Source organism: Romboutsia faecis (genome assembly GCF_014323405.1).
In the GTDB taxonomy this organism is placed as follows: domain Bacteria; phylum Bacillota; class Clostridia; order Peptostreptococcales; family Peptostreptococcaceae; genus Romboutsia_E; species Romboutsia_E faecis.
Map to the genome: position 1 here is coordinate 115,343 of NZ_JACRWE010000003.1, position 115,343 is coordinate 230,685.

Consider the following 115,343-nt stretch of genomic DNA (forward strand, 5'->3'; position numbering starts at 1 on the left):
TATAGGTCAATTTGCTAAAATTTTAAATAATGATGATAAAAAAACAGGCCGAAATAGGTTATTTAAATGGCTTAGGGAAAACGGTTACCTTATAGCTGGTGGAAAAGAAAAGAATATGCCAAAACAAGCTTATATAAATCAAGGTCTTTTTAAGGTTGATGAAAAGCTAGTAATGACAATGGATGGAGAAGTTATATCTACTACAACTCTTATTACTGGCAAGGGGCAATTATACTTTATAGATAAGTTTGACTTTTAAAAAGTTGCGTAAAGAGCAGTCTATAATTTTATAGGAAAATAAATATTACAAATTAGATAAGGGGAGTAATAAATGAGAAAGTATTTAGATGCTAATATAATTTGTGATACTAAAAGTATGTCAAAAGAAAAATGGTTAAAGAAAAGAAAAGAAGGTATAGGCGGAAGTGATGCTGCTAGTGTTTTAGGGCTTAATCCTTATAAAAGTTCAATGAGCGTTTATATGAACATAAAAAATGATTTAGTAATAGATGAAGAGATAAACTATAAAATGGATCTTGGTAATAAGTTAGAAGATTTTGTAGCTAATGAGTTTACCTTAAAAACAGGTAAAAAAGTTAGAAATGTAAATGGAATACTTAAAAATGATAAATACCCCTTTGCACTTGCAAATATAGATAGAGCAGTTGTAGGTGAAAAAGCATTTTTAGAATGTAAGGTAACAAATAGCTATTCAAAGAAGTTATGGCAAAAGGAAGTTCCAATTTATATTCAAGTACAGTGTTATCACTATATGGCAGTAACTGGAGCAACCCATTGTTATATAGCAGCTCTTATTGGTAATGAAGAACTTGTAATTCATAAGTTAGATAGAGAAGAAGTGCTTATAAATGAAATAATGAATTTAGAAAAGATGTTTTGGGACAAGTGTATATTAGGAGAAGAACTGCCAATACCTGATGGAAGTGATGACTATTCAAGTGTTCTTCAAGGACTATATAAAGATAGCATAGAGGAAGAGGTTATATTATTTGAAAAAGAAGATTTATTAAAAAGATATGATGATGTACGTGAGCTTGTAAAAGATTTAGATAGTGAGAGAAAAGCAATAGAGCAGTATTTACAGATGCAAATGAAAGATTATGAAGTTGCTTATTTAGGAGATAGAAAAATAACTTGGAAAAAGCAAGTTAGAAATACTGTAGATACTAAGAGATTAAAAAAAGAACACCCAGAAATAGTAGAGAAATACATGAAAACTACTATTTCAAGAGTTTTTAGGATTTAAATTTTAAGTAATTCTGAAATTATTATATAAAGTGTAATTATAAATTAATATGTTTGAAAATTCAATAAAATTAAAAGGGAGATATATAATGAGTAATTTAAAGAAAGCTTTAAAAACTAATGAAACTAAGGGGAATTCTGTAACTGTAAGTAAAGCTTACGCTATGAAGCAACTAATGATAAAAATGAATGAGGAAATCACATCAGCACTTCCTACTAATTTAAGTAGTGAAAGATTTGAAAAAGTAGCTTTAACTGCATTTAATTCAAACCCAAAACTTCAAAAATGTGACCCTAGGACTTTTATTGCAGCTATGATGCAAAGTGCACAACTTGGTCTTGAACCAAACACTGCACTAGGCCTTGCATATCTAATACCATACGAGGTTAAAGGAATAAATAAAGTACAGTTTCAAATAGGATATAAAGGACTTTTAGAACTTGCTAATAGAAGTGGTAAGCTAAAGACATTATATGCACATGAAGTAAGAGAAAATGATGAATTTGATATAGATTATGGACTAGTACAAAAGCTAATTCATAAGCCACTTTTAAAAGGAAATAGAGGAAATGTAATTGGTTATTATGCAGTTTATCACCTAGAGCCAAGTGGATATAATTTTGTTTTTATGACTTATGATGAAGTTTTAGAACATGGGAAGAAATACTCTAAAAGCTTTGAAAATGGAGTATGGGAAAAAGAGTTTGACTCTATGGCTAAAAAAACTGTAATTAAAAAGCTTCTTAAATATGCACCACTTAGTATTGAAATGCAAAAAGCTATTATATTTGATGAAAGTGTAAAGGGTAGAGTTGATAGTGATATGTTACTAGTAGATAGGGAAGATGAAAGTATTGATTGTAGTGAATTAAATTAAGGGGGGACTTGTATGGCTATTTATAGGCATATTCATATAGATTACTGGCAAGATGGGTTTGTTCTTGATTTAACACCTGAAGAAAAGTATTTTTACATTTATTTAATGACAAATTCAAAAACAAGTCAAAGTGGAATTTATGAACTTCCAAAAAGAATTATAGAAACGGAAACTGGATATAACAGAGAAACAGTAGAGAAGCTTATTGATAGATTTGAAGGATATAAAAAGATAGTTTATTGTGATGAAACTAAAGAGATATTTTTAAAAAATTGGATAAAGCATAATAAGGCTAATAGTCCTAAAGTAAAAAAGTGTATAGAAAAAGAGATAGGTAATATTAAAAGTAGTTTTCTTGTAGAGCTGTTTTTAAATGAATGTAATAAGCATGGGTATAGTATAGATAGTCTATCTATACCCGTAGCTGAAGATGAGTCAAGCTTTAAGAAACACTATGGGGAAAAAGAAAAAGAAAAACAAAAAGAAGAAGAAAAAGAAAAATATAAAGAAAAAGATGCTAGTTTAAATTTGAATAGTCAAAGTGAATCTTGTGACGATGTAAGTAGTGAGTATGTAGGTGATATAAAAAAGTTTAAAGTTTTATATGAACAAAATGTTGGACTTATAAATCCTATTGTTGGAGAGTGGCTATTTGAAGTTTGTGAGAGTATTGATTATGAACTTTTTAAAAGAGCTATAGAAATTGCTACTGATAAAGGTAAGTGTAATAAGGGATATATTAACGGGATTTTAAAGCAGTGGAATGATAATAACATTAAGTGTTTAAGTGATTTGAAAGCTTATGAAGTTGCTTTTAAGAATAGGGGAGATAGTTATGGAAGATATAAAAATGAGCATACAAAATCTAAATATGCCAAAGTCTTTGAAAATGAGGATGAAGGACTTTATAGAAAACCAACAGATGAAGAAGTCAGAGAATTTAAAAGAGAGCTTGAAAGTTTTAAAGAGTGATAGTGAGTATAGGTGTGATAAGTGTAGGGATATGACTTTTATTATAGATGATGGAGTGGCAATTCCTTGTGAGTGTAGGGCTTTGCGTGAAGCTGAGGAGATACTTAAGAGAAGTGGTATAAGTAGTGAGTTTAGGAATAAGACTTTTGATAATTTTAATTATCTTAATGATGTTCAAGTTATGGAAGCTTATAAGGTTGCCAGGGGGTATGTTAGGGATTTTGAGAGGATAGAGAAAAGTAGGAATAATTCTATTATGTTTATGGGACAAGTTGGGTGTGGTAAGACCCACTTGTCTTTGGCTATTGCTAATACTCTTATGGATAGGGGGGTCGGTGTTTTGTACATGGGGTATAGGGATAGTGTTGTTAGGATTAAGCAAAATATTATGGATCAGGCTTATTATCATAGGGAGATGAATAGGTATAAGAATTGTAGGGTGCTGTTGGTTGATGATTTGTTTAAGGGGAGTATTACTGGTAGTGATGTTAATGTTATGTTTGAGATTGTTAATTATAGATATTTTAATGGTTTGCCTGTTATTGTTAGTTGTGAAAAGGGGGTTGAGGGGATTTTGGATATTGATGAGGGGGTTGGTAGTAGGTTGGTTGAGATGTGTAAGGAGAGGTGTGTTGAGATTAGGGGTAAGAAGTTGAATTATAGGGTGTATGGATAATATACTGTAACCTGATAAATTTACTCATTATCTTATAGTACAATAGGAAAAATATGTAAAATAATATATAATATATGTATATTATAAATTATGTATATAAATTAAAGAGATGAGGAGTAAAATGGACAGAAAATTAAGGTGGTTACATATATCGGATATACATTATTCATTCGATAATTACTCTACGAGTAAAATGAGATCTGGATTAGTTAAGTATATAGAAAAATATGTACAAGAAAATGGAACGTTTAATTTTATAGCAATAACAGGAGATATTGCTTATAGAGGGAGTACGTATAATAAAGACACTGAAGATTTTATTAATAATATAATAAAGAAAAGTGGGGTAAGTAAAGAGAATTTATTTATTGTTCCGGGGAATCATGACTTAGATCGTTCAAAGAAAAAAAGTAGACTAATAGATTCAATAGTAAATGCAAATAATCCATTGTATGAAATAGATAACTTAGATGAGGATACGTACAATGATTTAATTCATAGTCAGAAAAAGTTTTGGATTTTCTATAATAGGTTAACTAATCGTACATATAATGAAATAGATTTACATTTTATTGAGGAGAGAGATTGTTTTAATATAATTAACTTAAATACAAGTTTACTATGTGGTGGAGATAATGAAGAAGGAAAAATAAGTATATTCTTGAATAAACTATTTAAAACTTTAAATGGAAAATTAAGTAATGATAAACTTAATATAGCAATAGGTCATCATAATATAGATTGCTTACTTGCAGATGAAAGAAAGAAAGTAATGAATAATTTAGTAGATGAAGGTGTAGATATTTACTTATGTGGACATTCTCATCTTCCTTCGTATTCTATTGATAATAATAATGATAGAGAGTTTTATACAGTTATGTCAGGAGCTGGTGTTATAGATGGATATGCAAAAGCAACTTTTATAGTAGGTGAAGCATACGAAAATAATTGCAGTATAGAATATTATAGCTGGGATGATATTGATGAGGTTTGGTCTATAGAAACAAAGGGATTAGGAAGAAATGTAAAAAATGGTATAGCAAGGTTTGAATTAAAAAAAAAAGAGTGTAATGATGAAGAAATATATATAGAAGAAGATGAATTTAAAGACTTCATTATTGAATTCCATGAGAATATAGATGGTATAAAAAGTAAAGAGGATAGTTTTATTAAAGAAGATATAGAAAAAAAATTTTCAAATATGAAATGTAACTCAACTGTAAAGAAACAGTTTAATTCGTGCAGTCAGTATTTTTCTATTATAGACGAAATAATGAATGACTCAACATGCTTAGGATTTGATAAGAAAATAATGATTCCAAGTGTGATATATGAAGAATACAATAATACTCTAGATAAATATGCAACAGGTGGAGAAATATTAGAGGCAATAGTTAGAAATATATATAATAGATATAAAACTAAAATAAAATATCCAGAAATTAAATTAAAATTATATATAAAAACGTTGGTTTTCTGGTTAATAAATGAATGTGATATATATGATGATGTAAAGGAGTGATATATATGGATTATTTTACAATATCTAAGTATCAAACAATAGAAGAAAATATACCTTACTCATCTATGATACTATATAATATTTTAGATAAAGAAATGCATATAGATGAACTATTTACTGAATATACAAGATTGAATAATATAACTTTAAATTTAAATGTAGAAAGAGTCTTGTTGTTATGTTTAACTTTCTTATACTCAATAGGAAAAATTGAACTAACAAATAAGTATATAAAGAGGTATGAGTTATGATTTTAGATACTTTATATGTATACTCCCTATCAAATAATAAAAAAATTAAGGAGTATAGTTTTAATAAATCTGGTCTGAGTGTAATTTTAGGAGTAAAAGAAGAGGTTACAGAATCGAATGGAGCTGGAAAAACTACATTTATAGAATGTATAAGAACAATATTAGGAACATCCATGCCGTCTAACTTTACAAATAGTATAGAATTAAGAGAGAAAGATATTTTTATCATATTAAAGGCACAGATAAATGAGAAAAATATATTTTTAGGACGTAGAATAATTAATCCAGAGAATGGATATATACTTGAAAGTGATAATTTGAGTATAGATATTAATTTGTGGAGAGAAGAAGAAGAAGAAAATTATAAGTTAGTTGTGCAAGAATGTAACTATATCGATATAGAACGAACAAATTTATTTCCTACTTTTTCTCAAATAAGAGAATATATAATAAGAGATGAAAAAGAAGGATTTAACTCTATATTTATGAGTAATCGAAAGCCTATAGATACTCATAGAGCGATATCTTTTCTATCAATGTTGCCGGAAAATTTAGAAAAAGAAGTATTGCCTCTAAAAGAGAAAAATAGAGAACTTAATAAAAAGAAATTACTTATCAATAATATGTCTGGCGATATAAATGAGTTAAAATTATTAAAAAAGAAGATTACAGAAGAAGTTGATAAGCTAAAGAATATTGTTAATAATGTAGATATAAATTCAAAAATAGAAATAGATATGGATAAATATAGAAATGCAAAAAATGAATTAAATATAATAGAGAGAAACATATATAAACTAGAAAAAGTAAAGAAGCAATATAAAAAGAATACTGATAATTTAAAGTTAAAGCTTGAGGAAATAAAAAAATTAGAGGAAGTTGATAAATTTTATGAAAGTATTTTAGGATATTTTCCAGATAAAGTTAAGAGAAACTACGAAGAAGTATCTGAATTTTATAATTTTATGGTAGATAATAGAGGAGAATATTTTGATAATAAAGCTAAAGAAATTGACAAAGAAATAAAAAATCTTATCATTAGCAAGAAACACTATCAAGATATAGTAGATAGTAGCTCTAAGTTACTACAGCAAGGAAATATAGTCGAAGATATAAATAGTATATTAGAAGAGTTAAATGATAAAAATCTGAGCTTGGCAGAGGTCAATCTTAAGATATCATATTATAATCAAAAGTCTGAAATTAATAAAGTTATTAATGGCATAAAAAAAGAAATAATAGAGTTAGCTGAGAAACAATCGGAATTACTTGAATCATATAAGGTAAACATAGCCAGATTAAGCAATACTTTTGATAAATTAGTAGAAGTAACATATGGAGAAAAAGGATTATTGGAGTATGAGTTAGAACAAAATGTATCTTTAAATAAACCTACAGGTAGAATTAAGGTTGACTGCACAATTGATTCTGAAGGATCTCACGGAAGAAATTATATGAAAATTAATATTTTTGATTTAACACTATTAATAAATAGGATAAATAATAACTATATATTAAATTATTTAATTCATGATGGTTCTTATTGCAAACCGGATGATAAGTACGCAAAAGGAAGATTAATAAGATATGTAGATGAGCTTTTATTAGATAAAGGAAGAGGACAGTATATTATAACAGCAAATACGGATGAATTTAATGAGAGTGATATAGAATGGATTTTAGATAATAATAAAGTAATAGCTAATTTAAATAGAGAGAAGAATAATGAAAATAGGTTCTTTGGATTCAAATATTAGATAAGTAAATATATAATAAATAGATGGATTTATCCTCTATTCACTATATACTTATTATATTTTTAGATAATTTATAAATACTATAAGATAGAGCCTAAAGCCCTAATAAGTAAATACATGCTAAGAGCTATAGGAAAGCCAATAGAAGCTATTAAAGTTTGAATTTATGAATTCGTCATAAACATAACCTTTCGATATAAATTTATAAGCAAAAGGACTATGCTTAAAAAATAAGTTTTAAAGCAGTGTAATACCATGGTATTGTTATTTAATCTTCCTTATATAGGTTGTTGTACTTCACGCTGTAGATAAATTAGCGCATGATGTGCAATGGAAGATGATATACTGATAAAGATAGCAAAGGATTTAACTAAGACAGTTAAAGAAAATATATGTCCAGCATGGCATGAAAGAAAGCAGGCACAAGCTAAGATGAGAATGCATATAAAGAAGTTACTTAAAAAGTATGACTATCCACCAAACAAAAGTGAAAAGGCTATAGAAGATGTAATGGAGTGTAGCAGAAATGTAGCTTTGCTTGAGCGATATACCAATAAATTAAAAGCTAGCCAATTAAATTGACTAGCTTTTAATTTACAAAACTTATATATATTTTTTTATAAAGAAGTTTCTCTTAAAACTAAACCTTCGTTTCTTTCAATAAAATGTCTAATAGACCATTCATTTTGTAATAACAATACTGGATTGTTATTTTTATCTTCAACTAATAATGTCTCCATTGGCATTGAAAGCCTACCATATTTAGAAAGATCATTTTCAATCCAACGTACATAGCGATAAGGTAGTGAATTCATTATCATCTCAACACCATATTCTTGTTTTAGACGATATTCTAAAACTTCAAATTGAAGAACTCCAACTACACCTATAATAAGTTCTTCCATACCAGAATTAGGTTGTTTGAATACCTGTATAGCACCTTCTTCTGATAACTGTGTAAGACCCTTTACAAACTGCTTTCTCTTAAGAGCATTTTTTGTAGAAACTCTTGCAAAATACTCAGGAGCAAATTGTGGGATACCAGTGTATTGTAAATTTGACTGCTTTTCACTTAACGTATCACCAATATTAAATATACCTGGATCGTGTATCCCTATAATATCACCAGGATAAGCTGAATCTATAATAACACGGTCTTGTGCTACAAACTGTTGAGGTTGTGAAAGTTTAACCTTTTTATTTCTTTGTACATGAGTTACTGTCATACCTTTTTCAAATTTACCAGAGCAAATTCTAAGGAATGCAATTCTATCTCTATGATTTTTATCCATGTTAGCTTGAATCTTAAATATAAATCCTGAGAAGTTATTAGAATTAGGGTCAATATCACCTAAATTACTGCTACGAGGATTTGGCGGTGGTGTTATTTCTAGGAACGATTCTAAAAATGGTTCTACACCAAAGTTAGTAAGGGCACTTCCGAAGAATACAGGTGTCAATTCACCATTTAATACTCTGTCTAAATCAAAATTATCTCCAGCAATATCTAAAAGTTCAATATCTTCTAGTAGCTTTTCATGAAGAGCATCACCTAATAAAGTATTAAACTTTTCATCAGATATATTTCCAGTTATAGATTTAGCAATAGATTGTCCATGGTTACCATCATCAAATAGTTCAACTTGATTTTTATGACGGTTAAATACACCTTTGAACTCTTTACCAGAACCAATTGGCCAGTTTACTGGACAAGAGCGAATTCCTAGAACATTTTCAATATCTTCAAGTAGTTCAAATGGATCCCTTCCTTGACGGTCCATTTTATTTATGAAAGTGAAAATTGGTATTCCTCTCATTTTACAAACTTGGAATAATTTCTTTGTCTGATCCTCTACACCTTTAGCAGAGTCAATAACCATTACTGCACAGTCTGCTGCCATAAGAGTTCTATAAGTGTCCTCACTGAAATCTTGATGCCCTGGAGTATCAAGAATATTTATGCAAAAGTTATTATATTCAAATTGAAGAACACTTGATGCAACAGATATACCTCTTTGTTTTTCAATTTCCATCCAGTCAGATACTGCATGTTTTTGAGATCTTCTTGATTTAACTGATCCTGCTTCACGAATGGCACCACCATATAATAGAAACTTTTCAGTTAATGTAGTTTTTCCTGCATCGGGATGGGAAATGATTGCAAAGGTTCTTCTTCTTTTAACTTCATCAATCAAGTTTAAATTTTGTTCTGTCATTTTTTATCATCCTTTATTTTAATTTTACGATTATCAAAATATAAAAAAACTATAATCCTATTGATATTATAACTTTATTTTAAAACTGTCAATATAGAAACCTTATTAAAATAGCTTAATTTAAAAAAGCAAGCCTCAATACCTGCATTTTATAGTGGTAAAACATGCTAGAGAGGAACATCGTTAAGCTGTTGAATGGATGAATAATCATACCGATGATGGAATTAGATTTACATATGAAGAGAAAGCTTTTTTGATGTGTTGACAGCAGATATGATCATATAGTGAAGTTCTAGAACAAATTGTGGAAAGTACAAATTAGGAAATTTATTTAAAAAATATAGAGAAATAGAAAAAGTAATTTTATTTGGTTCAAGAGCTAGACAAGATAATAAGTATAATTCGGATGTAGATTTGTGTTTATTTGGTGAACAAATAACTCACTTAATACAAACCAAAGTAGCTATGGATATAGATAAGATAAATACACCTCTGAGCTTTGATATATTAAACTTCAATGAACTAACTAAAGAAAAATTGATTGAAAACATAATGAACGAAGGAATAGTAATATATAATGGCTAAAAAATTAGATGAAAGAAAAGAAGACTTTAAAAAAGAATTAAAAAGGCTTTTAAATAAAGATATCACTGACGATATTATAATAGATGGAATAATACAAAGATTTGAATTTACCTTTGAGCAAGCTTGGAAAATAATGAAACTATACTTAGAGGACCAAGGGATATTAGATGAAGCATTAGCTCCAAGAAGTACGATAAGATGTGCATTTAAGCATAAGTTAATAAGTGATGGTGATATATGGATAGAAATGATGTTAGATAGAAATAGAACATCTTACATGTATGATGAAGAAACAGCAGTTAATATAGTTAAATTAGTTAAAGAAAAATATATCGTAGAATTTAATAAGCTAAAAGACTATTTAGAGTATTAAATTGTAGTCCATGAACTTTGTCATATGGAGTATAAGGATCATTCCAAGGAGTATATCTACAACATTTAAAATAGGGAATTTTTATTAATAAGTATGAAATAAGGAGGATGAATTTAGAATCTCCTTGCTTCATACTTATTATATTTTAGATAACTCACTAGTACTATTAGAATTCTTTTATATACCAGGCAACTCCTAATAAAAAGAAATAAGCCATAAATCCCCAAAATAAAAACACAGCGACACTAGGAGTCTTAGGCGGAGTAAAAGTAACCCCTTTTTTCAAGACTTTAAACAACTTCCAATTATCTTTAACATTAATACTAACTGTCAAAGGACTCTGGACCTTATCCTGTGTATTGTACCTTGGTTTATACTTATTAATAAAATAGTTTTCTACTAAAATTGCATCAGCTTCAGTTTTACAAGTTATATACTCTATTCTACCTACTGAACTATAGCACTTGCTAGGAAGGTGCCCTCCGTTATGAAAGTGTTCATTCATTCTAGTTTCAAGTGGTCTCTTAGTTTTACCTACATAAATAATATCCTTAGTTCTGTAGTCTAAAAATCTATATACATATGCCATAATTAATGCTCCTACATAGTATTTAGATTTATTTTCTTCAATATAAGGTACTTTATTCATAATAGATAGTAACTGATACACAAAGAGGCCTTAGCACTATGACCTAAGAGGCAAAATTAAGCAATTAATATTAAGAGGAGGAACTATTAGTAATATAGAATCTTAAAACTTAATAAAGTATAATAAAGAATAAGAAGGGGGGAATTATGAAAAAATACACTGTAACATCAGTATTTGGAATTATTGGAATAATTTCTTGGGCAATCACTATTTTACTAAGAGAAACATATTTAGTTAATATTGATATAATCAATTTCAAATTAGGAGTTATGCCTAATATAAGTGCGGCTTGGTTCTTTATATGGATGGTAGAAATTATTTATGAGAAAATAAAGAAAGATTTTACATTTAAAATATCTATTAAAGTATCGGGAATAATTTTTCTAATGGCTGTTTTATCTGAAGTAGTACATGATATGTTCTTAAATAGTCCATTTGATATTTTTGACATCATGGCAACTATATTAGCAATTGCACTTTATCTAATAGTTTTATATGTTTTTGAACGTAATAAAAACTTAAAACATCAATTTTAATAAAGATACTTTTGCACAGACAATAAGAAATTTATATGATACAGATAAATCATTTAATTAAGATATTATTTTTAAAAATAGTACATTAAAAATATTGGTCACTATATTTAACTAATATGAACATAATAACTGGTAAAAACATACTATATACTAATAGTACTTACAACGCATAAGGCAACCAACAAAAAGGTGTACTGCGGAATAGGTGTGAGGCAATGAGCAAAAAATATACTTAAAAGATATCAAAAAAGTATAGCTGTAGGTAGATTTAATATAAATCTGCCTGCAGTTTTTTATGAATTAATATAGAAAGCTATCTTCAAGTAGAGTATTTTGATGTGAATTTTGAAACAAATAATTCAACATTAAGTGTATAACTTTGAAGGAATTATAATATAAATCAATAAAAAAACTCTTAGTCTAAGCTAAGAGTTTTTTATTGGCGGGAATAACAGGGCTCGAACCTGTGACCCATTGATTAACAGTCAATTGCTCTACCAACTGAGCCATATTCCCATGTATTTATGATAGGGAAGAAATTCTTTACTTACCCCTTACATATATTATTATAACCATTGTATTTAATTTTATTAATATTTTTTATTATGATTTAATCTTAAATCTTATCTAGATACCATTAAGTGATTTACACCTTCCATATGAGTTGCTACAAATTGAGCATTACCAGCATTTACTGTAACAACTTCTGGATTATATTTATTAAATACATCTTTTAATTCATCATACCAAACAGTATCTCCCATAACATATAATGTTTTTTCATTTGTATGATTAAATACAACACCACATGCTTCACCAGCAGTATTTAATTGACGGAATAATTATGGTATTGAATCATCAGAGTAATGTTTAGCAGGAGTTTTTATTAATTTTATATCACCAAGTAAACTTCCTTCTTCTTTTAAAACTTCTACATTATTAAATCCAGCTTCTTCCATTTGATTTGCTTCATCTTGAGCAAATATCTTCATATCTTTTGGGATAATTTCCATTGCAGCTGGGTCAAAGTTGTCTAAGTGTATATGTGTTACAATAACAGCATCTACATCAAGAATTTCCTCAATAGAAACTGGTAACTCTACAATTGGATTATTTAAATGTTGATTATGAGTTCCAGGGAAAGGTGGATATATTCCTTTTTCTCCTAGCATTGGGTCTATTAAAAATTTCTTATTTGCATATGTTATTATCATAGTAGCGTTTCTTATTTGTTTTAATTTCATATATATACCTCACTTATTCTTATATTTTTGTAACTTACACATTTAATATGCCACAGCTTATCAAATTGATTTTCCAGATATTTTATTAAATATTGTTGAAACAACAGAAAAAGACATTATAGAAAAATTAGAAAAAAGATATATAGATACAGCAATTATAACTACACCATTAAATAGTGAAATTTTTAGATTTTCTTATTTATATAGCAATAAAAATTGTTTAGTTATTAATAAAGATAATCCTTTATCTAAGAAAGAATATATTTCTCAATTTGATTTAGATAAGCAACCTATAGCTGGTAAGGGCTGTGCATATTCTTGTTATAGTTCAAATGTGAAAAGATTATTTCAAAGAAACATTAATCCACAGATTATGCTTGAGACAACAAATGATTCTTTAATTATAAATATGGCAGAACGTAATCTAGCTATTGGAATTACTTTAGATTATATTGCTTTTTCTAATAATAGTGAAAAAATAGTAATAAAACCTTTTAAAGATGATAATCAAGTTAGAAATATGTTTTGGGTTGAAAATAATTATGCCTTACTTACAAAAGAAGAGCAATCTTTTCGTAAGTTTCTTCTTGATTGGATTAAGGAAAATAAAGAACAACTATTTAATTGGAATTTATAGAAAATATATATTATATAAATCAACAAAAAGGCAGGAATATATCCTGCCATTTTTATTGATTATTTTACTAAAGTAAAAACCTCATTTAAAGGTTGTCTTAATTTTGGTTTAGAATCATGAACTCTATATCCAAATGTACAACCTACAGTTACTCTAAATTTTTCTTTATCCAAAAGATTTCTATCTATAAGTATTTTTTCAACAGCATCTCTATCAATGCCTCCAATAGTACATGAATCTATATTTAGCATAGCTGCACTTAACATCATACTTGATAAAGCAATATATGTTTGTTCATTAGCATAGCTTTGCATATTTTCATCATCACCTATCATATCTTCTGCACTTTTCATAAAGTTTCTCATATTTGAAGCATAATCATCAGGAAGATGTTGAACATCTTTTAATAGATAATTTATATATTCCGAATCAGACCTTATTTCTTTTGGAGTTCTAGTTAAGTATATTATAAAGTGGCTACAAGTAGGTATTTGTGTCTTGCCACCAAAGCATACCTTGCTTAATTCATCTTTTAATTCTTGATTTTCAATGACTAAAAAGTGCCAAGGTTCTATACCTATAGAACTAGGTGCTAATCTACCACCCTCAATTATAACTTCTAAATTTTCAGAGCTTATCTTTTTATTAGGGTCAAATTCTTTACATGCATGTCTAAAATTTAATATATCAATTACTTCGTTTTTATTCATAACTTTACTCCTTTAAATGTTTTAATTATTATTTATAACATCACCTATATTATAAGTTTATATTACATTTATTTTTAGTTTTTAGGTTATAAAAGATACTATGGTTAAATTTATGAAAGATATTAAAATATCAAGAAACTAATTTTCAAGAAGTAGACCCAAACTATCCTTTTATTTGTAATGACAGTGAAATAACAATATAAAATAAAATAGGTTCACTATATAAAGAAACAATAAATGATACATTATCAATCAAAAAAGTAGGGCATATGAGCACAATGCACCTACTTTTTTGATTGATTTTCCTTTCTATAAGTAAGGGGAGACATCCCAGCTTGTAGTTTAAACTTTTCAATAAAATAACTCGTACTTCCAAATCCACACTTATAAGCTATGTCAGTGATAGATTCATTAGTTGTAATTAATAATTTTTCACTCATAACTAATCTATAATTAGTAATATATTCAAAAATAGAGCAATTCATATATTTTTTAAATTCTCTACAACAAGCACCCTTTGATAAATTAATTTCATCACATATATCTTTTAAATTTATTTTTTCCATATAATGACCGTGAATATAATTTATAACATCTTTTATGCGAGATGTATTATGAATTATATTATCACTAGAAAATGATATAAAGTAATTCTTAAGCATATCCACCCATACACTTAGTAGTAATGTAAGTATTTGCAATTCAAATCCAATATTTTGATTAGTATATTCTATTTGAATTTTAAGAAGTTTTTCTAGAATATCAGATTGCCAATTAATATCTTTTTTTAAAGTACAATATGTTATTGCAGGATTACCTAAATAAGGCATTATATATTTTAGATTTATTATATTTCCTGCAAAACCATAAATAAGATCTGGATTGAAATTAAAACAAAGATAAGAACCGTCAGAATCTATGTGATTTTTTACCTTGTGTAGTTGTTCAGTATTTATAAATATTCCATCTCCTTTTGATAGAGTTACAGTTTCACCTTTAATGTGAAAATCAACAATACCACTTGTAACAATACAAAATTGAAGTTCTTTATGCCAATGCCAATCAATAAAACCTAAAATATATTTATTAATTTGTATTGGCTCTATAACAAATAAAAACTCAGGGAGTCCATATTGAATCATTTCTTTTTTATTTTCATCAACAATTATATCGTAAACTTTCATAGTATCCTCCTTAAATAACAATTTCAATTTTAAATTATGTTAATATAATTATATTTATTAGTTATATTATTATATTAATAATGATTTTTAGTCAATATAATTATATTATGCTTAAAATTAATTTATAGACAGAAAGGAAATGATTTTATGAAAAATTCATCAAGACTTAAAGGCATATTATTAGTTGTAATTGGAACATTTCTTTGGGGTGTTTCAGGAGTAGCGGCTCAATACTTATTCGAAAGTGAAAATTTCACACCAGAGTGGCTTGTTGTTGTGAGAATGATAATTGCTGGAGCAATTATGTTAATATATTCTTTATTTAAAGGTGATAAAAATGTATATTTAATATGGAATAAAAAAGAAAATATTATTAAAATTTTAGTATTTGCTTTAATCGGAATGTTAGGTGTTCAATATACTTATTTTGCGGCTATACTTCATGGTAATGCAGCAACAGCAACTATACTTCAATACTTATCACCAGTTATAATTATAATTTATTTAGCTTTTTGTAATAAAAAAATGCCATCATTAAAGCAAATATCTTGTATTTTAATGGCTATATTAGGAGTTTTCTTAATTATTACAAAAGGAAATATAAGTACTTTAGCCATATCTAAAGAAGCAGTATTTTGGGGAGTTTTATCTGCAATTACATGTGCTATATATACATTACAACCAGCAGAATTATTAAAAAAATATGGTTCATTATGTGTAGTTGGATGGGGGATGTTAATTGGAGGTATAGCTTTTAGCTTTATTTATCCTCCATTTAACTGTAACGGAAACTTCTCAGTTAAATCAATTTTAGCTATTGCTCTTGTAGTATTCTTTGGAACATTAATAGCATATTACTGTTATTTAGAAAGTTTGAAATATATAGATCCTTCTGAGACGAGTATGTTCACTTGTGTAGAGCCTTTATCAGCATCTATTCTTTCTATGATATTTTTTAATGTAAGTTTTAGCTTTATACAATTAGTAGGTGCATTATTTATAATTGTTACAATTTCAATACTTTCATTTAGTAAAAAAGATGATAGAATAAAAGAAGTTAGTGAAGAAAAAGCTATTGCTAAATAAATTTTAATATAATAAATTTATGAGCTAGAAGAAAGATATGTGCTAATATCAGAATAAGAATAATCAGAGAATTTTAACAGATTCTTAGTTACTTCAATTTGCTTTTTATTATATAGCAGCTCCTATGTTGTGGGCTAGCGGTCTTTGTGCTATTGGGATTTTTACACAAGGATATCTATGAAGAAAATTTAGAAAATCGTGTATTAAAAAGTTACGAAGATTTATAGAAGTACTATAAAGAAAAAGATTTGAAAAATAAAGAAGGCGGGTATTAAAACCTGCCTTCTTTATTATTTCAAATATCTCCAAAGAGTCGTACGACTTATACCAAGTTTTTTTGCAGCCTGACTTTGGTTTTGATTACACTGAGATAAAACAACATGAACAACATCTTGAATTATATCACTTAAAGGTTTATCATAATTAAAGTTTATTGAAGGTTGATTAGAATTTTGTACTGGAAATTGTTGAGATTCCTTAGCTAAAATACTTTCTACAGACTCAGTACTTATATATGGTGTATTTGTTAACATAACAAGTTCCATTAAAACTCTTTTTAACTGAATAAAGTTTTGTGGCCAATAATAAGAACTTAAAAGAGGTATAGCATCTGGCTCAAACCCAATAACTTGTTTAGATAAATTTAAATTTAAAGCATTAAGATACAAACTAGATGATGAAAGCAAATCTTCTTTTAAATCACGTAGTGGTGGTAGATATAGTGTTATACATGATAAGTACTCAATAAAATCACGTGCTGGATCACAATCATTATTTTTTAATGTCTGAGAACAAGAAAGTATAATACGATTACGCTTATGTAAATTTGTATCAATAATAAGAGTAAGTAATTGTTTTCGTTGTAGTTGTGATAATGCTTGTATATTACTTATAAAAATAGTATTGCGATTATCACAAAATGGAGAATTATAATTATGTATTAAGAAATCCCAAGATTTATCATTTAGCAACTCACAATTAATTATAATAAATGGATTTTTATTAGCACTACTTTCAAAATATAGCTTCGAAGCAACCATATCCTTTCCAGTGCCTTTTTCTCCAAGTATAATAACAGGTAAAGATGTAAGATTAATTTGTTCAATTTGTGTATTCATTGATAATGATGCTAGTGTAAGATTATAAAAACTATTATAATATTTATCTTTCGTTTCATTACAGTCTGTAAATCGTATACCATGCTTACTGCTTCTATTTAAGACTGGATTAGGCTCAATGGAAAAAATAAATAAATTTTGCTTATCTAATCTTATTTTATTAAGAGATATAGAATATAAAGTATTTTCAATTAGATGAAAAGATTTTTCAAAAGAACCACTTTGTGAATCTGGTAATATACTTTTTAAATAGTTTATTATAGATTTGTTATTATCTAATACACAGTTAGAAAAATAAACAGATTTATTATCATCAAGGATTATAGTATTGGCAGTTTGCATTTCTAATGTTTTTGTTAAAACATAATTTTTTTCCTCAAGAGAAGCATAATCATTATAAACTTTTATTGCTTGGTCAAATGCAGATTGAATACTTTCAGGGCCAGATGTTATAAGAATTGGATTAAGTCCCATATCTTTTGCAATTATGCTCGTAATAGTGTCGCAGATAATAACATTACAGTTTTTGCTTTTTAGTATACTTAAAATATTTGAAATTTCCTCAGTCCTATCTATAGTTATAATATCAACTTTATACTGTAGTAAGTCACATAAAGTATGTGCAGTAGATGTTATTGAAGAGAATCCTACGATTGCATAATTTTGAGCATAGTTTTCTGCAAGTTTAATAGTTCGTAGTATATCGTAAACGGATATTGATATCTCAATAACAGGTGTTTTAGTAAGGTTTTTTAATAACTCAGCTGTACCACCTCTTGATATAACAACATCATAATTTTCCATTAGATGCTCAGATAAAGTATCAGTACCAGAACTTATATCTCCTACAAATGTTGTCAAGTTTAAATCATTTCTACCTTCAGCAAGTTTTGACATTATATTTTCCATACCGCTATATGGAGCAATACCAAGTATATTGATTTTTCTTTTATTCATAGTAACTCACCTTTCTATATGTTTAAATTTGAAACAGTATATAAAATAATTATAGATAATTTATACAAAAATGTAAATTGTTTCAAATTTAAACACATTTATATTTAAGTGATGTTGAAACAAGTAATTACTAAAGGTAAACTTTAGATATAAGTTCTTCAGAAAAACGTTTTAATTAAACATTAATAGGAGGAGGATATGATAAAGTTACTAATTATCGCAGATGACTTTACTGGAGCACTAGATACTGGTGTACAATTTGCTTCTGAAGGAATTAAAACAAGGGTACTTGTTTACAATCCTTGTGAAAAGTTAATTGATGACGAAGATAATGATACAGATGTATTAGTTATAGATGCCGAAACAAGACATCTTTCTAAAGAAAAGGCATATAAAATTATTTATGATATAGTAAAGAAATCAAAAGAAGAAAATATTAAATTTTTATACAAAAAAACTGATTCAGCTTTACGTGGAAATATCGGAAGTGAGCTAAGTGCAATGCTTAAAGCGTCAAATGAAAAGTCACTACCATTTATACCTGCTTTTCCTAAAATGAATAGAATAACTAAAAATGGTGTTCATTATATTGATAATATCCCAGTAGATAAAAGCGTTTTTGGACAGGATCCGTTTGAACCAGTAAAGTATAGTTCAGTAAAAGAGATTATTAAAGATCAAAGTAGTATTGAGACAATAGAAATACCAGTAGCTAATAAAGTATTAGCAAAAAAAAGCAAAGGAATTTTAATATATGATGCACAATCAGAAGAAGATTTACAAAATATTGGAAGTCAAATATTAAAAGACAATATGTGTAATATAATGGCTGGATGTGCAGGATTTGCAGAAGTGCTACCTAGAATACTAGGCTTATCAGGGAATATACAAAGTAAAGTTAAACTTAGTGAAAAATTACTAGTAGTATGTGGAAGTGTAAATCCTATTACTAAAAGACAATTAGATTATGGAGAAAAGTATGGGTTTAAAAGAATTCATTTAAGCCCTGAGCAAAAAATCAAAGAAAAATATTGGGAAACTGAAGAAGGTTTAAATAAGTTGAAAAAAATAAAGTATAGCATTCAAGAGAGTGATTGTTGCATTTTAGATAGCAATGATAAAGATAGTGATAATGAAACTTTTGAGTATGCCAACTTAAATGGAGTATCAGTAGAAGAAATTCGTGTAAATATATCTCAGACAATGGGTTATTTATTAAAGAAAATTATAGATAAGAATGTAAATGCTACATTCCTTGTAACAGGTGGAGACACATTATTAGGGTTTATGGAAAAAGTTGGGGTAAATGAATTGACTCCAATATGTGAATTAACAAAAGGCTGTGTTCTTACACAAATGGAATATGGTGAAAAAATATATCATGTAATATCTAAATCTGGTGGTTTTGGGGAAGAAAACTTAATCAAAACACTTATTGATTTATTGAAAAGTAAGGAGATAAATGTAGGATGATAAAATATAGTTTAAAAATACCACAAGCAATATATAGTGGGGAGAATTCATTAGAAAATATTAAAACAATAGTTAAAAATTCAAAGAAAATAGCATTATTTACTGATAAAGGAATACAAGGTGCTGGACTTTTAGATAATGTAATAAATCAGTTAGAAGGAGTAGAAGTAGTTATATTTAATGAACTACCAGCTGAACCTACTTGTGATGAAGCACAAAAGGTAATAGACGAATTTAAAACTTCTAATGCTGATTTTATAATTGCAGTAGGTGGAGGAAGTGTAATGGATATAGCAAAACTTGCATCTATAGCAATAACTGATGATTATGGAGTAAGAGACTTACTTGATAATCCTCAAATAGGTGTAAAATCAATAAAAACATTAATGATACCAACAACAGCAGGTACTGGTTCAGAAGCTACTCCAAATAGTATAGTTGCGGTACCAGAAAAAGAATTAAAGGTTGGAATTGTTAATGAAGCAATGATACCTGATTATGTAATATTGGATGCAATAATGATAAAGAATTTACCATTTAAAATAGCAGCTGCAACAGGCGTTGATGCTCTAGCTCATGCTATAGAATGTTTTACGTCAAAGAAAGCTACACCTTTTAGTGATATGTTTGCATTAGAATCACTTGAATTAATAATTAATAATATAGAAAAAGCATGCTTAAATCCAGATGCAATGGAAGCTAAAAATAATATGATGCTTGCAGCATTTTATGCAGGAGTTGCTATAACAGCATCAGGAACAACTGCAGTACATGCATTATCATATCCACTTGGAGGAAAATATCATATACCTCATGGTGTTTCAAATGCAATGATGCTAGTTCCGGTTATGAAGTTTAATGAACCAGTTTGTAGACCATTATTAGCTAAAGCTTATGATAGAGTTGTTAAAAATGGTAGAGAAACTACTGAGGAAGCTAAATCAGCATGGATGATAGAAAAATTAGGTAATATAGTTGAAAAATTAGAAATACCAACAAGTTTAAAAGAGTATGGAGTAGATAATAAAGACTTAGATGTTCTAGTTGAATCAGGGATGAACGTACAACGTCTTTTAGTAAATAATATGAGAGAAGTAACTAAAGAAGATGCAAGAGCATTATATTTAGAAATAATGTAAGGGGGACATAAAAATGAGAAACTTAGAATTAAGAGGTATAATACCACCAATAGTAACACCAATGAATGAAGATGAAAGTATAAATGAACAAGAATTAAGAAACCAAGTAAACCGTCAAATTGAAGCAGGAGCTCATGGTATATTTCCATTCGGTACTAATGGTGAAGCATACATATTAAGCGAAGAAGAAAAAGAAAGAGTTCTTGCTATAGTAATAGAAGAGACAAATAAAAGAGTTCCAGTTTATGCAGGAACAGGATGTATAAGTACAAAAGATACTATTCGTTTATCTAAAAAAGCACAAGAGTTAGGTGCAGATGTTTTATCTATAATAACACCTTCTTTTGCAGCAGCATCTCAAGAAGAATTATATCAACATTTTAAAGCAGTAGCAGAAGCTGTAGATATGCCAATAGTTTTATATAACATACCAGCAAGAACTGGAAATGCTATTTCTCCAGCAACAGTAAAAAGATTAAGTAAAATAAAAAATATAGTTGGAGTAAAAGATAGTTCAGGAAACTTTGATAATATGCTTCAATATATAGAAGTTACAAGAGATAGAGAAGACTTCGTTGTTTTATCAGGAAATGACTCACTTATATTATGGAACTTAATGGCTGGAGGCTCTGGAGGAATAGCAGGTTGTGCAAATGTATATCCAGAAGTAATGGTATCAATTTATGAAAACTTTAAAGCTGGAAATATTGAAAAAGCAAGACAAGCACAAGATAGCATAAGATCATTTAGAGGATGCTTCAAACATGGAAATCCAAATACAATTGTAAAAGCAGCAGTAGATATGTTAGGACATCCAGTTGGAAAATGCCGTGCACCATTTAATTATATACCACAAGCAGGAATTGAAGAATTAAAAACAGTTTTAGAAGAAAATAAAAATAAGGGAATGAAATAGTTAGAAACTGTAAGGAGAGCTTAAGATGGATAAAAAAATGATTATTGGTATAACAATGGGTGATCCAGCTAGTATTGGACCTGAGATAACAGTAAAAACTTTAGCTGATAAAACTATTTACGATAAATGTCAACCAATTGTAGTTGGAGATGTATCTGTAATGGAAGAGGCCGTAAAGATAGTAGGAAGAGAAAATGATATAAAAATACATGGAATAAATAGTGTTGATGAAGCTTTATTTACGCCAGGTACTATAGATGTTTATGATATGAAGCTAGTAGATATAAATGAATTAAAACGTGGAGAAGTATCAATTATGTCTGGTAATGCTGCATTCCAATATGTAAAAAAAGTAATTGAATTAGCTATGGAAAATAAAATAGATGCAACAGTAACTAACGCTATTAATAAAGAGGCTATAAATCTTGCAGGTTATCATTATTCTGGTCATACAGAAATTTATGCTGAGTTTACAAATACTGAAAAGTACACGATGATGCTTGCTCATGAAAATCTTAGAGTTGTTCATGTATCAACACATGTATCTTTAAGAGAAGCTTGTGATAGAGTCAAAAAAGATAGAGTATTAGAAGTTATAAGAATTGCAAATCAAGCTTGTAAAGAACTTGGAATAAAAGAGCCTAAGATTGGAGTAGCTGGATTAAATCCACATAGTGGAGAAAATGGAATGTTTGGTAGAGAAGAAATTGATGAAATTATACCTGCAATCAATATAGCTAGTGAAGAAGGTATTATTGTTGAAGGACCAGTTCCTCCTGATACAGTATTTTCAAAGGCAAAAGGTGGATGGTATGATATTGTAGTAACTATGTACCATGACCAAGGTCATATTCCGCTTAAAGTTGTTGGATTTGTATATAATCATGAGGAGCAAAAATGGGATGCAGTTGCAGGTGTAAATATTACTTTAGGATTACCTATAATTCGTACATCTGTTGATCACGGAACTGCATTTGATCAAGCTGGAAAAGGAATAGCTAATGAACTAAGCCTTATAAATGCTATTGAATATGCGATACCTATGGCTCAGAATAAAAAAGTCGTTGAAGTATGTAATTAGTATAAGAAATATACAATAAGTTTTGATTTGATTTTGTTCATCCTTCTTCTTAATTAAGGTAGATATAAGTTTTAGCTATATCTACTTTAATGGGAAGAGTTATGTTAATATAAATTAATAAAGTGGAAGAGGAGATAAATCATGAAAGAGAATAGTTTTTTTTATAAATTTGAAGAAAACGTTATTGCAGTTGGAATTATTATAATGGTTGTTATGGAAACTTTAAATGTAGTTTGTAGATTATTAGTACCTTCTCTAGGGGGACTTCCTGAAGAATTAGCTGTATTTGCTTACACTTTTGTATGCTTCTTATGTGCTAGTTATTGTACTAAAAAGGGTGAAAATATAATAGTTGATGTATTAACTATGAGATATAGTAAAAAAATACAAAATTATTTAAAAATAATACAATACATAGTGGATTCAGTAGTATCTATACTATTCTTATATGGTTCTGTATTAGTTGTAATTGCGACAAAATCAGGTGGAGAAGTAGGGGTTACAGGTATTCCACTTTGGATTATATATACTGCACCTATATTTGGATTTGGGCTTAATCTTATACGTAATATACAAAATATAATAATAGAAACTAAGAGTAAAAATAGTATACAACCAGTTGAAGAACTAGTTGCAGAATAGTTATAAATTAAGGGGGAATATATAATGATTTCATTAATCTTTGGTTCATTTTTTTCTACATTAATACTATTAGGTTTCTCTATGGTATTAGCATATTCAGCAGCATTTATACTACCTGCACTTGCTACTGGTGGATCACTTTATGGGATGCAAGATATAGTATCTTGGCTACTTGGTGCAGCTGGAAAGTCAACATATGTAGCAATAGCCTTATTCGTTGTATCTGGGAATATAATGTCAGAAGGTAAGCTAACAGAAAAGATATTTGAAATTTTCCAGTATTTCTTAGGTAAATTTAAATCTTGCATACCAATAGTTGCAGTATTGACTGCTATATTCTATGGAATGATATCTGGTTCTGGTATGGCTGTTGTTGCAGCAGTTGGAGCAATGGTTCTTCCAATTTTAATTGATTTTGGTTATAACACAGCATTCTTTGCTGCTATGCTTGCAGCAGCGGGTTCACTTGGACAGCTTATACCTCCAAGTTCAGCTATTCTCCAATACTGTGCAATGGCAGGAACTGATGAAGGTCAAATGTTTAGAGTAGGAGCTGTTATAGGTCTTACATGTGCAGCAGCATTAATAATACTTACACTAATTCACTGTAGAAAAGATACAGGAGATCAAGTAAAAATACAAGAATCTTATAAGAAACTTAAAGCTAGAGGATTTAAAGATGTATTTAGTAAAAGTATATGGGCTGTTTTATCACCAGTAATAATATTAGGTGGTATATTTACAGAAACTTTATCAGTAGTTGAAGCAGCAGCAGTATCAGTTGTTTATGCATGTTTTGTATCATTAGTTATCTATAAATCATTAGATTTAAAAGGTCTTTGGGGTGCTTTTGTAGGATCTGTAAAAAGTGTTGCATCTGTTGCTATGATGCTTGCATTTGCAGTTGCATTTGGCAAATTAATGGATATATTCCAAGGAGGAGAAATAATAGGAAATGGAATAACAAGTGTATTATCTTCTCCAAATGCATTTATATTTGCTAGTATAGTTATAATGTCTATTGGAATGATGTTTATGAATCCAATTGCAATAATTGTTCCAATAGTTGCTCCAATAGCAGCATCATTTGGAATAGATCCAATGGTATACGGAGCAGGAATGGCTGGTATAGTAGCTATAGGTTCTTTAACACCACCATTTGGAGTAAGTCTTTATATAATGGCACCGATTTCAGGAGTTGAGCCATTTAAAATAGCCAAAAAAGTATTACCTATTTGGGGATTAATGACAGCAATTATAGGAATTTACATGTTTTTACCTCAATTATCAACATGGGTATTAAAATAAATTAACTAATAAAAACAAGGGGAGATAAAATTATGAAGCTAAAACATTTACAAGGATTAACACCAGACGGAGAGCTGTATATAAATGATGATATGGGTACAGTAGAAGCTATGATACCGCCAGGTGTATATAATACAGCACATGCACCAGCTTTATTAGAACTTGAAAATGGAGATATGTTATGTGCATGGTTTGCAGGATCATTTGAAGGAAGTAAGGATATAAGTATAGTTTGTGCAAGATTAAATAGTGGGAGTACATCTTGGGAAGAACCAATAAAGGTATCTAATGATTCTGAACGTAGTGAGCAAAATCCATCATTATTTATTGGACCAGATAAAGCTATATGGTTAGTATATACAGCACAAATGGATCGTATGGAAGGTAAGGACAATATGCAGTTTACTTCTATAATACGTTGTCAAAAAAGTTTTGATAATGGATATACATGGTCAAAAGCAGAAGCACTTTTCTCTAGAGAAGGAAGCTTTTGTAGACAGCCAATACAAGTATTAGAAAATGGAAGATGGATATTTGGAAACTGGGTATGCACAGATTCTAAATTAGGATTAACAGGAGATCCTACTGTATTCCAAATTTCAGATGATGAAGGAAAGACTTGGAAAACTGTAGAGATGCCTAATAGTAATGGTCGTGTTCATGCAAATATTGTAGAACTTGAAAATGGACATCTTATAGCATTAATGAGAAGTAGATTTGCAGATAATGTTTATATAAGTGAATCTTTTGACTTTGGAGATACTTGGTCAGAGCCAGTACCAACAGTTTTACCAAATAACAATTCAAGTATAAGTGCACTAAAATTAGAAAGCGGACGTATTGCAATAGCATATAATCCAACATGTACGCCAGTTCCAACACAAGGAATTGCAGCATGGCCAGGTCTTAGATGTCCAGTAGCAGTAGCATTATCAGAAGATGGTGGAAAAACATGGCCAATGATTCGTCTTATGGAACGTGGTGAAGGGTTTATAGGAGATGAAAATACTACTAATAATAAACAATATGAATATCCTTACTTAATGCAAGGTAAAGATGGAGACTTACATTTAGCCTTTGCTTATAAAAATAGAATAGGTGTAAAATATATGAGATTTTCAGAAGCTGATGTAATGGGAGCTAAGAGAGAAACTGTTGGGCTATACAATCCAACATCTGGAGAAACTAAATAATAGAAAGTAGATAAATACATGATAGTAGATAAAATAGATAATATCTTGTTTTATAAGCCAATGGTGAATAATTTAGAAGCAGGTATAAAAGCTATAAAGGAAATAAAGATTTTAGAAGAAGGAAAGTATACTTTTGAAGGTGGATATTTCATGATTCAAAAAGGAGATACTAAACCTATGGACGAAGGTACATTTGAAGCACATCGTAAGTATGTAGATATTCAAATTGTAGTAGAAGGTAGTGAAGAAATTGCTTGGGCTGATATTTCTGAACTTAAGACTGTAAATATATATGATTCTGTAAAAGACGTGGAAAGACTTGATGGAGATAAAAGCCATAATATACTTATATCAAAGGGGATGTTTTATATAGCATTTCCTCACGATGGACATAAGCCGGTATCACATATAAAACAAAGATTAAATTATACTAAGATAGTAATGAAATTACTAGTATAGTTTTATTAAAAAAGACATATATGATGTACTGAGGACCTATTGTTGGACTTTATACTGGAATGAAAAATTCATTCCAGTATTTTTAATTACAAGGAGATTAGAATACTTTTAAAACTGTGGAAAATTCACGTATAATATTAATATGGAGAGGAAATACAAAATTGATAAAATTATAAATTAAATACTAGAAAATCACTTCGAAGAGTTTAGAAAAAACTGACAACTGTTAGATTTCATCTAAGGTGACCTATTAATAGGTCATTTTTTATATATTATAATTTTTAAATTCTTTCGGTGATATTTTATATTCTTTAATAAATGCTTTATAGAATACAGAGTAATCTGAAAAACCACATTGATGTGGAATTTCTTTTAAAGGCACATTCTCCATAATTAGTTTTTTAGATGTTGTAAGTCTTTTTTGTGTTATTAACTTATATACACTAGTATCAAAATTCTTTTTAAATAATTGATTAACACTAGATTCACTTATATGAAAGTGATCAGCAATAGATTTAATAGTTATTTTTTGTGATAAATTACTTGATATATAGTGTAATATCTCATCTAGCAATATAGTTTTTTCGGGTTTAGAATAAGATACATTATTGTAGCAATGAGCTCTATAAAATAAACAGTATAACTGAACAAATAAGCTATAGCAGTAAAACTCACTAGATGGATTTGGATGAGTTTTTTCTTTAAGTAAAAGTTCGATTATTTGTTCTACTTGTAAGTAAAGTGTGCCAGATGTTTGAAGAACATAGTGACCATTTGAAATGGGATCATGTTCAACTTTTTCAGTTAATTTAAGCATTTTACTACACTGATTATAAAAATTTGAATTAATCCATATTACTGTACGATGATAAGTTTCTTTTGATGCTTCACGTAGCAGTGGACGATGAGAAGCTCCAGGTGGAATAATGATTATATTTCCCTTTTGAATATTGTATCGTTTGTCTTCTATTAAATATTGAATATTTCCTGATTTACAAAAGATTATTTCATAAAATCCATGGTTATGTAAAGTTACAGTATCTTTTTCAGAATCAATCATATCATGTGCATCAATAAATGAACTATTCATTTCTATATCTTTATATCCAATGTAGCTTCCATCATCTGTAAGTATGCCTAAAAAATCTGTTCTTTTTTGATTTACTATTTCATTAATAGTTTTAATATCATATATTATATTTATTTTGTTTAACTTTATTAGCTCTTCAATTTCAGAAAGTTTCATATATAATTTCTCCTGTCAAATTAATAAAATTTAAATCACTAATTATTAATAATGATAATAATTTTATGTAATATTTGCAATGTTTTTTGTAATTTATGCAATTTAAATTGCAAATCAAATAAGTTATCATAATTTTGTAAACGTTTTACAAAATCATTAAATTATTTAGGGGGAAGATATATATGGTAAACAAAAGTGTACGTCCTTTTGGAAAAAAGGATGAAATTGGGTATGTATTTGGAGACATGGCAGGGAGTTTTGTAAATTTATTTGTAGATGCATACTTTTTAATATTCTGTACGTATGTATTAGGAATTAGTAGTGCATGGATGGGGACATTATTCTTAGCAGCTAGATTATGGGACGCTATCAATGACCCAATTATGGGATCTTTTCCAGATAGATGGATGATTGGAAAATCAGGAGATAAGTTTAAACCATGGATTAAAATATTTATGGTGCCACTAGCATTATCAGGAGTATTATGTTTTACTAATGTTCCATTTACTGGAGTTGCATTACATGCTTGGGTAGCATTTGTATATGTATTATATGGAATGAGTTATACAGGAACTTCAATGCCTTTTGGAGCTATGGCAAACGTTGTTAGTACAGATCCAATTGATAGAAGTAAATTATCAAGAGCAAGAAGTATAGGTGGTACACTTGTTGGTATAGGGGCTTTATCTTTTGTACCAGTTATATGTTTTGATGCAAATAGCAATATTATCCCAGAGAGGTTTACGTTATTAGGAATTATATTTGGTATTTTAAGTATTATTAGTTATTCTCTTTTATTAAAAAATACAGAAGAACGTGTTCGTGTTGAAAAGAAAGAAAATAATGAGAAGTTTAATTATGGAAATGTTTTAAAAGCAGTTGTAAAAAATAGACCATTAATAGGAGTTATGATAGCGACTATTGGTAGTATGCTTTATATAACTGGTTCTAGCCAAATAAGAAGTTATATATTTAAAGAGTATTATCAAAATACTTCTATAATGACTTTACTTAGTTTTGCATCAGTACCAATTATGTTAATTTGTTTCCCGCTTGTTCCAAAGCTTGTTGAAAAGTATGGTAAAAAGGCAACTTTAATGGCAGGAATTTTATTTAGTACTGTATTTAGTGTTATACCATTTGTGGTTGAGATAAAGAATGTATATGTATACTCAGCTTTATACTTAATAGCTATGATTGGTCAAACTGCATTTACTATGTTAATTTGGGCATTAGTTACAGACTGTCTTGATTATAGTGAATGGAAATTTAATGAACGTAGTGATGGTTCAATGTACTCTTTATATACATTTAGTAGAAAAATAGGCTCAACTATTGCTTCTGCATTTGTATCATTTGGATTAGGTGCTATTGGATATGTATCAGGAAGCGGTGTAGTACAAACTGCAGAGGCTGTAAATGGGATATATACTCTTGTAACATTACTTCCAGTTATAACTTGTGTATTACAAATAATAGGAATTGGACTTATATTCAATCTTAATAAAAGTAAAACAGAAGAGATGTATGATGCATTAAAAGAAAAAAGAGAGCAAAATATTAAAGAAGTGGGGAATTTATAAAATATGAAAAAAATAGATATCCACCTTCATTTAACTTTAAATCAATATCCTAAAACTGATAGTATGTTTATTTCAAGTGCAGAAAATATGATACCTCACTTAGATAAATTAAATATTGAAAAAGGGATTTTAATGTCAGCTGGAGAAAGCAATAATTCGATGATGCCAATTGGTTATAATGATGAATGTAGACAAATTTGTGAAGTATTTAAAGATAAATATGTTTGGATGTGTAATTTGGATTATAATGATGAAGATAATATATATGAAAGATTAAGTTTATACAAAGAACAAGGTGCAGTGGGTATTGGAGAATTTATGATTAATCGTAAATTAAATGATACCTTTATACAAAAAGTATTTGAAGCTGCAGAAAAATTAGATTTACCTATTTTATTTCATATGAGTCCAAAAGAAGGATATCAATATGGTATTGTAGATGATAGCGGTCTTTTTATGTTAGAAGAAGCTTTAAATAAGTACCCAAAGTTAAAATTTATTGGTCATAGTCAACCATTCTGGCATGAGATAAGTAAAGATGCTGGTAACTCTTTAGAAGAAAGAATGAAATGGGGAAGTGGTAAAGTTACTTTAGGAGGTAGACTACCATATTTATTTGAAAAATATCCTAATTTATATGGTGATTTGTCTGCAAATAGTGGTGGTTGTGCTATTATGCGTGATGAAGAATTTGGATTAGACTTTTTAGAAAAATTCAGTGATAGATTATTATTTGGAACTGATATGGTTAATAATGAAATGGAATTTCCACTTGGAAAGTGGCTTGATGAAAAATATGAAGAAGGTTCTTTAGATAAAGAAACTTATGAGAATATTTGTAATAAAAATGCAGTTAAATTATTTAACTTATAAATAGGGGGATAAAAATGCGTACAAGAATATTACCAAAGATGCTTAATGATGAAGTTGAAGAGTATCTATCAAGAAATGATATTATTATAGTTCCAGTTGGAACTGTGGAACTTCATGGAGGATTTCCACTAGATTGTGAAACTACTATTAGTGAAGCTTATGCAGTAAAAATGGCGGAGGCTTGTGATGGTTTAGTATTAACTGGTCTTCCATATTTTTATGCAGGAGCTACTGCAAGTGGAAGAGGAACAGTTCAAGTAAGTGTTAGAGAAGGAATAGATTATCTTGGAGCAATAGCAAGAAACTTATTAAGATTAGGATTTAAACGTCAAATTTACATAAGTTTCCATGGACCAGCTCACATGACATGTAGTCCAATGATAAGAGATTTTATGGATGAAACAGGAGTTCCTATATTATATATGGATATGACAATGCATGTAATGAAAAATGCTCAAGACTTATTTAAGTCTATGAATAGTTTCCATGCTATTAGTGTTGGTGCTTATAAAATTATGAATAGACTTGATGATGTTCCACTTACAACAAAATATGAACATACAAATCCACAATCTTGTAAAGAGTTTGATGATATATTTGGAATGGCATATCAAAGTGGCTCTATAGGATATTATTTCAAAGAAAAAGGAGATCATATGAGTACAACTGCTGTACCAGATGAAGAAACTAGAAATAGATTAGCTAATGAAGGTGCAGAGCTTATTGAACAAATGGTAGAAAGAATGAACTTAACTCATGTTGTAGAGCAAATGAGAAAACTTGAGGAGTATAACAAGGAAGTAGAAGAGAAATGTCCTTGGGTACCATCTAATTTTAATAAAAATAGATTTTAATGTATGATAAGAATGCCTAGAAATTTCTGTAGTAGAGATTTTTAGGCATTTTTTATTTTACACTTAGGCTGTGTTAGCTTACTTTGTGATAATTATAGAACAAAAATAGCCACACTTTAGTATCTCCAATATATTTAAGACTAAAGTGTGGCTATTTATATAATTTGATATATTTAGTTCGTAATATATTAATACTATTCATTAAATCTACTCAATAAATTGAAATTTATCCATTTTTTACTATATTTTTACAAATGATTAATAACTTCTTCCAATGAATGTAATACTGCTTTTGTCATATTCAAATAGTACTGATTTGGCACTTTCATATCAGGAATACATATTACAGGAATATTTGCTGAATATGCTGATTGTATTCCTGCTTCACTATCTTCTAAAATTAAGCATTCTTCTGGCTTTTCTGAGAGTTTGTCACATGCTTTTAGAAAAATATCTGGGTTAGGCTTTCCTTTTTTTACTTCATGAGCAAATACAAACTCATCAAAGTATTCAATGATATTGTGTTGTTTTAATATAGTTAATGCCCTATCTTCTGTACTTGAAGAAGCAATTGCGATTTTAAAACACTTATCTTTTAAATATGCTAATAATTCTTTGGCTCCAGTTTTTAGAGCAACTCCTTGAGCAATGAATTTACTTTCGATTTTCGACACATTGTTTAATCCTATCTCAATAGTCCATGGTAAACTATATGTATCTATTAAATTTGTAACATTCTTGACTTCTGTTTTTCCACTAAAGTTTTGGGCATATTCTTCAATAGAAAAATCATGCCCAAATTGGTGCAATATCTCTTTATAGATTTTATATGAGATTATTTCACTATCGATTAATAAACCATCTAAATCAAATATTACTGCTTTTATCATATACTTATGTACCCCCAAAAATTCCCTTTTATTCTATACTGTATCAAATGTATCACTATTTCACATTATATAACAAATGCGAAATTGATTATATTATACACAATATCCAATTATTTTCCAATTACAAAATAGTTTTATTAATTTAAAGTATAGTTCATTATTTTTTAAACCTTTTATTATAGTTTTTATATTTTGAAAATATATTGATGAAAGTTGATAGTGTGTTAATTGAGAGAATTAGAGGAGAGAAGGACAGAATTCTTTTTATGTTTCACTTGAGGATGCTAATTAAAGTTCACAATTGTTATTAAAACATACCAAATGAAAAAAACTCTTAGTCTAAACTAAGAGTTTTAAACTGGCGGGAATAACAGGGCTCGAACCTGTGACCCATTGATTAACAGTCAATTGCTCTACCTACTGAGCCATATTCCCATATATTTCGGATTTGTTAGAAATTATTCACCTATCCGTTACAGTTATTATTTTAACCAGTTTATTTAATTGTATTCATTGTTTTTTTATTATTTATATATTATAAAACAAATTTACATATAACTTTTAATAAAGATATAAGAATTAACATATATAATTGAGGTAAGAAATAATATGGCACTTGGGGTCGGAAGAACTAAAATAGGATATGAAATAAGGGGGCATTTAGCACCCTCCTATTTTATACTTATTATATTTTTAGATAATTCATTAATACTATCAGATAGAGCCTGAAGCTTACTTTCTATCCTAACAAGTAAATACATGCTAAGAGCTATAGGAAATCCAACAGAAGCTATCAGAGTTTGAATTTCAGAATCCATCATAAACACAACCTTTCAATGATATTTAAAAAGACTATGCTTAAAAGATAAGTTTTGAAGCATAGTCTTTATTAGTTATATGTTATTTTATCCGATAACTAAGTCAAATGGAGTTGTTTCTGTAACAATAACTTTTGCATCTACTGCAGATACTAAATCTAATCCATTTGGTGAGAATATGTTTTTAGATACAACCAATTCCATAGCTTCTTTTATTTCAGCTTCAGTTATATCTTCTCTAGGGTCTTGTACAGTTAAAGACATTCTTGAATTACTTTGATTTAAAAATGTCATTATTAAATTCATAGAAGTTTCCATTTAAAATTCCCCCTTTCTTAAATTAAAAACAATAGACTATGCATTAAGCGTTGTGTTGTCTATTTTTATGATGTCAGTTACATCATGTTTTTGAAGTCCCATTAAAGATTGTCCAACATCATATACATCTTGAAGATCTGCATCATGTTTTAAATAAGAATAAGATTTACTTCTTGTCTTTGCTTTTCCATCTACCAAACCTAAGTTTAGTTTTATTTTTAAACTTGATGGATTTTTAATTTCTGAAACAGCCATATGAATTACCTCCTTATAAAGTTTGTTTTGAAAGTAGTTTATTTATTACTTTCTTGATATAAGTATAGAAGGTTTATTTTTTAGACTATATTAAAGTACTTTAGAAAAAGATTTGAATTAAGTATATAATATAGTAAAGGTTAAAATCATTAGAAATTATTAATTCATAGGGAGATAAGACATATGAAAAAGAAGAGTATAGTTATGATTTTAGTATTAGCTGTAACAATATTAATTGGATACATATGGTGGGAGTATTATAATTCACACAAAATTAAAGAAGATATTGAATTAAAGAATGAGGTAATTAAAGTAGTTCAGAGTTCTAAAAAAATAGATTTTTCTAAAGTTACTAACTTTGAATGGGATGAAATTTATTTATTTACACCGTATACAGATAGTAAAGAAATATTAAAAAAAGATGGTGTTAAGGGATATAATAGTAAACTTAATATGGAATATAATGATGGAATTAATATAATTGCATTTGTAAATTCTAAAAAAATTATTACATACATAGAAATAAATCGTTCAGATTTTGATTTTGAACCTATTAAAAATTCTAAAATAAGTAAAGATAAATCTATTTTTGAAATTGATAATGATGATGAAGATTATACTTTATTATTGAAAAAATAAAAAAGCGATAAAAACTGTTCATAAAAGTGTTTACGAAAACATCTGTTTTAATGGACAATTCGTCTTAGAATTTAAATTATGATATAATTATTTAATTAAACAAGAAAGTTGGTGTTATAATGTTTTGCAAAATTAGATTAATTAATTTAGCTCCAAGCAAAAACTGCAATGATATCAAAGCATAGTTTGTAAGGAGCGATAAAATAAATGTTTTGTGCAGTTTTTGATTAAATATTTGCTCTAATAATAATAGGAGAAGTATCTATGAAATATAAAAAAGCACAAAATATATTGCCTAAAGATGTTTTAGATTTAGTTCAAAAATATATCGATGGTGATTATATATACATTCCAAAAAAAGATAACAGCAAAAAATCTTGGGGTGAGGTTAGTGGAATAAAAGCTGAACTTAACTCTAGAAACTTTGAAATATATATTAAGTTCTCACAAGGAACATCTATTAAACAATTGGCAAAAGATTACTTTTTATCTGAAAGTAGTATTAGGAGAATATTATATACGTATAAAAATAAATAAATTTAATTGTTTATAGTTAGTACAGAAATGTTCTTAGTAAACTTTTTAAATCATTTTTAAAATATAATATTAATGGAAATACTTACTTAGGAGGAGTTATTAAGATGATAAAAATTGAAAATTTAAATATTATTAACGATAAAGATATGGAAGAAATACTAGATACATGGGAGTCAGCAGTAAGAGCAACTCATAACTTTTTAAGTGAAGAAGATATAATATCAATAAAACCTCAGGTCAAAGAAGGTGCTAAATATGTTAGTAATCTTTTATGTGTAAGAGACAATAATGGTATTATAAAAGCTTTTATAGGAATACATGATTTTAAAATTGAAATGTTATTTGTAAGTAATGATAGTAGAGGAAATGGAGTTGGAAAAAGACTTGTAGAATATGTAATGGAAGCACTACATGTAAATTATGTAGATGTAAATGAGCAAAATCCACAAGCGGTAGGATTTTATAAACATATGGGATTTGAAGTTTTTAAAAGATCTGAGTTTGATGAGCAAGGGAACCCATTCCCTATACTTCATATGAAATTAAAATAATAATACGAATCATATAATAATTAAATATGTAAAAGAATTGATAATTCAATAAAAACTGTTCATAAAAATGAATTGACCTTTTTATGAACAGTTTTTTTATTTTCAAGGAAACCTATTTATACTTTATTTTTATTATTAATAATATAATTATCTAGTATATAATAAAATTTTACTTTACTACTATATAGGTATCGTTGAATCCTTTAGCGATTGCTTCACTCTGTAGTTTTATAGCATTGTTTTTATCATTGAAAGCTCCTATACAAACTCTATAAAAAACATTATCACTACTTATTGATTTATTTACAAATGATAGTAAAGTAGATGATATTGTATCTGCTATGTCTTTTATATATCTAGATGATGTTAGGTTGTTTTCAACTGTGATGTTTGATATAAAGTCTATTTCTATTAGCAGAGCAGGCATTATAGTTTTTCTAAGTACGGAAAATTCTTTTGATATTTTCACTCCACGATTAGGTGTATTTATTTTACTTGATATATTAGTAGATAATTTATTAGCCAGGTTGTATAGTTTGCTGCTTTTATCGTATACCCACACTTCGCATCCTTTTGCAGTTTTGTTTGTTGATGAGTTCATATGAATGCTTATAAAGTAGTCGCAGTTTTCTTTGTTTGCTTTTGTGCTTCTATAGTCTAGTGAGTAGTAGGTATCATTTTGACGTGTTGTTATTACTTTTTCATTAGATTTTTCTAGGGTATTTTTTACTTGAAGCCCTATTTTCAGAACTGTATCACTTTCTTTAGTTTTATTTTGTCCTAGTGCTCCTGGGTCTTTTCCTCCATGTCCAAAGTCTAAGTACCATTTCATATATTTTACCTCCTATACTTTTTGTTAGTTTATCAAATTTACTTAAAATAGGTATTTTAAAGAATTTTAGAAAAAATGTTTAAGTGCTACAATTTATTTAAGATGATAGGGGGAGGTATTTTATGTTAGAAGAAATGACTAGAGATGATCTACCTGAGGGAGTTATGGATATTGTTGATACTATAGGTATTGATGCTTTTAAAGATTTGGTGAGGCTTGTTGGTGGTAGTAATTTATATATTCCTAATGAGAGTAGTCTAGTTAAGTCTTATAGGAATAAGATGATTAGAAAAGAGTTTAAGGGAGATTATAGATCTATTTCTAGAAAGTTTGGTATTAGTGAGGTTCAGGTTAGGAATATTATTAATTTAAAATTAGAATAACTTATATTAAGAAATGAGCACTACTCTTTATAGGATGTAGTGCTTTTTTATTCTAAATATGAATTATTTGTGAAAATACTAATTTATAATTGACAGTAGACAAATGCCGTAATATACTTAAATTACAAAGTAGGCAAATGCCGTAAAAAAGGAAGGTGTTAAAATTGAAAAAGATTCCTAGGACAGAACTTCAAGTTATGAAATTTATATGGGAGCAAAAAAAGACAAGAGTAGCATCAGTAGATATTACAAAGTTTATGAGTGATAACTATGATTGGTCAAAGGGAACTACATCAAAAACCCTTATAAGATTAGTTGAAAAAGAGTTTTTAAAATCGGAAAAAGAAGGAAGACAAACTTTTTATTCTACATTAGTTGATGGTGAAGAGTATCTAAAGTTTGAAACTAAGGAATTCTTTAGTTTTATGCACAATAATTCCTTATCTAGTATAGTATCAGCACTAGATGATTCTAAGGACATTTCAGAGGAGGACATTAAAGCTTTAGAAGAGTGGATAAAAAGTAGGTGATAGTGTGAGATATATAATGATGGATGTATTTAAAACAAGTATATATATAAGTATACCAATTATATTGATTGCTTTACTAAAGAACAAAATTTTAAGTAAATATACTTTTAAACTAAATTATATGATTTGTGTTTTAATAACCTTAAGAATGATTTTTATATCTAGTATAGAAGTATATTTACCTTTTGAAGTTTTAAATAAAAGAAATAATACTTTAAGAAGCATAGCTTACATATCTGAAAATAACGGTAACATAGACGATTTTTTCAATCTAATATTCTACATTTGGATAATAGGTACAGTATGCGTAATTACAAACAGTATATATAAGCAAATTATGTTTTATAAAAAAATGAAAAATATAAAATATAAAGTTGAGGATGAGAATATAATTAAGATTTTAGAAAAAGAAAAGAAAAATTTAAAGGTTAAAAGAAATATCGATATATTTAAGGTAAATGGGCTTTCATCTCCAGCTTTAATAGGTTTTATAAACAATAAAATAATAATACCTAATAAAGATTATAACCAGGAAGAGCTAAAGTGGATACTTAGACATGAGCTGATTCATTTTAAAAGAAAAGATAATTTATTAAAATTATTATTAATAATTGCTAGTGCTATTCACTGGTTTAACCCATTAGTAAAAATACTAAATAAATACTTTAAAGAGCAATGTGAGCTTTCTTGTGATGAGAAAGTAGTTGAGAAATTCAGTGTAGAGGAAGCAAAAAATTATGCTTTAGTATTGGTAAGTTCGTTAAGATATAAAAATACACTTAAAGGTACATTTTGCTCATCTCAATTTAATAATTATGAGATAAATCTAATTAAAAGTAGAGTAGAAGGAATATTAGATTATAGTAGATATAAAAAAGGAACTAGTATATCTATATTTATAGTCATGATAGCAGTGATTTCAATATTTTCAATTAATACAATGACTAATCAAAATACAGCATATGCTAGTGAAAGTGTAGTATCAACAGACTTTAAATCAATAGAAGACGAGTTTGTAAATAATATTACGACTAGACTGACAGAAGAAGAAAAAAAGCAAGTAAGAATTGTAAGAAATGAAGATAACTCTCCTACTATTCTTGTAGGAGATAGTGAAGCTTTTTCAATAAATAAATCTTTTGTAAAAGCAGATAAATAGTAAGGAAATATAGTATAAAAGGGAGCATGGTTTATTTATGGAAAATAAAAATAATAAAGGAAGATATATATTATATACAATTTTTATAATATACTTAATAGTTCTATTTAAAATAGTATTATTTAAATATGAACCCTTAGCAAATATTATAAAAGGTGATATAAGAATGACTTTTAGAAGTGCCAATCTAATGCCATTTAAAACAATATTAGATTTTTTGAATATTGGGGTAAAAAATAATAGTTTACTATGGGCTTTTTCTAATATATTTGGAAATATATGCATATTTATGCCTTTAGGATATTTATTAGCTTTGTTTTCTAAAAAATTTAGAAGCTTAAAAAATGTAACTATAGCAGCTTTAGCTTTAAGTATGTTCTTTGAAGTTAGCCAATACTTTGGATACTTAGGAAGCTTAGATATTGATGATTTAATATTAAATACCTTAGGTGGAATAAGTGGTTATTTAGTGTACATAGGTATAAAAAAACTTATTAGTGATGAGAAAAAGTTAAATCAAGTAACCATAGTATTAAGCGCTATCTCATGTATGGCTGCATTTATAATTGCAAGAGAGCAATTTGGAAATTTACTGGGATTAACTATCCAAGAAGTTACAACTATAGGACAAGAAAATATACCACAAAGAGATCCTGATATAATTGGTACCTATTTAAATATGAAGGATGAAAAAATACATATGTATAAAGGTATTGTAGCTGAAAACTCAAGTGATATAGAGTTTTTAGAAAAGGTAAGTGTAGAAATAAATGATGAAACCAAATTCTATTATACAGAAATAGAGGAATCAAAAAAGGAGTCTTCCATTAATTATAAAGAATTAAGTAAAGAGGAGTTTGCAAAGTATGAATCATATTCTATTTTAAAAATATGGTATGATGAAGATAATAAGGATGTTGTAGATACAATAGAATTATCTAAAAAGATTGATACCTCAGGTGAAGTTATGACAATTGAAGCTAATGAAAAAAAAGAAATACATGGAGATGTTGAAGGAATAAATAATAAGGGGATAGTTATAAATTTAATAACTGTTCAAGAGTTTGAAGATGGTAGCTCAGTTGCTGTAGTAGGAAAAGATGATAATGCTAATTTGATAAATGTGGAGTTTAGTGATGATGCTAAATTTATTTTGAATTTATCAAAACCCAATGGGGATATTGTTGAAAGAAAAGCATGTACAAAAGAAGATATAGAAGTTAAAGATACTGTACTTTTGAAAGGAATTAAAAAGGGAGACATCTTTATTGCTGAGGATATTGAAGTAACTAGGATAGTTGAATAATTATATTTATAAGTATTACATTTAATAACTGTAGCTTTGTGAAGAATATTTAGTTGATCATGAAAAATATAAAAATAAACAAAAAAGCATTGTCAATAGATATGCTAGTGAAAATAATAAGAGATTAAATAAATATAATAAGATAATGGAATTAGAGGAAAATAAGGAATTAGCTAGATATAAGAATAGAAAAAGTTTAGAAATAGCAGTAGATCATGAATTAGATAGAGTAAAATTTTATTTAGAAAATAAATCAATTGAAATTTGTCGTAAAAAGTGTTATCCTATCAACAGTAAATCTAAAAAAGAATGTCGTTACTATATATAATCAATTGCAAATTTGCGATTGTATATATTGAAGAGCTTATTTCTATAGGCTCTTTTTTAATGATAAAGAGAGGTAATAATATGATAAATGTTGATAACTTGTCCTACTCATTTCCACAAAAAGACCTGTATAATAAGGTTTCATTTACATTAGAAGAAGGTCAACACGCTGCTTTTATAGGAGCCAGCGGTAATGGGAAAAGTACACTTATAGATATAATTATGGATCCAGAAAGATATATGTTCGATGGTAAGTTAGAAATAGATCCAAATTGCAAAATTGGATATGTAAGCCAGTTTTCACAATTAGACAAAACAAAAGAAATTACAGTTTTCGAATATATAGCTGAAGAATTCATTAAATTACAAAATGAAATAGCAAATATTTGTACACAAATGGAAACATCTTCGGATATTGAGACTTTACTAGAAAAGTATCAAGAAGCTTTAGACGCATTTGATGCAATTGATGGGGATGATTTTGAAAGTAATATTAATAAAAAATTAAATCTTGCAAACTTAAATAAGCATAAAGATAGAATGATATCTGAACTTAGTGGTGGAGAATTTAAACTGATTCAAGTAATTAAGGAAATGCTTAATAATCCAGATTTAATGATTATGGATGAACCAGATGTATTTTTAGATTTTGAGAACCTTAATTCTCTTAAAAATCTAATTAATTCTCATAAAAAAACAATGTTAGTTATTACGCACAATAGATATTTACTTAATCATTGTTTTAATAAAATTATACATCTTGAAAACATGGAGATTCAAGAATTTGATGGAAGATATATTGATTATAATTTCTCATTACTTCAAACTAAAATTGAATTACAAGAACTAGCTATTGCTGATGATGAAGAGATAGCAAGAAATGAGATACGAATAGAAAAGTTAAGAGAGAGAGCAACTTATAATGCAGAAGCATCTAATGGTAGAGCTCTAAAAGCTAGAGTTAAAATACAAGAAAGATTGGAAGCTCGTAGAATAAAAGCTCCGTTTGTAGATATTAAACAACCTAATATCAATTTAGCTAATAATAATGAAATAGAAGAAACTATTGCCTTAAAAGTTGAAGACTTTAGTGTAGCATTTGATGAAGTACTTTTAGAAAATGTTAACTTTGAGATTAAATCTACTGATAAAGTAGCTCTTATTGGTATAAATGGTGTTGGAAAAACAACTTTATTAAGAGAAATATTTAAAAATAATAATGATTGTATCAAAATAAATAATGATATTGAAGTTGCTTATTTATCTCAGATGCAAGATGAAATACTAAATGAGTCTAATACTATACTTCAAGAGTTTTACGATGCTGGGTTTGAAACTTATAGAGAGATTAGAAGATATCTTTCAAATTATGGATTTGGAGAAGATCGTATTGAACAAAAGATAGAATCTTTATCTGGTGGAGAAAAGAATATACTACAATTGGCTAAAGTTTCAGCTAGTAAGGCAAATATGTTGCTTCTTGATGAACCAACAAGTCATTTAGATACTTACTCACAAATAGCACTAGAAAAAGCCATACAAAATTATAATGGTGCAATTTTAATGATTTCTCATGATTATCATTTTATAGTTAACTGTATGGACTATGTTTTAATGATAGAAGATAAGACAATTAGAAAAGTTAGCATGAAAAAATTCAGAAAAATGATTTATGCTAAACATTTTGATAAAGACTATTTAGAAATTGAACAAAAGAAAAAATCAGTTGAAACACAAATAGCATTAGCTTTAATGGATACTGATTTTGAACGTGCCAAAATTTTATCGCAAGAATTAGAAGCGCTTATTAAGTCACTTTAATATATAAAAAAGATGTTGGTATAATTACCAGCATCTTTTTTGATATTTATTTTTCATATTTAAGATTATATTTATTCATCCAAAGTGCTTGTCCTAATAAGATAAAACTACAAACCCAAACAGCTTTAGTACTTATAGATAAAGAGATTAAAGTTCCTGGAATAGTACCAAGTGCAAATGAAAATGTAAGAAATACAAATATTAGTAGTTTTTTTATAGAATCTAAACTTCTTTTTTCTAATGCATCAAATAATAACTCTCCAACAGTTCTAATATTTCCAGTACAGATAGTTGTATTATGTGAAATATCAAGGCATTTTCTAAATAAGTATAGTTGATATCCCATAAAAAAAGAAACTAAATTTGTAACTAAATAATCTGGAGTAGATAAAGGAATTAAACCAATACAAAATAATCCAATGGATTCTAATAATAAAGCAACTATTCTCCAATCTTTGTTGTATTTATTCTTAGTAACTATATGCCTTATCCAATTACTAAAAACAACTCCGAGCATACAAGATATAATTTGAGCAAAAAAGTGTAGTGCATATCTAAATTCTCCAAGTGCAATGTTAATTCCTAATTTAGACATATTAGCAGTATGCATATTAGCTAAAATTTTATTTCTTGTTATGTAGGTATATGCATTCATATATCCTCCAACAAAGGTCATTATTATTAAAAATAAAGGTCTTTCCCAAGGAGGGAATGATTTCATAGGTATTTTTTTATTTGATTGTTTAATATTCATGTAGTTTCACCTTTTTTATTATATTGTGAAAAATTATATTTATTTATACTGTTAAAACTTATCATTAGTTATAAAAGAGGTAGTAAACGTATTTTTATGTTAAAAGAAATAGCCATAGATGATCTATCTGAGGGTGTTATTGTTGATACTATAGGGATTTATAATTTAAAGTATGTTCAAGCCTTAGAACAAGTAGTATAAAATCTTATTTATTGGAAATAAATTAAGTATATATAAATTTTTTCATTATTCATTTAACCACAGGTGGTAGGCTAAGGCTTACTACCTTATTTTTATATTATTAAGTATAAGCTAATCGTTCTTTGATTACTTTACAAGTATCTGAATGGTATTGTAATATAAGCAATATTTTATGTATTAGAACCTTAATTAAGAGGTTCTTTTTTAGTATATAGATTTATTGTTATATATATCAGGCTTTGTGTTTTAAATTAAATATGTCCAGTTTTGCATGCTTAATGTCCTATTTTGAAAAATTTATTGAAAAAAGTAAAATCAATTAGTAAGATAACAATACATACTAATATATTAATAATTTGAAAAAGTAATATAAGCATATTTAAAGTTATGCTATTATGAAACACCATAATGCATTACAGATACAAGGGGTTTATACAATAAATTAGATTATATGATTTATACAGGAGAAGGCATAGTTGGTGTATTAATAAATTTAAGATAGGAGAGTTATAATGGAGAATTTATATAATGATTGTGAAAAAATTCTTATGGATATAGAGAAATCTAGAGGATACATTGAATCAGGAGAATATTTAAATGGTAGTATAGTTATTAACATAATAAAAACATCTTTATTAAAGAAAGTAAATAAAAAGCTTGAAAGTATAGATAATTATATAAAAAAATAAATGATAATCCAAAAATATTAGATTCAGAATATGAGTTAAAAAGTTTCATAAACAATGGACATGCTACAGTCATATATGAAGATAATCAGATGAATACAGTAGTATATAAACAATTAAATGAATTATATCAATACTTAGAAGACTTAGAGTCTAAAGTAAATGAAATTAAAGTAAACATAAAATAAAAATATTGGGAGTTAATTTAATGAAAAATTGTATGGAGTGTGATTATAAATTTGCATTTTCTGATAGGTTAAAAATGACTTTTAACTTAAGGGGATCTTTAACTTGTCCTAAATGTAAGTCTGTATATAGAGATAATTTTAACTTTTATAGAGGCATTTATTATGGTTTAGTTACTTTTGTATCTATGATTATTTTTTCGGAGGTTACTTTAAGCAATTCTACATTAAAAAGTATCTTATATATGATTATAGTGTTGCCTATATTACTTTTATTTGACCTTATGCCTCATAGATTACATAAGTATATTAAAACCAAGTAAAGTAAATTATATTTATTTTTATCTTAATTTTATTTGGATATTTAGGAATTAAGTTAATAAGATAAATTAAATAATTGTTATATACTATGATTTAATTAAACAAAAGAAGGGGGATTATATGAAAAAACAAATTAAATATTTTCTATCTGGAATTATAATACTACTTATTAGTTCACCTATAGGATATTTTTTAGTTAATACAATCTATGCTAATCAAAATTTATCCGGTGAGTATATTACTTTACTAAATGGATTTATATATTCATTTATGTTAGTGGGAATTTTAGTATTTTGTATGGGATTAGTAAATGTATTTATTGAAAAAAAGTATAAATAAAAATACAAAATCTTAATGTACTACGAACTAATTTAAAATTAATAACAAATAGATGTCTTAAAAAGAAGTCACTAAAATTGAAAAAGAAGAATTATAAAACTCTACGTATTAAAATCAGACGTAGGGTTTTTAATTTATAAAAAATGAAATTTATGCAAATAATGTAATATATAACTAGTACAAGGAGCATAAATTATGGCAAAAAAGGGAGCAGGAAACTTTACAAAACAACTAACAAAAGAACAAAAAGAAGAATACATAAACAATAGATATGAAGAAGCTAAAACACTAACAAATAATATAGATATTTATATAAATAAATTAAATAACATAATAAACAGCAACTGCAGAGAAATATCAATAGAAGAATTTATAAAGAGAGATTTAGAAGAATTGAATTTACCAAAAAATTTATTAGTGCCATATAAAAAACCAGATGAAATAAATATTAGAAAAGCTAATATAATAGAGAAAATATTAAAAAGTCCAAGACAAAAATATGATTTATATGTAAAAGAAACAAAAGATAAATACCAAAAAGAATATGATTTATACGAAAAAAATGAAGCTAAAAGATTAAATGAGATTAAATCATTGACTCAATCTCATCAACTAAAAATAAATGAAGCTATAAATATTAAAAAAGAGCTATACAAAAATAGAGACGCAACAATTATAAGTAATTATAAAGAAGAGATACTAAATCAAATAGATTATCCTATTGAATTTAGAAAATGTATAAATATTGGATATTGCAAGGATTCTAAAAAATTGGTAGTGGATTATTTGCTACCAGATATAAAGATAATTCCGGATATAAAAAGATACGAATATAAAAAAACAAAAGATGAGATTAAATCTATACCTATGAATGAAAAAGAAAGAAACAGTATTTACAATCAAGTTGTATTGTCTATAGTACTCAATAGTATGGATAATTTATTTAAGAAAGATATAGATAATAATATAGATACGATTGTATTTACTGGATATATAAAAGATGTAGATTTAGCTACAGGTCAAGATATAAGTCCATATATAGTATCTGCAATGGTAGATAAAGCTGTATTTAATAAAATTGATATGAATAGAATAGATAAACTTAAATGTTTTAAGGAGACTATGCAGGGAAGAATAGATATAAATTCTAACTTACGTTTAAAAGAAATTTTCCCTATATGCAAATCTGATTATTTAAATAAATCTGTTATAAATAACGAAGGTATAAATTTACTTGAGGTAGATCCATTTACACTTGAAGATTTAGTAATCACATTGTTTAGTAATATGGGGTACGATGTAATGGGAACAAATAGAACTAATGATGGTGGTATAGATTGTATACTAAATAATAATGACCCTATAATGGGAGGTAAGGTTATAGGTCAGGTTAAAAGGTATAAGAATAATATAGATATACCAAAGCTTAGAGAATTTGAGTCTGTACTTAGAAATTCTGATGCTATGAAAGGCATATTTATATCAACAAGTAATTTTAGTACTCAGTGTGAGAAATTTGCAGCTGATAACAATATATCTCTTATAAATGGTAGTTTACTGGTAGATTATTTTAATCAGTATGGTATAAATTCGTATATATTGAATAGAAGATAGGATTCATTAATATATAGATATTATAATGAGTTGCGTAAATTTATATATTTATTTTAAGAATGGATTGACGATAAGCTATAGAAAGTATTAATTTAGAATCTCAGTAAGGAAGTTCTTTTTTAGGATTAAAAGAGTCTATATATATACAAGCAGTTATAATATAATTATATTATAACTACTTGTATAGCAATTGTTATATAATGCGAAGTAATGATATTTTTAATATACATAAATATTTAGACAAAATTGTCAAATAAGTGGTTAAATTTATTTGGTTACTAAGTTTATATTAATAAACTGTTGTACTGGCAAATTATAAGGGGGAGTTTATTAAAGTGAGATGTAATAAATGCAAAACAGAGATGATAAATGATTGTAATATTATAGGATATATGGGAATAGAAATTAGGGTAACAAAAAAGCATAAAGGATTGTTTAATAAATCTATAGATAGTCTAAAAGCATGTGTATGCCCAAGTTGTGGGAGTGTAGAATTCTATATTGAAAATTATGGTGATTTTATTGAAGAGAGTTAATACGTTATTAAAATTAGCATTCGATATTGCTAATGTATTTAATATAAGTATAGAATAAATTTTTTAGTATATAAAAGATGAATAAATTAATATAATAATTGTTCATTTAAGAATATAGGATTTAAAATATCAGGTAATAAACTAAAGAAGTATTAAGTTAGAACCTCAATCAAGAGGTTCTTTTTTAGTATATGCTTTAATCATAGCAAAAAAAGTCAAGAAAATGACCTTGAATGAGTATAAAATATAGTTCTACACAGAAACAGATTAAATAAATATAAGTTTAAAATAATGTAGAATTAAGCAGGAGGTGCTAAATGTCCATAAAGTTTCCAGAAGAAAATATACATCTAAATATAACTATAGAAAAATTAAATAATTATTTAAAAGAACTGGATAACAAAGTTAAACTATATGAGGCTGAGTTTAAAGAATCTAAAAAGTATCTTTATCAAAATAGAAGAGATATGGATACTATGGAGATCTTTTCAAATGAAAAATCTATATCTCAAATTGTGAATTCAGGAGACCTTATATTAAAACAAAAAATAAAAATCGAAAGTCTAATAGATACTCCATATTTTGCAAGAATTGATTTTAAATATGATGGAGAAGATGAAGTAGAAAAAGTATATATTGGAAGAAGTGCATTTATAGATAGTTTTGGAGATATGCTAATATATGACTGGAGAGCACCAATATCAAGTATGTATTATGATTTTGAACTTGGATATGCAAGCTATGATGCACCTTTAGGAAAAGTAGAAGGTGATATTACATTAAAAAGACAGTTTAAAATAACTAAAAGTAAAATGGATTATGTTATCGAAAGTGCTCTTAGTATTGGAGATGAAATACTTCAAAGAGAGCTTTCAAATACATCAGATCAGAGAATGAAAAATATAGTATCAACTATTCAAAAAGAGCAAAATAAAATCATTAGAAATGAGAAGACAGATATATTGGTAATTCAAGGGGTAGCTGGATCGGGAAAAACATCTATTGCATTACATAGAGTAGCATATTTTCTATATAAGTATAGGGAATACTTATCAGCTGAAAATGTAGTTGTAATATCTCCTAATAAGGTATTTTCTGATTACATTTCAAATGTATTACCTGAACTTGGAGAGGAGCCTATTATACAATTAGACTTTGAGGATATAGCCAAGGAACAATTAGATAAGAGTTTAGATTTTGAAAGATTTGCAGAGCAAGTGAGTGAATTATTAGACAATCCTGATAAAGATAAAATTGAAAGAATTAGTTTTAAGTCTTCATTAGAATTTGTTTTATTATTAGATGAGTATATTAGTTATATTGATACTAATTATTTTAATGCTGTTGATTACATATACAATGATATTTGTATTAATAAAGAGTTTATAAGAAGTAGATATAATGCTTATAAAAAACGACCAATTTTTGAAAGATTTGATAAAATAGCTGATGATATTATTGAAAAAATAAAGAGTGAAAAAATAAGTGAGAAAATTCCTAGTAAAGGCGAAATAAGAAAGAAATTAATATCTATGTTTAAGTACAATAATACTCTAGGTTTATATAAAGAGTTTTTTAAATACATAGATAGAGAGAGTTTATTCAAGTTTAAGTGCAATAATCAATTAGAAAATTGTGATGTATTTCCATATATATACTTAAAAATATTCATAGAAGGAATAGAGGGTATGGATGATATTAAGCATGTGGTTATTGATGAAATGCAGGATTATACTCCAATTCAATATATGGTAATAAAAAAACTTTATAAATGTAAAAAGACAATACTAGGTGATTTTGGACAATGTGTAAATCCTTATAATTCTAATTCATTAAAATTATTATTAAATATATTTGACAATAGTGAAGTTGTAAAATTAAATAAAAGTTATAGATCCACTTATGAAATAATTAAATTTGCAGAGCAAATACTAAAACAAGATATAGAACCAATTGAAAGGCACGGAGAATTACCTAATATTATTGAATGTAGCAATTTAGAAACAGAATTAAAACAAATAGAAAATATAATAGATAATTTTAATAAATCTGATTATTCTACTATAGGAATAATATGTAAGACAAGAAAACACGTAAAACAAATTTATGATAAATTAAGAAAAAAATATGAAGTGAATTTATTAGATATTGATAGTTTAGAGTTTAAAGAAGGAATAACAATTTCTACTATTCATATGTCAAAAGGATTAGAGTTTGATGAAATAATAATACCTATGGTTGATTCTAATAATTATGAAACAGATTATGATAGAAATTTACTATATATTGCATGTACAAGGGCAATGCATAAGCTAACATTAACATGTCATAATAAAGTAACAAAAATACTAAATAAGAGCTTTATTTAAATAGTAAGTATTTAGATTTACATAGATGGAGGTGTGATGGTTGAAAGAATTTGAAAAAATTAATGCAGTACAAAAAATGCAAGATTATATAGAAAATAATTTAAATAAAAATATAACATTATATGAGTTAGCACAATGTTCAAATTATTCTCCATGGCATAGTGCAAAATTGTTCAAAGAGTATATAGGCAAAGGTCCATTTGAATATATTAGACTAATGCGTCTTACAAAATCAGCTTTGGAGTTAAGAGATAATGATAAAAGAGTAGTTGATGTTGCACTTGATTTTGTATTTGACTCACATGAGGGTTTTACTAGAGCTTTTAAAAAGGAGTTTGGAATAACACCACAAAAATATAAAAAAGATAAACCTCCAATTTACTTATATAACCCTTACCCTATAAAGGAGCAATATATGTTAAATAAAAAAATAGAAAAAAATAATAATGATAAAGTATCAGAGAATTACTTTGTACAAGTTATGGAGTTTCCAAAAAGAAAGTTTATTTTAAAAAGAGGAATAAATGCTAAAGACTATTTTGAATATGCCAATGAAGTTGGATGTGAAATTTGGGGTCTATTATGTAGTATTAAAGAAGCATTAAATGAGCCTATAGGAGTTTGGCTACCTGAAAAATTTAGAACTGAAGGAACTTCAGAGTATGTTCAAGGTGTAGAGGTGCCAATAGATTATGATGGAATTATACCAGAAGGTTTAGAGATTATTACATTACCACCTTGCAAAATGATGGTATTTCAAGGAGAGTCTTTTGAAAATGAAAATTATGATATAGCAATCGAGAATATATCAAAAGCTGTAATTAAATATAATCCTAGTTTATACGGTTATGAGTGGGCAACAAATGAATTACCGAGTTTTCAGATGGAACCTCAGGGATACCGCGGATACATTGAGGGTCATCCAGTAAGAGAAATATAAATTACGATTTATGTATATCTATATCTCATACAACTAAATAGCTCATTATATCACAGATATATAAATTCCCATAATCAATAACTTAAAATAATATATAAACTTTGTTAAAGTGTTATAATTTAATTAAGATGGGAGGGATTTTATGTTAGAACAAATGACTAAAGAAGATCTACCAAAAGGAGTTATGGATATAGTTGAAACAATAGGCATAGATGCTTTTAAAGACTTAGTAAAGCTTGCTGGAGGAAGCAACTTATACATTCCTAATGAAAGTAGCCTTATTAAAACATATAGAAATAAGATAATTAAAAAAGAATTTAACGGAGATTACAAGTCTATTTCAAGAAAGTTTGGAATAAGTGAGGTTCAAGTAAGAAATATTATTAATAAATAAGGAAAATAAACAATAAAACCCTACGTATAAAAACCAGACGTAGGGTTTTTAATGTATAATATATATATAGGAGAGAAAAAATGAATGATTACGAAAGCAATGCAAAACAAGAACTAATAAAGTGGAAGAAAAAGATGAGAAAAAAGCCATCAATAATAGAAAGAGGAACTAACAAAGCCCAAGGTAAATTCAATGACTTACTTCCTCAAAAATACCATGAAATAATGACAGTAGCAATAAAAAGCATGGTAAAAGCAGTATTATTTGGCTATAAATATATTACTAAGAAGCCATACACAGATTTAACCTTAGAAGAAAGAGAAAACCTAGTTAAAGAAAAAACAAAAATATATAAAAAAACTGCAATGATAGAAGGTGCAGGTACTGGAGCAGGGGGATTCCTTATAGGATTAGCAGATTTTCCATTATTACTTGGTATTAAAGTAAAGTTACTATATGATATTTCAGCTATATACGGATACGACGTTAGAGACTATAAAGAAAGAATATATATATTAAATATAATGGAAATTGCATTTTCATCCAAAGAACATAGAAAGACAGTATTTGAGCAAATGGAAAATTGGGGCGAATATACAAATACACTTCCAAGTGATATAAATGATTTTGATTGGAAAAAGTTCCAACAAGAATATAGAGATTATTTAGATTTAGCTAAGTTTTTTCAATTAATGCCTGGGATTGGTGCAGTTGTAGGACTTTGTGTAAATGGAAATTTAATAGAAAAGCTTAGTGAAACAGCAATTTTTGCATACAGAATGAGGTATAATGAAATAAATAAGCTGTAAATTTTTCATCAAAGGAGTAAGTATGGACATAAAAGAAAAAATTAAGGATTTCCCTCAAAGCCCTGGAATATATATGATGAGAGATGATAAAAGTAATGTTATTTATGTTGGAAAATCTAAAAGTTTAAGAGATAGGATAAAAAGTTATTTTATAAACTCTAATAATCATTCTAGAAAAATAAAGCGAATGGTTAAAAATATTTCAGATATAACTATAACAACAACAGATACAGAGCTAGATGCACTTATTTTAGAATGTGAAAAAATACAAGAAATAAAACCTATGTACAATACGTTAATGAAGAAATATGAAAACTATTGTTATATAAAAATAAATTCACAAAAAGGCATTTATATTGTAAATCATATAGAAAATGATGATTATATTTATTTTGGACCATACACTATGGAAAGAAAGTTAGAGGAAATAAAAAATATATTTATTGAAGTATACAAGCTGCCTAATTGCCAAAAGTTTACAAAGTGTATAAGATATGATTTGAATAAATGTATAGGTCCATGCAGAAGTATAGAAAATAAGGATTTATATAAGGATATATTAGAAAATATAATAGATACACTAAATGGGGAAAATGATGAAATTTTAAATATACTAACAAAACAAATGAACGATGCAATTCAATGTTTAAATTTTGAAGAAGCTCAAAGAATAAAGAAAAATATGGATTTAATGAATAGTCTTTTTAGAAAACAACAAATAATAACTAAGGCTGAAGATAATAAATTATTAATAGGCTGGATTAAATTAAATGAAAGTATAGTTAAAATATATCTTATTGGATATGGTAAAATTTTGTATAGTAAAAAAGTAGATTTAAACAAAATAAACGACGATATTAAAGAAGAACTTACTTTAGATATAAGAAATAGAATTTTAAGAGAAAAGAAAAAAACTAAAGAAATAATAGATAAGTCGAGCATTGATTTTATAAATATAATTTATAATTATATAGAAAATAACAAAGATATTAATTATATTTATGTTGATTTGTAAAACTACAGAATTAATAGAGACTAAATTTAGGAGAAATTTACATTATGGACAAAGCATTAATACTTGAGAAAACTAGATATTTTGTTAAAGATAAAATGTACAAAGAAGGAAGTGGACATGATTGGTTTCATGTTGAGAGAGTTTGCAATATAGCAAGATACCTAGCTCAAAAAGAAAGTGCAGACATGTTTATTGTTGAGATGACAGCTCTTTTACATGACATTGATGATTGGAAATTTTCTGATGTATATAATACAACAGTAACAGAAGAATTTATTAAATCTGTAGAAGTAAGTGAAGAAGATTCTAATAAAATTTTAAATATTATAAAAACCATGTCTTATAAGGGAGGAGTAGTAAACTCTACTCAAAACACTATTGAGGGCATGGTGGTTCAAGATGCAGACAGATTAGATGCATTAGGAGCTATAGGAATAGCAAGAGCTTTTGCATACGGTGGAAGTAAAAATAGAAGTATGTACGATCCTAGCATAAAACCTATGGATTTTAAGTCTTTAGATGAAGTTAAGAATAAAGATAATCATACTATAAATCATTTTTATGAAAAACTTTTTAAATTAAAAGACTTAATGAATACTGATACTGGCAAAGAGATAGCTAAAAAAAGACATAAGTATATGGAAAGTTTCATAGAAGAATTTTATTCTGAGTGGAATTTTAAGTAAAAATACAAATAAATATAGAAGGGATGAAAAGGGTATGAAAAATACAAAAATAAAAGAAATAAAACCATTAGTAGAAACTAAGTTTGTAGGTCTTTACGAAGTTAGTTATAAAAATAAATTAGGCGATGATAGAACATGGACAGTTGCATCAAGAAAAAATAAAGAAGAATTAAGCGAGATATACTTAAATAATAAAGAAGGGGATATTGATGCAGTAGTTATAGCCGCATTTCACAAAGAATATAAGAAACTTATTTTAATAAAACAATTTAGAGTGCCAATAAACAATTACATATATGAATTACCAGCAGGTTTAGTAGATAATAAAGAAGGAATGGAAAAGGCAGTACAAAGAGAGCTAAAAGAAGAAACAGGTCTTGATATAGTAAAAATAAATAAAGTAAAAAGTAAAAATAAGATTTACTTATCTCCTGGAATGACAGACGAATCAGTTGCATTTGTGTATTGTACTTGTAGTGGTGAGTTAAGCAAGGAATTCTTAGAAGAAGATGAAGATATAGAACCACTATTAATATCACAAGGCGATGCAAGAAGAATATTATCTGAAAATGAAGAAATTGATATAAAAGCATTCCTAATACTACAAATGTTCGCAGAAATTGGAGAAAAGTTATTTGAATAATTAAAAGGAATATTCCACAAATTTGTCCTAATTATTATTTATATATATATAAATAACTAGGAGGGGTATGCCTTGGATACAAAGAATAAGGTAGCTGTAATTTATAAATCTAAGTATGGAAGCACTAAGAAATATGCAGGATGGATAGCAATAAAATTAGATGCAGATTTATACGAGCTTTCAGATGTTATAAATAGCAATTTACAAGATTATGAAACTATAATTTATGGATCATCTTTACATGCAGGTAAAATAAAAGGCTTAAATTTTATAACAAAGAATTATGACAAAATAAAGGATAAAAATATTATAATTTTCACAGTAGGATTATCAAAATGCAATAATAAAACAATAGAAAAAATAGCTGATGATAATTTTAATGAAGAAGTTCTAAATAATATAAGATTATTTTACCTTAAAGGAGCCTTTGATTATAAAAACTTAACTATTATAGATAAAATCATGATGAAGGGCTTAAAGAAATCCTTAGAAAATAAAAGCTATAATGAGTTAGAAGAAGGAGATAAGAAATTCTTAAGAGATTTTTATTCTCCAATGGATTTTACAAATAAGAAATCAGTTACTCCAATAGTAGAACTTGTTAGTAGTTTTGAAGTGTAATAAAAATAAAAGGTGTGTAATATATAGAATTATGAATACTATATATTACACACCTTTTTTATAATTCAAATTAATAAATTAGAAATACTTCACCAGCAAGTCTTTTAAGAAAATATATCTATAGATAATATAAATTATAAAAAGAACTATGTTGCTAATAAAAATTATTTAATAAATACAATAAAATTAATTTAGGAAATAAGAAAATATTATTTTAAAATTTGTTGCACTATCAAAATGATAATAATATAATGAAAATATGATTATCATTTTGATAGTAAATATATGGGGGGATATATTATGATATATGAAGATGCGTTAAGTTTAATAGGAAATACGCCTATGATTAGGTTAAATAGATTAGGATACCCTAATGTGTATGTAAAGCTAGAGTTAAACAATCCAGCTGGAAGCATAAAAGATAGAGCAGTGTATGCAATGATAGATGGGGCAGAGAGAAGAAATGAGTTAAAAAAGGGTGATGTATTAGTAGAAGCGACTAGTGGAAACACTGGCATTGCATTAGCAATGATTGGTAGACTAAAAGGATATAAAGTAATTATCATAATGCCAGAAACTATGAGCATTGAAAGAAGAGAGTTAGTTCAGGCTTATGGTGCAGAACTAATATTAACTCAAGGTTCAAAGGGGATGAATGGAGCAGTAGAAAAGGCAAATGAGCTTTTAAAATTAAATTTAAATTATAAATCATTAGGGCAATTTGAAAATGAAGATAACAAAAGAGGTCATTATGAACATACAGGTGTAGAAATTTATAATGACTTACCAGATATAGATATTTTTACTTGTGGAATAGGTACAGGAGGAACTCTTTCGGGTACAGGAAAGTATTTAAAAGAAAAAAATCCTAATGTGAAAATAATAGGTATAGAGCCAAAAAGTTCACCTTTAATAAGTGAAGGAAAAGCAGGTGGACATAAAATACAAGGTATAGGAGCAAACTTTATTCCTAAAAACTATGATGAAGAAGTTTGTGATGAAATAATAACTATATCTGATGAAGATGCATTTGATATGGTCAGACAATTGGGACAGATGGAAGGTTTATTAGTAGGAATATCTGCTGGAGCAAATATTTTTGCAGCTATTGAACTATCAAAACTATATAAGAATAAAAAAATAGTTACTGTTGCTCCAGATGGAATAAATAAGTATATGTCTATGGGTATTTTTTAAGAAAATAATGAAAGGATGAGATAAGTGTTTTATCATATAAAAAAAGATATAGATTATATTATGAATAATGATCCAGCTGCTAGAAATAAGCTAGAAGTTTTTTTACTATATCCATCTATACATGCTTTAATTATGTATAGAATATCTCATTTTTTATATAGAAAAGAATATTTTTTTTTAGCTAGATTTATATCGCAGCTATCCAGATTTTTTACAGGAATAGAAATACATCCAGGTGCTAGAATAGGTGAAGGTATTTTAATTGATCACGGTATGGGCGTTGTTATAGGAGAGGCGACTATAATAGGAAATAGAGTTACAATTTATCAAGGTGTAACACTTGGAGCTACTGGTAATGAAAAGCAATGGAAAAGGCATCCGACTATAGGTAATAATGTAATTATAGGATCAGGTGCAAAAGTTCTAGGACCTATAAATATAGGTGATAATGTTAAAATTGGATCTAATGCAGTTGTACTGCAAGACGTGCCAAGTAATGCTACAGCAGTAGGAATACCTGCTAGAATTATATTACCAAATGAGTCTGAAAGTGGAATTACCTTAGATTACTGTATTTAAAATTTACAAGAATAAAAATACCTAAAATTTTTGGGTATTTTTTTTGTTTGAGGAAATAATAAAAACAGATATGAATTGAGAGTTCATACAAAATACGTAAAGTATTATTCAATATAAAGGAGGAATTGTTTATGAAAGCAAAAGTAGATCAAGAAACTTGTATAGGATGTGGAGTATGTCCATCAGTATGCCCTGAAGTTTTTGAAATGAAAGATGATGGAAAATCTCATGTTATAGCTGATCCAGTTCCAGAAGATGTAGAAGATTCAGCAAAAGAAGCAGAAGAAAGCTGTCCAGTTGATGCTATAGAAGTTGAATAATTCCAACTTATAAAGATAAAAAGACATATCTATTTAGGTATGTCTTTTTATCTTTATAAAATATTAATTATTGTATTAAAAAAAATACTATAGTATATTAGTTTTATATATTACTTAAGATGAGAGGGGAAAAATGTATTTTACATATATAATACGATGCAAAGATAATTCTTTATATACAGGCTATACTAGCGATATAAAAAGAAGAATTGAAGAACATAAAAAAGGAATAAATTCCAAATATACAAGAGCAAAAGGATTTGAAAAATTAGAAGTGTATTTTATTAGTAATACAAGAAGTAATGCTATGAAATTAGAATCATACATTAAAAAACTAAGCAGAAAAAAGAAGCTTTTGATAATAGAAACTCCAGAGTTACTATTAGATGAATTAGAAAATAAAAAACACTACCGAGTAGGAATATAAATATTAACTTGACAACAAAAAATAATATACTATAATTAACTTGTAAAAATTAAATACTAGAATTAGCTAGGGGAGCCATTTGGCTGAGAGGATAAAACCGACCCTTATACCTGATCTGGATAATGCCAGCGTAGGAAAGCACAACCTTTTATAAAATATATATTTTTATATTTATAGAGTAATATAATGCTATACCTATATGGGTATAGCATTTTTTATGTATTAATATATTATGCTATATAAAAATTACTTAGCGATATTTAAGTAAAGATAATTATTTACTTAATTTTTTTAAAGGGGATGTACCTTTCTTACCTTGTAAATTTACAATCTATAAGGAGGACATATGAGAAATTATAAAGTACCAACGCTTACAATTGCAGGCTCAGATTCATCTGGTGGAGCTGGGATACAAGCAGATTTAAAAACTTTTAGCGCTATTGGAACTTATGGTATGAGTGTAATAACAGCCATAACAGCACAAAATACACAGGGAGTTTTAGATGTTGAAGACTTAAGCGGAAAAATTATTAGAAAACAGATAGAAGCTGTATTTAATGACATTTATCCAAAAGCATTAAAGATAGGTATGGTCTCAAATCCAGAAATAATACTAGAGATTGTTAGCACTTTGAAAAAATATAATCCAAAGTTTATTGTGTTAGATCCAGTAATGATATCAAAGAGTGGATACTGTCTTCTAAAAAAAGAAGCAAAAGATAGTTTAATAAAACACTTAATTCCAATTGCTTATGTAGTTACACCTAATATACCTGAAGCTGAAGAAATAAGTGGACAAAAAATAAATAATTTAGAAGATATGAAAAATGTTGGAGAAAAGATACTAAACTTAGGACCAAAATATGTACTAATGAAAGGTGGGCATTTAGAGGGAGATGCTATAGATGTGCTTATAGGAAAAGACACATTTGAAATTTATAAAGAGAATAGGTTTAATAGAAAAAATACACATGGAACAGGGTGTACATTATCATCTGCGATAACTTCACATTTAGCACTAGGATATGATATATTTGAATCTGTCAAATTAAGTAAAAAATACATAACTGAAGCAATAACACATAGTTTTGATATAGGCAAGGGAGTAGGGCCAGTTAATCATTTTTATGAATTTGAAGATAGAATTGAGTAAATTTAAAACATATGAATTATGAGTAATTACTAATTAAAAATACTTTGGGGGAATATTATGTTTAATTTAATAAATACAGTAAAAGAAAAAAATCCTTTAGTGGCTCATTATACTAATAATGTAACAATAAATGATTGTGCAAATATAACATTAGCAATAGGGGCTAGCCCACTTATGAGCTTTTCTTATGAAGAAGTAGATGATATTGTGAGTGCAGCTAGTTCAGTAGTTATTAATATAGGCACTATGAATTCAGAATATATAGAATTATTTATAAAAGCAGGAAAGTCAGCGAATAAATATAATAAGCCTGTAATTTTAGATCCGGTAGGAGTTTTTGCTACTAAAGCAAGAATGGAACTTACAAATAGACTTCTAAATGAAGTGAAGTTTGATGTAGTAAAAGGAAATATTTCTGAAATAAAATTCATAGGTGGATTTAACGTAAAAGGAAAAGGTGTAGACTCTTTTGATGATGGAAGTGATGCTACTGATATAGTAAAGAGAGTTGCACAAAAATTAGAAAGCATAGTTGTTGCAACAGGAAAAGTAGATATAATAACTGATGGGAAAAGTACATATAAAGTTAATAATGGTACACAAAAATTAAAAGGAATTACTGGAACAGGTTGTATGACAGCTAGCCTTATAGGAAGCTTTATGGCATGTACAGAAAATAAATTACAAGCAGCTACAATGGGTACATTAGCCATGTCCCTTTGTGGAGAATTGTCTGATAAAGAGGACATGTCATTAGGTAGCTTTAAGGTGAAATTAATGGATAATATTTATACTTTAGATGTTGGGACACTTAATAAACATGCAAAAGTTAATTTTATAAGTTAGTAATCTAAAGATAATATAAAGGAGTTAGCTATTATGATAAATAAAGATGCTTTAAGACAGTCTTTGAAATTATACCTAGTAACTGATTCACATATTCTTAAAGAACGAGATTTTTATGATTGCATAGAAAAAGCCATACTAGGTGGAGTGACAACTGTACAGCTAAGAGAAAAGGATGCATCAGGAAAAGAATTTTTAGAAAAAGCAATAAAATTAAGAGAAATAACAAAAAGGCATAATGTTAATTTTATCATAAATGATAGAGTTGATATTGCTATTCTTTCTGATGCAGATGGTGTTCATGTAGGACAAAGTGATATTGATACAAAGTATGTAAGAAAGTTAATAGGAAGGGATAAAATACTTGGTGTATCAGTAAGTAATTCAGACGAAGCATATAAAGCAAAGGAAGATGGAGCAGACTATATTGGAGTAGGTGCTATGTTTTCAACATTTACAAAAGTTGATGCAAAACTAGTTTCTATTGATGAAGCAAAGCAAATTAAAAAAGTAGGTTTACCAATGGTACTTATTGGGGGAGTTAATTTAAATACTTTAGATAAGTTAAGTGAAATAGATAGTGATGGATATGCTATAGTTTCAGCTATACTTAGTTCTAATGATATATATAAAGAATCTAAAATTTGGATAAATAAGTTAAGTTAAAGTTATTAAGTTATCAATTGACACCTTTTTATATTATAAAATAGTGTTTGCAAAAGAAATATAAAAGCAAAAAATCTTGGGGTTAGTTTAGTGAAATAAAAGATAAACTAAAAACAAGAAATTTTGAAGTTAAAAAATGATAAAAATAAGGTAGTTTATCACTACCTTACTTTTATCATTTTAAATTACTTTTTATAAGGGATTTTCTTAGGAACATATTTTTCTGGAGCTACTGCAGTAGGACCAATAGGACCCATAGGTCCCATAGGACCAGTAGCACCTGTTATACCAATTCCAGTAGCACCAGTAGCACCGGTAGCACCCATAGGGCCAGTAGCACCTTGAGAACCCATTGGACCCATAGGGCCAGTAGCACCAGTAGCACCTTGAGAACCCATTGGACCCATAGGACCAGTAGCACCCTGAGGACCCATAGAGCCAGTAGCACCTTGAGGGCCCATTGGACCCATAGGACCAGTAGCACCCTGAGGACCCATTGAACCCATAGGGCCAGTAGCACCTTGAGGACCCATTGGACCCATAGGTCCCATAGGACCAGTAGCACCTTGAGGGCCCATTGGACCCATAGGTCCCATAGGACCAGTAGCACCTTGAGGGCCCATTGGACCCATAGGTCCCATAGGACCAGTAGCACCTTGAGGACCAACTCCAGAAGAAGCAATATTACATAATGGATTTATATAAACTTCTTTTCCTATATCTACATATTGTATAGAACTTAATTTAATATATATTGGACCTTTACCAGAGCAAGTTCTACCCATAACAGCACATTGATTAACTTGGCAAATTTTTAATCTTAATATACAATCACTGCTATCTAGCTTTAGACCAACAACTTTCCCTATTGAACAACGTAAAATATTAAATATTTGATAATCTCCACAGTCTACAGGAATTACAAATAAAGGGCATACAGAGGATTCCATTTTTCCTGAACAGTATACTTTTTTATTTTTACAGCTTTTATTAGACTTTAACTCCTGACATGAAGATTCATTAAAACAAGTACATTTGCATGAATCTTTTTTATTTTGACAGTCTTTATACATAATATACACTCCATGTTAATTATTTTTGTAGTATACCTACGTATTATATTTATATGATAAAAATTTAAAATTGGGACAATATGTAAACTATGTTTTTTATATTTTGTAAATAACAAGTATTAGAAAAGAGGAAAAATAGAAAATGATGGTGTATTTATATTATAAAGATGTTTTGGGAGGCATTTAGATGGGGGAATCTGCAAATAATATTGATAGTTTCAAAGGTTGCGAAGATAAAGAATTGCTAAATGAGTATTTAGATACTATTGTTAAAAGAGATGATTTAATGCTTAAAAAACAGATATACTTAGATGCTAAACATATATGTATGTCTTATGATTTAATGAAGATTGAATTAATGTCAAAGATTAATGTCAAGAAATTAAAGATAGAAAATAATATGATAAAATCTAGTATAAAATTAGATAGAAGATTAAATGAAGAGATTTTAAATAATTTGATACGTAGAGAGACAGTTACATTAAAAAATCAAATCATGGCTATTGATGATTTACTTAAAACAGCAAAAGAATATATAATTGATTATGAGAAAGATGAGAATTATAAGAATGAAATTAGAAAATTATACAAAAAAATGATTTTAAGAATAAGTCCAACATTTAATCATCTTGATTCAAATAAACAAAAACTATGGGAAAAAACTGAACTAGCTTACATATATAATAATTTAAATTTATTAAAAGTACTATCTAATTTACTTAACGAAGAGCATATTCCTACGAAGAAATATAGTAGAGAAGAATTAGTTGAAAATATACATCAATTAAATGAGGAAATAAAATCTATGGAAAACCTATACCCGTTTAATATAGATTGTAATATTGATGATAAAATATATATTGAATCTTATAGATGTGAGATAAAAGAAAGGATACAGGAAATAAAAGAAGAAGAAAAATATTTATATAGAGAAGTTGATTTACTAAAAAAGAAAATAAATTCACTTAATTTCAATTGAAATAATATTTAATAATAGGGATGGAAATTTTATTTTCTATCCCTATTATATTACAACTATTTATTAAGAGTATAGTATGTTAATAGTAAATTAACCATTTTACCATAACTTTCTGTTCCTTCCTTAACTCCATTTGCTTTTAGATAAGAGTTATTAAAACTATCAGATAAATCATTTATTTCACCTTCATATTTTGACCAAAATTTATTATTAGATTTTATATCATTAATTACATCATCAGATAAATTACGTGATAATTCTTTATATGATTCAAAATCAACATTTCTTAAAGCATTAGATGTGTGAGATAAAGCAAGTCTATATCCAGAATAAATAAAATCTACATCAGAATGATTAATTGATGCTAAATAAGCTATAAAATTCGCCTCATCCTCACTTGCATAACCACGCTGATGTGCCATTTCATGTAAAGTAGTAGATGGTATTGAAAAATCTGGTGTTGCTTTATTTATATTAGCTTCTCCAGTAAATGGAAAATAAATTCCGGTTATTCCTGTATAACACATTAATCTTGAAGAAAGTATGTATTTAGCATTTCCATAGTACCCATCTAAGTTTGGCATAATATTAGAAATGTTATCAAAGCCTGTATGGGCTCTTTTTATAACGTCTTTATAATCAGAGTTTAGTTTCATTATATTATTATTATCCTCTAAAACTAACTTTCTTGTTTCATTAGTTTTATCTACCAAGTACTTGTAAAGCTCTATTAAGTCTTCATTATTATATTCTACTTTTGTAATAGACTTATTATTTTCTTTATTATATTTATCTATTAAGATAGTTTCTAAGGGTAATTTATTATAATTCAATCCCCATAAAATTATAAACAAAGAATAAGTAATTGAAAATATAGATAAAATATTTATTATAGAGTTTACTATATGAATTTTAAACTTATATTTATTTTTAAAAAGTAAATATAAAGAGTATATTATGTAATATATTGAAATTATAATTACTGAATATATAGCAAATTCGTAAATAGAAAATGGGAATATACTACTAATTTTACTTAATAATTGAACTGTAATCTTATTAATTCCTTGAGTATAGTAAGTTTCAATAAAATAAGGAAACTTTGAAGCTAAAAAATTCAGTAAAAGTGATAGAGGAAAAAGCATAAAAATTATTATTTTATTTTTTCTCATAATTGAATCTCCTAAGTTTATTTATAAATATATTATAAGATAATATTCTTAAAATAAATATAATATTATACACTAAATCTTTATATTAACAAAATATTGAGTTATAATAATTAAAACAATATTTAAAGGAAGGTAAGATATGAAAGATATTAGCATAAAGTTAACTAGAGATAATTTTAATTTTAGATTTAAACAGTATGAAGGTATGTATTTTCACTGCACTATAAGCGAAGACAGTGAAGTAATTAGATATAAAATAACAAAAGATAAAGAAGGTATGGAACTTAAAGAGTTTGGGAATACACATTTAAAAGAAAATATGCTTTATATTCCTCAAATTGAGGCTTATATTGATTTAAAAAGTATAAAATAATAAAAAGATTTTTAGAAAATAAAAAGTACATATTATTTAAAAGCATTGGTAATTGCCAATGCTTTTTTAGTTAGATTTATTTTCAAGTATTTTAAAAAATGATTTACAAATAATAAATTAAAATACTTTATAAAAATATAAGGAGTGACATAATGGATAAAAAAGAAAAATGTGAATGTAGTAATCAATGGGCAGGTTCAAATATTTCATGGACGAGTAAAGCTGAATTAAAAGAAAAAGATGAAAGAAACAATCAATGGACATCAACACTTAAGAAAAGTCCAGAAGCGTATTCAGAAAATTGCTATCAAGAAAATCATAATAAAAAATAATAAAATAAAAAATGGCTTTTATTTATATAGAAGCCATTTTTTATAAACTAATTTATTGATATTATAATTTTACTCATCAAAGATATTATAGAAAATTGTATTAGCAATGGATAAAAGAATTGATGCAATTATAGCATTAAAAAGCCCGTATAAATGTACATCACTAACAATGGAAAATGCAAGTTTTAGAACAATACCATTAATTACTAAAGAGAATAGTCCTAAACTTAAAAAAGTAATAGGCAGTGAAAAAAACTGTATAATAGGTTTAACAAACGTGTTAAGTAAGCCAAATATTAATGTTAATATTAATAATGCCTTTAATGAACCTATATACATGCTATCCATTATATTAGATACAATAAATAAAGAAATAGCATTTATAACTATAAATAATGAAAATCTTTTCATATACAAAACTCCTTTCAAAAACTATTAATTGTTATCCAAAATTGATAAGTTTCTTTTATATTATATAAACAAAGCAGGAATTATAAACCTATCTTTAGTATAAAAAATATATTTATCAAATTGATTTATTTATGATAATAAGATCTTTTCAAAGTTATAACAATATGAATAAAGTATTAAAGTAATCGCATTAATACTTACAGTATAAATTATATATAAAAAAAAAATTATATTATAGACATCAACCTAAAAATGAAATATACTAATATTAAATCAGCAAGAAATGACAAAATAATAATAAATAAGACATTGGAATTCGACATAAATATTTATTTAAAACATAAAAAATAAATTACTAAAATATCCCTACTTTTAGACTATCTCACGATAGTCTATTTTTTTATAAGTTATTTCCATAAGTTCTACATATTTATAAGTTAAAATATAAGAATTAAAGTACTGAAATAATTAAATTGAATTTCAGTACTTATTTTGAGACATATATGAAAGAGGATACGTATGAAAAAAATTCAATTAAAACTTATAAAACAATTGGACTGGAAATTGATATTAACTACGATTTTTATATTTGCTTTTGGAATTTTAATATTAACAACTGCAACTCATGCAAATAGTACAGGAAATTATAAAGAAATAAAAAAACAACTCTTAGCTTTTGTTCTAGGCATTATTTTAATAATATCTATTCTTAGAATAAATTACTCCCAAATGGGTAAAAACTATAAATATTTTTATTTAGCAAGTATAGTATTACTTTTGATGGTATGGGTACCAGGACTTGGGAAAGTACAAGAAGGTGCAAGACGTTGGATAAAAATAGGACCATTATATCTACAGACTTCAGAATTAGTTAAACTTACTTTTATTATAAGTTATGCTAAAATAGTGGAAAAGTATAGAGGAAAACTAAATACTATAAAAGAAATAGTACCTGTAGTGTTAAAAGCAATGCCAATATTAGTACTTATGCTAATACAGCCAGATTTAGGTGGAACAATAGTATTTGGGTGCATAATGATGGGAATGTTATTTGTAGCGGGGCTTAATACTAAAATAATAAAAAATATATCAATAATCATAGTAATTCTATTGCCATTAATTTATTTGTGTATGGCTCCTCATCAAAAAGTAAGGATAGAAGCATTTCTTCATCCTGATGACCTAAGTTATGAAGGTAACTATCAAGTTGTGCAATCTATGATAGCAATAGGTTCAGGAGGGTTACTAGGAAAAGGAATTTACCAAGGAACACAAAACCATAGTGGATTTTTACCGGTATCTGATAGTGATTTTATATTTGCAGTTATAGGAGAAGAATTAGGTGCTATAGGTATGATGGGAATTATCCTATTATTTATAATATTTTTGTTAAGAATGTTATACCTAGCAAAGAAAGCTAAAGATTTTTATGGTACATTAATTATAACTGGTGTGACAAGTATGTTTACATATCAAATAATACAAAATATAGGAATGACAATGGCATTAATACCTGTTACAGGGGTTACTCTACCTTTTATTAGTTATGGAGCAAGTTCCCTTGTATCGTCTATGGCTAGTGTTGGACTAGTACTTAATGTAGGGATGAGGAAGAAAAAAATAAACTTTTAACACCTTGACTAAGGAGGTATGAAATTGATTAAAAATATAGATAAGACATATGATGAATTATCTAATTCATATAAAAAAGAATATGAAGAAAGTAGCCCTTTTAATTCAGACTATGAAAGACCAGCTATGATTAAGTTATTAGATAAATCTATATACAAAAAAGAAATACTTGATGCGGGATGTGCTGGAGGATGGTATACAGAGAAGTTTATTTCAATGGGAGCTAAAGTTACTGCTATAGATGTCAGTGAAACAATGATTAAGATTACAAAAGAAAGAACTTGTAATAAAGCGGATGTACTTAACTTGGATTTAAATAATGAATTACCTTTTAAAGAAAACAAATTTGATATTATTGTTAGTTCACTTACATTACATTATATAGAAGATTTAAAAAAGACATTTAGTGAATTTAAAAGAATATTAAAACCTAATGGAGTATTATTATTTTCAGTTCATCATCCTTGTATGGATATAAAAGATTTTGAAGATGAAAATTATTTTATAACAAAGCTATACAAAGAAAAATGGGAAAAGAGTGGCGTAGTAGTAGATGTTCAATTTTTTCATAGACCTTTACAGGAAATAATAAATACTACTACAAAATACTTTAACTTAGAATGTTTAGTTGAACCAACTCCAGAGGAAAGTTTTAAAGAAAAAGACTTAAATAATTATAATTATCTTTTAAAAAATCCTCATTTTTTAATAATAAAAGCAATAAATAATAAGTAAGTTTAAACTTAAGAGAATTAAACTATAAATATATAATAATGACGATGGTACTATAAACCATCGTCATTATTATAATTATTGAAAATAAGTATTAAGCATCTTTAAATTCTGCACCTGCTCCTACCTTAGTTATTTGTACAGCAACCATATTTTCATTTCCATTTGTAATTTCGTGCCATTCACCAGCTTTTACTAATATCATAGCACCTTCTTTTACATGATGCTCTTTATCAGCAACTATCATAGTTCCAGATCCTTTTACAAATACGAAAATTTGTTCACCGTTTGGGTGTCTGTGCATTTTTAAAACTTGATTTGGTTTAAAATAGTAAACCTCAGAAGTCATATCGTTACCTGAAAAAACTGGTATTTTAGGAACAGCAGCATCATTATATTGTTCTAAAGTTCCATCTAGTAAGTTCTTATGCATATCTTCCATAGTTAATCTCCTTTTAAATATATTTATCTATATTAGATTTTCCATTTAAAGAATTAACTATTCCGAAATATTGAGTAATTGATTTACAATGTTATCCAAACAATTTTTATAATAATTGAATTTTAACATAATATATAACTATATTACATACAGGATATACCTACTATTCCAGGCCCTGAATGAGAACATACAACACATCCTATGTTAACAAAGTACAATTCTTTAACAGTAGCTTCTTTTAGTAATGCTTCTTTTAGTAAATTAAAATCATCTTCATTGTCACCAGCACCAATTATTATAGTTCTGTTACTTAAGTCATTTCCATATTTATTAACTAATGAATTTACCAAAGTAGAATATATTTGCTTTTTCCCTCTAACTTGAGATTTTTGAGCTACTAGACCATCTTTTACTTCTAGTATTGGTTTTATTGATAATAAATTTCCTAAAATTGCTTTAGTAGAAGAAATTCTACCTCCCATTTTTAAGTATTCTAAATTATCTACAGAGAATACTACTTCTTCGCTGCTTTTTAGTTGTTCTAGCTTAGTAATTATTTCTTTTATTGAATAACCATATTCAACCATTTCACAAGCTTTTATAACGAATAAAGCACTTCCTATTGAAAGGTTTTGAGTATCAAAAACAGTTACATTATCATGACCATCATTTTTAGCAATTATAGAACTTTGATAAGTTCCTGAAGCAGAAGATGAACCTGCTATATATAATATTTCTTTATCATCATATTTTTCAAAAATAGATTTAAATTGAGCATAAGTAGCTTGAGATGTTTTTGGCATTGAGTTTGTTTCTCTAAGCATTTTATAAAATTCTTTATTTGTTAGATTTTCTCCATCTAAGTATTCATTTCCATTAAAAATAACTGTTAATGGAACTATTTCAATGTCATATTTTTCTATTATCTCTATTGGCAAATCCGATATACTATCGCATATTATTTTTATCATGTCTAAACCTCCGTAAGTGTATGTGTTAATATTTACTAGTATATATTAACATGGTTATATTATTAAGTAAATAAAAAAATTTGACACTCAAAATAATTGCAATATAAAATATTATAATAATTACTATTTTAATGGTATTTCACGATAAAGTAAGGTATGATTATCAATCATATACCTTAAAGAATAAGCATTGTAAATATGATGAATAATATTAATAAATATATAAGATTTAAAAGTATGATGCTAAAGGAGATATATTTGATTATATTTCTATATATTAGTAAATACTTAAAATAATAAGGAGATATGACATATGAAAAACAAAAATGAAAATAAACTAAAAAATGAAAATATAGAAAAATTAGAATATGATATTCTTGGAAATGCATTTATAGGAGATTTATATAACAACCAAGAAGAATTGGATAATACCAATCAAAATTTAATTATGCATTTGCAATCTAATCAAATAAAAAAAGCAAGTAAAGATACTAAGAATAGGAGATAGAATTGATGTCAAAAGTAGCAAAAGCTGCCTTAGGTCTTATGGCAGCAACTTTAATAGCGAAAATTTTAGGTTTTGGTAGAGAGTTAACTTTAGCCTCAGCATATGGAGCATCGTCAACTAGTGATGCATTTTTAGTTGCAATGAATATACCAGCAGTAATATTTACAGCTATTGGTACTTCGCTAGGGACAGCATTTATACCACTTTACTGTGAAGTAAACTCAAGCCAAGGTGAAAAAGCCTCAATTAAATATACAAACAATATTTTTAACGTAGTTGTTCTTATATGTATAGTAATTTCTATAATAGGAGCAATATTCACACCACAGGTTGTAAAATTATTTGCATTAGGTTTTAAAGGTGAAACTATGGAAAAAGCAGTATATTTTACAAGAGCAATGATTCTTGGTATACCTTTTTTAGGTATAAGTTATATAATGATGGCTTATCTTCAAGTAAAAGAAAATTTTATAATACCAGGACTTATGCCCGTACCTTATAATACATGTATAATAATATCAATACTCTTAAGTGTTAAAACTTCACCATATATATTACCATGGGGTGCGCTAATAGGATTATTAGGGCAATTTTTATTTCAACTTCCTTTTGCAATGAAAAAAGGATTTATATATAAACCGTATATAAATTTAAAAGATGAATATTTAAAGAAAATGTTGTGGCTTGTTGCACCTGTACTTATAGGAGTAGCGGTTAATCAAATAAATACAATTGTAGATAGAACAATAGCATCTACTTTAGTTGAAGGAAGCATATCAGCTTTGAATTATGCTAATAAACTAAATCAATTTGTTATGGGAATGTTTATAGTGTCGATATCTTCAGTTGTATATCCAATGTTATCAAAACTATCAACAGAAAATAACAAAGTAAAATTTAATCAATCTATAGTAAAAGCAATAAATATTGTTATTTTATTAGTTATACCCATATCTGTAGGAGCTATAATACTATCAACACCAATAGTTAAGATATTATTCCAAAGAGGTGAATTTGATGCTAGAGCAACTTATATGACTTCAGTAGCCCTTGTATTTTATTCAATAGGAATGATAGGATTTGGACTTAGAGATATATTAGGTAAAGTATTTTATTCATTACAGGATACTAGAACACCTATGATTAATGGAGCTATTGCTATGGGCTTAAATATAACATTAAATATATTATTTGTTAAGTTTACTAATATGCAATTAGCAGGACTTGCACTTGCTACAAGTACAGCTGCCTTAGTAACTGTAACAATGCTATTTACAAGTTTGAGAATAAAAATTGGTCCATTTGGTGGAAAGTCAATACTTTTAGTTTTTATTAAAGCAATAATATCTGCATTACTAATGGCTGTAATTACAACAATAATATATAGAAAAGTATCATATTTATTAGGTACTGGTACTATGAAAGAAATTATAACCTTAGCTGTAGCAATTGGAGTAGGAGCTATAGTATATGCTACAAGCATTATAGTACTAAAAGTAGATGAAGTAAACTTGATTTTAAATAGTTTGAAGAGTAAAATAAAAAGAAGTTAAATATTATATAGGCTATCTCAAATATTTATATGATACAAATATTGTGATACGCCTATTTTAATTTTATTTAGGATAAATTAGCAGGAGAGAAAAATGATATCAAAAAGAGTAAAGCAATTTTATACTAATGTAACAGATTTTATGAGTGAAGAAGATTACAAGTATGTTAAGAGTATTTTAAATGATATTGAATTTGATTTGTTTAGAAAATTATTAAAATCGGAACAAAAACACAGTGTTAGAATTGCAAGAGAAATAGAGTATATAATTAATCATGAATTAACTGATAATAATGATATTAGAATCAATAAAAATATATTAGTTAAATCGGCTCTACTTCATGATATAGGAAAAATTAGAAAAAAAATAAATGTAATAGATAAGTCAATAATTGTAATTCTTAATAAATTAACTAAAAGTAATTTAAGAAAGTTTAGAAAGTCTGCTAAAATTCAATGCTATTATAATCATAGTGAGTATAGCTATGAGATTTTAAAAGAATTAACAGAAGATGAACTTCTTCTATATATTGTGAAAAATCATCATAGTAATATGGAAGATGAGATGATAAAATTTTTCCAAGAAATAGATGATAGAAACTAAATTATTTATATACTTGTTTAGATTTGAATAAAAAAGAGTTTCCTCGGTTTAAGGAAACTCTTTTTATCTATATCAACATTTTATATAGAAGTAGCAGAATTAAAACGACAGAAGCAATTTTAAATGCAATTCCTGATACTAATTTTATCGCTTTTACTGTGATTCCTATAACTACAATTAAAAAACATAATCTAAGCAATAAATTAATATCCATAAAGTTAATATCCATAAAATTTCCTCCAATCAATTAAGTAGTTATCACAATACTTAAAACTACTATATGAGTATTATATAACATATAGAAATTAAAATCCAACAATTAAGTGTATTTGTAACTATTGTTAACTAAAGTAATTAGTGAATAAATTAAAGTATTTTGTGATATTACCTTTAAATAAATAATCAAATAAGGATAAAGAGCAACTTTTTTCAGAAAATATCACAAAAAATAGTTTATTTTTAGTATAATTATAAAGAAGTAATATATAAGTAGGAGGACAACTAGGAGTGGAAAGGGCTAATAAACCTTTAAAAACAACAAATAAGAAACCTATAAATAAAAAGAAGGTTGTAAATAGAGATAGAGTAATAAAAAAGAGAATTGAGATGTTATTATCAGTTGGAACTATAGGATTAATAATTGGATTAATAGTAGGTATATTAGTACCAATAGGTGGTATTAAAAAATCAGAATATAATGAGCTTAAAAAAGTTAATGAAAAGATTAAATCTGAATTAAATGATGCTAATAATAAATTAGAAGACTTAAAAAGTGAAATTGAAGAAAATAAAATATTCGCAAGTCTTGATAGTGAAAAAAAAGAACAAGTCATTAATTATATAGGTGCATTAACTAATGAAGAAAAAGATGTATCTACAACAGACTTATTTGAGAAGGTATATAAAGTATATGCATATAGTATAGGGTACGAAAGTTTTAAAGATTTTAATTCTGTTGTAGATACTTTTGGATATCAATATGATATAACTGAAGATGTTGATATAAAAAAGGTTATATTAAAAGACGAATATGCTGGAGATTATGTTACTTTAAACTTTAGAAAAACAAATGATAGCCAAGAATTAATTTTAAATTCAATTAGGTACAATAAAGTAGACAATTATATTGAAACAAATATTACTGATGGATCTAATATAGAGTACGTTACATATAATGGAACAAAGTCAAATGTAAATAATGTTAATGAACAAGTGCAGTTCTTATTTTCTGAATAAAAGTAAAAAATGGCCAAAATATCTAAATAATAGATAATATTAAAAATAATAAAGTATATAATAATACATATGATAGCACCTGAGTATATTTGATTTTACAGGAATGCTCCAAAAATATTTTTGGAGCATTTCTTATTTTGTATTTTAAAGATAATATATTTAGATTATATTACATAGAATATATTTAAAGTTAAAAAGTAATTAATAATTTTAGGCAGATTATTACAAAATTCTTACAAATTTGTAAAAGAGTACAGAATAATTAGTTATGTATTATATAATAAGGTTATTAAAAAGATATAGTAGGGAGTAAGTTATGATAAATACAAAGTTTTCTATAGGAAAGATAAAAGATATACCTAACGATCCAAAGCTAGGGTATACTAAGGGAGCTTTTTATGAAAAAATAGGAAAGTTAGATAAGGCAATAGAGGCATATAAAGAAGCTTCTGAGGAAGGTCATGTAAAGTCTCAATATACCTTAGGTTATATTTATAAAAAACGAAAGCAGTACCATGAAGCTGAGAAATGGTTAAAGATGTCTTATAAGAATGGTTATGAAGAAGCAGCTTTTGATTTAGGAAATATGTATTATGATATAGATGGGTATGAGTATGCTTTATATTGGTATGAAAAGATAGCTCTTTTAGGAAATTTACTAGCACAAAATAATTTAGGTGTTGCTCATTTTTATTTAAAAGATTATCAACGAAGTGAAAAATGGTTAAAGGAAGCTGCTGATAATAATTTAGGCACTGCGTGCTTTAACCTAGCCCTTTTATATACATTATTAAACAGAGTAGATGAAGCCAAAGAATATTATAAAAAAGGCTCAGTTCTTCAAGATAATGAATGTAAATATAATTTAGCTGTATTAAGTCAAAATGAAGATATAAAAGAGTCAATAGCATTATATAAGCAATTATATAAAGTTTCGCATATTAAAGGATGTTATAATTTAGGACTAATAATGGAAATAGAAAAAGATTATGATGAAGCTAAAAAATATTACAAAAAGGGTGCTGACAAAGATGATACTAAATCACAATATAGATTAGCTAAAATATACGATAAAGAAAATAAAAGAGATGATGCTATAGAGTATTATGAAAAAGCAATAGAAGGTAACTTTACTTTAGCTAAATTTAGCTTAGCTAATTTATATAATAGAGAAAATGAAATTGATAGTGCAAAAATTTACTACGAAATGGCATCGAATGATCATCTAATAGAAGCAAAGAATAACTTAGCAGGTTTATATTTTGAAGAAGAGAATTATACAAAAGCAATTAGCTACTTTGAAGAAGCAATAGCTGATGGTTGTAAAGTTGCTATTGAAAATATAGGTGATCTATATTATAAGACAAATGATATTGAAAGAGCTATATCATACTATTTAAGAAATTCAGATTCAATTTCATGTCAAGTAAAATTAGGTAAGATTTATGAGGAAATAGATCGTGTAGAAGAGGCAATTATTTGGTATAAGAAAGCTTGTGAGAATGATGATATATTTTCAGCATATAAATTAGGATGTATCTTTGAAGAACAAGGAAATAAAGAAGAAGCTAAAAAATATTTTAGCATAGCAGTTGAAAAAAATCATTTAAATTCAAGGATTCATCTTGGAAGACTTTATTTTGAAGAAAAGCTTTATGAAGATGCTAAAAAGATGTTTGATACTACAGCAAATGAAAATAATACATACTCTCAGCATATGGTAGGAGTTATATACCATACATATTACAATGACTATGTTAATGCTAAGTTTTGGTATGAAAAAGCAAGAAATAATGGATGTGTAGAATCTATATTTAATCTAGGGCAATTAAGTTTTAAACTAAATTCATATGCTGAAGCTGAGAAATACTATAATGAAGGCGTTAAATTTGGTAATAAAAAGTGTGAGTATATGCTAGCAGGGCTTTATTATAAGAAATCATTAGAAACATATGAAAATCTATCAAAAGAAGATTATTTAGACAGTGCTGAAATAATAGAAAAAATACCAAAATTAGATTTAGATGTTGATGAAGTAATGGTTGCAGAATTTAGCGAAGAAAAGATAATTTCTGATGAAGAAGAAGAGGAGTATGTTCCAAATTATATATTAAACTTAAGTGAAAATATAGAAGATATATTTGAAGGTATAAATAAAGAAATGATAATAGAAAAGTAGATAAATATAATATTAAAAAGGTGTATGTTTAAACATACACCTTTTTAATATTATTAAGCTGATATTAGAAGGTAAGCCATGTATCCTATATATAGGATAACAAGTACAGCACTTTCTATTTTATTTATGTCTCTTTTTTGTATAGCAAATAAGTATGTTATAAGAGTTACTATTATCATAAACAAAGCATCAACAAATAGCATTGGATCTATAGACATTGGAGAAATTGTAGCAGAAGCTCCAAGCACGAATAAAATGTTAAACATATTAGAACCAATTACATTTCCTAATGCTATAGAAGATTCACCTTTTATTGCTGCTATTATAGAAGTAACAAATTCAGGAAGTGAAGTACCAATAGATACTATAGTAAGACCTATTAGTTGGTCACTAACACCAAAGTCAGATGCTATAGTAGAAGCACTTGATACTACCATATTTCCACCTAATATAATAAGTATGATTCCTATAATAGAAGCTAAAATATTTTTTATAAGTACTTTGGAATTAGTCTTTTCTTTAACTAATGTATCATCATTATAATCTATAGACACACTATCGAATGATATTGAAGTCTCTTCAAGTGAAGGATTATTCATGGAATTTAAAGCTGCCTTAAGTAGTGAATACATAAATATTGCAAAAAACATAAGTAAAACTAAACCATCACCGCGACTTAATATATTAGTTGCAGTTCCTTGTAAAGAAACATCAAAAGTCAGTACAAATAAGAGTATGGATGATAATAGTAAAAATGGAAATTCTTTAGAAATAATTGCTTTGTCTACATATAAAGTTTTAATAAATCCTGATATACCTACAACCATTAGCAAGTTAAATATATTAGAACCTACAACATTTCCCATTGCCATGCCATTTTGACCATTGAGTGCAGCTGTAATACTTACAGCAGCTTCTGGAGCACTTGTTCCAAATGCAACTATTGTAAGACCGATTATTAATGGGGGAATTTTTAGTATTTTAGCGATAGTAGAAGAACCTTCAACGAAGATATCTGCACCTTTTACTAATAATACAAATCCCAGTAAAAGTATAATAATATTCATAATAAAACCTCCAATATATTTTTATAATAAAAATTCGCTTTGCTCATGTCGCCAACGGCATAAATACATACCAGTTACTAAAGGTCATCGGATAGTAAATTGCAATTTATTTACAAACCAAATAAATTATAATTTACTTATAATTAAAAAAGACCTTCAAAACAAATACATATATATTTGTTTTGAAGGTCTTGCTTTCAAGTTATAATACTTGTTAATCAACCGAGTGCATAGCACCGAACTGACGATTGATTACCACAAAGTGTAAGCTACTCCCCTTCAGGGTAAATTTATTATTTACTTTATTATATTAAATATAATAACAAATTGCAACAAAATTAGAAATTTTAGTTATATTTAATTTGTATGCTTAAAATTAGCTAAATATTACAGTAATTTCTTTCTTGACATAAAGAAAGTTATTATTAAACAAATTATGCAAGTAATAAGCATAGTAATCCAAAATCCATTTGGATTATTTTCAAACGGTATGCCAGGTACATTCATACCGAAAAATCCAGATACAATAGTAGGTATAGCCATTATAAGTGTAACTACAGTTAAAAATTGCATAACAGTATTTTGGTTATTACTAATGATAGCACTGAAGGCATCCATAATTCTACTAAGTATGTCTCCATATATTGTAGCCATTTCAAGAGCCTGTCTATTTTCTACAATAACATCTTCTAATAAGTCCTCATCTTCTTCATAACGTTTAATGCTAGGTGTTCTAACCATTTTATTTAGAACAAGTTCAATAGCTTTTAAAGACGTAGAAAAGTATACTAGAGACTTTTCTAGTTCTAGTAATTGAATAAGCTCTTTATTTTGCATAGAGTTATATATTTCACGTTCTATTATACTAGTCATTTTATTTATTCTTCTTAGGTATAATAAATAATAAGTTGCATTTTTATATAGAATTTGAAGTAGAAAACGAGTTTTCATGAAAGTATAAAAATCTTTTATATGACCTACTATAAAATCGTTTAAGATTTTAGTTTGAGCAGTACATACTGTAAGAATAGCATCATCAAGCATAATTATACCTAAGGGTATAGTGCTATAATGAGATGCAGAAGCATCACTTTCATCTACTGGTATATCTATAAGAATAAGAGTATGATTATCTTCAACTTCTATTCTTGAACGTTCTTCCTCATCAAGAGCCGCATTTATACTATCAACATCTAAATTTAATAACTCAGAAATCTCATGAATTTCACTTTGATTTGGTTCAACAAGATTTATCCAACATCCACTTTCAAAGGAATTAAGTTTCTCTAATTTTGAGTCAATAGTTTTATAGTATCTTATCATGGCAACACATCCTTTATTCAGTTTTATATAAATCTCATCATTTAATATTATGTATTAAATAACTAATTTATATAAAATAAAAGATGAATTAGTATCTATCTACATAATATATCATGATGAATAAACAGCCCGCCAGGGACTATGGTCCATTTTTCATCACTCTCCATTTAGTTTTTTTACTGAAAAATTATTATTCCATTATTTAATTTAGCATTTTTAAACAATACTTTCAATAGATTTTTTATATAAAGGTAATTAAATAAATGTTAGAAATAAAAAACTACAAGGTTATAAAGTATTTTATGATGAGAAAGAAGTTTATATATATAATTAAAAAAGTTACATAACATAAAGAATAAGACGTAAATATAAAAGGCTCATTATATTTAAAAATAGAATGAAGCCTTTTTATTATTTATATTATATTTACTTTTGTGCCTTGCTTATCACATTTAAGTATTTTGATTTCCCAGGTATTATTAAGTGTTAGTAGAAATGATTTTATACTATCAGAGAAGGTATAATTATCATTTAGTACAATAGACATAATAGTAGGACCTGAACCGCTTAGAAAGACTCCTATGCTTTCTAAATTATATAATTTACTTACTATATCATTATAATTTTCTATTAAAGGCGATCTATAAATTTGATGCAACTTATCATGGCAAGCTATTTTTATAAGATCAAAATTTTTATTTATTAAAGATGATATAAGCAAAGATACCCTACTTATATTGTAAACTCCATCTTTATGAGGTATTTCACTAGGCAATACGCTACGTGCTAATGAAGTAGATAGTTCAAAATCAGGTATAATAGCACAAAAAATAAGTTCATCAGGTATATCTAAAACATTATAATAAACTTCATTATTTTCATAAAGTGAAACTATCATATTACCAAATAAAGCTGGGGCTATATTATCAGGGTGACCTTCTATTTCTGTTGCTATATTAAGTATTTCCTTTTTACTTAAATTAGAATCTGACAATATATTCGCAGCAATAACACCAGCAATTATACAAGTTGCGCTGCTGCCAAGACCACGGCCTAAAGGTATGTTAGTACATATATCAATCTTTACACCAGTGGGTATTTTATCAGGCTTTACTTTATTATAAAAATACTGCATGGAAGTATAAATTAAGTTATTTTCGTTTTTATAATCATCATCACAGCCAGTAATTTCTAGACCATTTTCAATTTCTGTTATATAGAATTTATTATATAGATTCAAGGCTAATCCTAGAGTATCAAAACCTGGTCCTATATTTGCTGTTGTTGCAGGCACTATTATTTCTAACATAATTATCACCTAAATTCCTAAATAATTTTTTAGTGCTGATTTTAGTTCAAAAGATTCATATAAATTTTCATGAAAAATACTTTTATTTTTAAGAGAGCTAATAGGACTAGGTACATTAGTGTTAGTTATTAAAGATAACTTATTTATTATTTCAAAGTCATCTAAATTATCAGAGATATATCCTAAGGATACTAGCACATCTTTTGAAAATTTATATGGACTTGCTGTACTTAATATTATTGATTTACTTCTATCTTGAGTTTTGTTTTTATATTTCTCTAAGCAATAATAAGCAACAGCAGTATGAGTATCTATAAGATAATTGTATTTTTTAAATACATGATTAATAGTTTCTGCTACATTATCATCAGTAGCATAGTACCCAATAAAAGTATCTAGATTATCTTTCATATTATTAGAAATTTTATAATACCCTTTGTTATTTAAATCATACATAAGTTTATTAATAATATCACAGTCTCTATTAGATATTTCAAATAGTAAACGTTCTAAGTTACTAGAAATTAATATATCCATAGATGGAGAAGTTGTAAGTTTTAAATCTCGATTTATATTATACTCACCAGTTTTAAAGAAATCATATAGTACATTGTTTTCATTAGATGCACAAATTAATTTATTAATTGGTAATCCCATTTCTTTAGCATAGTATCCAGCAAGAATATCACCAAAATTTCCAGTAGGAACTACAAAATTAACTTTATCAAATAAAGTAATTTCTTTATTATTAACTAAGTTAAAATAAGAGTAAAAATAATAAACTATTTGAGGTAATAATCTACCTATATTAATCGAATTAGCAGAAGATAACATAAAGCCTTTTTTGTTTAGTATTTTATTGTAATCATTATCAGAAAAAATTTCTTTTACAGATGATTGAGCATCATCAAAATTACCTTTAATTCCTGCCACAAAAACATTACTTCCATCTTGAGTTTTCATTTGCAACTTTTGAATTGGACTGACTCCATATTCCGGAAAAAAGACTGCTATTTTTATACTATCAATATTTTTAAATCCTTCTAAAGCAGCCTTACCTGTATCCCCTGAAGTAGCAGTAAGTATTAATATATTTTTATCTATATTATTTTTCTTAATTGAAGTATTTAAAAGGTGGGGTAAAAGAGTGAGAGCAATATCTTTAAAAGCTAAAGTTGGTCCATGATATAATTCTAAAAAATAGTTATTATTAATTTTTTTTAAAGGCGTTATTTCCGTAGAGTCAAACTTATTATCATAAGCCATGTTTATACATGATTTTAACTCATCTTCACTAAAATCTACTAAAAATTTATTAAGTATATAAAATGCAAGATTGCAATAATCTAGTGTATATAAGTTCTTTATTTCTTCTCTTAAATCAGGAAATTTAGATGGTACATAAAGCCCGCCATCAGCAGATAAACCATTAATTATAGCTTGAGAAGCAGTTACTTTCTCTTTATTTCCTCTCGTACTTAAATAATACATGTTACATCCCCCTAAATGTAAATTATACTAAAAAACTCTCGACCTAAATTATGGAAGAGAGTTACTTAAATATTATATGAAAATCTAATTATTTAATATGATATTAAAAGAAATAAAATACTGTGTCAAGGAAGCAAGAAGTAAAAATAAAATTTTATGATTTTGAATAATTATATAAATGATAATATTTTTCCAAAAAGTTACAAAATTAAAACTATTATTAAATAAGAAAATGAATTATAATGTGAATATAATAGAAAGTAATAAGAAATTTAATATTTAATTTATATAAAATTTTCAAATGAAATTCACAATTAATTCATATAGATTGGGTATAATAACAACAAAAGGAGGAATAAAGGATGATTTTACTAATTAGCGCAGTCTTAGTGATTGTTATGTATGGACTTACATTCTTATCATATGTATCAGAAAATAATTTATTAGATGATATTAAATAATTGACATTATTCAATAGGTGACATAGTCAACTTAAAAATATAATAATATTAACTATCTTAGATAGGTGTATAAACAGTGGACTAATATAAGTTCGCTGTTTTTTGTTATTTTTTAATAAAAAAGTACTGACAATCAAAGCATTATTAAGCTTTTAGTCAGTACTTTTAACAATAAGATAATATTATCTTATTATATTATTTACTTTGTCTAGATTTATTGTATCTTAATCTCTCATTTTCGTTTAAGAATCTTTTTCTTAATCTTATAGCATCAGGAGTTATTTCAACTAACTCATCATCATCTATAAATTCTAAAGCTTCTTCAAGAGTAAATATTCTAGCTGGTTGTAATTTTATAGCATCATCTGAACCAGAAGCACGAACGTTAGTTAACTTCTTGTTTTTACATGGGTTAACAACCATATCGTCTTTTCTTGAGTTCATACCTATTATCATACCTTCGTATACATCAACACCTGGATCTACGAACATTTGAGCTCTTTCACTTAAAGCATTAAGTGCATATCCCATAGTTGTTCCTGGTCCTTGAGCTATTAAAACTCCATTACTTCTTCCAGGTATTTCACCTTTATGTTCTTCATATCTTTCGAATGAACGAACTAAAGTACCTTCACCACGAGTATCATTTATAAATTCACTTCTGTAACCTAATAATCCACGAGTAGGAGCGATAAATTCTATTTTAACGTAATCTCCTTCTATAGACATAGATTCCATAAGACCTTTTCTAAGGTTTAATTTGTTTATTACAGTTCCTGAGTAAACTTCTGGACAGTTAACTATAACTCTTTCCATTGGTTCTAATAATTTTCCATCTTCTTTATGCATTAAAACTTCTGGCTTAGAAACACCTATTTCGTAACCTTCACGTCTCATGTTTTCAAGAAGTATAGATAAGTGAAGCTCTCCACGTCCAGATACTCTGTATCCATCAGTAGTATCCATTGGCTCAACTTTAAGACCAACGTTAACTTCTAACTCTTTATCTAATCTATCTTTTATATGTCTTGTAGTAACGAACTTACCACTCTTACCACAGAATGGAGAATCATTTACTAAGAAGTTCATTGATAGAGTTGGCTCTTCTATGTGTATCATTTCCATTGGTAATGGATTATCTAAGTTACATATAGTTTCACCTATAGATATATCAGATATACCAGCAACAACTACTATATCACCTGAATATGCTTCAGATTTTTCTATTTGGTTTAATCCTTCATAAGCAGTAAGTTTAGTTATTCTACCTCTAGCAACACTTCCGTCTGCTTTACATATAGAAACTTGTTCACCATTTTTAACAGTACCTTTGTAAACTCTACCTATACCAAGTCTACCTACGTAATCATCGTATGCAAGAGCTGATACTTGAAGTTGTAAAGGCTCATTATCAAAGTCTGGGTAAGCTTCAACATGCTCAGTTATAGTTTCAAATAAAGGAGAAAGGTCAGTACTTTCATCATCTAATTCTTTTTTAGCTATACCTTGCTTAGCTATACCGTATATTATTGGGAACTCACATTGTTCATCATTAGCATTTAAGTCAACGAATAAGTCGAATACTTCATCAACAACTTCTTCAGCTCTTTGATCTTGCTTATCTATTTTATTGATGAAAAGTATAGGTCTAAGTCCTGCTTCTAATGATTTTTGTAAAACGAATCTAGTTTGAGGCATTGGCCCTTCACTAGCATCTACTAGTAATATAACTGTATCAACAGTTTTTATAACACGTTCAACTTCAGAAGAGAAGTCACTATGTCCTGGTGTATCTACTATATTTATTTTGTAATCTTTGTAGTTTATAGAACAGTTCTTAGAATATATTGTTATACCTCTTTCTGCTTCAAGGTCATTACTATCCATTACACAATCTTTTACTACTTCGTTTTCTCTGAATACCCCAGATTGAGATAAGAAAGCATCAACTAATGTTGATTTTCCAGCATCAACGTGGGCTATAACTGCGATATTTATGATTTTATGTTTTAATGACATATTATTTTTCCTTCCTTTCATATGAAAATAACTTTCTTAGTATAACATACACTTTTTAAAATGTAAATTAAAATAAGGAGGATGTTATTCATATTTCCTATTGTTTTATTTATTATTGTCTGAAATATATAAAGAGTATCGTACTAAACATAATTACTAAAAATTTTTACAATGACCAAATATATAATTAAAAGAGATTTATTTCTTTTATTTTAAAAATTAAATTTTATAATTGAAAAACGATATTATTTATATGTTAATAATTTACTAACATATATTTATTAACATAATAAATAAAATTTATACAAAAACATTCCTAATAGTGGAGATAGTATAAGTTTAAATGGTGTTTTATATACAGCAAGGGTAACAATATTTATGAAAGAAACATGGCTTTAAATACAATATAATAAAAATTTTAGTGCTATAATATTATTAAGGAAAATGTTATTTAGGGGGATTAATTAAAATGAAAAAAATAATCAATGATCCAAGTAATGTAGTATCTGATATGATTCAAGGAATAGTATTAGCACATCCTAATTATGTAAGAAAAAGTGATAATGGGAATATTTTAGTAAGAAAAGATGCTCCAGTAGAAGGTAAAGTTGGGCTAGTAAGTGGTGGAGGAAGTGGACATGAACCATCACATGGTGGGTTTGTTGGATATGGAATGCTTGATGCTGCAGTTTGTGGCGAAGTATTTACATCTCCTACTCCAGATCAAGTGTATGAAGCTATAAAAGAGGTAAACAGTGGAAATGGTGTATTATTAATAATTAAAAATTACACTGGAGATGTTATGAACTTTGAAATGGCAAAAGAAATGGCAGAAATGGATGGTATAGAAGTTGATTATGTAGTTGTAAATGACGATGTTGCTGTTGAAAATAGTTTATATACAGCAGGTAGAAGAGGGATTGCAGGTACTGTATTTGTACATAAAATAGCAGGTGCAAAAGCAACACAAGGAGCAACACTAAAGCAAGTAAAAGAAGTAGCTAATAAAGTAATCAAAAATGTTAGAAGTATGGGAATGGCACTAAGTCCTTGTATAGTTCCAGCAGCAGGAAAACCAAACTTTACATTGGAAGAAAATGAAATAGAAATAGGAATGGGTATACATGGAGAGCCAGGAACTCATAAAGAAGAAATATCAAGTGCTAATGATATAACTACTCATTTAATAGATAAAATATTAGCAGACGTAGAAATAGCTGAAGATGAAGAAGTTGCTGTAATGGTAAATGGGCTAGGATCAACGCCTCTTATGGAACTTTACATTGCAAATAAAACAGTTAATGAAATATTAACTAATAAAGGTATAAAAATATACAATACATTTGTTGGGGAATATATGACATCTCTTGAAATGGCTGGATACTCAGTAAGTATATTAAAACTTGATGATGAGTTAAAAGAATTACTTGATGCTAAAGCAGATACACTAGGACTTAAGATATTATAGTAGTTCATTTTAAGGGGGGAATAATTATTCATGAGTATAAAAGGATTAGAGGTAATTAATATAATTAATAAAATAGCTGATGTAATTAGTGAAAATAAATTATATTTAACGGAACTAGATGCAGCAATAGGTGATGGAGATCATGGTCTTAATATGAGTAAAGGTTTTGAGGCTGTAAGAGAAAAGTTAGTTGATGACAATGGTGAAAATTTAGGAAATACATTTAAAAAAATAGGTATGACTTTAGTTTCAACAGTGGGTGGAGCATCAGGCCCATTATATGGAACAGCATTTATGAAAGCTGCACCAGTACTTAACAATAAAAGTGAAATGGATTTAGATGATTTTATAAATGTTCTAAAAGCCTCATTAGATGGAATAAAAATGAGGGGAAAGGCTGTAGCTGGAGAAAAGACTATGATTGATTCAATAGAGCCTGCTTTAAATTCTTTAATTGAGTCAAAAGAAAAAGGTTTATCTATCATTGATTGTTTAGATAATGCACAAAAAGCAGCATATGAAGGGGTAGAGAAAACAAAAGAAATAAAGGCTACTAAAGGAAGATCAAGCTATCTTGGAGATAGAAGTTTAGGTCATCAAGATGCAGGTGCAACTTCTAGTTACTTAATACTAAAAACAATATATGAATATATAAAAGGGGAATAATTATGGTTGGAATAGTATTAGTATCTCATAGCAATAAACTTGTAGAAGGTTTAAAAGATCTTATAAGTCAAATGGCTGTAGGTGTTAAGATATGTGCTGCAGGTGGAACTGACGATGGTAGAATAGGTACAGATCCTATGAAAATTATGAGTGCGATTGAAGAAGTTTATAGTGATGATGGTGTTTTACTATTCTTTGATATTGGAAGTGCACTTATGAATGCTGAATTAGCTATAGATATGTTAGATGAGTCTATTAGTAAAAAAGTAGAAATTTGCAAAGTTAGTTTAGTAGAAGGTGCTTTTGTAGCTGCTATAGACTCAAGTATAGGTAAGAGTATAGGTGATATAAAGGAATCAATAAAAGGCTTACAAATAGAAAAGTAAATATAATATAAAAGAATCTCCTTAAATTCATGGGGAGATTCTTTTATATTATATATTGAAATTATATTTCGTTAGCAGCATCATAAGCAGTTTTAATTGCATTTTCAATATCAGATGCTTTATCTTTACAATCACCGATTTTAACAACTTTAATATTATTTTCTAGTAGTTTATCAACATCAAAACTATTAGGTCTAGCTCCAACTGCCATAACTACGTAATCACAAGGTATTTCAATTTCATTATTATCATTTTCACAAATTATATATTCGCTATTTATTTTATTAACTTTATGATTAGTATAGATTTTAACATTATTTTTATTGAAATTTTCCATTAAAGTTGGAAGTATAGTATTACTTTCGCCCTTAGCTATACTGTCATCCATTTCAATTATAGAAACTTTATTTCCTTCTTGAAGACATAAGTACTCAGCAACTTCACAACCTACCATACCTCCACCAATAACAGCGATATTACCAAATACTTGTTGTTCACCACTTAAGATTTTCCATGAATCACATACCATTTGCTTATCATAGCCATCTATACTTGGTATAACATTACTTGCTCCTACTGCAACTAATACAACATCTGGATTTAAAGTTAATATATCTTCTTGAGTTACTTTTTTTCCAAGCTTTAATTCTACATTTTGAGAGATTACAGAATGTGTTAAAAATCTAATTGCTCTACGTATCTCATTTTTTCTAGGAGGAATACAAGCTAAATTTAGTTGACCTCCTAAAGATGTATTTTCATCAAATAAAGTAACGCTATGACCTTTTAAACTTGCTACACGTGCAGCTTCAAGTCCTGCAGGTCCTCCACCTATTACTACAACTTTTTTCTTAGTTTCAGCCTCAGTGATTTTTCTAGTTCCTTCATATCCATTTTCAGCATTTAGTACACAACTTAAAAACTTACGATTTTGAATATTGTCAGTACATCCCTTATTGCAACATATACATTCACGTATATCATCTAATTTATTATCTTTTACTTTATTAACCCAATCAGGATCTGCAAGTAAAATTCTGCCAAGTCCAATTATATCTGCTTTATTAGACTCTAAAATACTTTCAGCCATTTTAGGATTAAATATTCGACCCACTGTACTAACTGGAATACTTACTGATTTTTTTATTTGAGCAGCAATATCAACAAAGAATCCGTAAGGCTGTACACCCATTGGAGGAATAGTATCTGCCATATTACCAGTATGGTTAGCTTGAGCTACATGAAGCATATCAACACCAGCTTCTTCTAGCCATTTAGCAAAGATAGGTGCCTCATCTAAATTTATTCCACCTTTACCTCTTTCAGGTGTAACAACTGAGAACTTATAGTCAATAGGCATATTTGGAACTGCTTCTTTTAATGATTTTACAAGTTGTAGGGCAAATCTTGTTCTATTTTCTAAAGTTCCACCAAATTTATCATTTCTTTTATTTAATATAGTACTGCATAATGAACCTACTAATCTATCTCCATGGATTTGAATAATATCAACACCAGCTTTTTGAGCACGAATTGCACAATCACACATTTTATTGATAATATCTTTTAAACCTTCTTCGCTAACCTCATTTACGAAGTGTTTCATATCATGATGTAGTTTTTCTCTGACAGCCTTCATATCACCACTAGCAACCATCTTATTTATAGCATCACAGTCATACTCAGGATGAAATATCTGAACAGACACCTTAGCTCCATGTTTATGTATTGAATCACATAATTTTTTAAAACCATCAATTTGGCTATCGTCGTATAGTTTTGGTGTAGGAGAAAAGCCATTAATTGGAGAAACATCACCTATTACTATGTATGATACACCACCTTTTGCTAATCTTTCATAAAATTCAATACTTTGATTAGTTATACTACCATCTCTACCTTCATAACCAGTAGTTAATGGAGGAAACATAACTCTGTTTTTTAATGTAATATTTCCTATATTAATTTTTTCTAAAAGCTTCATATAAATTCCCCCTAAGTTTATTTGTTATTAATTAATTTGCAAAAATCAATAATTGCATTCTCACATTCACTTTTAGCTTTTATATTTGCAAAATTATGATCTCCGCCCTCAATTTCTATATAGATTGCTTTATCATTGTTATAACAACTCAAATAAGTTTGACAAGTACGATTATCAACTAATTTATCTTCAGTACCTCTTATAATTAATACATCTTTGTTATAGCCCATAGAACTAGAGAATGGTTCATAGTTGTATAAATCATAATTAAAATCAATATTAAATTTTAAACCTTCCATATTAGCATATTGAATAGATTTATTCTTTAATTCATCAGCACGTTCTTTGCATCCATACCACATTCCAGCTCCCGGGCACATAAGAATTAGGCCAATAGGTTGTAATTTCGGAGCAGCACATGAAGCTACATAACCACCCATACTATGACCAGATAAAATGATTTTATCAGAATCTGTTATTTTAGAATCAATTAGCCAGTTGTAAATATCAATAGTGTCTTCTATTAGCCCTGTAAAAGTCATTTCTTCAAACTCTCCATCACTTTCACCACAACCATAAAAGTCAAATCTAGCACAACCAAAACCATTAGAATATAGAACTCTTGATAAATGAGTATGTGCATATTTATATCCTGACATACTTCCTCCAAATCCATGTAGATTTAATACTATAAAAGGATTTTCTATATTATCAGGAAGAGTAAGCACACCTCTTAATATTTTATTTTTTCGATTTTTCATTTCTACCAATTTAATCATTATTGCTCTCCTAATACTTGCTATATTTTAAATATTTTTTATATTATTTCTTTTAATTGATAATTCTTCTAACATCTCTTGAGTTTTTTTCTTACTCAAAGGATATATAAAGAATAATGCTAATATTGCTATTAAATATCCGATTGAATAAATGCCTGTATACGCTTTCCAAAGATTTGAAACAACTTCTGTAGTTTGAGTAGAAGCATGTACGTTATATCCTATAAATGCAAGTATAAAACTACTTAAACTTGCGCTTAAAGCAGAAGCAAGCTTTCTAAAAAATGAATATGTAGAATAGATTATACTTTCATTACGAGTTCCAGTTTGTAACTCTTGATAATCTATTGAATCATTTACCATAGCCCAAATTAGTATTTGGAATCCAGAAGCACCTATATAACAAACGCCATTGATTATTATAAATAGTATAGGATTATCTATTGGGAATAAGAATAAAACTCCATATATTATTGCGGCAAAACCAGCACCATACATACACCATTCTTTTTTACCAAATTTATTAGCAACAAACTTAGTACCAACAAATGTAATTATTGAATAAACAGTACTCAACATTCCTGATACAGCCATGATCTTTACATTGCCAAAATAATCTTTAAATAAGTAAGTATTTAAGCCATTAACAACACTAGCTGATATCATTCCAACTAAGCTAGCAATTATAACTCCTAATAAAGCTTTATTTTTAGAAATATTTTTTAATACTTCAAAGTAATTAAACTTTTCTTTTTCTACGTGAGGTAATTCAACACGTTCTTTGCACCAGATAGATGTGATTTGTAAACAGAAAACGCTTACACAAGCGCAAATAATAGCTAATAGTAAAAAGTTTGAAGGAACAGGTGCATTATCTTTATATAAAAATAGTGGTCCAATTATAACTATTACAGTCATAAAAATTGTTCCACCTAAACTTCTGTATCTTGATAAATCTGTACGATGATTAGTATCATCTGTCATAACACTTGATAATGACCCAAATGGAACATTTACACAAGTATACATAGCTTCATATAGAACATAAGTAATTAAAATATAAGCTAACTTTAAACCATAATTTAAATTAGAAACATTTAAAAATCCAATACACATTAATATTGCACATGGTATTGAAAATGTACGAATCCAAGGTATAAATTTTTTACCAGGTTTTGCTTTACGAGAATCTATAATGGCACCAATTATAGGGTCATTAATAGCATCCCAAAATTTTGTTATTAACATTATTGTACCGACATGAATAGGATTAACCTTTAGAACTAATGTATAAAATACTGTTAAAAACATAGCTCTAAATTGTTCTGTGCAGCAACACCCTAAATCCCCAAGGGTATAACCGATCTTATCTTTCATTGAAAAGTTTTGCATAAACTACCCCCTATTATTGATAATAAATAAATCTAACAATACTTGTTATATTTATTTGTATTTTCATTATCGCATATTGTAAAATAAAATTATATTCATATATTGATATAATATTAACGAAAATTGACATATTAGCTAACAATTAATAAAAGGGGGAGTATTAATGATTGACAAAAAAGATTATTTTGTACGAGAAGTTAACTTTAAAAATATAAAAATTAAAAGAATTAAATCTAGCAAATACTATAAAATATTGTTTATATTTTCCGGAGATTGCTATGTTAAACAAAAGAAAAGCTCTCAAATATGTAGCACTGATAATATTATTTTGATAAGTCCTAACAATGATATAGACATAGAATTAAAGTCTAAGCAATCTCTTATAATATATGAACTAGCAATTACAACAGAATTATTAAATAAACTATCAGATGAAGAAGTAGATCTAAACAGAAGCTTTAATACTGTGCCTTTTGAATGTGCAGTAGTAGATGCAAGCACAGAAACTACTATGTTAATAAAAAATATATTAAAAAAGCTTGTTTGCTTAAAAGAAGACAGTTCTGAATTTGCTAATAACTTATATATAAAAAGTATGCTATCAATAGTTTTAGTTCTGATATTAAGATCATGTATTTACGCTGAACCAAAACAAAAAATTAAAAAAAGTAAACCATTTTTAATTGACGACATTTTCTCCTATATTAACAATCATATTACAGAAGAAATTTCTTTAGATAATCTTGAAAAAGAATTTTATGTTAGTAAATTTCACATATCAAGAGAATTCAAGAAAGCTACAGGAATAACATTACATCGTTATATAGTAAAAGCAAAATTAGATTTATGTAAAAAGCTTATTGAAGAAGGAAATACAATAATTGATGTGGCACAGATTTGTGGAATAGGAAGTTATAATAACTTATTCCGTGCTTTTAAAAAGGAATTTGGCATTACGCCAAAAGAGTATTACAATGAAATAAAAAAATATAAATAAGAAAGAGTATTAGTATACTATATAATATTATTATATAAATAATATTGTTAATAGTAGTATACTAGTATAAAATAAATATGAATACGTTTACAATAAAGGGGAGGAAGAAATGCAACTTATAGTTAAAGACAAAAACTTTTATAAAAAAATTCTTCAAATAGGCGTTCCAATTTCGTTGCAAGGTCTAATTACATTTAGTGTTAATATGACAGATACAATGATGTTAGGATCTCTTGGAGAAGTAATTTTATCAGCTTCATCATTAGCTAATCAATTTTGTTTAATTTTCTTAATTATTAATTATGGATTAGGTGGAGGCTCTGGAGTATTAACAGGTCAATTTTGGGGTCAAAAAGATACCGATTCCATAAATAAAACATTATCAATACTTTTAAGGTTTAGTTTAATTTTTGCTGTACTATTAATGTTAGCTGCGCAAATTATGCCGGAAAAAATAATGGGTGTTTACACAACAGAAGCAGATGTTATAAAACAAGGAGCTATGTACTTAAAAATAATATCTTTATCGTTTATAATGCAAGGTATAGTAGCTACATCTACTATAGTTCTGAGAACGATAGGTACTGTTAATGTAGGTTTAATTGCTTCTGGGTGTTCTTTTTTAGTAAATATTATATTAAATTATATGCTTATATTTGGTAAATTTGGTGCACCAGAATTAGGTATACAAGGTGCTGCTATTGGAACTTTAGTAGCGAGAATTATAGAATTTACAATTATAGTATACCACTTACTAAAATCAGATAAAAAAATACAATTTAAATTAAAATATCTTTTTTCAACTGATCAAGTAATATTAAAAAAATACATAAAAATAGGTTTTCCAGTTTTAGTTAGTGATATTATATTAGTTTTAGGAATGAATATGTTATCAGTAATTATGGGAAGAATGGGTTCTGAGATGGTAGCTGGTAATAGTATATCAAATATAGTCAATCAGTTTACAATGATATTTTTGCAAGGAGTATCAAGTGCAAGTTCGGTGATAATTGGTAATACAATTGGAGAAGGAAATATAGAAAAAGCACAGGAAAGAGGAATAACCTTTTTAGTTTTATCCTTAATATTAGGTATAGTTTCAGCTATAATAATACTACTATCAAAAAATGTAATAGTAGATTTTTATAATGTAAGTGATTCAACAAAACAAATTGCTTATGCTTTACTTAATTCAACAGCATTTATAGCAGTATTTTCATTTACTTCAGGAATACTTACAAAAGGTGTATTACGTGCAGGTGGGGATACAAAGTTTTTAATGATTGCGGATGTATTATTTTTATGGGCAGCATCTATACCTTTAGGATATGTTGCTGGTATTGTTTTTAACTTGCCACCTGGGATAGTATTTATAGCGCTTAAAATAGATGAAATAATAAAATCATTGTGGTGTATTAAAAGGCTATCAGGGAAAAAATGGATAAGAAGAATTAGCAATGAAGAACTTAAATTAGAAGCTGTTTAAAAATACTAAATTATGTTTAATGACTCCAATTTAGGGTATTAACTGGATAAGAACAATTACTTAGGAGGATCTAGACATGATAAATTTAGTTAGAGCTTGTCCATATTGCTCAAATGTGGATATGGATAAATTAGAAGAAGTAGTAGGAAAAGAAAAGGTTCAAAGAGGTTGTATAGGACAATGTAGAGCCTATAAAAAAGAAGCTGTTGTAAAAGTTGATGGATTACTTACTATAAAGCAATCTCAAGAAGAGTTATTCGAAGAGTTAAGCAAGTAATTATTATATTAATTATAATATTATTTCAATAAATTAAAGCACAAAGATAGGAGTATCATACAATGTTAATACATTGTAGATGCTCCTATTTTATATTTTAGCAATAAGAAAGTTTATATACTAAAAATCTTTCATTGTTGTCTTTATCATATAAATCATCTAAAATTATTTCATTTTTAATAACAAAAGGTGTATTATTTTCTAAGTAATAAATATAATCACTAGATGGATAATATAAAATAAGTTCTACAGGTCTCATGTTTACTTCCAATGAATCTAGTATATTATCTATAACCTTAATAAAAATTTGCAGAGAAAAAGGATTAAAGAAGTAAAATTTATTATCATTTAAGCTAATTTTATAATTCTCAGCAAATGTATTTTCAAATTTAATCTTATCTTTAAGCTTCTTATTTTTAATTAAATATGAAGATTTATTATCTAAGCAAGTTTTATAAAAGTCATTATTCATTTCAATTCCTAAGCAGCTCGCATTAAAGTAGTAATTTATATAAAAGATAAGCCTACCTTTACCACACCCAAAATCAACTATATAATCATCTTCATTTACCTTATAATTTTCAAATAAAGTATTAAGGGCTGAATAAGATGTTGCCTGATAAGGATGATAGTGACTAAACTTATCTTTCCAGTTTTCTTCTCCAAAAGTATTTATATTTAATAAATTTTCAAAATTAATATCTTCCATGTACTTTCCTTTCAAGTTTTAAATAAAGTTTATATTATTATATAATTTTAATACCTTAAATAAAATCAATCAAGGAGTAAAAAAATATTTAAAAATTAAGAAAATAGTCTGTAAGAATACAAACATTATGATACTATATATAAATATAAGTATATTGCACTTTGTATTTTAATTAAACAGGGGGTAGGGTATGAAGAAAGAGTATTTTAAGGAGTTTAGTCATAGCTTGAATAGAGACATGGAATTTAATGTATACGGGCATTCTGGTAAACCAATTTTAGTTTTCCCAGCTCAAAATGGTAGATATTACGATTTTGAAGGATTTAATATGCTAGATAATGTCCATGACTTAATAGAAAGTGGGAAGATACAGTTATTTTGCTGCGATAGTATAGACTCCCAAACTTGGTCAGCTGAAGGGGAAGACTGCCATAAACGTATATTAAGACATGAACAGTGGTTTAACTATGTTGTAAATGAATTAGTACCTAGAATATTACAAATAAATTATGAGAGTAATAAAGGTATTCCTTCAGATGGTATAATAACGATGGGATGTTCTATGGGGGGAGCACATGCTGTTAATTTTATGTTTAGGAGACCGGATATATTTAGAGGAACAATTTCATTAAGTGGTTATTTTGATTCAGATATATTCTTTGGTGATTATTGCGATGAATTAGTTTATAAAAATGCACCAATAAAATATATCGAAGGTATGAATTATGACCATCCATATGTAGAAATGTATAGAAAGAATAAAATAATAATTTGTTGTGGCCAAGGTGCATGGGAAGGTGAAATGCTAAGAAGTATTTATAGGATTAAGGAGCTATTAGAATATAAGGATATACCAGCTATGATAGACATATGGGGATATGATGTTAATCATGATTGGGACTGGTGGAAAGTTCAATTTTCATATTTTATAAGAAAGATAGTTTAAGGGGGATTTTTTATGAATGTTATTTTTATATCTCCTCATTTTCCATTGTACTTTTATGAGTTTTGTAAGAGATTAAAGGAAAGAGGTGTAAATGTTTTAGGGATAGGAGATGCTAGTTATGACTGCTTATCCTCAGAAACAATTAATTCTTTAACTGAATATTATAGAGTAAATAGCTTAGAAGATTTTAATGAAGTAAGCCAAGCTTGTGAATTCTTTTCTAATAAATATGGCAGGATTGACTGGATAGAATCACAAAATGAGTACTGGTTAGAGACAGAAGCAGCACTTAGAAGTAAGTTTGATGTAAACACAGGAACAAAGATTGAAAATATGGCTCATATGAAATATAAGTCACTTATGAAAGAAGTATATAAATCATGTGGAATACCTGTTGCTAGATATGATTTTATTAATGATTATCATTCTGCAATAAGTTTTGCTAATAAAGTTGGGTATCCTGTAGTAGTTAAACCAGATAATGGAGTTGGTGCATCTAATACATATAAGCTTAGAAATGATGATGAATTGGCATTTTTCTTCTCTACAAAAGATAACAATATTAATTATATAATAGAAGAGTATATTGACGGACATGTTGAAACATTTGATGGAATAACAGATTCCAATAAGAATGTATTAATTTCTTCTAGTCATGTTATGTTACATTCTATAATGGATACAGTAAATGAAGAAAGTGATACAGCTTTTTATTCACAAGATTTATCAGGAATGGACATTGAGTGGATAGGAAAAGAAGTAGTAAAAGCTTTTGATACAAGAAGCAGATTTTTTCACTTTGAATTTTTTAGACTGGACAAAGATAAGGATGGTTTAGGTAAAAAAGGAGATTTAGTAGGTCTAGAAGTGAATATGAGAGCACCAGGAGCATATATACCAGATATGATAAACTATGCATATGACGTAGATACTTATAGTATGTGGGCTGATGTATTAATTTATGATAAAGTCTTTGTTGATATAAATAGAAAGTGCTTGGTTGGATATGCAAGCAGAAGGGATGGTATAAATTATACACATTCCTTAGAAGATATACAAAATGAATATGGAAGTAAAATCGTTCTACAAGTAGAAGTTCCAGAAGTTTTGTCAGCGGCTATGGGGAATTATGTATTTTTATTTAAGGCGATGTCTAAAGAAGAAATAATGGATATTACACGTTTTATTATAAGACGTAATGGAAGTGGGAATTGGTTATAAAGTAAAAAATAAGCACACAACTAATTTATATTGAATAGAATATTAAAAAGTACATGCATTTCTTTGAAATGAAGTAGTTTAAAATATTTATACAAGAGCTAGTAATCTACTTTGATTTACTAGCTTTTTTAGGAGATGATTAAGTGAATAATTATCGTATTGCATATAATCAAGGATGGAAAGTGTTAAAAGACAGAAACTTCAATCGTGTTTCAAAAATAAGAGATGTAAAATATAGAGAAGATGTGAATATCTTTGAAATAGATATACTTGGAGATCATTATATATTAGACTGTGATAGCGAGAAAATTTATAACACAGAAACTTTAGAAGATATGGACATATCTTTAGCTATAACACTTCTAAATTATTTAGGTTTTTCAGATGATGATACAAAGATAGAAAATAAGTGGGTTAGTTTGAAAGAAATCCCAAATGGAGGGAATTTATATTACCCCGCATTTTACAAAAGTTCTATAGAGCCATTAATTAAGGAATTTGGATATAGCAGTGATATATTTTTGATAATAGCATTAGGTCTAGGTGGAGCTGAGTACAAATTTGGTGATGTTAGTGCGGTATTTAATATATTTCCAAGAGTTCCTATATGTGTGGTAATATGGGAAGGAGATGATGAAATATCTGCAAACGCTACAGTTCTATTTGATAGTTCAATACAAAAAATAATGCATATAGAAAGTAGTATAGGAATTGGAATGTTCATAACAAAGCAACTAAAGGATTTAACAATATATTTAAAATAAATATAATAAATTAACATTAATAACTTGATTATTACTTGATTTCCTCTCTTTTAACATAGATTTAACTTTTGTTTAACTTTAAGTTAACGAAATGTAAAATAACTTAACATTGTCTTAACAACAAATGTTAAATTTCTTGATAAAATAAAAGTGTATTAATCAGCAAATAAAAAATACATACAAAAGTGATTGTAGCAATTGATTTTTAGGAGGAAAAAGTAGTGGAAATCATAATTAATTTAATGGGAGGACTTGGTCTTTTCTTATACGGTATGAACCTTATGGGAGACGGTCTTCAAAAATCAGCAGGAGCAAAACTAAAAAGAATTATAGAACTTTTAACTAGTAATGTAATAATGGGTGTTATAGTAGGAGCACTAGTTACAGCAATAATACAAAGTAGTTCAGCAACTACAGTTATGGTTGTAGGATTTGTTAATGCAGGTATAATGACATTACCTCAAGCAATAGGTGTAATAATGGGTGCTAATATAGGTACAACTATAACAGCACAAATCGTATCACTTGATTTAGTAGGTATGGCACCAATGGCATTAGGAATAGGTATAGTACTTTACTTATTTGCTAAAAATTCAAAGACAAAGCATATAGCAGAGATTCTTATAGGATTTGGTATATTATTTACAGGTATGGACTTTATGAAGGCAGCTGTTAAGCCTTTGGCAGAATATAAAGGATTCACAGATGCATTAGTTGCATTTGGACATCAACCAATATTAGGTATATTATTAGGATTTGGTATAACAGCAATAGTTCAAAGTTCAAGTGCTTCAATGGGTATGTTACTAGCACTTGCATCACAAGGATTAATACCTTTATCATCAGCATTACCAATACTTTATGGTGAAAATATAGGTACTTGTGTAACTTCTTTAATATCAAGTATTGGTGCAAGTAAAAATGCAAGAAGAGCAGCAACTATGCACTTAGTATTTAATATAATAGGAACATTAGTGTTCATGTTTATACTTACAAAACCAATAACAATGTTAGTTACTCATTTAGACCCAAATGACGTAAGTAGACAAATTGCTAATTCACATACATTATTTAATATAATAAACGTAATATTATTACTTCCATTCTCTAAACTTATAGTAAAACTTACTATGAAGTTAGTTCCAGAGGGAGAAGATGAAGCGGAAGATGCTAAAGTTGTTAGATTCATTGATGAAAGAATGATAACAACTCCATCAATAGCTTTATCTAATACATCTAAAGAAACTTTAAGAATGGGTAATAAGGCTAAGTCGTCTTTAGAAAATGCTATGAATGGATTATTAGAAAAATCTGAAGCAAAAGTAAAATATGTTTTCGAAGAAGAAGCTAAAATAAATGAATTACAAAAAACAATATTAGACTATTTATTAAAATTATCTAAAACATCTTTAAATCATGATTGCATAGAAGGAATAGATAAATTATTCAATACTATTAATGATATAGAAAGAGTTGGTGATCATGCTGAGAATATAGCTGAATTAGCTGAAAGTATGATAAACAATGACTTAAATATGTCTGATAAAGGTAAAGATGAATTAATAGAAATGTTCAATAAAGTTGTAGAGACTTATACATGTGCATTAGAAGCCTTAGAAAAAGCTGATGTAAACTTAGCTTGTAAAGTTATAAAAATGGAAGAACAAGTTGACGCTATGGAAGTATCTTATCGTAGAAGTCATATGAATAGATTAAATGAAGGTGTATGTAGTATAGATTCAGGTGTTATATACTTAGATATAATAAGTAATTTAGAAAGAGTATCTGATCACTCTGTAAATATAGCTACACAAGTTATAACTTCAAACCAAGCTGTAAACGAATCAGTTAGTGTATAATAAGAAAAAGAGTATCGTAATGATACTCTTTTTTATTGTTACAATTACTAAATTTGAAATGATTCACCAGTACAGTAGATCAATATAATCGGATTTTATGTATTTTTTAGTATAATTGTATATAATGTTAATTATGATAAACAGAACTTTAAGTAAAGTTTTATACAAGGAGATCTAGTGAATGAAATACTTATATTTTTATGATACAAAAATTGGAAAAATTGGAATAGCAGAAGATGATGGTTATATAATTAAAATATATTTTGAAAATGGAAAAATAAAAAAAGAAGATTATGAGATATTTGAAAGTGAAATTATAAAAGAAGCAAGTAGTCAATTAAATCAATATTTAAATGGAAACAGAAAAGATTTTAATTTACCATTAAAACTTATAGGAACTGAGTTTAAAAAAAATGTTTGGAATAGCCTTAAAAACATACCTTATGGTCATACAAGTTCATACAAGGAAGTTGCAATTAGTATTAATAATCCGAAAGCATGTAGAGCTGTTGGAATGGCAAATAATACAAATCCTATACCTATTATTATTCCTTGTCATCGTGTAATAGGTAGCAATAATAAACTTGTAGGATATGCAGGTGGATTAGAAGTAAAAGAATTTTTACTAAATTTAGAAAAAGAAAACTTATAATATGAAAAAGAAAATAAAAATATCTATAAGAAATTTAATAGAATTTATTTTAAGACAAGGGAACATAGATAATAGGTACGTAGGATCGGTTAAAGCCATTGAAGGAATAAAAGGTCACCAAATAGTACAAAAATCATATGGTAGCAACTATAGTGCTGAAGTACCTATTAAACATGAATTTGATTATGATGGCTTAACTTTTATTGTGGAAGGTAGAATAGATGGTATATTAATTGAAAATGAAAATATTATTATAGATGAAATAAAGACTACAACAAAGGAATTATTATTAATAGATGAAGATACAAATCCACTTCACTGGGCTCAAGGTATATGTTATGGATATATATATTCAATACAAAATAAATTAGAAAATATTGATATACAAATAACTTATTATAATATTGAAAGTAAGAATACAAGAATATTTAGAAAAAAATATCTACTAAAAGAGCTAGAAGGTTTCTTCTTTGATTTATTATATGAATATAAAAGTTGGGCAAATATAGAAAGTGATTGGATTGATAAAAGAAATTCATCTATTAAGAATCTTAAATTTCCTCATAGTAATTACAGGCCAGGTCAAAGAGAGTTTGCAGTAAGAGTTTACAAAAGTATAACGGATAGTAAAAAATGCTTTGCACAAGCACCAACAGGAACGGGAAAAACAATTTCTACATTATTCCCAGCTATTAAAGCTATGGGTGAAGAACATACTTCGAAAATATTTTATTTAACAGCAAAAACAATAACTAGAGAAGTAGCACAAGATAGTATAAGTTTTATGAGAAAACAAAATTTGTCTATAAAATCAGTTACTATAACAGCAAAAGAAAAGATGTGCAAGATGGATGAAGTTAACTGCAATCCGGACTACTGTCCTTATGCAAAAGGATATTATGATAGAATAAATAAAGCTTTAAAAGATATTATATTAAAGTATGATGATTATAATAGATACAATATTGATCAAATAAGTGAAGAATATAACTTATGTCCATTTGAATTGTCTTTAGACTTAACAATGTTTAGTGATGTAATAATATGTGACTACAACTATGTATTTGATCCTAGGGTATATTTAAAAAGATTCTTTGAAGTAAGTAAGACAGACTTTACTTTTCTTATTGATGAAGCTCACAATTTAGTTGACAGAGCAAGAGAGATGTACTCAGCTACACTTAGCCAAGAAAAATTTATGCAAATCAGAAAGCTTATAAGTAATAAAGATAAGACACTAACATCAATAATTAAAGAAATAGAGAAAGTTTTTAATGCAAAATATGAAAGCCTAAATAAATTAAATGAAACTTATTTAGTAGATGATAAATTACCATTAGAATTAAGCGAAATTCTAAAATTATTTATAAAATATACTGATGAATATTTATCTAGAAGTATAGAGGATAATAAAGAACTTCTTGATCTTTACTTTGAATGTCGTAGGTATATTTCAATAGAAGATATTTATGATGAGAATTACACTACTATATATACTCAAGGATTTTCTGGAATAACTATTAAGATGTATTGTGTAAATCCTTCTAAGGTCATACAAGAAAAGATGAAAAAATCGAAATCAACAATAATTTTTTCTGCAACTATTATACCAATGGAATACTTTATGGACATGTATGGGTCAGAGAAAGAAGATTTTGTTATTAATCTAAAAAGTCCTTTTGACAATAATAATAGGCTTATAATGATTGGAGATAATATATCAACAACATATTCAAAAAGAAGTGAAACTAGTGAGGAAATATGTAATTATATATCGGCATGTACTGAGGGTAAGATTGGAAATTACATGGTATTTTTCCCTTCTTATAAATATATGGAACTAATATATGAGAAAATGAAAGAAAAATATCCTAGAATAAAGGTATCCATTCAAGAAAGTAATATGAGTGAAGAAGCTAAGGAATATTTCTTATCAATGTTTGATGAAAACAATAAAGAAACTCATGTTGGCTTTTGTGTACTTGGTGGACATTTTTCTGAAGGAATAGATTTAACTAAGGACAAGCTCATTGGTGTAATAGTAATAGGTGTAGGAATGCCACAGATAGGTGTAGATAGAGATGTTATTAAAGAGTATTATAACAAAGATAATAAAGGATTTGACTATGCTTATGTATATCCAGGGATGATAAAGGTTCTTCAAGCTGTAGGTAGATGTATAAGAACAGATGAAGATAGAGGTGTTATACTAATTTTAGACAGTAGATATTCTCAGAATAGATATAAAAGTTTATTTCCTTATGAATGGTATTATACGAATTCAAAAGTAAGAAATAGTGAGGATGTAAAAGGACTATGTAAAGAATTTTGGAGTAGATGAAAAATATAAATAGCTGATAATTAGTTATTTCTTAATAATTAAATGGAAAAATAACTAGTTATCAGTTTTATAAAAATATTATTATTCCTAGTAGGAATAATAATATTTAAAACAAATTAATATTCTAAACGAAACTTAATATATAAAATAATAAACAAACAATTCATTTAGAATATTAACAAACTATTAAGTATTATAAAATATATTCATTATGTAAAATCCAAGTATTATTTTCCCATTTATATATACAAATATTATCAAAAATACAATCGAAATCACAAGGGAATTGATTTACATAGTCCCATAATATAGGAAATATATTTTGTATCTTTTTACTACTTATAGTTACATGAAAAATTTTATTTTTACCATCTTTAGAATCAAAATTTATATAAGGTATTTTATTTAAAGAATCAATAAGCTCATCGTGCATTCTTTTTCCACCTTGGCTCATAATTACATTCATAAAAATCACTCTATTATCAAACCTACTATATCCTTTAATTTTATAAGGTTCACTTGAGTGATTGGCTACAAATTTACTTAAAACATTTTCTAAATCGCTTATATCTTCTGATTCAAAAGGAGATTTGATTGTAAAGTGGGCAGGTAATTTTGATGATTTAGCCTTGAATTTTTCAAAAATATCTTTTCTTAAATTATTATTAAATTCACCAGCTTTATTTTTAACTATACTAACTATAACGTATCTCAAATGTATAACCTCCTATAATTTCATATAAATAATATAATATTAATATATACAAATTTAAAGTTATATATTATATATAGAAACAAAATAGTAACTATTAAACTATTCTAAATTAAAATTATTTATGGTAGTATATATTTATGTAGTATATAGATATTACAATATTTTGGAAGCTAATTTTAAAAATGAAATGGAGAGATTACAATGAGTTTCTTTAAAAGATTAAAAAACGTAGTAAGTGCAAAAGCAAATAAGGCACTAGAAAAACACGAAGATCCAATTGAACTATTAGAATTGTCTATAGGAAAGAAAGAAAAATTATTAATAGATGCTAAAAAACAATGTGCAAACTTTATTGCAACAGTAGATAATATAAGAAAAGATAAAGTAGAATTAATAGAAAAAGCTAGTAAGTATGAAGAAGCTACAAAAGCAGCTATATTAAAAGAAGATACTGAAAAAGCTCAAAGTTTTGTTAAGCAAAAAATTGAAATAGAAGAGAAAATATCTCAAACGGACGCTAGAATAAAAGAGCAAGATGAAAAAATTCAGTTAATTAAAAATAGAATACAAGAATTAGAGATAGAAATATCTAAAATGAAATCTAAAAAACAAGAGTTAGCTACTAGACTTGATGTTGCTGAAATAAGTAATGAAATAAATGAAACTTTAGCAGGACTTAATGATGATCACGGAATAAACCTAGATGAACTAGAAAAGAAAGTTTCACAAAAAGAAAGTTATGGAAAAGCATTAGAGGATTTAAAACCTAAGGATGAAGATGCTATGTTAGATGAATATATAAGTAGTTCACCAGCTGTTGATTCAAAAGTAAGTGACGAGTTAGAAAGAATAAAAAAAGAAATGGAAAAATAAATTTCAATACAATATAATAAATATTGAATATTAATAAATAATAAGTGAAGGTAGATGGTTAAATACTGTCTACCTTTAATTAGAATAAGTTGTTTTGAGGGGGCCTTAGATGAGCACAAGAATTGAAGAAGAAAAAAATAAATATAATAAAGTCTACACAGATTTAGTATTTGCATCTGATGATTTAAAGCAGATGTTAGATGAAGATGAGTTAAAGAAAAGAAGCTTTATAACTAAGGTGGATACTTTAAAAGACTACATGAGTTTTTTAGATAAATTAGAAAGAGATAGTAAAGTAAAAAAAGGATTATTTGCCAAATTACTTAATAAAGATATGAATTTAAATTCTAAAATAGATAATTATTTAAGTAAAGATAAAGTAATAAATTTAGAGAAGCTGGATAAATGTAGTTTATGTAAGTGTAGAAATTGCGTAAGTAAGTGTCCTATGGATCAATGTTTTAACTGCAGAGAAAAAGAATATGTACTTGATTGCAATAAAACAGACTCATTACTTACAAATTGCAATGATAAAGTAACTTTATATAACGGTAATAAAGAAATTATTTTTGATGTAAAAGCTTATTTAATAGAAAAAGACAAAGATGGAAATTATTCAAGATATGTTTATTTAATTGATAGTAAAGATTATGATAATCAACATATTTTAAAATACTCTAAATTTAAAGGTGAAGAAAGATATGATTCTGTTATTACAGATGATACGCAATATGAGTTAATAAGAATAAATAATAAGTTTATAGAAATGGGGTTAAGGGTATAAGATGAGAAATAATAAAAAGAAGCTTATAAGTTTCTTAACTATATTTACCTTATTATTTGTTTCAATTAGTTTTGCATTAAGTGAGGTAGTTAGTTATGCAGATGAACTAAACAGTATAAAAACTTACACGATTAGCTCATCATCACGTTCTAGCAGCAAAAGTTCAAGGCCTAAAAGCTATAAATCAAATAGCAGCAAACTTCCTAGCTCTGGAAGTTTTAATTCTGGGGGTAGTAGCAATAAAAAAAATAACTCAACAACAATAAAGCCTGATTCAGGCAGCTTTTCTACTAGTCCGAATAGTGGAAGTGGCTCTAATGGTAATTCTAGTACTATAAGACCTGATTCAGGTAGTTTTACAACTAAGCCTAATAATAGTTCAGGTGAAAGTAATAATTCACAGGGATCTGGTAGTTATAAGGAGTATGGTTCAGGTGGTGGAAGTTATAGTGGCGGTTCAAGTTCAGGAGGAGGATTCTTCGGAGGATACTTTAATCCATTTAGAACCATTGGATATGGTGGACATATTAGTTCATGGATTACAAATATAGTAATTATTATTACGGTGGTAGTAGTAGCATATATAGTAATAGATATGATTAAAAATAAAAGAGATTAAAAGTAATTAGGTGTGTATCAATATATATTTGATACACACTTTTTTATTAAATTAAAAAGATATAATCCATCTTTTATTATTAGGTTTTTAGTAGTAAATGAATGTTATTTTTTTATATATAATCAAAAAAATATTTTTATGGTTGCAAAACTGTATATAGGTGTATATGATTGTATATATGATATAGATACAGGTATATACACCTATATACAATTTAAGAAAGGAGATTAAATTTGAATATTAATATAAGTAATTCATCATCAGTGCCATTATATGAACAGATACAAAGTCAAATAAAAGCACAAATATTAAATGGTCAACTGAAAGCCGGCGATGGGCTACCTTCTATAAGGTCCTTAGCAAAGGAATTAAAGGTAAGTATTATTACAATTAAAAGAGCATATGAAGACTTAGAGAAAGATGGATATCTTGAAACCGTAACTGGAAAAGGGAGCTTTGTAGCTAGTCAAAACAAAGAAAGGCTAAAAGAAGTAGCAATGTACGAAGTAGAAAGTAAACTAGAGGAGATTATAAGGCAGGCAAAATCTGTTGGTATGACATTAGAAGAAGGTTTAGAGATATTTAAGAGTTTATATGAGGAGGTATAATATGAGTGCAATCAAAATTAAAAATCTTAGTAAAGATTTTAAAGACTTTTCTTTAAATATAAAAGAGTTAGATATAAAAGAAGGTTATGTAACCGGATTTATAGGTCCTAATGGTTCAGGAAAAACAACAACTATAAAGCTAATAATGAATATGCTTAAAAAGGATAATGGGACTATTAAAATATTAGGAAAAGAATATAAAGAATGTGATCTGTCTATTAAAGAACAGATAGGTTACGTTGGGGACTACAGTGGATACTTACATGATGCTAAGATATCTATAATAAAAAAGAATATATCTAGATTTTATAAAAACTGGGACGAAGAATTATACAAAAAGTATATCAATAAATTTAAATTAGATGAAAAGAAAACATATAAGGAATTATCTAAAGGTCAGAAAAAACAATTTGAACTAGCAATTGTACTTTCTCATCACCCTAAAGTAATTATTATGGATGAACCTACTGCAAATTTAGATCCATTAGTGAGAAATGAATTTTTAGAAATATTACAAGAGAGAATTGAAGTTGATAATGCAAGTGTATTTTACTCTACACATATAACTTCAGATTTAGATAAAGTTGGAGACTATTTAGTTTTTATATACAAAGGAAAAATAATACTAGAAGGTGATAAGTACTCTATATTAGAAGAACACAGTATAGTGAGAGGCAAAAAAGAGCTGTTAAATAATGAAACTAAAGAAATTTTCATATCAGTATCTGAAAATAGCTTTGGATTTGAGGGATTAGTAAGAAATAAAAAAGAAGCTTATGAAATATTTGGTGAAGAGGTAGTTTATGATAAACCAAATCTTGAAGATATATTAACTTTCTATACAAGGGGGAAATAAAATTGAAAAATATTATAAATTTAGTAAAAATGAGTTATTCAAATTTGAATGCAGTAAAAAGTATATTATTAATATCGATAACTCTATTTATAGCTGGGTCTGTTATAAATCCTATATTTTTAAATATGCTTATTGGAATTATAGTATATCAAATGACCTATCAAGTTATAGCATATGAAGAAAGTTATGGAATAGATTATTTAATTTCAACATTGCCAGTTAAAAAGAAAGAGTATATTACATCTAGATATATTTTTGGACTAACAAGTATAATTATATCTATATTAATATTTACTATCACATATAGACTCGTGCTAAGTTTCTCAAGTAAGTCATATGATATAATAGACTTTAAGACAATGCTAATTATAGGTATAGCTTCATCAATTGTTTTAGTTTCAGTGCTTATACCTTCGATATTAAAATTTGGTATTGTTAAAGGAAGAGTATTTATAACTGTTGTAGGATTATCTATAGTCATGGCCCCAGCATCATTAATAAGTGCAATGGTCGAAGAAAAAGATGCTATGATTTTCTTATCTAAAATTAATGAAATTGGAATTGAAACTATATTTTTAGTATTGAGCATAATTGTTCTAACTATATCATATATTATTTCTCAAAATATATATAAAAATAAACAGGTATTGTAACTATTAACTATTAGTAAAAAAGTTGAACTATATATTAGTTCAACTTTTTGTTGTTTATATATTTTATTTTTAATATTTCTTATTATGTATTAATCTTCTTTTATATAAATTTTTGGAATATACATATTAACATTTTCTAAGTTTATTATTGAATTGTAAATAAACTCACTATTACTTTCAATATCTCCATTTTCTAATTTTAAAGTTAAAACTAGGTTATTACTTATGTAAATGTCTAATGTACTAGAGTCATCTCTAAGTATTAATTTCATCCCGTTATTATTTTTAATTAAATTATTTAGTATTCTATGGTGTATTTTCATTGCCTGATCCCCCTTTTAATAATCATATACTACAATAAAATTTAGAATATATCAAATTATAAACTTACTTATACCATTTAATTATTAGTATCAAACAAAATAACGATATTTTATCTAAAAACTTTACTTTTATAATAAATTAGTTTGATTTATGTAGTTATATTTTATATAATAAGTTTACTATGAAGGTGGGGGGATATTATGGAACTTAGTGAAAAATTAGTTAAATTAAAAAATATGCTTAGAGAATTAGGTAGTGTAGCAGTTGCTTATTCTGGAGGAGTTGACAGTAATTTTTTACTAAAGGTTGCTAGTGAGACATTAGGAGAAAATGTAGTCGCAGTAACTTTACATGCAATGATGCATTCAAAAAGAGAAATTGAAGAAGCTATAGAGTATGCAAAAACATTTAATACTAAGCATATTGTAGTTGATATAGATGATTTTGATGTTAAAGAATTTATAGAAAATGGGCCTAAAAGATGTTATTACTGCAAGAAAGTAGTATTTTCTAAAGTAAAAGAAATAGCTAAAGAAAATAATATTAAATATGTAGTTGATGGAACTAACTTAGATGATCTTGGTGATTATAGACCAGGTCTTAAGGCTATAGAAGAATTAAATGTAGTGAGTCCACTTAAGGAGTGTGGTTTTACAAAAAATGATATAAGAGCTTTATCTAAAGAAATGAATCTTAAAACATTTAATAAGCCTGCATTTGCATGTCTTGCAACAAGAATACCTTGTGGAACAAAAATTACAAATGAAAAGCTTAGAATGATAGAAAAAAGTGAAGAATACTTAGTAGAGTTAGGATTTAATCAATTTAGAGTAAGGCTTCATGAAGATATTGCTAGAATTGAAGTTGGAAAAGATGAAATACATAAGTTTTTTACTAATGATTTACTAGACAAAACAAATAATAAACTTAAAGAATTTGGATTTAAATATGTGACTTTAGATATGGGCGGTTATAAGATGGGCAGTACTAATCTCACATAAACAATTAGGAGGAAAAAATGAAGACGTATACATTAATGTCACCTTGTTTCTTCGGAGTAGAAAAAATGCTTGCGAGAGAAATAAAAGATTTAGGATTTGAAATAATTAAAACAGAAAATGGAAGAGTTACATATAAAACTGATGAATATGGTATAGCAAGAGCTAATATGTGGCTAAGATGTGCTGAGAGAGTTCACTTAAAAATAGCTGAATTTGAAGCTAAAACTTTCGATGAATTATTTGAAGGTACGAAAAGAATAAACTGGGCAAAATATATACCTTATGGAGCACAGTTTCCAATAGCAAAGGCTTCATCAATAAAGTCAAAGCTACACTCAACACCACATATACAATCAATAGTAAAAAAAGCTATAGTTGAAAGTTTAAAGAAAAGCTACTTAGAAGATGGATTATTAAAAGAAGATAAAGAAAAATATCCTATCTATGTATTTATCCATAAAGATAAGGTAGTATTATCTATAGATACAACAGGAGATGCACTTCATAAAAGAGGGTATAGAGAAAAGGCTAATAAAGCTCCAATAAGAGAAACTTTGGCAGCCGCTATAATGTATCTTACTCCATGGAGACCAGGCAGAACTTTAGTAGATCCTATGTGTGGTTCTGGTACTTTATTAATAGAAGCAGCTATGATGGGAATAAATATGGCGCCAGGTCTTAACCGTGAGTTTATCTCTGAAAAGTGGAGAACTATGGATAAAAAAATATGGTGGGATATAAGAAAAGAAGCTTATGATAAAATTGATGAAAATACACAATTTAAGATATATGGTTATGATATAGATGAAGAAGCTATAAATATAGCACGTGAAAATGCAGAACTTGCAGGAGTAGAAGATTATATAGAATTCAATGTAGCCAATGCAGTAGATTTTAGAAGTGATGAAGAATATGGATTCATTATTACAAATCCACCTTATGGAGAAAGATTAGAAGATGCTGATAGTGTAAAAATGCTTTACAAAGAACTTGGATACACTTTTAGAAAACTTAAGAATTGGTCTTACTACTTAATAACATCTTTTGAAGATTTTGAAAGAGAGTTTGGTAAAGATGCTGAAAGAAAAAGAAAGTTATATAATGGTATGTTAAAAACTAACTTATATCAATATCCAGGACCAAGACCACCAAGAAAAAATGATTAATTAAAAATAATAAAAATAATTTCCCCCTTGTAAGAATATAAATGTTATAAAGAGTATTTCAAGGGGGTGTATTAATTGCTTAGAATGAAAAATAATAATCATAAAAGAAGTAGTAGAAAAAAACACTCTAACCAAGCTGATAAAAATGTAGATAACAAATCTAATTACGAAGAGGATTTTAATGAGGTAATATTAAATGACTTAGTTCCAGATGATAAAAAAGAAGAATTTGGTTTAGAAGAAGCTAAGCCTAATGCAAAGAAAAATAGTCCGTTTAATTTAGGATTAGGTAATAAAAAGAAACCTATGAAAAAAAGTAAAAGTAAAAAAGAAGATGATACAGACAACTCAATAGAAAATACTAAAGGATCTAAAAATAAAAAATCATCTTTAAACAAAAAAACTAGCAGTAAACAAACTGATTCAAAAGAAAATAGCCCTAAAAAAACTCATCATAAAAATACAAAAAAAGCTCATCCTAAAAATGAATCAATAGACAACGAATTAGATAATATAGTTGAAGATAAAGTTGAACACAAAGTAGATAATAGTGAAAAAGAAAACAAAAACACTAAGACTCATAAAAAATCACATGCAAATAATCACAGTCATAAAAGAAGAATAAAAAAATCATATAAACCAAACAATGAAGATTCCTTAGAAGTTAAACAAAATATAATAGAAGAAAATGAAGATATATTAGAACCAATAGGAGAAGAAAATGATTTAGGAAGTTTTAGAGGAGTAGATGGAGACAATTTAGATAAAGCACAAGAAATTGAAGTAGTTGAAGAAGTAAAAACTGATGGCAGAAAAGTTGAAAATATAGTATGGTCTAAAGAAAATTTTCCTAAAAAATAGAAGATTTTATTAATGCTTATAAATTTATTTTGGTTAAAATAAATAAATGATTTATATAGTGTTAAAATAGAAATAAGAGCTTAGTTAAAATGCTAAGCTTTTATTTTTTTATTTAAAAGAATACATAAAGTAAATTTTATGATAATATAAGGAAAGGGTGAATTATATGACAACAAAAGACAATTATTATAAAATTAATGAAATTTTACTTGAAAGTAAAAATCCATCAAAAGAAATATTAGCTTTAATAAAAGAAGGAAAATTAGAAGAAGATCCCTTTAATTTAATAAAGAAATTATCACTAATAGATCAGAACAAAAAGTATCATCCAGAAGGAAATGTTTTAAATCATGTTTTATTAGTTGTTGATGAAGCAGCTAAAAATAAAGAACTCTCTAAAGATAAAGAAGCATTTATGTGGGCAGCACTTTTGCATGATATGGGTAAATTAACAACAACAAGATTAAGAAAAGGAAGATTGACATCTTATAACCATGATGTTGAAGGAGAAAAAATAGCATATGATATACTTGATAAATTAGGTAAAGATGAAAAATTTAAAACAAAAGTAAGTAAATTAGTAAGATATCATATGCAACCATTATTTTTTGATAAAAACTTACCTTTCTTTGATCCATCAAATATGTTGAAAGAGTGCGATTATGAGGAAGTTGCACTTTTATCAAAATGTGATAGACTTGGAAGAGGTGGATTAAATGAAGCTAAAATTAAAGAAGAATGTGATAGAATAGAAAATTTTAGGAATTACTGTAAGAAAGTTTCAGATTAGGAGGAGCTGAATGAAGTTATTTAAAAGCACTGCTTTATTGGGGATACTTATGCTCTTTATGACTGGTTGTGTCTCAAGCAGTGAATCGCCAGAAAGTTTAATAGATAAAAAGCCAATTTACAATGAAGAAAATAAAGCACTATACGATAGTATAAATAAGATGTTAGTTAAACCTGCATCATTAGCTCTCCCTTCTAATTCTCAAGATGTAGGAGAAATAAACAAAGTAGATTTAAATAACGATGATATAAATGAAGTAGTTGCTTTTGAAAAAAAGAAAAATCTTAACACTAATGAAAATGAAGTTGGGTTTATGATTTTGAGTCAGAAATATGATGGCACTTATGAAGAGATAGCAGATATTTTAAAAGTAGGAGAATCTATAGATTATGCTAACTTCTATGATTTAGATAATGATGGAAATAAAGAAATTGTCTTAGCTATTAAAGGCAAGAGTAAAACTAGATTATATTTATATAAATATATAGATGGAGAAATAAAAGAAGTATATAATTCAGAACCTACATGGATTAAAAATAGAGAATACTTAAGTGATATGAAGATTAAGATTGGTTACATTAATGATGATAATATCTTAGATATACTAATGGTGAACTATGATTATAAAAATAGCGAAATGTATGTAAGTATACTTAATTTTGATAATGGAATTAAATTAGTTGATTATGTGAAATTTAAAAATGTGAAAAATATAAGTGATTTATATATAACATTTGGAAATATATCAAGTCAAGTAAAAGGATCAACAATAAGAGGAGTAGTCCTTGATATTCCTATTATTAAAGATAGTAGTTATTTTACACAAATGATTTACCTTGAAAATGGGTCTATTAAAAAAGCGTTCAAAGATGATGATAAAAATCTTATGAAATCTTACTATATTCCTATAGAGGATGTTAATAAAGATAAAGTAATAGATATTCCTATATTAAATGGAAGTCTAAATGAAAATACTTATACATCAAAATCATCTGCAAATATTAGTTGGTATAGATGGAATGGTAAAACTGATGAGAATTCTGGGTTATTATTCACGATTCAAATTTATTATAATTACGAATATAATTATAAATTCCTTATACCAAATAATTTAGCAAACAAAATTTATATAGAACAAGAGCAAAACCTTGATAATGTTCTGTTTAAATTCTACTACAACGATGCTACAGGAGATAAATCAAAACTTTTATTTACAATAACTGCATCAAGTAGAAATATTGTTGATGAAAATAAAAATATTAACTTAGTAAATCAAACATCGATTCTTCTTAAAGAAACAGAGAAGTATAATTTCTCATTAACTATTGATGATACAGAGGAATTAGAGAAACTAGATATTACAAAAGAAGCATTAAAGGATTATTTTTCTTTAATATATGAATAATATATGGGAGGATATTTATGAAGGAAAAAATATTAGTATTAGAAGATGAAATAGGAATAAGAAGTTTTGTTAGTATAAATCTGAAAAGAGAAGGTTACGAAGTTATTGAAGCAGGATCAGGAAGTGAAGCTATAGAAAAATTATCTAAAGAAGATGACATATCAATAGCACTTTTAGATGTTATGTTACCTGATATGAGTGGTATAGAAATATGTAAGTTTATAAGACAAAATTTTGATCAAGTAGGAGTTATAATGCTTACTGCTAAATCACAAGAAGAAGATAAGATAGAAGGTTTTATCTCTGGAGCTGACGACTATATGGTAAAGCCATTTAGTATAAAAGAATTGCTAGTGAGGGTATCGGCTTTACTTAGAAGAGTTAAAAAAGATGAAACTAAATCTAAAACAAATGAAATAGTATCACATCCATTTGTCCTTGATATTGATAAGAGGAAATTATTTAAAAATAATGAAGAAATTGAGCTTACTCCAACTGAATTTTCAATTGTAAAATACTTAATGACAAATGGTAGCCAATCATTAAGTAGAGATCAAATATTAAAAGAGGTTTGGGGAAGTAATTATTTATATGACTTTAAAATTGTTGACGTAAATATAAGAAGGATAAGAAACAAAATAGAAGATGATCCATCTAAACCTAAATATATACAAACAGTATGGGGGTATGGATATAGTTTTAGAAAGGAAGACTAGTAGTGTTACATTTTGAAGGGTTAAGAAGAAGGATAATTAAATATTATTTTACAATAATTATCATAACAATTGCCTTGTTTGAAGGGTTATTTATGTTTTATATTCAAAACTATTACTATGATTCTGTAAAACAATCTTTAACTAGTCATGCTGCATTTACTAAAGATACATACACAAGTATAGGTAATGAGTCTTCTAGTTTTGAAACTAAGGTTAATAATATTATTGAAAAGGAAAAATTGAGAACTAATTCAAAATATGCTGTGCAGATAATAGATAAAGATAAAAACCTAATTATAGACCAATATGGGTTTAGGACTAATGAAAAGATTGATTCTGAAGATATAGATAATGCACTACGTGATTCAAGTAATTTAACACCATATACATATAGGATTACAGATACTAATGAACATTTAATGAGTATATCTGTTCCATTAAAAGTTAATAACGTAATAGAAGGTGTTGTAAGATATACAGTTACTTTAAATGCTATAGACAAAACTATTTTTAAGTTAGTACTTGGCCTTATACTTGCTGGTGTATTTATTTTATTAATAACAATATCTATAAGTTTAAGATTTGCAGAAACATTAATACAGCCACTTAGAGAATTAAAAGAATTCGCTAATGAATTAGCTCATGGAAATTACAATATTAAACTAAAGAATAATAAAATAAGAAATGATGAAATCGGTGATCTGGCTCAAACATTTGAGCATATGGCTACTGAAATAGATAAAACTCGAAGATTAAAAGAAGAGTTTATCTCTTCTATATCTCACGAATTAAGAACTCCATTAACTTCAATAAAAGGTTGGAGTGAAACTTTAGGATATGAAAATATAACTAGAGACGAACTAGATTTAGGTCTTGGAATTATACAAGACGAGACTGAAAGGTTAATTAAATTAGTTGAAGAATTATTAGATTTTTCTAGACTATCTTCGGATAGAATAAGACTTCAAGTGGACATAGTGGATGTAGAAGCTTTAGCAAAAGGAGTTGTTAATCAACTAAAAGTAAAAGCCATTGAAAATAATATAAAATTATCATCAAAATTTGAAGTTACGGATTTAAATGCGATTCAAGGTGATAAAAATAGGCTAAGACAAGTATTAATTAACCTAATACAAAATGCAATTAAATTCACTCCACCTGAAGGAGAAATAGATGTTATAGTGTCTCAAAATGAAGAGTTTACAACTATTAAAGTTAAGGATACTGGTTCAGGAATTAAAAAAGAAAATTTAGAAAAAGTATTAGATAAATTTTTTCAAGAAGATATTAATAAATCAGGTAGTGGTTTAGGACTTGCTATTAGTAACGAGATAGTGAAACTTCATGGTGGTAAAATGAAAATAGAAAGCGAAAAAGACATTGGAACTACTATTACATTTACTTTAAAAAATAAAATACTTGAATCTATCTAGTTTTTATAAATTAAAGAAAGAGGATAAAAATGAGAAATATAAAAATGACAGTAGAATATGATGGATCTAGATACAAAGGATTCCAAAGGCTTAAAGATAATGATATGACAATACAAGGTAAGATTGAAGCTGTTCTTTCTAAAATGACAAATGAAGATATAGAAATAATAGGGTCTGGTAGAACTGATATGGGAGTACATGCTTATGGGCAAGTTGTAAACTTTAAAACAAAGAGTACTGATTCTATAGAAAAAATACAAAAATACTTATATGAGTATTTACCTGAAGATATTGTTATTAGAAGTATCGAAGATGTTGGAGAAAGATTCCATTCTAGATATAATGCAAAATCTAAGGTTTACTTATATAGAATAGATAATAATAAATTCCACAATACTTTTAATAGGAAATACTCTTATCATGTTGAAAAGAAACTTGATATAGACCTTATGAGAGAAGGAAGTAAATATTTAATAGGAGAGCATGACTTTACAAGTTTTGCTTCTTCTAAATCAAAAAAGAAAAGCAATGTAAGAGAAATTTACTCAATAGAAATACAAGAAAATAAAAACTTAATAGAAATTTATATTGAAGGTAATGGATTCTTATATAACATGGTAAGAATAATTGCAGGAGCGTTAGTTGATGTAGGTCTTAGAAAAAAAACTCCAGAGGATATAAAAGCTATGTTAGAAGTTAAAAATAGAGCAGAAGCCTCGGATACTGCACCATCAAAAGGATTATTTTTATATAAAGTTAAATATTAATATATAAAACTATTTATAGAATTGACATATTATTAATGATAAATTATTATTATTTCATAAAAGATAATTAATAAAATATATTAAATTCTATGAAAAAGAAAGTAGCTTAAATGGATTTTATAGAGAGTTAGGGATGGTGGAAGCCTAATAAAAAGATTTAAGTGAAGAGAGCTTTGGAGAAGGTTATTTGAAAAAAGTAAAATAGTCGGTATGTCTCGCCTTAAGAGAAAGAGTGGGTAAGTTTATCTTATTAATTAGAGTGGTAACGCGGATATTAATTCGTCTCTTGGTTTTCCAAGAGGCGTTTTTTATATTTAAAAATAAAGTTACTAATTATTAATAAGTAAATTATCAATAAGAGTGGTACCGCGAAATTTCGCCTCTTAGTCTTTTGACTAAGAGGCTTTTAATTTTTAGAAAAAACATGTATAGGGGGAAAAAGATATGAAAGAAAAAGTGGTATTAGCATATTCAGGAGGATTAGATACATCAATAATAATTCCTTGGTTAAAAGAAAACTATGATATAGACGTAATTGCAGTTTGTGGGAATGTTGGTCAAGATGATAAAATGGATGGAATACATGAAAAAGCAATTAAAAGTGGAGCAAGTAAAGCTTATGTAGAAGATTTAAGAGAAGAATTTGTTACAACAACAATATATCAAGCAATAAAAGCTGAAGCTAAGTACGAAGGAAAGTACTTATTAGGAACTTCTTTAGCTAGACCAATAATAGCAAAAAAATTAGTTGAGATAGCTCAAATGGAAGGCGCAAAATATATTTGTCATGGATGTACCGGAAAAGGAAATGATCAAGTAAGATTTGAATCAACTATAGCAGCATTAGACCCAACAATAAAGGTTATTGCTCCATGGAGAATATGGGATATAAAATCAAGAGAAGACGCATTAGATTATGCAGAAAAACATAATATTCCTGTTATAGCAACTAAAGAAAAAATATACTCAGTAGATGATAATTTATGGCATGTATCAACAGAGGGTGGCAATATTGAAGACTTAGAAAATGAGCATAGTAAAGATATTTATAAAAAAATAGTAGCTCCTGAAGATGGATGTGATGTAGCTGAGTATGTAGAAATATATTTTGAACAAGGTATCCCAAAGAAAGTAAATAAAAAAGAGTTAGATCCAGTTGACTTAATTTATACTTTAGATAAATTAGGTTCTAAGCATGGAATAGGAGTAGTGGATATATTAGAAAATAGACTTGTAGGAATGAAGTCTAGAGGGGTATATGAAACACCAGGAGGAACTATTTTATATGAAGCACACAATATATTAGAAAGTGCTACATTGGATAAAGAAACATTACATTACAAACAAGTTGTTTCTTATAAATATGGAGAACTTATATATAATGGATTATGGCATAGCAAATTAAGAGAAGCGATTGATGCCTTTATAGATACTACTCAGGAAAATGTAAATGGAAGTGTAAAATTAAAGCTTTATAAAGGAAATATTAAACCTGCTGGGATATTTGCAGATTCACCACTTTATAATCAAGGAATATCTTCTTTTGGAAACAGTGAGTTTTATGATCATAAGGATGCTGAAGGATTTATAAATTTATTTACATTGCCTTTAAAAATAAATGCTATGAAGCAAAATAAAAATATAATTAGTGAAATAGTAGAATAAGCAAAATAAAATATATAAAAAATAGCTACGGATTAAATTTAAATCCTTAGCTATTTTTTTATTAAAAGGTTAGAATATATGATTAATATCAAACTTTCCACTTTCAAGAATATTATCAAAAGTCATTTTTATTTTTTCTATTTCAATGAAAGATTGCGTTTTATTTTCTGTAAGAATTGATTTATCTAATATATTAATGTATAAACATATATCATCAAAATAAGTATGATCTAATATTTTATACCACATTTCTTTTTCCTTATAATAATTCTTTGAATAAGAGTCAAGTTCTTTAGAAGCTTCACTCCAATTATCATCTTCAATATGCTGTTCAATTACATTTATATTAGATGTATACTTATCTGTAAATTCATAGACTTCATCATTTATATATATTCCTAATAATGTAAATAAAATAGTCCATACTATTACACCAATTACAGACTTCATAAGTTAATCACCTCATATTGTCAAATTTTCTTCTTTTGAATAAATATTTCATCGCATTCATCTAAGATACAAATAAGTACATCCTTAAAATTGTTAATTTGATTAGATTTTATAATTTCTAATAACCAATCTTCATTTTTATCAATTGATTTTAAACTTCTATGTATTACTCTACCATCAATAATTAAAGAGATAGGTAAATGTTTAAAGGTAACTGAAGGAGAATCGCTGTGACTTTCAGAAGGAACTACACTTAAATTTCCGTCAGTTTCTAAGATTGCATACTGTACTTCTTTTAAATTAAAAAAACCTTGAATTCTAAGTTGTTCTAAGAGTTCATCTATACTTATTCTTTCTTTTTTTAATTCCTTTTGATCTATCTTTCCTTTATTAATTAAAATAGAAGGCTTACCGCATAAAAAAGAATTAAATTTTCTGCTTTTTAAAGAAAGATAAGATATAATTGTTTGCATTAAAACTAAACCAGTTAAACTAGCTATTCCATTAATCATAGGTATATTATTATTTTCCATAGGCATAGAAACTACATCTGCTATTAGTAATGTAATAACTAAATCATAAGAGTTCATTTCTGCTATTTCACCTTTTCCCATAACTCTTAGTGAGATTAATACAGCTATATATAATATAATACTTCTAATTAAAACTACTAACATATTTATTCTCCTTTTATTTCTATAAAGGTATTATTTAAATAGTGTTTCCAATTTTTTTAATAAGAATTCAGCAAAAATATACTTAATAAAGTATTATATAGGTATATTATGTAACTAATATCTTTTAAAATTTATT

The 115,343-nt window shown here is 27.2% G+C and carries 123 protein-coding genes, 2 tRNA genes, 1 pseudogene, 1 riboswitch and 1 other annotated feature (1 of these 128 cut by a window edge); of the genes and pseudogenes, 91 read left to right on the plus strand and 35 right to left on the minus strand.

Annotated features, from left to right (window positions below):
- The 8 genes from H8923_RS07015 to H8923_RS07050 all read left to right on the plus strand — a co-directional run.
- Positions 1 to 259: the 3' end of a phage antirepressor KilAC domain-containing protein gene (locus H8923_RS07015; RefSeq protein WP_153925990.1), read on the plus strand. Its footprint begins 548 nt before the window's first position; 259 of the gene's 807 nt are visible here — the last part of the coding sequence; its start codon lies off the left edge, out of view; its stop codon occupies positions 257 to 259.
- 72 nt (positions 260 to 331) lie between these two features.
- Positions 332 to 1,267: a YqaJ viral recombinase family nuclease gene (locus H8923_RS07020; RefSeq protein WP_153925992.1), complete on the plus strand. Its 936-nt coding sequence runs from the start codon at positions 332 to 334 to the stop codon at positions 1,265 to 1,267.
- An 88-nt stretch (positions 1,268 to 1,355) separates the two neighbouring features.
- Positions 1,356 to 2,144: a recombinase RecT gene (locus tag H8923_RS07025; protein WP_153925994.1), complete on the plus strand. Its 789-nt coding sequence runs from the start codon at positions 1,356 to 1,358 to the stop codon at positions 2,142 to 2,144.
- Between the two features lie 12 nt (positions 2,145 to 2,156).
- The gene (locus H8923_RS07030; protein ID WP_153925996.1) at positions 2,157 to 3,116 is read left to right on the plus strand and encodes a DnaD domain protein; all 960 of its coding nucleotides are present in this window, start codon (positions 2,157 to 2,159) and stop codon (positions 3,114 to 3,116) included.
- Positions 3,067 to 3,792, plus strand: coding sequence for an ATP-binding protein (locus H8923_RS07035; RefSeq protein ID WP_153925998.1), 726 nt, complete (start codon positions 3,067 to 3,069; stop codon positions 3,790 to 3,792). The genes H8923_RS07030 and H8923_RS07035 overlap by 50 nt, the downstream gene beginning before the upstream one ends.
- Before the next feature lie 121 nt (positions 3,793 to 3,913).
- A complete protein-coding gene (locus tag H8923_RS07040; RefSeq protein WP_172976701.1) occupies positions 3,914 to 5,314 on the plus strand; it encodes a metallophosphoesterase family protein in 1,401 nt (466 codons plus the stop codon).
- Between the two features lie 5 nt (positions 5,315 to 5,319).
- Positions 5,320 to 5,565, plus strand: coding sequence for an ABC-three component system middle component 6 (locus H8923_RS07045; RefSeq protein WP_153926002.1), 246 nt, complete (start codon positions 5,320 to 5,322; stop codon positions 5,563 to 5,565).
- Entirely contained in the window at positions 5,562 to 7,322 is a 1,761-nt protein-coding gene (locus H8923_RS07050; RefSeq protein WP_153926004.1) for a DUF2326 domain-containing protein, read from the plus strand. Before H8923_RS07045 ends, H8923_RS07050 begins: the two co-directional genes overlap by 4 nt.
- Before the next feature lie 80 nt (positions 7,323 to 7,402).
- On the opposite strand, the gene H8923_RS17750 is transcribed toward H8923_RS07050, so the two are convergent.
- The gene (locus tag H8923_RS17750) at positions 7,403 to 7,486 is read right to left on the minus strand and encodes a YvrJ family protein (RefSeq protein ID WP_317982852.1); all 84 of its coding nucleotides are present in this window, start codon (positions 7,484 to 7,486) and stop codon (positions 7,403 to 7,405) included.
- 166 nt (positions 7,487 to 7,652) lie between these two features.
- On the opposite strand from H8923_RS17750, the gene H8923_RS07060 reads away from it, so the two are divergent.
- A complete protein-coding gene (locus H8923_RS07060) occupies positions 7,653 to 7,904 on the plus strand; it encodes a type I restriction enzyme endonuclease domain-containing protein (RefSeq protein WP_243139913.1) in 252 nt (83 codons plus the stop codon).
- A gap of 35 nt (positions 7,905 to 7,939) precedes the next feature.
- On the opposite strand, the gene H8923_RS07065 is transcribed toward H8923_RS07060, so the two are convergent.
- Complete coding sequence (locus tag H8923_RS07065; protein ID WP_153926006.1) at positions 7,940 to 9,538, minus strand: peptide chain release factor 3; 1,599 nt, start codon at positions 9,536 to 9,538, stop codon at positions 7,940 to 7,942.
- Between the two features lie 345 nt (positions 9,539 to 9,883).
- Between H8923_RS07065 and H8923_RS07070 the strand changes: the two are divergent.
- Positions 9,884 to 10,123: pseudogene (locus H8923_RS07070) on the plus strand (nucleotidyltransferase domain-containing protein); the annotation flags it as partial.
- Complete coding sequence (locus tag H8923_RS07075; protein ID WP_153926008.1) at positions 10,116 to 10,496, plus strand: HI0074 family nucleotidyltransferase substrate-binding subunit; 381 nt, start codon at positions 10,116 to 10,118, stop codon at positions 10,494 to 10,496. The pseudogene H8923_RS07070 and the gene H8923_RS07075, both read left to right, overlap by 8 nt.
- A 166-nt stretch (positions 10,497 to 10,662) precedes the next feature.
- Here H8923_RS07075 and H8923_RS07085 read toward each other — a convergent pair whose 3' ends face one another.
- Positions 10,663 to 11,085 carry a nucleotide excision repair endonuclease gene (locus H8923_RS07085; RefSeq protein WP_187127882.1) on the minus strand — a complete coding sequence of 141 codons (423 nt, stop codon included), beginning with the start codon at positions 11,083 to 11,085 and terminating at the stop codon, positions 10,663 to 10,665.
- Positions 11,086 to 11,291: 206 nt separating this feature from the next.
- On the opposite strand from H8923_RS07085, the gene H8923_RS07090 reads away from it, so the two are divergent.
- Positions 11,292 to 11,681 (plus strand): hypothetical protein, encoded by a 390-nt coding sequence (locus tag H8923_RS07090; RefSeq protein ID WP_153926012.1) that lies wholly within the window; start codon positions 11,292 to 11,294, stop codon positions 11,679 to 11,681.
- Positions 11,682 to 12,121: 440 nt separating this feature from the next.
- On the opposite strand, the gene H8923_RS07095 is transcribed toward H8923_RS07090, so the two are convergent.
- From H8923_RS07095 to H8923_RS17180, 3 genes are all read right to left on the minus strand, one after another.
- Positions 12,122 to 12,197 (minus strand) — tRNA-Asn (locus H8923_RS07095).
- Positions 12,198 to 12,304: 107 nt separating this feature from the next.
- Complete coding sequence (locus H8923_RS17175; RefSeq protein ID WP_207707751.1) at positions 12,305 to 12,445, minus strand: hypothetical protein; 141 nt, start codon at positions 12,443 to 12,445, stop codon at positions 12,305 to 12,307.
- Between the two features lie 78 nt (positions 12,446 to 12,523).
- On the minus strand, positions 12,524 to 12,925 hold the full coding sequence (locus tag H8923_RS17180; RefSeq protein WP_207707752.1) for an MBL fold metallo-hydrolase: 402 nt from the start codon (positions 12,923 to 12,925) through the stop codon (positions 12,524 to 12,526).
- A 79-nt stretch (positions 12,926 to 13,004) separates the two neighbouring features.
- Between H8923_RS17180 and H8923_RS07105 the strand changes: the two genes are divergently transcribed.
- Positions 13,005 to 13,562: a LysR family transcriptional regulator substrate-binding protein gene (locus tag H8923_RS07105; protein ID WP_408639062.1), complete on the plus strand. Its 558-nt coding sequence runs from the start codon at positions 13,005 to 13,007 to the stop codon at positions 13,560 to 13,562.
- 59 nt (positions 13,563 to 13,621) lie between these two features.
- Here H8923_RS07105 and H8923_RS07110 read toward each other — a convergent pair whose 3' ends face one another.
- Together H8923_RS07110 and H8923_RS07115 are read right to left on the minus strand one after the other, a co-directional pair.
- Positions 13,622 to 14,272, minus strand: a complete 651-nt coding sequence (locus H8923_RS07110; protein ID WP_153926014.1) for an NAD(P)H-dependent oxidoreductase — start codon at positions 14,270 to 14,272, stop codon at positions 13,622 to 13,624.
- A gap of 284 nt (positions 14,273 to 14,556) precedes the next feature.
- Positions 14,557 to 15,456, minus strand: coding sequence for an AraC family transcriptional regulator (locus tag H8923_RS07115; RefSeq protein ID WP_153926017.1), 900 nt, complete (start codon positions 15,454 to 15,456; stop codon positions 14,557 to 14,559).
- Between the two features lie 147 nt (positions 15,457 to 15,603).
- Here H8923_RS07115 and H8923_RS07120 point away from each other — a divergent pair, with 147 nt between their 5' ends.
- On the plus strand, positions 15,604 to 16,542 hold the full coding sequence (locus tag H8923_RS07120; protein ID WP_153926019.1) for a DMT family transporter: 939 nt from the start codon (positions 15,604 to 15,606) through the stop codon (positions 16,540 to 16,542).
- A gap of 290 nt (positions 16,543 to 16,832) precedes the next feature.
- On the opposite strand, the gene H8923_RS07125 is transcribed toward H8923_RS07120, so the two are convergent.
- On the minus strand, positions 16,833 to 18,617 hold the full coding sequence (locus H8923_RS07125) for a sigma-54-dependent transcriptional regulator (protein ID WP_153926021.1): 1,785 nt from the start codon (positions 18,615 to 18,617) through the stop codon (positions 16,833 to 16,835).
- 198 nt (positions 18,618 to 18,815) lie between these two features.
- Here H8923_RS07125 and H8923_RS07130 point away from each other — a divergent pair, with 198 nt between their 5' ends.
- The 8 genes from H8923_RS07130 (at position 18,816) to H8923_RS07165 (ending at position 26,828) form a co-directional block, all read left to right on the plus strand.
- Positions 18,816 to 20,090, plus strand: a complete 1,275-nt coding sequence (locus H8923_RS07130; RefSeq protein WP_153926023.1) for a four-carbon acid sugar kinase family protein — start codon at positions 18,816 to 18,818, stop codon at positions 20,088 to 20,090.
- Entirely contained in the window at positions 20,087 to 21,229 is a 1,143-nt protein-coding gene (locus H8923_RS07135) for an iron-containing alcohol dehydrogenase (RefSeq protein ID WP_153926025.1), read from the plus strand. The genes H8923_RS07130 and H8923_RS07135 overlap by 4 nt, the downstream gene beginning before the upstream one ends.
- Positions 21,230 to 21,242: 13 nt before the next feature.
- On the plus strand, positions 21,243 to 22,145 hold the full coding sequence (dapA, locus tag H8923_RS07140; protein ID WP_153926027.1) for a 4-hydroxy-tetrahydrodipicolinate synthase: 903 nt from the start codon (positions 21,243 to 21,245) through the stop codon (positions 22,143 to 22,145).
- 25 nt (positions 22,146 to 22,170) lie between these two features.
- Complete coding sequence (gene pdxA / locus H8923_RS07145; protein ID WP_330596637.1) at positions 22,171 to 23,226, plus strand: 4-hydroxythreonine-4-phosphate dehydrogenase PdxA; 1,056 nt, start codon at positions 22,171 to 22,173, stop codon at positions 23,224 to 23,226.
- 141 nt (positions 23,227 to 23,367) lie between these two features.
- Entirely contained in the window at positions 23,368 to 23,868 is a 501-nt protein-coding gene (locus tag H8923_RS07150) for a TRAP transporter small permease (protein WP_153926029.1), read from the plus strand.
- A 24-nt stretch (positions 23,869 to 23,892) separates the two neighbouring features.
- Entirely contained in the window at positions 23,893 to 25,176 is a 1,284-nt protein-coding gene (locus H8923_RS07155; RefSeq protein WP_153926031.1) for a TRAP transporter large permease subunit, read from the plus strand.
- Positions 25,177 to 25,208: 32 nt separating this feature from the next.
- Positions 25,209 to 26,369 (plus strand): sialidase family protein, encoded by a 1,161-nt coding sequence (locus H8923_RS07160; RefSeq protein ID WP_153926033.1) that lies wholly within the window; start codon positions 25,209 to 25,211, stop codon positions 26,367 to 26,369.
- Positions 26,370 to 26,387: 18 nt separating this feature from the next.
- Positions 26,388 to 26,828 carry a YhcH/YjgK/YiaL family protein gene (locus H8923_RS07165; RefSeq protein WP_153926035.1) on the plus strand — a complete coding sequence of 147 codons (441 nt, stop codon included), beginning with the start codon at positions 26,388 to 26,390 and terminating at the stop codon, positions 26,826 to 26,828.
- Positions 26,829 to 27,093: 265 nt separating this feature from the next.
- Here H8923_RS07165 and H8923_RS07170 read toward each other — a convergent pair whose 3' ends face one another.
- A complete protein-coding gene (locus H8923_RS07170) occupies positions 27,094 to 28,074 on the minus strand; it encodes a helix-turn-helix domain-containing protein (RefSeq protein ID WP_153926037.1) in 981 nt (326 codons plus the stop codon).
- Positions 28,075 to 28,256: 182 nt separating this feature from the next.
- Between H8923_RS07170 and H8923_RS07175 the strand changes: the two genes are divergently transcribed.
- Genes H8923_RS07175 through H8923_RS07185 form a run of 3 tightly spaced genes read left to right on the plus strand, consistent with a single transcriptional unit; the run spans position 28,257 to position 31,384 of the window.
- Positions 28,257 to 29,657 carry an MFS transporter gene (locus H8923_RS07175; RefSeq protein WP_153926040.1) on the plus strand — a complete coding sequence of 467 codons (1,401 nt, stop codon included), beginning with the start codon at positions 28,257 to 28,259 and terminating at the stop codon, positions 29,655 to 29,657.
- A 3-nt stretch (positions 29,658 to 29,660) separates the two neighbouring features.
- Positions 29,661 to 30,530 (plus strand): amidohydrolase family protein, encoded by an 870-nt coding sequence (locus H8923_RS07180; protein WP_153926042.1) that lies wholly within the window; start codon positions 29,661 to 29,663, stop codon positions 30,528 to 30,530.
- Between the two features lie 14 nt (positions 30,531 to 30,544).
- Positions 30,545 to 31,384, plus strand: a complete 840-nt coding sequence (locus H8923_RS07185; protein ID WP_153926044.1) for a creatininase family protein — start codon at positions 30,545 to 30,547, stop codon at positions 31,382 to 31,384.
- A 248-nt stretch (positions 31,385 to 31,632) separates the two neighbouring features.
- Here H8923_RS07185 and H8923_RS07190 read toward each other — a convergent pair whose 3' ends face one another.
- The 5 genes from H8923_RS07190 to H8923_RS07210 form a co-directional block, all read right to left on the minus strand.
- Complete coding sequence (locus tag H8923_RS07190; protein WP_153926046.1) at positions 31,633 to 32,274, minus strand: HAD family hydrolase; 642 nt, start codon at positions 32,272 to 32,274, stop codon at positions 31,633 to 31,635.
- 359 nt (positions 32,275 to 32,633) lie between these two features.
- Positions 32,634 to 32,709 (minus strand) — tRNA-Asn (locus tag H8923_RS07195).
- A gap of 236 nt (positions 32,710 to 32,945) precedes the next feature.
- Positions 32,946 to 33,092, minus strand: a complete 147-nt coding sequence (locus H8923_RS07200) for a YvrJ family protein (protein ID WP_153971338.1) — start codon at positions 33,090 to 33,092, stop codon at positions 32,946 to 32,948.
- Positions 33,093 to 33,179: 87 nt separating this feature from the next.
- The gene (locus tag H8923_RS07205; protein ID WP_243139914.1) at positions 33,180 to 33,410 is read right to left on the minus strand and encodes a DUF2922 domain-containing protein; all 231 of its coding nucleotides are present in this window, start codon (positions 33,408 to 33,410) and stop codon (positions 33,180 to 33,182) included.
- Positions 33,411 to 33,446: 36 nt separating this feature from the next.
- On the minus strand, positions 33,447 to 33,665 hold the full coding sequence (locus tag H8923_RS07210) for a DUF1659 domain-containing protein (RefSeq protein ID WP_153926048.1): 219 nt from the start codon (positions 33,663 to 33,665) through the stop codon (positions 33,447 to 33,449).
- A gap of 183 nt (positions 33,666 to 33,848) precedes the next feature.
- Here H8923_RS07210 and H8923_RS07215 point away from each other — a divergent pair, with 183 nt between their 5' ends.
- The 3 genes from H8923_RS07215 to H8923_RS07225 all read left to right on the plus strand — a co-directional run bounded on the left by H8923_RS07215 (position 33,849) and on the right by H8923_RS07225 (position 35,392).
- A complete protein-coding gene (locus tag H8923_RS07215) occupies positions 33,849 to 34,304 on the plus strand; it encodes a hypothetical protein (RefSeq protein ID WP_153926050.1) in 456 nt (151 codons plus the stop codon).
- Positions 34,305 to 34,568: 264 nt separating this feature from the next.
- The gene (locus H8923_RS07220; protein ID WP_153926052.1) at positions 34,569 to 34,841 is read left to right on the plus strand and encodes a CD3324 family protein; all 273 of its coding nucleotides are present in this window, start codon (positions 34,569 to 34,571) and stop codon (positions 34,839 to 34,841) included.
- A gap of 104 nt (positions 34,842 to 34,945) precedes the next feature.
- The gene (locus tag H8923_RS07225; RefSeq protein ID WP_153926054.1) at positions 34,946 to 35,392 is read left to right on the plus strand and encodes a GNAT family N-acetyltransferase; all 447 of its coding nucleotides are present in this window, start codon (positions 34,946 to 34,948) and stop codon (positions 35,390 to 35,392) included.
- A gap of 169 nt (positions 35,393 to 35,561) precedes the next feature.
- Here H8923_RS07225 and H8923_RS07230 read toward each other — a convergent pair whose 3' ends face one another.
- Entirely contained in the window at positions 35,562 to 36,224 is a 663-nt protein-coding gene (locus tag H8923_RS07230) for an N-acetylmuramoyl-L-alanine amidase (protein WP_153926056.1), read from the minus strand.
- Between the two features lie 122 nt (positions 36,225 to 36,346).
- Between H8923_RS07230 and H8923_RS07235 the strand changes: the two genes are divergently transcribed.
- The 6 genes from H8923_RS07235 to H8923_RS07260 all read left to right on the plus strand — a co-directional run bounded on the left by H8923_RS07235 (position 36,347) and on the right by H8923_RS07260 (position 41,750).
- The gene (locus tag H8923_RS07235) at positions 36,347 to 36,607 is read left to right on the plus strand and encodes a Mor transcription activator family protein (protein ID WP_153926058.1); all 261 of its coding nucleotides are present in this window, start codon (positions 36,347 to 36,349) and stop codon (positions 36,605 to 36,607) included.
- 164 nt (positions 36,608 to 36,771) lie between these two features.
- Positions 36,772 to 37,137, plus strand: a complete 366-nt coding sequence (locus tag H8923_RS07240) for a BlaI/MecI/CopY family transcriptional regulator (RefSeq protein ID WP_153926060.1) — start codon at positions 36,772 to 36,774, stop codon at positions 37,135 to 37,137.
- Positions 37,138 to 37,141: 4 nt separating this feature from the next.
- Positions 37,142 to 38,296 carry a M56 family metallopeptidase gene (locus H8923_RS07245; protein ID WP_153926062.1) on the plus strand — a complete coding sequence of 385 codons (1,155 nt, stop codon included), beginning with the start codon at positions 37,142 to 37,144 and terminating at the stop codon, positions 38,294 to 38,296.
- A gap of 37 nt (positions 38,297 to 38,333) precedes the next feature.
- Positions 38,334 to 39,602, plus strand: coding sequence for a VanZ family protein (locus tag H8923_RS07250; protein WP_153926064.1), 1,269 nt, complete (start codon positions 38,334 to 38,336; stop codon positions 39,600 to 39,602).
- A gap of 145 nt (positions 39,603 to 39,747) precedes the next feature.
- Positions 39,748 to 39,930 (plus strand): hypothetical protein, encoded by a 183-nt coding sequence (locus H8923_RS07255; RefSeq protein WP_153926066.1) that lies wholly within the window; start codon positions 39,748 to 39,750, stop codon positions 39,928 to 39,930.
- 80 nt (positions 39,931 to 40,010) lie between these two features.
- On the plus strand, positions 40,011 to 41,750 hold the full coding sequence (locus H8923_RS07260) for an ABC-F family ATP-binding cassette domain-containing protein (RefSeq protein WP_153926068.1): 1,740 nt from the start codon (positions 40,011 to 40,013) through the stop codon (positions 41,748 to 41,750).
- Positions 41,751 to 41,796: 46 nt separating this feature from the next.
- On the opposite strand, the gene H8923_RS07265 is transcribed toward H8923_RS07260, so the two are convergent.
- Complete coding sequence (locus H8923_RS07265) at positions 41,797 to 42,504, minus strand: YoaK family protein (RefSeq protein ID WP_243139915.1); 708 nt, start codon at positions 42,502 to 42,504, stop codon at positions 41,797 to 41,799.
- A 713-nt stretch (positions 42,505 to 43,217) separates the two neighbouring features.
- On the opposite strand from H8923_RS07265, the gene H8923_RS07270 reads away from it, so the two are divergent.
- From H8923_RS07270 to thiE, 20 genes are all read left to right on the plus strand, one after another.
- Positions 43,218 to 43,394, plus strand: coding sequence for a hypothetical protein (locus H8923_RS07270; protein WP_153926070.1), 177 nt, complete (start codon positions 43,218 to 43,220; stop codon positions 43,392 to 43,394).
- 205 nt (positions 43,395 to 43,599) lie between these two features.
- Complete coding sequence (locus tag H8923_RS07275; protein ID WP_153926072.1) at positions 43,600 to 43,899, plus strand: hypothetical protein; 300 nt, start codon at positions 43,600 to 43,602, stop codon at positions 43,897 to 43,899.
- 118 nt (positions 43,900 to 44,017) lie between these two features.
- Positions 44,018 to 44,236 carry a glycosyl transferase gene (locus H8923_RS07280; protein WP_153926074.1) on the plus strand — a complete coding sequence of 73 codons (219 nt, stop codon included), beginning with the start codon at positions 44,018 to 44,020 and terminating at the stop codon, positions 44,234 to 44,236.
- A gap of 195 nt (positions 44,237 to 44,431) precedes the next feature.
- Positions 44,432 to 45,850, plus strand: coding sequence for a restriction endonuclease (locus H8923_RS07285; RefSeq protein ID WP_153926076.1), 1,419 nt, complete (start codon positions 44,432 to 44,434; stop codon positions 45,848 to 45,850).
- 335 nt (positions 45,851 to 46,185) lie between these two features.
- Positions 46,186 to 46,386 carry a hypothetical protein gene (locus tag H8923_RS07290; RefSeq protein WP_153926078.1) on the plus strand — a complete coding sequence of 67 codons (201 nt, stop codon included), beginning with the start codon at positions 46,186 to 46,188 and terminating at the stop codon, positions 46,384 to 46,386.
- Positions 46,387 to 46,703: 317 nt separating this feature from the next.
- The gene (locus H8923_RS07295) at positions 46,704 to 48,755 is read left to right on the plus strand and encodes a HelD family protein (protein ID WP_153926080.1); all 2,052 of its coding nucleotides are present in this window, start codon (positions 46,704 to 46,706) and stop codon (positions 48,753 to 48,755) included.
- 40 nt (positions 48,756 to 48,795) lie between these two features.
- The gene (locus H8923_RS07300) at positions 48,796 to 49,695 is read left to right on the plus strand and encodes a helix-turn-helix transcriptional regulator (protein ID WP_153926082.1); all 900 of its coding nucleotides are present in this window, start codon (positions 48,796 to 48,798) and stop codon (positions 49,693 to 49,695) included.
- 142 nt (positions 49,696 to 49,837) lie between these two features.
- A complete protein-coding gene (locus H8923_RS07305) occupies positions 49,838 to 50,089 on the plus strand; it encodes a Mor transcription activator family protein (protein WP_153926084.1) in 252 nt (83 codons plus the stop codon).
- A gap of 80 nt (positions 50,090 to 50,169) precedes the next feature.
- Positions 50,170 to 50,898 (plus strand): EcsC family protein, encoded by a 729-nt coding sequence (locus H8923_RS07310; protein WP_153926086.1) that lies wholly within the window; start codon positions 50,170 to 50,172, stop codon positions 50,896 to 50,898.
- 22 nt (positions 50,899 to 50,920) lie between these two features.
- Positions 50,921 to 51,913: a GIY-YIG nuclease family protein gene (locus H8923_RS07315; protein ID WP_153926088.1), complete on the plus strand. Its 993-nt coding sequence runs from the start codon at positions 50,921 to 50,923 to the stop codon at positions 51,911 to 51,913.
- 44 nt (positions 51,914 to 51,957) lie between these two features.
- The gene (locus H8923_RS07320; protein ID WP_153926090.1) at positions 51,958 to 52,599 is read left to right on the plus strand and encodes an HD domain-containing protein; all 642 of its coding nucleotides are present in this window, start codon (positions 51,958 to 51,960) and stop codon (positions 52,597 to 52,599) included.
- A 34-nt stretch (positions 52,600 to 52,633) separates the two neighbouring features.
- Positions 52,634 to 53,242 (plus strand): NUDIX hydrolase, encoded by a 609-nt coding sequence (locus H8923_RS07325; RefSeq protein WP_153926092.1) that lies wholly within the window; start codon positions 52,634 to 52,636, stop codon positions 53,240 to 53,242.
- Positions 53,243 to 53,314: 72 nt separating this feature from the next.
- Complete coding sequence (locus H8923_RS07330; protein ID WP_153926094.1) at positions 53,315 to 53,863, plus strand: flavodoxin domain-containing protein; 549 nt, start codon at positions 53,315 to 53,317, stop codon at positions 53,861 to 53,863.
- A 300-nt stretch (positions 53,864 to 54,163) separates the two neighbouring features.
- The gene (gene cysK, locus H8923_RS07335) at positions 54,164 to 55,060 is read left to right on the plus strand and encodes a cysteine synthase A (protein WP_153926096.1); all 897 of its coding nucleotides are present in this window, start codon (positions 54,164 to 54,166) and stop codon (positions 55,058 to 55,060) included.
- Positions 55,061 to 55,084: 24 nt separating this feature from the next.
- Positions 55,085 to 55,639 carry a serine O-acetyltransferase EpsC gene (epsC, locus tag H8923_RS07340; protein ID WP_187127883.1) on the plus strand — a complete coding sequence of 185 codons (555 nt, stop codon included), beginning with the start codon at positions 55,085 to 55,087 and terminating at the stop codon, positions 55,637 to 55,639.
- 131 nt (positions 55,640 to 55,770) lie between these two features.
- Entirely contained in the window at positions 55,771 to 55,959 is a 189-nt protein-coding gene (locus H8923_RS07345) for a ferredoxin (protein WP_153926098.1), read from the plus strand.
- A 133-nt stretch (positions 55,960 to 56,092) separates the two neighbouring features.
- The gene (locus H8923_RS07350; protein ID WP_153926100.1) at positions 56,093 to 56,386 is read left to right on the plus strand and encodes a GIY-YIG nuclease family protein; all 294 of its coding nucleotides are present in this window, start codon (positions 56,093 to 56,095) and stop codon (positions 56,384 to 56,386) included.
- 58 nt (positions 56,387 to 56,444) lie between these two features.
- Positions 56,445 to 56,540, plus strand: a riboswitch (TPP riboswitch).
- A 192-nt stretch (positions 56,541 to 56,732) separates the two neighbouring features.
- On the plus strand, positions 56,733 to 57,539 hold the full coding sequence (gene thiD / locus H8923_RS07355) for a bifunctional hydroxymethylpyrimidine kinase/phosphomethylpyrimidine kinase (RefSeq protein ID WP_153926102.1): 807 nt from the start codon (positions 56,733 to 56,735) through the stop codon (positions 57,537 to 57,539).
- A 57-nt stretch (positions 57,540 to 57,596) separates the two neighbouring features.
- Positions 57,597 to 58,385: a hydroxyethylthiazole kinase gene (gene thiM / locus H8923_RS07360; protein ID WP_153926104.1), complete on the plus strand. Its 789-nt coding sequence runs from the start codon at positions 57,597 to 57,599 to the stop codon at positions 58,383 to 58,385.
- A 33-nt stretch (positions 58,386 to 58,418) separates the two neighbouring features.
- Positions 58,419 to 59,051, plus strand: a complete 633-nt coding sequence (gene thiE, locus H8923_RS07365) for a thiamine phosphate synthase (RefSeq protein WP_153926106.1) — start codon at positions 58,419 to 58,421, stop codon at positions 59,049 to 59,051.
- A gap of 185 nt (positions 59,052 to 59,236) precedes the next feature.
- Here thiE and H8923_RS17625 read toward each other — a convergent pair whose 3' ends face one another.
- A complete protein-coding gene (locus H8923_RS17625) occupies positions 59,237 to 60,124 on the minus strand; it encodes a collagen-like domain-containing protein (protein ID WP_317982819.1) in 888 nt (295 codons plus the stop codon).
- A gap of 187 nt (positions 60,125 to 60,311) precedes the next feature.
- Here H8923_RS17625 and H8923_RS07375 point away from each other — a divergent pair, with 187 nt between their 5' ends.
- On the plus strand, positions 60,312 to 61,103 hold the full coding sequence (locus tag H8923_RS07375) for a hypothetical protein (RefSeq protein ID WP_153926108.1): 792 nt from the start codon (positions 60,312 to 60,314) through the stop codon (positions 61,101 to 61,103).
- A 56-nt stretch (positions 61,104 to 61,159) separates the two neighbouring features.
- Here H8923_RS07375 and H8923_RS07380 read toward each other — a convergent pair whose 3' ends face one another.
- Positions 61,160 to 62,275: a DUF3810 domain-containing protein gene (locus tag H8923_RS07380; RefSeq protein WP_153926110.1), complete on the minus strand. Its 1,116-nt coding sequence runs from the start codon at positions 62,273 to 62,275 to the stop codon at positions 61,160 to 61,162.
- A gap of 148 nt (positions 62,276 to 62,423) precedes the next feature.
- On the opposite strand from H8923_RS07380, the gene H8923_RS07385 reads away from it, so the two are divergent.
- Both H8923_RS07385 and H8923_RS07390 read left to right on the plus strand, forming a co-directional pair.
- Entirely contained in the window at positions 62,424 to 62,648 is a 225-nt protein-coding gene (locus tag H8923_RS07385; protein ID WP_187127898.1) for a hypothetical protein, read from the plus strand.
- Between the two features lie 152 nt (positions 62,649 to 62,800).
- Positions 62,801 to 62,980 (plus strand): hypothetical protein, encoded by a 180-nt coding sequence (locus tag H8923_RS07390; protein WP_153926114.1) that lies wholly within the window; start codon positions 62,801 to 62,803, stop codon positions 62,978 to 62,980.
- Between the two features lie 69 nt (positions 62,981 to 63,049).
- On the opposite strand, the gene H8923_RS17755 is transcribed toward H8923_RS07390, so the two are convergent.
- Complete coding sequence (locus H8923_RS17755) at positions 63,050 to 63,391, minus strand: phage holin family protein (RefSeq protein ID WP_153926115.1); 342 nt, start codon at positions 63,389 to 63,391, stop codon at positions 63,050 to 63,052.
- Positions 63,392 to 63,910: 519 nt separating this feature from the next.
- Here H8923_RS17755 and H8923_RS07400 point away from each other — a divergent pair.
- On the plus strand, positions 63,911 to 65,023 hold the full coding sequence (locus H8923_RS07400; RefSeq protein ID WP_153926117.1) for an FtsW/RodA/SpoVE family cell cycle protein: 1,113 nt from the start codon (positions 63,911 to 63,913) through the stop codon (positions 65,021 to 65,023).
- Between the two features lie 24 nt (positions 65,024 to 65,047).
- Complete coding sequence (locus H8923_RS07405; RefSeq protein ID WP_207707753.1) at positions 65,048 to 65,758, plus strand: class I SAM-dependent methyltransferase; 711 nt, start codon at positions 65,048 to 65,050, stop codon at positions 65,756 to 65,758.
- A 91-nt stretch (positions 65,759 to 65,849) separates the two neighbouring features.
- Here H8923_RS07405 and H8923_RS07410 read toward each other — a convergent pair whose 3' ends face one another.
- Together H8923_RS07410 and H8923_RS07415 are read right to left on the minus strand one after the other, a co-directional pair.
- Entirely contained in the window at positions 65,850 to 66,197 is a 348-nt protein-coding gene (locus tag H8923_RS07410) for a cupin domain-containing protein (RefSeq protein WP_153926121.1), read from the minus strand.
- 143 nt (positions 66,198 to 66,340) lie between these two features.
- Entirely contained in the window at positions 66,341 to 67,168 is an 828-nt protein-coding gene (locus tag H8923_RS07415; RefSeq protein WP_153926123.1) for a DegV family protein, read from the minus strand.
- A 313-nt stretch (positions 67,169 to 67,481) separates the two neighbouring features.
- On the opposite strand from H8923_RS07415, the gene H8923_RS07420 reads away from it, so the two are divergent.
- The 5 genes from H8923_RS07420 to H8923_RS07440 all read left to right on the plus strand — a co-directional run bounded on the left by H8923_RS07420 (position 67,482) and on the right by H8923_RS07440 (position 73,247).
- Positions 67,482 to 67,676, plus strand: a complete 195-nt coding sequence (locus H8923_RS07420; RefSeq protein ID WP_153926126.1) for a hypothetical protein — start codon at positions 67,482 to 67,484, stop codon at positions 67,674 to 67,676.
- Between the two features lie 5 nt (positions 67,677 to 67,681).
- Positions 67,682 to 69,229, plus strand: a complete 1,548-nt coding sequence (gene murJ, locus H8923_RS07425) for a murein biosynthesis integral membrane protein MurJ (protein WP_153926128.1) — start codon at positions 67,682 to 67,684, stop codon at positions 69,227 to 69,229.
- Between the two features lie 93 nt (positions 69,230 to 69,322).
- Entirely contained in the window at positions 69,323 to 69,832 is a 510-nt protein-coding gene (locus H8923_RS07430; protein ID WP_153926130.1) for an HD domain-containing protein, read from the plus strand.
- A gap of 507 nt (positions 69,833 to 70,339) precedes the next feature.
- Positions 70,340 to 71,068, plus strand: coding sequence for a hypothetical protein (locus tag H8923_RS07435; RefSeq protein ID WP_153926131.1), 729 nt, complete (start codon positions 70,340 to 70,342; stop codon positions 71,066 to 71,068).
- Positions 71,069 to 71,384: 316 nt separating this feature from the next.
- Entirely contained in the window at positions 71,385 to 73,247 is a 1,863-nt protein-coding gene (locus tag H8923_RS07440; RefSeq protein ID WP_153926133.1) for an SEL1-like repeat protein, read from the plus strand.
- 53 nt (positions 73,248 to 73,300) lie between these two features.
- On the opposite strand, the gene H8923_RS07445 is transcribed toward H8923_RS07440, so the two are convergent.
- From H8923_RS07445 to typA, 5 genes are all read right to left on the minus strand, one after another.
- Positions 73,301 to 74,314 (minus strand): calcium/sodium antiporter, encoded by a 1,014-nt coding sequence (locus H8923_RS07445; RefSeq protein ID WP_153926135.1) that lies wholly within the window; start codon positions 74,312 to 74,314, stop codon positions 73,301 to 73,303.
- A gap of 387 nt (positions 74,315 to 74,701) precedes the next feature.
- Complete coding sequence (locus tag H8923_RS07450; RefSeq protein WP_153926137.1) at positions 74,702 to 75,637, minus strand: magnesium transporter CorA family protein; 936 nt, start codon at positions 75,635 to 75,637, stop codon at positions 74,702 to 74,704.
- 415 nt (positions 75,638 to 76,052) lie between these two features.
- Positions 76,053 to 76,946, minus strand: a complete 894-nt coding sequence (gene thrB / locus H8923_RS07455; protein ID WP_153926139.1) for a homoserine kinase — start codon at positions 76,944 to 76,946, stop codon at positions 76,053 to 76,055.
- Between the two features lie 9 nt (positions 76,947 to 76,955).
- On the minus strand, positions 76,956 to 78,437 hold the full coding sequence (thrC, locus tag H8923_RS07460; RefSeq protein ID WP_153926141.1) for a threonine synthase: 1,482 nt from the start codon (positions 78,435 to 78,437) through the stop codon (positions 76,956 to 76,958).
- 656 nt (positions 78,438 to 79,093) lie between these two features.
- Positions 79,094 to 80,917 carry a translational GTPase TypA gene (gene typA, locus H8923_RS07465; RefSeq protein ID WP_153926143.1) on the minus strand — a complete coding sequence of 608 codons (1,824 nt, stop codon included), beginning with the start codon at positions 80,915 to 80,917 and terminating at the stop codon, positions 79,094 to 79,096.
- Between the two features lie 469 nt (positions 80,918 to 81,386).
- On the opposite strand from typA, the gene dhaK reads away from it, so the two are divergent.
- The 3 genes from dhaK to dhaM are packed head-to-tail and all read left to right on the plus strand — an operon-like array spanning position 81,387 to position 83,437.
- On the plus strand, positions 81,387 to 82,385 hold the full coding sequence (dhaK, locus tag H8923_RS07470) for a dihydroxyacetone kinase subunit DhaK (RefSeq protein WP_153926145.1): 999 nt from the start codon (positions 81,387 to 81,389) through the stop codon (positions 82,383 to 82,385).
- A gap of 30 nt (positions 82,386 to 82,415) precedes the next feature.
- Complete coding sequence (gene dhaL, locus H8923_RS07475; protein ID WP_153926146.1) at positions 82,416 to 83,051, plus strand: dihydroxyacetone kinase subunit DhaL; 636 nt, start codon at positions 82,416 to 82,418, stop codon at positions 83,049 to 83,051.
- Positions 83,052 to 83,053: 2 nt separating this feature from the next.
- Positions 83,054 to 83,437, plus strand: coding sequence for a dihydroxyacetone kinase phosphoryl donor subunit DhaM (dhaM, locus tag H8923_RS07480; protein ID WP_153926147.1), 384 nt, complete (start codon positions 83,054 to 83,056; stop codon positions 83,435 to 83,437).
- Positions 83,438 to 83,498: 61 nt separating this feature from the next.
- Here the strand turns inward: dhaM and bilR are convergent, their stop codons facing one another.
- Genes bilR through H8923_RS07495 form a run of 3 tightly spaced genes read right to left on the minus strand, consistent with a single transcriptional unit; the run spans position 83,499 to position 87,592 of the window.
- Positions 83,499 to 85,421, minus strand: a complete 1,923-nt coding sequence (gene bilR / locus H8923_RS07485) for a bilirubin reductase, long form (RefSeq protein ID WP_153926148.1) — start codon at positions 85,419 to 85,421, stop codon at positions 83,499 to 83,501.
- A gap of 17 nt (positions 85,422 to 85,438) precedes the next feature.
- Positions 85,439 to 86,200, minus strand: coding sequence for an alpha/beta hydrolase (locus H8923_RS07490; RefSeq protein ID WP_153926149.1), 762 nt, complete (start codon positions 86,198 to 86,200; stop codon positions 85,439 to 85,441).
- A 27-nt stretch (positions 86,201 to 86,227) separates the two neighbouring features.
- Positions 86,228 to 87,592 carry an MFS transporter gene (locus tag H8923_RS07495; protein WP_153926150.1) on the minus strand — a complete coding sequence of 455 codons (1,365 nt, stop codon included), beginning with the start codon at positions 87,590 to 87,592 and terminating at the stop codon, positions 86,228 to 86,230.
- 163 nt (positions 87,593 to 87,755) lie between these two features.
- On the opposite strand from H8923_RS07495, the gene H8923_RS07500 reads away from it, so the two are divergent.
- From H8923_RS07500 to H8923_RS07510, 3 genes are all read left to right on the plus strand, one after another.
- Positions 87,756 to 88,589, plus strand: a complete 834-nt coding sequence (locus H8923_RS07500) for a helix-turn-helix transcriptional regulator (protein ID WP_153926151.1) — start codon at positions 87,756 to 87,758, stop codon at positions 88,587 to 88,589.
- A gap of 109 nt (positions 88,590 to 88,698) precedes the next feature.
- Positions 88,699 to 90,075, plus strand: coding sequence for an MATE family efflux transporter (locus H8923_RS07505; protein WP_153926152.1), 1,377 nt, complete (start codon positions 88,699 to 88,701; stop codon positions 90,073 to 90,075).
- Between the two features lie 76 nt (positions 90,076 to 90,151).
- Positions 90,152 to 90,352: a DUF1450 domain-containing protein gene (locus H8923_RS07510; RefSeq protein ID WP_153926153.1), complete on the plus strand. Its 201-nt coding sequence runs from the start codon at positions 90,152 to 90,154 to the stop codon at positions 90,350 to 90,352.
- 97 nt (positions 90,353 to 90,449) lie between these two features.
- Here H8923_RS07510 and H8923_RS07515 read toward each other — a convergent pair whose 3' ends face one another.
- Positions 90,450 to 91,061 (minus strand): methyltransferase, encoded by a 612-nt coding sequence (locus H8923_RS07515; RefSeq protein ID WP_153926154.1) that lies wholly within the window; start codon positions 91,059 to 91,061, stop codon positions 90,450 to 90,452.
- 190 nt (positions 91,062 to 91,251) lie between these two features.
- Between H8923_RS07515 and H8923_RS07520 the strand changes: the two genes are divergently transcribed.
- The 6 genes from H8923_RS07520 to H8923_RS07545 all read left to right on the plus strand — a co-directional run bounded on the left by H8923_RS07520 (position 91,252) and on the right by H8923_RS07545 (position 98,844).
- Positions 91,252 to 92,007 carry an esterase family protein gene (locus tag H8923_RS07520; protein ID WP_153926155.1) on the plus strand — a complete coding sequence of 252 codons (756 nt, stop codon included), beginning with the start codon at positions 91,252 to 91,254 and terminating at the stop codon, positions 92,005 to 92,007.
- A gap of 12 nt (positions 92,008 to 92,019) precedes the next feature.
- The gene (locus tag H8923_RS07525; RefSeq protein WP_153926156.1) at positions 92,020 to 93,228 is read left to right on the plus strand and encodes an ATP-grasp domain-containing protein; all 1,209 of its coding nucleotides are present in this window, start codon (positions 92,020 to 92,022) and stop codon (positions 93,226 to 93,228) included.
- Positions 93,229 to 93,371: 143 nt separating this feature from the next.
- A complete protein-coding gene (locus H8923_RS07530) occupies positions 93,372 to 93,992 on the plus strand; it encodes a DUF3786 domain-containing protein (protein WP_153926157.1) in 621 nt (206 codons plus the stop codon).
- 221 nt (positions 93,993 to 94,213) lie between these two features.
- Positions 94,214 to 95,851 (plus strand): Na/Pi cotransporter family protein, encoded by a 1,638-nt coding sequence (locus H8923_RS07535; protein WP_187127884.1) that lies wholly within the window; start codon positions 94,214 to 94,216, stop codon positions 95,849 to 95,851.
- 181 nt (positions 95,852 to 96,032) lie between these two features.
- A complete protein-coding gene (locus H8923_RS07540) occupies positions 96,033 to 96,503 on the plus strand; it encodes a methylated-DNA--[protein]-cysteine S-methyltransferase (protein WP_153926158.1) in 471 nt (156 codons plus the stop codon).
- A gap of 1 nt (position 96,504) precedes the next feature.
- Positions 96,505 to 98,844, plus strand: a complete 2,340-nt coding sequence (locus H8923_RS07545) for an ATP-dependent DNA helicase (protein WP_153926159.1) — start codon at positions 96,505 to 96,507, stop codon at positions 98,842 to 98,844.
- A 193-nt stretch (positions 98,845 to 99,037) separates the two neighbouring features.
- On the opposite strand, the gene H8923_RS07550 is transcribed toward H8923_RS07545, so the two are convergent.
- Positions 99,038 to 99,559 (minus strand): 2'-5' RNA ligase family protein, encoded by a 522-nt coding sequence (locus H8923_RS07550; protein ID WP_153926160.1) that lies wholly within the window; start codon positions 99,557 to 99,559, stop codon positions 99,038 to 99,040.
- 201 nt (positions 99,560 to 99,760) lie between these two features.
- Between H8923_RS07550 and H8923_RS07555 the strand changes: the two genes are divergently transcribed.
- The 6 genes from H8923_RS07555 to H8923_RS07580 all read left to right on the plus strand — a co-directional run bounded on the left by H8923_RS07555 (position 99,761) and on the right by H8923_RS07580 (position 103,952).
- The gene (locus tag H8923_RS07555) at positions 99,761 to 100,432 is read left to right on the plus strand and encodes a PspA/IM30 family protein (protein ID WP_153926161.1); all 672 of its coding nucleotides are present in this window, start codon (positions 99,761 to 99,763) and stop codon (positions 100,430 to 100,432) included.
- A 109-nt stretch (positions 100,433 to 100,541) separates the two neighbouring features.
- Positions 100,542 to 101,216 (plus strand): hypothetical protein, encoded by a 675-nt coding sequence (locus tag H8923_RS07560; RefSeq protein WP_153926162.1) that lies wholly within the window; start codon positions 100,542 to 100,544, stop codon positions 101,214 to 101,216.
- A 1-nt stretch (position 101,217) separates the two neighbouring features.
- Positions 101,218 to 101,835 carry a hypothetical protein gene (locus H8923_RS07565; protein ID WP_153926163.1) on the plus strand — a complete coding sequence of 206 codons (618 nt, stop codon included), beginning with the start codon at positions 101,218 to 101,220 and terminating at the stop codon, positions 101,833 to 101,835.
- 233 nt (positions 101,836 to 102,068) lie between these two features.
- Positions 102,069 to 102,443 carry a GntR family transcriptional regulator gene (locus H8923_RS07570; protein WP_153926164.1) on the plus strand — a complete coding sequence of 125 codons (375 nt, stop codon included), beginning with the start codon at positions 102,069 to 102,071 and terminating at the stop codon, positions 102,441 to 102,443.
- Between the two features lies 1 nt (position 102,444).
- On the plus strand, positions 102,445 to 103,299 hold the full coding sequence (locus tag H8923_RS07575) for an ABC transporter ATP-binding protein (protein WP_153926165.1): 855 nt from the start codon (positions 102,445 to 102,447) through the stop codon (positions 103,297 to 103,299).
- 2 nt (positions 103,300 to 103,301) lie between these two features.
- Positions 103,302 to 103,952: an ABC-2 transporter permease gene (locus H8923_RS07580; RefSeq protein ID WP_153926166.1), complete on the plus strand. Its 651-nt coding sequence runs from the start codon at positions 103,302 to 103,304 to the stop codon at positions 103,950 to 103,952.
- Positions 103,953 to 104,041: 89 nt separating this feature from the next.
- Here H8923_RS07580 and H8923_RS07585 read toward each other — a convergent pair whose 3' ends face one another.
- Positions 104,042 to 104,275: a hypothetical protein gene (locus tag H8923_RS07585; RefSeq protein WP_153926167.1), complete on the minus strand. Its 234-nt coding sequence runs from the start codon at positions 104,273 to 104,275 to the stop codon at positions 104,042 to 104,044.
- 201 nt (positions 104,276 to 104,476) lie between these two features.
- On the opposite strand from H8923_RS07585, the gene larE reads away from it, so the two are divergent.
- The 9 genes from larE to H8923_RS07630 all read left to right on the plus strand — a co-directional run bounded on the left by larE (position 104,477) and on the right by H8923_RS07630 (position 114,080).
- A complete protein-coding gene (larE, locus tag H8923_RS07590) occupies positions 104,477 to 105,277 on the plus strand; it encodes an ATP-dependent sacrificial sulfur transferase LarE (RefSeq protein WP_153926168.1) in 801 nt (266 codons plus the stop codon).
- Between the two features lie 17 nt (positions 105,278 to 105,294).
- Positions 105,295 to 106,443, plus strand: a complete 1,149-nt coding sequence (locus H8923_RS07595) for a THUMP domain-containing class I SAM-dependent RNA methyltransferase (RefSeq protein ID WP_153926169.1) — start codon at positions 105,295 to 105,297, stop codon at positions 106,441 to 106,443.
- A 75-nt stretch (positions 106,444 to 106,518) separates the two neighbouring features.
- Positions 106,519 to 107,304 carry a hypothetical protein gene (locus tag H8923_RS07600; protein ID WP_153926170.1) on the plus strand — a complete coding sequence of 262 codons (786 nt, stop codon included), beginning with the start codon at positions 106,519 to 106,521 and terminating at the stop codon, positions 107,302 to 107,304.
- A 166-nt stretch (positions 107,305 to 107,470) separates the two neighbouring features.
- The gene (locus tag H8923_RS07605; protein ID WP_153926171.1) at positions 107,471 to 108,094 is read left to right on the plus strand and encodes an HD domain-containing protein; all 624 of its coding nucleotides are present in this window, start codon (positions 107,471 to 107,473) and stop codon (positions 108,092 to 108,094) included.
- A 10-nt stretch (positions 108,095 to 108,104) separates the two neighbouring features.
- Positions 108,105 to 109,499 (plus strand): hypothetical protein, encoded by a 1,395-nt coding sequence (locus H8923_RS07610; protein ID WP_153926172.1) that lies wholly within the window; start codon positions 108,105 to 108,107, stop codon positions 109,497 to 109,499.
- 17 nt (positions 109,500 to 109,516) lie between these two features.
- Complete coding sequence (walR, locus tag H8923_RS07615; RefSeq protein WP_153926173.1) at positions 109,517 to 110,215, plus strand: cell wall metabolism DNA-binding response regulator WalR; 699 nt, start codon at positions 109,517 to 109,519, stop codon at positions 110,213 to 110,215.
- A gap of 2 nt (positions 110,216 to 110,217) precedes the next feature.
- Complete coding sequence (locus H8923_RS07620) at positions 110,218 to 111,648, plus strand: sensor histidine kinase (RefSeq protein WP_187127885.1); 1,431 nt, start codon at positions 110,218 to 110,220, stop codon at positions 111,646 to 111,648.
- A gap of 29 nt (positions 111,649 to 111,677) precedes the next feature.
- Complete coding sequence (truA, locus tag H8923_RS07625; RefSeq protein ID WP_153926174.1) at positions 111,678 to 112,415, plus strand: tRNA pseudouridine(38-40) synthase TruA; 738 nt, start codon at positions 111,678 to 111,680, stop codon at positions 112,413 to 112,415.
- An 80-nt stretch (positions 112,416 to 112,495) separates the two neighbouring features.
- Positions 112,496 to 112,705: a binding site (T-box leader), on the plus strand.
- Positions 112,706 to 112,859: 154 nt separating this feature from the next.
- Positions 112,860 to 114,080, plus strand: a complete 1,221-nt coding sequence (locus H8923_RS07630) for an argininosuccinate synthase (protein ID WP_153926175.1) — start codon at positions 112,860 to 112,862, stop codon at positions 114,078 to 114,080.
- 69 nt (positions 114,081 to 114,149) lie between these two features.
- Here the strand turns inward: H8923_RS07630 and H8923_RS07635 are convergent, their stop codons facing one another.
- Positions 114,150 to 114,530, minus strand: a complete 381-nt coding sequence (locus tag H8923_RS07635; RefSeq protein ID WP_153926176.1) for a DUF4363 family protein — start codon at positions 114,528 to 114,530, stop codon at positions 114,150 to 114,152.
- A 20-nt stretch (positions 114,531 to 114,550) separates the two neighbouring features.
- Positions 114,551 to 115,207, minus strand: a complete 657-nt coding sequence (locus tag H8923_RS07640; RefSeq protein ID WP_153926177.1) for a DUF421 domain-containing protein — start codon at positions 115,205 to 115,207, stop codon at positions 114,551 to 114,553.
- Positions 115,208 to 115,343: the final 136 nt, after the last annotated feature.

What these genes read in the sequence shown, in the direction of transcription:
- H8923_RS07020 (WP_153925992.1), top strand. Translation starts at nt 332, where the DNA reads ATGAGAAAGTATTTAGATGCTAATATAATTTGTGATACTAAAAGTATG.
- H8923_RS07025 (WP_153925994.1), top strand. Translation starts at nt 1,356, where the DNA reads ATGAGTAATTTAAAGAAAGCTTTAAAAACTAATGAAACTAAGGGGAAT.
- H8923_RS07030 (WP_153925996.1), top strand. Translation starts at nt 2,157, where the DNA reads ATGGCTATTTATAGGCATATTCATATAGATTACTGGCAAGATGGGTTT.
- H8923_RS07035 (WP_153925998.1), top strand. Translation starts at nt 3,067, where the DNA reads ATGAAGAAGTCAGAGAATTTAAAAGAGAGCTTGAAAGTTTTAAAGAGT.
- H8923_RS07040 (WP_172976701.1), top strand. Translation starts at nt 3,914, where the DNA reads ATGGACAGAAAATTAAGGTGGTTACATATATCGGATATACATTATTCA.
- H8923_RS07045 (WP_153926002.1), top strand. Translation starts at nt 5,320, where the DNA reads ATGGATTATTTTACAATATCTAAGTATCAAACAATAGAAGAAAATATA.
- H8923_RS07050 (WP_153926004.1), top strand. Translation starts at nt 5,562, where the DNA reads ATGATTTTAGATACTTTATATGTATACTCCCTATCAAATAATAAAAAA.
- H8923_RS07060 (WP_243139913.1), top strand. Translation starts at nt 7,653, where the DNA reads ATGGAAGATGATATACTGATAAAGATAGCAAAGGATTTAACTAAGACA.
- H8923_RS07065 (WP_153926006.1), bottom strand. Translation starts at nt 9,538, where the DNA reads ATGACAGAACAAAATTTAAACTTGATTGATGAAGTTAAAAGAAGAAGA.
- H8923_RS07075 (WP_153926008.1), top strand. Translation starts at nt 10,116, where the DNA reads ATGGCTAAAAAATTAGATGAAAGAAAAGAAGACTTTAAAAAAGAATTA.
- H8923_RS07085 (WP_187127882.1), bottom strand. Translation starts at nt 11,085, where the DNA reads ATGGCATATGTATATAGATTTTTAGACTACAGAACTAAGGATATTATT.
- H8923_RS07090 (WP_153926012.1), top strand. Translation starts at nt 11,292, where the DNA reads ATGAAAAAATACACTGTAACATCAGTATTTGGAATTATTGGAATAATT.
- H8923_RS17175 (WP_207707751.1), bottom strand. Translation starts at nt 12,445, where the DNA reads ATGGGAGATACTGTTTGGTATGATGAATTAAAAGATGTATTTAATAAA.
- H8923_RS17180 (WP_207707752.1), bottom strand. Translation starts at nt 12,925, where the DNA reads ATGAAATTAAAACAAATAAGAAACGCTACTATGATAATAACATATGCA.
- H8923_RS07110 (WP_153926014.1), bottom strand. Translation starts at nt 14,272, where the DNA reads ATGAATAAAAACGAAGTAATTGATATATTAAATTTTAGACATGCATGT.
- H8923_RS07115 (WP_153926017.1), bottom strand. Translation starts at nt 15,456, where the DNA reads ATGAAAGTTTACGATATAATTGTTGATGAAAATAAAAAAGAAATGATT.
- H8923_RS07120 (WP_153926019.1), top strand. Translation starts at nt 15,604, where the DNA reads ATGAAAAATTCATCAAGACTTAAAGGCATATTATTAGTTGTAATTGGA.
- H8923_RS07125 (WP_153926021.1), bottom strand. Translation starts at nt 18,617, where the DNA reads ATGAATAAAAGAAAAATCAATATACTTGGTATTGCTCCATATAGCGGT.
- H8923_RS07130 (WP_153926023.1), top strand. Translation starts at nt 18,816, where the DNA reads ATGATAAAGTTACTAATTATCGCAGATGACTTTACTGGAGCACTAGAT.
- H8923_RS07135 (WP_153926025.1), top strand. Translation starts at nt 20,087, where the DNA reads ATGATAAAATATAGTTTAAAAATACCACAAGCAATATATAGTGGGGAG.
- dapA (WP_153926027.1), top strand. Translation starts at nt 21,243, where the DNA reads ATGAGAAACTTAGAATTAAGAGGTATAATACCACCAATAGTAACACCA.
- pdxA (WP_330596637.1), top strand. Translation starts at nt 22,171, where the DNA reads ATGGATAAAAAAATGATTATTGGTATAACAATGGGTGATCCAGCTAGT.
- H8923_RS07150 (WP_153926029.1), top strand. Translation starts at nt 23,368, where the DNA reads ATGAAAGAGAATAGTTTTTTTTATAAATTTGAAGAAAACGTTATTGCA.
- H8923_RS07155 (WP_153926031.1), top strand. Translation starts at nt 23,893, where the DNA reads ATGATTTCATTAATCTTTGGTTCATTTTTTTCTACATTAATACTATTA.
- H8923_RS07160 (WP_153926033.1), top strand. Translation starts at nt 25,209, where the DNA reads ATGAAGCTAAAACATTTACAAGGATTAACACCAGACGGAGAGCTGTAT.
- H8923_RS07165 (WP_153926035.1), top strand. Translation starts at nt 26,388, where the DNA reads ATGATAGTAGATAAAATAGATAATATCTTGTTTTATAAGCCAATGGTG.
- H8923_RS07170 (WP_153926037.1), bottom strand. Translation starts at nt 28,074, where the DNA reads ATGAAACTTTCTGAAATTGAAGAGCTAATAAAGTTAAACAAAATAAAT.
- H8923_RS07175 (WP_153926040.1), top strand. Translation starts at nt 28,257, where the DNA reads ATGGTAAACAAAAGTGTACGTCCTTTTGGAAAAAAGGATGAAATTGGG.
- H8923_RS07180 (WP_153926042.1), top strand. Translation starts at nt 29,661, where the DNA reads ATGAAAAAAATAGATATCCACCTTCATTTAACTTTAAATCAATATCCT.
- H8923_RS07185 (WP_153926044.1), top strand. Translation starts at nt 30,545, where the DNA reads ATGCGTACAAGAATATTACCAAAGATGCTTAATGATGAAGTTGAAGAG.
- H8923_RS07190 (WP_153926046.1), bottom strand. Translation starts at nt 32,274, where the DNA reads ATGATAAAAGCAGTAATATTTGATTTAGATGGTTTATTAATCGATAGT.
- H8923_RS07200 (WP_153971338.1), bottom strand. Translation starts at nt 33,092, where the DNA reads ATGGATTCTGAAATTCAAACTCTGATAGCTTCTGTTGGATTTCCTATA.
- H8923_RS07205 (WP_243139914.1), bottom strand. Translation starts at nt 33,410, where the DNA reads ATGGAAACTTCTATGAATTTAATAATGACATTTTTAAATCAAAGTAAT.
- H8923_RS07210 (WP_153926048.1), bottom strand. Translation starts at nt 33,665, where the DNA reads ATGGCTGTTTCAGAAATTAAAAATCCATCAAGTTTAAAAATAAAACTA.
- H8923_RS07215 (WP_153926050.1), top strand. Translation starts at nt 33,849, where the DNA reads ATGAAAAAGAAGAGTATAGTTATGATTTTAGTATTAGCTGTAACAATA.
- H8923_RS07220 (WP_153926052.1), top strand. Translation starts at nt 34,569, where the DNA reads ATGAAATATAAAAAAGCACAAAATATATTGCCTAAAGATGTTTTAGAT.
- H8923_RS07225 (WP_153926054.1), top strand. Translation starts at nt 34,946, where the DNA reads ATGATAAAAATTGAAAATTTAAATATTATTAACGATAAAGATATGGAA.
- H8923_RS07230 (WP_153926056.1), bottom strand. Translation starts at nt 36,224, where the DNA reads ATGAAATGGTACTTAGACTTTGGACATGGAGGAAAAGACCCAGGAGCA.
- H8923_RS07235 (WP_153926058.1), top strand. Translation starts at nt 36,347, where the DNA reads ATGTTAGAAGAAATGACTAGAGATGATCTACCTGAGGGAGTTATGGAT.
- H8923_RS07250 (WP_153926064.1), top strand. Translation starts at nt 38,334, where the DNA reads ATGGAAAATAAAAATAATAAAGGAAGATATATATTATATACAATTTTT.
- H8923_RS07255 (WP_153926066.1), top strand. Translation starts at nt 39,748, where the DNA reads ATGGAATTAGAGGAAAATAAGGAATTAGCTAGATATAAGAATAGAAAA.
- H8923_RS07260 (WP_153926068.1), top strand. Translation starts at nt 40,011, where the DNA reads ATGATAAATGTTGATAACTTGTCCTACTCATTTCCACAAAAAGACCTG.
- H8923_RS07265 (WP_243139915.1), bottom strand. Translation starts at nt 42,504, where the DNA reads ATGAATATTAAACAATCAAATAAAAAAATACCTATGAAATCATTCCCT.
- H8923_RS07270 (WP_153926070.1), top strand. Translation starts at nt 43,218, where the DNA reads ATGGAGAATTTATATAATGATTGTGAAAAAATTCTTATGGATATAGAG.
- H8923_RS07275 (WP_153926072.1), top strand. Translation starts at nt 43,600, where the DNA reads ATGAAAAATTGTATGGAGTGTGATTATAAATTTGCATTTTCTGATAGG.
- H8923_RS07280 (WP_153926074.1), top strand. Translation starts at nt 44,018, where the DNA reads ATGAAAAAACAAATTAAATATTTTCTATCTGGAATTATAATACTACTT.
- H8923_RS07285 (WP_153926076.1), top strand. Translation starts at nt 44,432, where the DNA reads ATGGCAAAAAAGGGAGCAGGAAACTTTACAAAACAACTAACAAAAGAA.
- H8923_RS07295 (WP_153926080.1), top strand. Translation starts at nt 46,704, where the DNA reads ATGTCCATAAAGTTTCCAGAAGAAAATATACATCTAAATATAACTATA.
- H8923_RS07305 (WP_153926084.1), top strand. Translation starts at nt 49,838, where the DNA reads ATGTTAGAACAAATGACTAAAGAAGATCTACCAAAAGGAGTTATGGAT.
- H8923_RS07310 (WP_153926086.1), top strand. Translation starts at nt 50,170, where the DNA reads ATGAATGATTACGAAAGCAATGCAAAACAAGAACTAATAAAGTGGAAG.
- H8923_RS07315 (WP_153926088.1), top strand. Translation starts at nt 50,921, where the DNA reads ATGGACATAAAAGAAAAAATTAAGGATTTCCCTCAAAGCCCTGGAATA.
- H8923_RS07320 (WP_153926090.1), top strand. Translation starts at nt 51,958, where the DNA reads ATGGACAAAGCATTAATACTTGAGAAAACTAGATATTTTGTTAAAGAT.
- H8923_RS07325 (WP_153926092.1), top strand. Translation starts at nt 52,634, where the DNA reads ATGAAAAATACAAAAATAAAAGAAATAAAACCATTAGTAGAAACTAAG.
- cysK (WP_153926096.1), top strand. Translation starts at nt 54,164, where the DNA reads ATGATATATGAAGATGCGTTAAGTTTAATAGGAAATACGCCTATGATT.
- H8923_RS07345 (WP_153926098.1), top strand. Translation starts at nt 55,771, where the DNA reads ATGAAAGCAAAAGTAGATCAAGAAACTTGTATAGGATGTGGAGTATGT.
- H8923_RS07350 (WP_153926100.1), top strand. Translation starts at nt 56,093, where the DNA reads ATGTATTTTACATATATAATACGATGCAAAGATAATTCTTTATATACA.
- thiD (WP_153926102.1), top strand. Translation starts at nt 56,733, where the DNA reads ATGAGAAATTATAAAGTACCAACGCTTACAATTGCAGGCTCAGATTCA.
- thiM (WP_153926104.1), top strand. Translation starts at nt 57,597, where the DNA reads ATGTTTAATTTAATAAATACAGTAAAAGAAAAAAATCCTTTAGTGGCT.
- thiE (WP_153926106.1), top strand. Translation starts at nt 58,419, where the DNA reads ATGATAAATAAAGATGCTTTAAGACAGTCTTTGAAATTATACCTAGTA.
- H8923_RS17625 (WP_317982819.1), bottom strand. Translation starts at nt 60,124, where the DNA reads ATGTATAAAGACTGTCAAAATAAAAAAGATTCATGCAAATGTACTTGT.
- H8923_RS07375 (WP_153926108.1), top strand. Translation starts at nt 60,312, where the DNA reads ATGGGGGAATCTGCAAATAATATTGATAGTTTCAAAGGTTGCGAAGAT.
- H8923_RS07380 (WP_153926110.1), bottom strand. Translation starts at nt 62,275, where the DNA reads ATGAGAAAAAATAAAATAATAATTTTTATGCTTTTTCCTCTATCACTT.
- H8923_RS07390 (WP_153926114.1), top strand. Translation starts at nt 62,801, where the DNA reads ATGGATAAAAAAGAAAAATGTGAATGTAGTAATCAATGGGCAGGTTCA.
- H8923_RS17755 (WP_153926115.1), bottom strand. Translation starts at nt 63,391, where the DNA reads ATGAAAAGATTTTCATTATTTATAGTTATAAATGCTATTTCTTTATTT.
- H8923_RS07400 (WP_153926117.1), top strand. Translation starts at nt 63,911, where the DNA reads ATGAAAAAAATTCAATTAAAACTTATAAAACAATTGGACTGGAAATTG.
- H8923_RS07410 (WP_153926121.1), bottom strand. Translation starts at nt 66,197, where the DNA reads ATGGAAGATATGCATAAGAACTTACTAGATGGAACTTTAGAACAATAT.
- H8923_RS07415 (WP_153926123.1), bottom strand. Translation starts at nt 67,168, where the DNA reads ATGATAAAAATAATATGCGATAGTATATCGGATTTGCCAATAGAGATA.
- H8923_RS07420 (WP_153926126.1), top strand. Translation starts at nt 67,482, where the DNA reads ATGAAAAACAAAAATGAAAATAAACTAAAAAATGAAAATATAGAAAAA.
- murJ (WP_153926128.1), top strand. Translation starts at nt 67,682, where the DNA reads ATGTCAAAAGTAGCAAAAGCTGCCTTAGGTCTTATGGCAGCAACTTTA.
- H8923_RS07430 (WP_153926130.1), top strand. Translation starts at nt 69,323, where the DNA reads ATGATATCAAAAAGAGTAAAGCAATTTTATACTAATGTAACAGATTTT.
- H8923_RS07440 (WP_153926133.1), top strand. Translation starts at nt 71,385, where the DNA reads ATGATAAATACAAAGTTTTCTATAGGAAAGATAAAAGATATACCTAAC.
- H8923_RS07445 (WP_153926135.1), bottom strand. Translation starts at nt 74,314, where the DNA reads ATGAATATTATTATACTTTTACTGGGATTTGTATTATTAGTAAAAGGT.
- H8923_RS07450 (WP_153926137.1), bottom strand. Translation starts at nt 75,637, where the DNA reads ATGATAAGATACTATAAAACTATTGACTCAAAATTAGAGAAACTTAAT.
- thrB (WP_153926139.1), bottom strand. Translation starts at nt 76,946, where the DNA reads ATGTTAGAAATAATAGTGCCTGCAACAACAGCAAATATAGGACCAGGT.
- thrC (WP_153926141.1), bottom strand. Translation starts at nt 78,437, where the DNA reads ATGTATTATTTAAGTACGAGAGGAAATAAAGAGAAAGTAACTGCTTCT.
- typA (WP_153926143.1), bottom strand. Translation starts at nt 80,917, where the DNA reads ATGTCATTAAAACATAAAATCATAAATATCGCAGTTATAGCCCACGTT.
- dhaK (WP_153926145.1), top strand. Translation starts at nt 81,387, where the DNA reads ATGAAAAAAATAATCAATGATCCAAGTAATGTAGTATCTGATATGATT.
- dhaL (WP_153926146.1), top strand. Translation starts at nt 82,416, where the DNA reads ATGAGTATAAAAGGATTAGAGGTAATTAATATAATTAATAAAATAGCT.
- dhaM (WP_153926147.1), top strand. Translation starts at nt 83,054, where the DNA reads ATGGTTGGAATAGTATTAGTATCTCATAGCAATAAACTTGTAGAAGGT.
- bilR (WP_153926148.1), bottom strand. Translation starts at nt 85,421, where the DNA reads ATGAAGCTTTTAGAAAAAATTAATATAGGAAATATTACATTAAAAAAC.
- H8923_RS07490 (WP_153926149.1), bottom strand. Translation starts at nt 86,200, where the DNA reads ATGATTAAATTGGTAGAAATGAAAAATCGAAAAAATAAAATATTAAGA.
- H8923_RS07495 (WP_153926150.1), bottom strand. Translation starts at nt 87,592, where the DNA reads ATGCAAAACTTTTCAATGAAAGATAAGATCGGTTATACCCTTGGGGAT.
- H8923_RS07500 (WP_153926151.1), top strand. Translation starts at nt 87,756, where the DNA reads ATGATTGACAAAAAAGATTATTTTGTACGAGAAGTTAACTTTAAAAAT.
- H8923_RS07505 (WP_153926152.1), top strand. Translation starts at nt 88,699, where the DNA reads ATGCAACTTATAGTTAAAGACAAAAACTTTTATAAAAAAATTCTTCAA.
- H8923_RS07510 (WP_153926153.1), top strand. Translation starts at nt 90,152, where the DNA reads ATGATAAATTTAGTTAGAGCTTGTCCATATTGCTCAAATGTGGATATG.
- H8923_RS07515 (WP_153926154.1), bottom strand. Translation starts at nt 91,061, where the DNA reads ATGGAAGATATTAATTTTGAAAATTTATTAAATATAAATACTTTTGGA.
- H8923_RS07520 (WP_153926155.1), top strand. Translation starts at nt 91,252, where the DNA reads ATGAAGAAAGAGTATTTTAAGGAGTTTAGTCATAGCTTGAATAGAGAC.
- H8923_RS07525 (WP_153926156.1), top strand. Translation starts at nt 92,020, where the DNA reads ATGAATGTTATTTTTATATCTCCTCATTTTCCATTGTACTTTTATGAG.
- H8923_RS07540 (WP_153926158.1), top strand. Translation starts at nt 96,033, where the DNA reads ATGAAATACTTATATTTTTATGATACAAAAATTGGAAAAATTGGAATA.
- H8923_RS07545 (WP_153926159.1), top strand. Translation starts at nt 96,505, where the DNA reads ATGAAAAAGAAAATAAAAATATCTATAAGAAATTTAATAGAATTTATT.
- H8923_RS07555 (WP_153926161.1), top strand. Translation starts at nt 99,761, where the DNA reads ATGAGTTTCTTTAAAAGATTAAAAAACGTAGTAAGTGCAAAAGCAAAT.
- H8923_RS07560 (WP_153926162.1), top strand. Translation starts at nt 100,542, where the DNA reads ATGAGCACAAGAATTGAAGAAGAAAAAAATAAATATAATAAAGTCTAC.
- H8923_RS07565 (WP_153926163.1), top strand. Translation starts at nt 101,218, where the DNA reads ATGAGAAATAATAAAAAGAAGCTTATAAGTTTCTTAACTATATTTACC.
- H8923_RS07575 (WP_153926165.1), top strand. Translation starts at nt 102,445, where the DNA reads ATGAGTGCAATCAAAATTAAAAATCTTAGTAAAGATTTTAAAGACTTT.
- H8923_RS07585 (WP_153926167.1), bottom strand. Translation starts at nt 104,275, where the DNA reads ATGAAAATACACCATAGAATACTAAATAATTTAATTAAAAATAATAAC.
- larE (WP_153926168.1), top strand. Translation starts at nt 104,477, where the DNA reads ATGGAACTTAGTGAAAAATTAGTTAAATTAAAAAATATGCTTAGAGAA.
- H8923_RS07595 (WP_153926169.1), top strand. Translation starts at nt 105,295, where the DNA reads ATGAAGACGTATACATTAATGTCACCTTGTTTCTTCGGAGTAGAAAAA.
- H8923_RS07605 (WP_153926171.1), top strand. Translation starts at nt 107,471, where the DNA reads ATGACAACAAAAGACAATTATTATAAAATTAATGAAATTTTACTTGAA.
- H8923_RS07610 (WP_153926172.1), top strand. Translation starts at nt 108,105, where the DNA reads ATGAAGTTATTTAAAAGCACTGCTTTATTGGGGATACTTATGCTCTTT.
- walR (WP_153926173.1), top strand. Translation starts at nt 109,517, where the DNA reads ATGAAGGAAAAAATATTAGTATTAGAAGATGAAATAGGAATAAGAAGT.
- truA (WP_153926174.1), top strand. Translation starts at nt 111,678, where the DNA reads ATGAGAAATATAAAAATGACAGTAGAATATGATGGATCTAGATACAAA.
- H8923_RS07630 (WP_153926175.1), top strand. Translation starts at nt 112,860, where the DNA reads ATGAAAGAAAAAGTGGTATTAGCATATTCAGGAGGATTAGATACATCA.
- H8923_RS07635 (WP_153926176.1), bottom strand. Translation starts at nt 114,530, where the DNA reads ATGAAGTCTGTAATTGGTGTAATAGTATGGACTATTTTATTTACATTA.
- H8923_RS07640 (WP_153926177.1), bottom strand. Translation starts at nt 115,207, where the DNA reads ATGTTAGTAGTTTTAATTAGAAGTATTATATTATATATAGCTGTATTA.